106 protein-coding genes, 1 tRNA gene, 1 rRNA gene, 1 pseudogene and 1 riboswitch (1 of these 110 only partly in view) are annotated in these 115,343 nt (G+C 43.3%); of the genes and pseudogenes, 30 read left to right on the forward strand and 79 right to left on the reverse strand.

The genetic code is table 11. The features are described 5' to 3' along the window. Window positions 1-19 precede the first annotated feature (19 nt). The 14 genes from A5882_RS03160 to pth all read right to left on the reverse strand — a co-directional run bounded on the left by A5882_RS03160 (window position 20) and on the right by pth (window position 17,304). Window positions 20-92 (reverse strand) — tRNA-Ala (locus A5882_RS03160). 76 nt (window positions 93-168) lie between these two features. Next, a 16S ribosomal RNA gene (locus A5882_RS03165) occupies window positions 169-1,728 on the reverse strand. Between the two features lie 661 nt (window positions 1,729-2,389). Further along, the gene (gene lysS / locus A5882_RS03170; RefSeq protein ID WP_005230758.1) at window positions 2,390-3,883 is read right to left on the reverse strand and encodes a lysine--tRNA ligase; all 1,494 of its coding nucleotides are present in this window, start codon (window positions 3,881-3,883) and stop codon (window positions 2,390-2,392) included. Between the two features lie 96 nt (window positions 3,884-3,979). After that, the gene (dusB, locus tag A5882_RS03175) at window positions 3,980-4,993 is read right to left on the reverse strand and encodes a tRNA dihydrouridine synthase DusB (protein ID WP_005233357.1); all 1,014 of its coding nucleotides are present in this window, start codon (window positions 4,991-4,993) and stop codon (window positions 3,980-3,982) included. Beyond that, a complete protein-coding gene (gene hslO, locus A5882_RS03180; RefSeq protein ID WP_005233356.1) occupies window positions 4,994-5,875 on the reverse strand; it encodes an Hsp33 family molecular chaperone HslO in 882 nt (293 codons plus the stop codon). Between the two features lie 142 nt (window positions 5,876-6,017). Beyond that, the gene (gene ftsH, locus A5882_RS03185; protein ID WP_005233354.1) at window positions 6,018-8,126 is read right to left on the reverse strand and encodes an ATP-dependent zinc metalloprotease FtsH; all 2,109 of its coding nucleotides are present in this window, start codon (window positions 8,124-8,126) and stop codon (window positions 6,018-6,020) included. 73 nt (window positions 8,127-8,199) lie between these two features. After that, complete coding sequence (gene hpt / locus A5882_RS03190; protein ID WP_005230750.1) at window positions 8,200-8,745, reverse strand: hypoxanthine phosphoribosyltransferase; 546 nt, start codon at window positions 8,743-8,745, stop codon at window positions 8,200-8,202. A 19-nt stretch (window positions 8,746-8,764) separates the two neighbouring features. Then, on the reverse strand, window positions 8,765-10,165 hold the full coding sequence (gene tilS, locus A5882_RS03195) for a tRNA lysidine(34) synthetase TilS (protein ID WP_086372404.1): 1,401 nt from the start codon (window positions 10,163-10,165) through the stop codon (window positions 8,765-8,767). Between the two features lie 100 nt (window positions 10,166-10,265). Continuing rightward, a complete protein-coding gene (locus A5882_RS03200; protein WP_005233352.1) occupies window positions 10,266-10,709 on the reverse strand; it encodes a S1 domain-containing RNA-binding protein in 444 nt (147 codons plus the stop codon). Window positions 10,710-10,783: 74 nt separating this feature from the next. Further along, entirely contained in the window at window positions 10,784-11,230 is a 447-nt protein-coding gene (locus A5882_RS03205; protein WP_005233351.1) for a septum formation initiator family protein, read from the reverse strand. Between the two features lie 83 nt (window positions 11,231-11,313). Continuing rightward, on the reverse strand, window positions 11,314-11,580 hold the full coding sequence (locus A5882_RS03210) for an RNA-binding S4 domain-containing protein (protein WP_005230745.1): 267 nt from the start codon (window positions 11,578-11,580) through the stop codon (window positions 11,314-11,316). Then, entirely contained in the window at window positions 11,567-13,198 is a 1,632-nt protein-coding gene (locus A5882_RS03215) for a polysaccharide biosynthesis protein (protein WP_086372405.1), read from the reverse strand. The genes A5882_RS03210 and A5882_RS03215 overlap by 14 nt, the downstream gene beginning before the upstream one ends. Window positions 13,199-13,213: 15 nt before the next feature. Next, window positions 13,214-16,732, reverse strand: a complete 3,519-nt coding sequence (mfd, locus tag A5882_RS03220; RefSeq protein WP_016611990.1) for a transcription-repair coupling factor — start codon at window positions 16,730-16,732, stop codon at window positions 13,214-13,216. 11 nt (window positions 16,733-16,743) lie between these two features. Continuing rightward, window positions 16,744-17,304: an aminoacyl-tRNA hydrolase gene (pth, locus tag A5882_RS03225; protein WP_008380153.1), complete on the reverse strand. Its 561-nt coding sequence runs from the start codon at window positions 17,302-17,304 to the stop codon at window positions 16,744-16,746. Between the two features lie 355 nt (window positions 17,305-17,659). Here pth and A5882_RS03230 point away from each other — a divergent pair, with 355 nt between their 5' ends. From A5882_RS03230 to A5882_RS03240, 3 genes are all read left to right on the forward strand, one after another. Further along, window positions 17,660-18,643, forward strand: coding sequence for an L-lactate dehydrogenase (locus A5882_RS03230; RefSeq protein ID WP_005230720.1), 984 nt, complete (start codon window positions 17,660-17,662; stop codon window positions 18,641-18,643). A gap of 269 nt (window positions 18,644-18,912) precedes the next feature. Further along, window positions 18,913-20,310, forward strand: a complete 1,398-nt coding sequence (locus tag A5882_RS03235) for a L,D-transpeptidase family protein (RefSeq protein ID WP_005233342.1) — start codon at window positions 18,913-18,915, stop codon at window positions 20,308-20,310. Between the two features lie 152 nt (window positions 20,311-20,462). Next, window positions 20,463-20,762 (forward strand): hypothetical protein, encoded by a 300-nt coding sequence (locus A5882_RS03240; protein WP_005233340.1) that lies wholly within the window; start codon window positions 20,463-20,465, stop codon window positions 20,760-20,762. A gap of 64 nt (window positions 20,763-20,826) precedes the next feature. Here A5882_RS03240 and A5882_RS03245 read toward each other — a convergent pair whose 3' ends face one another. After that, window positions 20,827-21,195, reverse strand: coding sequence for a helix-turn-helix domain-containing protein (locus A5882_RS03245; RefSeq protein ID WP_005233339.1), 369 nt, complete (start codon window positions 21,193-21,195; stop codon window positions 20,827-20,829). A 97-nt stretch (window positions 21,196-21,292) separates the two neighbouring features. Here A5882_RS03245 and A5882_RS03250 point away from each other — a divergent pair, with 97 nt between their 5' ends. The 3 genes from A5882_RS03250 to A5882_RS03260 all read left to right on the forward strand — a co-directional run bounded on the left by A5882_RS03250 (window position 21,293) and on the right by A5882_RS03260 (window position 23,184). Beyond that, entirely contained in the window at window positions 21,293-22,171 is an 879-nt protein-coding gene (locus A5882_RS03250; protein WP_086372406.1) for an aldo/keto reductase, read from the forward strand. Between the two features lie 39 nt (window positions 22,172-22,210). Further along, entirely contained in the window at window positions 22,211-22,693 is a 483-nt protein-coding gene (locus tag A5882_RS03255) for a VOC family protein (protein ID WP_005233337.1), read from the forward strand. A 161-nt stretch (window positions 22,694-22,854) separates the two neighbouring features. Further along, on the forward strand, window positions 22,855-23,184 hold the full coding sequence (locus A5882_RS03260) for an SdpI family protein (protein ID WP_086372407.1): 330 nt from the start codon (window positions 22,855-22,857) through the stop codon (window positions 23,182-23,184). 33 nt (window positions 23,185-23,217) lie between these two features. Here A5882_RS03260 and A5882_RS03265 read toward each other — a convergent pair whose 3' ends face one another. The 8 genes from A5882_RS03265 to arcA form a co-directional block, all read right to left on the reverse strand. Further along, window positions 23,218-23,913 carry a YoaK family protein gene (locus tag A5882_RS03265; protein WP_086372408.1) on the reverse strand — a complete coding sequence of 232 codons (696 nt, stop codon included), beginning with the start codon at window positions 23,911-23,913 and terminating at the stop codon, window positions 23,218-23,220. A gap of 63 nt (window positions 23,914-23,976) precedes the next feature. Next, complete coding sequence (locus A5882_RS03270) at window positions 23,977-24,492, reverse strand: VanZ family protein (protein ID WP_008380164.1); 516 nt, start codon at window positions 24,490-24,492, stop codon at window positions 23,977-23,979. A gap of 214 nt (window positions 24,493-24,706) precedes the next feature. Then, a complete protein-coding gene (locus tag A5882_RS03275; RefSeq protein WP_086372409.1) occupies window positions 24,707-25,213 on the reverse strand; it encodes an arginine repressor in 507 nt (168 codons plus the stop codon). A gap of 77 nt (window positions 25,214-25,290) precedes the next feature. Beyond that, the gene (locus A5882_RS03280) at window positions 25,291-26,742 is read right to left on the reverse strand and encodes a YfcC family protein (RefSeq protein ID WP_008380167.1); all 1,452 of its coding nucleotides are present in this window, start codon (window positions 26,740-26,742) and stop codon (window positions 25,291-25,293) included. A 44-nt stretch (window positions 26,743-26,786) separates the two neighbouring features. Next, window positions 26,787-27,476: a Crp/Fnr family transcriptional regulator gene (locus A5882_RS03285; RefSeq protein WP_005233329.1), complete on the reverse strand. Its 690-nt coding sequence runs from the start codon at window positions 27,474-27,476 to the stop codon at window positions 26,787-26,789. 42 nt (window positions 27,477-27,518) lie between these two features. Beyond that, on the reverse strand, window positions 27,519-28,454 hold the full coding sequence (gene arcC, locus A5882_RS03290) for a carbamate kinase (RefSeq protein WP_005233327.1): 936 nt from the start codon (window positions 28,452-28,454) through the stop codon (window positions 27,519-27,521). A 17-nt stretch (window positions 28,455-28,471) separates the two neighbouring features. After that, window positions 28,472-29,491 carry an ornithine carbamoyltransferase gene (gene argF, locus A5882_RS03295; RefSeq protein ID WP_008380172.1) on the reverse strand — a complete coding sequence of 340 codons (1,020 nt, stop codon included), beginning with the start codon at window positions 29,489-29,491 and terminating at the stop codon, window positions 28,472-28,474. 19 nt (window positions 29,492-29,510) lie between these two features. Further along, on the reverse strand, window positions 29,511-30,734 hold the full coding sequence (arcA, locus tag A5882_RS03300) for an arginine deiminase (RefSeq protein ID WP_061053384.1): 1,224 nt from the start codon (window positions 30,732-30,734) through the stop codon (window positions 29,511-29,513). A 391-nt stretch (window positions 30,735-31,125) separates the two neighbouring features. Between arcA and A5882_RS03305 the strand changes: the two genes are divergently transcribed. Beyond that, window positions 31,126-32,931 carry a M3 family oligoendopeptidase gene (locus tag A5882_RS03305; RefSeq protein WP_086372943.1) on the forward strand — a complete coding sequence of 602 codons (1,806 nt, stop codon included), beginning with the start codon at window positions 31,126-31,128 and terminating at the stop codon, window positions 32,929-32,931. A 47-nt stretch (window positions 32,932-32,978) separates the two neighbouring features. Here the strand turns inward: A5882_RS03305 and A5882_RS03310 are convergent, their stop codons facing one another. Next, entirely contained in the window at window positions 32,979-33,446 is a 468-nt protein-coding gene (locus A5882_RS03310; RefSeq protein ID WP_086372410.1) for a TspO/MBR family protein, read from the reverse strand. Between the two features lie 205 nt (window positions 33,447-33,651). On the opposite strand from A5882_RS03310, the pseudogene tnpA reads away from it, so the two are divergent. After that, window positions 33,652-34,086 (forward strand): annotated as a pseudogene (gene tnpA, locus A5882_RS03315) (IS200/IS605 family transposase); the annotation flags it as partial. A 133-nt stretch (window positions 34,087-34,219) separates the two neighbouring features. On the opposite strand, the gene celB reads toward tnpA, so the two are convergent. The 8 genes from celB to A5882_RS03355 form a co-directional block, all read right to left on the reverse strand. Next, the gene (celB, locus tag A5882_RS03320) at window positions 34,220-35,575 is read right to left on the reverse strand and encodes a PTS cellobiose transporter subunit IIC (protein ID WP_008380179.1); all 1,356 of its coding nucleotides are present in this window, start codon (window positions 35,573-35,575) and stop codon (window positions 34,220-34,222) included. A gap of 7 nt (window positions 35,576-35,582) precedes the next feature. Continuing rightward, on the reverse strand, window positions 35,583-36,086 hold the full coding sequence (locus A5882_RS03325) for a hypothetical protein (protein ID WP_086332733.1): 504 nt from the start codon (window positions 36,084-36,086) through the stop codon (window positions 35,583-35,585). Window positions 36,087-36,101: 15 nt separating this feature from the next. Then, window positions 36,102-36,416: a PTS cellobiose transporter subunit IIA gene (locus tag A5882_RS03330; RefSeq protein WP_016620318.1), complete on the reverse strand. Its 315-nt coding sequence runs from the start codon at window positions 36,414-36,416 to the stop codon at window positions 36,102-36,104. 22 nt (window positions 36,417-36,438) lie between these two features. Continuing rightward, window positions 36,439-38,463, reverse strand: a complete 2,025-nt coding sequence (locus A5882_RS03335) for a BglG family transcription antiterminator (protein WP_086372411.1) — start codon at window positions 38,461-38,463, stop codon at window positions 36,439-36,441. 64 nt (window positions 38,464-38,527) lie between these two features. Next, entirely contained in the window at window positions 38,528-38,845 is a 318-nt protein-coding gene (locus A5882_RS03340) for a PTS cellobiose transporter subunit IIB (protein WP_008380187.1), read from the reverse strand. 297 nt (window positions 38,846-39,142) lie between these two features. Continuing rightward, entirely contained in the window at window positions 39,143-39,982 is an 840-nt protein-coding gene (locus A5882_RS03345) for a glycosyltransferase family 8 protein (RefSeq protein ID WP_008380189.1), read from the reverse strand. A 222-nt stretch (window positions 39,983-40,204) separates the two neighbouring features. Continuing rightward, window positions 40,205-40,726, reverse strand: a complete 522-nt coding sequence (locus A5882_RS03350) for an NADPH-dependent FMN reductase (RefSeq protein ID WP_005233313.1) — start codon at window positions 40,724-40,726, stop codon at window positions 40,205-40,207. Window positions 40,727-40,762: 36 nt separating this feature from the next. After that, the gene (locus A5882_RS03355; RefSeq protein WP_082741533.1) at window positions 40,763-41,368 is read right to left on the reverse strand and encodes an NADPH-dependent FMN reductase; all 606 of its coding nucleotides are present in this window, start codon (window positions 41,366-41,368) and stop codon (window positions 40,763-40,765) included. A 201-nt stretch (window positions 41,369-41,569) separates the two neighbouring features. Here A5882_RS03355 and A5882_RS03360 point away from each other — a divergent pair, with 201 nt between their 5' ends. Together A5882_RS03360 and A5882_RS03365 are read left to right on the forward strand one after the other, a co-directional pair. Next, window positions 41,570-42,415, forward strand: a complete 846-nt coding sequence (locus A5882_RS03360; RefSeq protein WP_008380196.1) for a MarR family transcriptional regulator — start codon at window positions 41,570-41,572, stop codon at window positions 42,413-42,415. Window positions 42,416-42,474: 59 nt separating this feature from the next. Beyond that, complete coding sequence (locus tag A5882_RS03365) at window positions 42,475-44,226, forward strand: ABC transporter ATP-binding protein (RefSeq protein WP_008380198.1); 1,752 nt, start codon at window positions 42,475-42,477, stop codon at window positions 44,224-44,226. 54 nt (window positions 44,227-44,280) lie between these two features. Here the strand turns inward: A5882_RS03365 and A5882_RS03370 are convergent, their stop codons facing one another. After that, a complete protein-coding gene (locus tag A5882_RS03370) occupies window positions 44,281-44,646 on the reverse strand; it encodes a hypothetical protein (RefSeq protein WP_008380201.1) in 366 nt (121 codons plus the stop codon). A gap of 163 nt (window positions 44,647-44,809) precedes the next feature. Here A5882_RS03370 and A5882_RS03375 point away from each other — a divergent pair, with 163 nt between their 5' ends. Next, entirely contained in the window at window positions 44,810-45,142 is a 333-nt protein-coding gene (locus tag A5882_RS03375; protein WP_005230670.1) for a helix-turn-helix domain-containing protein, read from the forward strand. Between the two features lie 5 nt (window positions 45,143-45,147). Further along, window positions 45,148-45,624: an ImmA/IrrE family metallo-endopeptidase gene (locus tag A5882_RS03380; protein ID WP_034858679.1), complete on the forward strand. Its 477-nt coding sequence runs from the start codon at window positions 45,148-45,150 to the stop codon at window positions 45,622-45,624. A gap of 69 nt (window positions 45,625-45,693) precedes the next feature. On the opposite strand, the gene A5882_RS03385 is transcribed toward A5882_RS03380, so the two are convergent. The 5 genes from A5882_RS03385 to A5882_RS03405 form a co-directional block, all read right to left on the reverse strand. Next, on the reverse strand, window positions 45,694-46,506 hold the full coding sequence (locus A5882_RS03385; protein WP_016620314.1) for a metallophosphoesterase: 813 nt from the start codon (window positions 46,504-46,506) through the stop codon (window positions 45,694-45,696). 4 nt (window positions 46,507-46,510) lie between these two features. Further along, complete coding sequence (gene phnE, locus A5882_RS03390; protein ID WP_005230666.1) at window positions 46,511-47,293, reverse strand: phosphonate ABC transporter, permease protein PhnE; 783 nt, start codon at window positions 47,291-47,293, stop codon at window positions 46,511-46,513. Beyond that, window positions 47,290-48,069 (reverse strand): phosphonate ABC transporter, permease protein PhnE, encoded by a 780-nt coding sequence (phnE, locus tag A5882_RS03395; protein ID WP_008380208.1) that lies wholly within the window; start codon window positions 48,067-48,069, stop codon window positions 47,290-47,292. Before phnE (A5882_RS03395) ends, phnE (A5882_RS03390) begins: the two co-directional genes overlap by 4 nt. Beyond that, complete coding sequence (gene phnC, locus A5882_RS03400) at window positions 48,041-48,832, reverse strand: phosphonate ABC transporter ATP-binding protein (RefSeq protein WP_005230661.1); 792 nt, start codon at window positions 48,830-48,832, stop codon at window positions 48,041-48,043. Before phnC ends, phnE (A5882_RS03395) begins: the two co-directional genes overlap by 29 nt. Window positions 48,833-48,992: 160 nt before the next feature. Continuing rightward, window positions 48,993-49,922, reverse strand: a complete 930-nt coding sequence (locus A5882_RS03405; protein ID WP_086372412.1) for a phosphate/phosphite/phosphonate ABC transporter substrate-binding protein — start codon at window positions 49,920-49,922, stop codon at window positions 48,993-48,995. Between the two features lie 196 nt (window positions 49,923-50,118). On the opposite strand from A5882_RS03405, the gene A5882_RS03410 reads away from it, so the two are divergent. After that, window positions 50,119-50,790 carry a cyclic nucleotide-binding domain-containing protein gene (locus tag A5882_RS03410; protein WP_005233292.1) on the forward strand — a complete coding sequence of 224 codons (672 nt, stop codon included), beginning with the start codon at window positions 50,119-50,121 and terminating at the stop codon, window positions 50,788-50,790. Window positions 50,791-50,977: 187 nt separating this feature from the next. Here A5882_RS03410 and A5882_RS03415 read toward each other — a convergent pair whose 3' ends face one another. The 8 genes from A5882_RS03415 to A5882_RS03450 form a co-directional block, all read right to left on the reverse strand. After that, window positions 50,978-52,849: a beta-glucoside-specific PTS transporter subunit IIABC gene (locus A5882_RS03415; protein WP_086372413.1), complete on the reverse strand. Its 1,872-nt coding sequence runs from the start codon at window positions 52,847-52,849 to the stop codon at window positions 50,978-50,980. Window positions 52,850-52,986: 137 nt separating this feature from the next. Next, the gene (gene licT / locus A5882_RS03420; RefSeq protein WP_005233287.1) at window positions 52,987-53,829 is read right to left on the reverse strand and encodes a BglG family transcription antiterminator LicT; all 843 of its coding nucleotides are present in this window, start codon (window positions 53,827-53,829) and stop codon (window positions 52,987-52,989) included. A gap of 278 nt (window positions 53,830-54,107) precedes the next feature. After that, entirely contained in the window at window positions 54,108-55,013 is a 906-nt protein-coding gene (rarD, locus tag A5882_RS03425; RefSeq protein WP_008380213.1) for an EamA family transporter RarD, read from the reverse strand. Window positions 55,014-55,169: 156 nt separating this feature from the next. Continuing rightward, entirely contained in the window at window positions 55,170-56,606 is a 1,437-nt protein-coding gene (locus A5882_RS03430; RefSeq protein ID WP_228100784.1) for an MDR family MFS transporter, read from the reverse strand. Continuing rightward, window positions 56,603-57,043: a MarR family winged helix-turn-helix transcriptional regulator gene (locus A5882_RS03435; RefSeq protein ID WP_005230651.1), complete on the reverse strand. Its 441-nt coding sequence runs from the start codon at window positions 57,041-57,043 to the stop codon at window positions 56,603-56,605. Before A5882_RS03435 ends, A5882_RS03430 begins: the two co-directional genes overlap by 4 nt. A gap of 150 nt (window positions 57,044-57,193) precedes the next feature. Continuing rightward, window positions 57,194-58,180, reverse strand: coding sequence for a tRNA-dihydrouridine synthase (locus A5882_RS03440; RefSeq protein ID WP_005230648.1), 987 nt, complete (start codon window positions 58,178-58,180; stop codon window positions 57,194-57,196). Window positions 58,181-58,315: 135 nt separating this feature from the next. Further along, window positions 58,316-58,840: an SWIM zinc finger domain-containing protein gene (locus A5882_RS03445; protein ID WP_176461997.1), complete on the reverse strand. Its 525-nt coding sequence runs from the start codon at window positions 58,838-58,840 to the stop codon at window positions 58,316-58,318. Window positions 58,841-58,901: 61 nt separating this feature from the next. Beyond that, window positions 58,902-59,462: a TIGR00730 family Rossman fold protein gene (locus tag A5882_RS03450; protein WP_008380221.1), complete on the reverse strand. Its 561-nt coding sequence runs from the start codon at window positions 59,460-59,462 to the stop codon at window positions 58,902-58,904. 87 nt (window positions 59,463-59,549) lie between these two features. Between A5882_RS03450 and A5882_RS03455 the strand changes: the two genes are divergently transcribed. After that, the gene (locus A5882_RS03455; RefSeq protein ID WP_086372415.1) at window positions 59,550-59,891 is read left to right on the forward strand and encodes a MazG nucleotide pyrophosphohydrolase domain-containing protein; all 342 of its coding nucleotides are present in this window, start codon (window positions 59,550-59,552) and stop codon (window positions 59,889-59,891) included. Window positions 59,892-60,041: 150 nt separating this feature from the next. On the opposite strand, the gene A5882_RS03460 is transcribed toward A5882_RS03455, so the two are convergent. From A5882_RS03460 to A5882_RS03500, 9 genes are all read right to left on the reverse strand, one after another. Next, window positions 60,042-61,055: an ABC transporter substrate-binding protein gene (locus tag A5882_RS03460; RefSeq protein WP_086372416.1), complete on the reverse strand. Its 1,014-nt coding sequence runs from the start codon at window positions 61,053-61,055 to the stop codon at window positions 60,042-60,044. Next, complete coding sequence (locus A5882_RS03465) at window positions 61,048-61,830, reverse strand: ABC transporter ATP-binding protein (protein ID WP_010748955.1); 783 nt, start codon at window positions 61,828-61,830, stop codon at window positions 61,048-61,050. Before A5882_RS03465 ends, A5882_RS03460 begins: the two co-directional genes overlap by 8 nt. 4 nt (window positions 61,831-61,834) lie before the next feature. Beyond that, window positions 61,835-62,908: an iron ABC transporter permease gene (locus A5882_RS03470; RefSeq protein WP_005233272.1), complete on the reverse strand. Its 1,074-nt coding sequence runs from the start codon at window positions 62,906-62,908 to the stop codon at window positions 61,835-61,837. A gap of 471 nt (window positions 62,909-63,379) precedes the next feature. Continuing rightward, window positions 63,380-63,853 carry a 6,7-dimethyl-8-ribityllumazine synthase gene (gene ribE / locus A5882_RS03475; protein WP_086332739.1) on the reverse strand — a complete coding sequence of 158 codons (474 nt, stop codon included), beginning with the start codon at window positions 63,851-63,853 and terminating at the stop codon, window positions 63,380-63,382. Between the two features lie 21 nt (window positions 63,854-63,874). Then, complete coding sequence (gene ribB / locus A5882_RS03480) at window positions 63,875-65,050, reverse strand: 3,4-dihydroxy-2-butanone-4-phosphate synthase (RefSeq protein WP_176461998.1); 1,176 nt, start codon at window positions 65,048-65,050, stop codon at window positions 63,875-63,877. 13 nt (window positions 65,051-65,063) lie between these two features. Continuing rightward, window positions 65,064-65,651, reverse strand: coding sequence for a riboflavin synthase (locus A5882_RS03485; protein WP_086372418.1), 588 nt, complete (start codon window positions 65,649-65,651; stop codon window positions 65,064-65,066). Continuing rightward, complete coding sequence (gene ribD, locus A5882_RS03490; protein ID WP_086372419.1) at window positions 65,636-66,712, reverse strand: bifunctional diaminohydroxyphosphoribosylaminopyrimidine deaminase/5-amino-6-(5-phosphoribosylamino)uracil reductase RibD; 1,077 nt, start codon at window positions 66,710-66,712, stop codon at window positions 65,636-65,638. The genes A5882_RS03485 and ribD overlap by 16 nt, the downstream gene beginning before the upstream one ends. Window positions 66,713-66,824: 112 nt before the next feature. Then, window positions 66,825-66,963: riboswitch (FMN riboswitch) on the reverse strand. Window positions 66,964-67,157: 194 nt separating this feature from the next. Next, window positions 67,158-69,806 carry an HAD-IC family P-type ATPase gene (locus A5882_RS03495; protein ID WP_086372420.1) on the reverse strand — a complete coding sequence of 883 codons (2,649 nt, stop codon included), beginning with the start codon at window positions 69,804-69,806 and terminating at the stop codon, window positions 67,158-67,160. 340 nt (window positions 69,807-70,146) lie between these two features. After that, complete coding sequence (locus A5882_RS03500) at window positions 70,147-70,782, reverse strand: NAD(P)H-binding protein (protein WP_086372421.1); 636 nt, start codon at window positions 70,780-70,782, stop codon at window positions 70,147-70,149. 598 nt (window positions 70,783-71,380) lie between these two features. Here A5882_RS03500 and A5882_RS03505 point away from each other — a divergent pair. The 3 genes from A5882_RS03505 to A5882_RS03515 all read left to right on the forward strand — a co-directional run bounded on the left by A5882_RS03505 (window position 71,381) and on the right by A5882_RS03515 (window position 74,456). Beyond that, window positions 71,381-72,382, forward strand: coding sequence for a bile acid:sodium symporter family protein (locus A5882_RS03505; RefSeq protein ID WP_008380241.1), 1,002 nt, complete (start codon window positions 71,381-71,383; stop codon window positions 72,380-72,382). Further along, window positions 72,318-73,418, forward strand: coding sequence for an iron-containing alcohol dehydrogenase family protein (locus A5882_RS03510; protein WP_086372422.1), 1,101 nt, complete (start codon window positions 72,318-72,320; stop codon window positions 73,416-73,418). Before A5882_RS03505 ends, A5882_RS03510 begins: the two co-directional genes overlap by 65 nt. Window positions 73,419-73,706: 288 nt before the next feature. Further along, on the forward strand, window positions 73,707-74,456 hold the full coding sequence (locus A5882_RS03515) for a SagB/ThcOx family dehydrogenase (protein WP_008380247.1): 750 nt from the start codon (window positions 73,707-73,709) through the stop codon (window positions 74,454-74,456). A gap of 141 nt (window positions 74,457-74,597) precedes the next feature. Here the strand turns inward: A5882_RS03515 and A5882_RS03520 are convergent, their stop codons facing one another. Continuing rightward, complete coding sequence (locus A5882_RS03520; RefSeq protein ID WP_077454108.1) at window positions 74,598-75,035, reverse strand: MerR family transcriptional regulator; 438 nt, start codon at window positions 75,033-75,035, stop codon at window positions 74,598-74,600. A 164-nt stretch (window positions 75,036-75,199) separates the two neighbouring features. Here A5882_RS03520 and A5882_RS03525 point away from each other — a divergent pair, with 164 nt between their 5' ends. Both A5882_RS03525 and A5882_RS03530 read left to right on the forward strand, forming a co-directional pair. Continuing rightward, window positions 75,200-75,940, forward strand: a complete 741-nt coding sequence (locus A5882_RS03525; RefSeq protein ID WP_086372423.1) for an SDR family oxidoreductase — start codon at window positions 75,200-75,202, stop codon at window positions 75,938-75,940. A gap of 363 nt (window positions 75,941-76,303) precedes the next feature. Continuing rightward, on the forward strand, window positions 76,304-76,510 hold the full coding sequence (locus tag A5882_RS03530; protein ID WP_061053400.1) for a hypothetical protein: 207 nt from the start codon (window positions 76,304-76,306) through the stop codon (window positions 76,508-76,510). 92 nt (window positions 76,511-76,602) lie between these two features. Here A5882_RS03530 and A5882_RS03535 read toward each other — a convergent pair whose 3' ends face one another. The 7 genes from A5882_RS03535 to A5882_RS03565 form a co-directional block, all read right to left on the reverse strand. After that, entirely contained in the window at window positions 76,603-78,069 is a 1,467-nt protein-coding gene (locus A5882_RS03535) for a glycoside hydrolase family 1 protein (protein WP_086372424.1), read from the reverse strand. Window positions 78,070-78,087: 18 nt separating this feature from the next. Further along, window positions 78,088-79,956: a beta-glucoside-specific PTS transporter subunit IIABC gene (locus A5882_RS03540; protein WP_042890886.1), complete on the reverse strand. Its 1,869-nt coding sequence runs from the start codon at window positions 79,954-79,956 to the stop codon at window positions 78,088-78,090. A gap of 5 nt (window positions 79,957-79,961) precedes the next feature. Next, on the reverse strand, window positions 79,962-80,804 hold the full coding sequence (locus A5882_RS03545) for a PRD domain-containing protein (protein ID WP_042890884.1): 843 nt from the start codon (window positions 80,802-80,804) through the stop codon (window positions 79,962-79,964). Window positions 80,805-81,110: 306 nt separating this feature from the next. Then, window positions 81,111-81,371, reverse strand: coding sequence for a metal-sensitive transcriptional regulator (locus A5882_RS03550; protein ID WP_005230585.1), 261 nt, complete (start codon window positions 81,369-81,371; stop codon window positions 81,111-81,113). Beyond that, the gene (locus tag A5882_RS03555) at window positions 81,368-81,667 is read right to left on the reverse strand and encodes a rhodanese-like domain-containing protein (protein WP_086316652.1); all 300 of its coding nucleotides are present in this window, start codon (window positions 81,665-81,667) and stop codon (window positions 81,368-81,370) included. Before A5882_RS03555 ends, A5882_RS03550 begins: the two co-directional genes overlap by 4 nt. Further along, a complete protein-coding gene (locus tag A5882_RS03560; RefSeq protein WP_086372425.1) occupies window positions 81,660-83,318 on the reverse strand; it encodes an FAD-dependent oxidoreductase in 1,659 nt (552 codons plus the stop codon). Before A5882_RS03560 ends, A5882_RS03555 begins: the two co-directional genes overlap by 8 nt. A gap of 2 nt (window positions 83,319-83,320) precedes the next feature. Continuing rightward, complete coding sequence (locus A5882_RS03565) at window positions 83,321-83,635, reverse strand: rhodanese-like domain-containing protein (protein ID WP_086316654.1); 315 nt, start codon at window positions 83,633-83,635, stop codon at window positions 83,321-83,323. Between the two features lie 424 nt (window positions 83,636-84,059). Between A5882_RS03565 and A5882_RS03570 the strand changes: the two genes are divergently transcribed. Beyond that, on the forward strand, window positions 84,060-84,533 hold the full coding sequence (locus A5882_RS03570; RefSeq protein ID WP_052533231.1) for a DUF3955 domain-containing protein: 474 nt from the start codon (window positions 84,060-84,062) through the stop codon (window positions 84,531-84,533). Between the two features lie 198 nt (window positions 84,534-84,731). On the opposite strand, the gene A5882_RS03575 is transcribed toward A5882_RS03570, so the two are convergent. The 6 genes from A5882_RS03575 to cls all read right to left on the reverse strand — a co-directional run bounded on the left by A5882_RS03575 (window position 84,732) and on the right by cls (window position 92,778). Further along, window positions 84,732-85,583: a MurR/RpiR family transcriptional regulator gene (locus A5882_RS03575; RefSeq protein ID WP_086372426.1), complete on the reverse strand. Its 852-nt coding sequence runs from the start codon at window positions 85,581-85,583 to the stop codon at window positions 84,732-84,734. 72 nt (window positions 85,584-85,655) lie between these two features. Beyond that, entirely contained in the window at window positions 85,656-86,570 is a 915-nt protein-coding gene (locus A5882_RS03580) for an ROK family protein (protein WP_086316656.1), read from the reverse strand. Between the two features lie 68 nt (window positions 86,571-86,638). Then, entirely contained in the window at window positions 86,639-87,901 is a 1,263-nt protein-coding gene (locus A5882_RS03585; protein WP_176461999.1) for a prolyl oligopeptidase family serine peptidase, read from the reverse strand. A 19-nt stretch (window positions 87,902-87,920) separates the two neighbouring features. After that, window positions 87,921-89,408 (reverse strand): glycoside hydrolase family 1 protein, encoded by a 1,488-nt coding sequence (locus A5882_RS03590; protein ID WP_086372428.1) that lies wholly within the window; start codon window positions 89,406-89,408, stop codon window positions 87,921-87,923. 27 nt (window positions 89,409-89,435) lie between these two features. Then, a complete protein-coding gene (locus tag A5882_RS03595) occupies window positions 89,436-90,746 on the reverse strand; it encodes a PTS sugar transporter subunit IIC (RefSeq protein ID WP_016620275.1) in 1,311 nt (436 codons plus the stop codon). 502 nt (window positions 90,747-91,248) lie between these two features. Continuing rightward, window positions 91,249-92,778 (reverse strand): cardiolipin synthase, encoded by a 1,530-nt coding sequence (cls, locus tag A5882_RS03600; RefSeq protein WP_086372429.1) that lies wholly within the window; start codon window positions 92,776-92,778, stop codon window positions 91,249-91,251. A 354-nt stretch (window positions 92,779-93,132) separates the two neighbouring features. Between cls and A5882_RS03605 the strand changes: the two genes are divergently transcribed. Beyond that, window positions 93,133-94,554, forward strand: coding sequence for a deoxyribodipyrimidine photo-lyase (locus tag A5882_RS03605; protein WP_086372430.1), 1,422 nt, complete (start codon window positions 93,133-93,135; stop codon window positions 94,552-94,554). A gap of 420 nt (window positions 94,555-94,974) precedes the next feature. Then, window positions 94,975-95,364 (forward strand): YxeA family protein, encoded by a 390-nt coding sequence (locus A5882_RS03610; protein WP_034871925.1) that lies wholly within the window; start codon window positions 94,975-94,977, stop codon window positions 95,362-95,364. A gap of 295 nt (window positions 95,365-95,659) precedes the next feature. Here A5882_RS03610 and A5882_RS03615 read toward each other — a convergent pair whose 3' ends face one another. The 6 genes from A5882_RS03615 to A5882_RS03645 form a co-directional block, all read right to left on the reverse strand. Then, complete coding sequence (locus A5882_RS03615) at window positions 95,660-97,108, reverse strand: helix-turn-helix domain-containing protein (protein WP_086372431.1); 1,449 nt, start codon at window positions 97,106-97,108, stop codon at window positions 95,660-95,662. Window positions 97,109-97,644: 536 nt separating this feature from the next. Next, a complete protein-coding gene (locus A5882_RS03620; RefSeq protein ID WP_086372432.1) occupies window positions 97,645-99,039 on the reverse strand; it encodes a glutamate decarboxylase in 1,395 nt (464 codons plus the stop codon). A gap of 29 nt (window positions 99,040-99,068) precedes the next feature. Further along, complete coding sequence (locus tag A5882_RS03625; protein ID WP_005230559.1) at window positions 99,069-100,478, reverse strand: amino acid permease; 1,410 nt, start codon at window positions 100,476-100,478, stop codon at window positions 99,069-99,071. A gap of 25 nt (window positions 100,479-100,503) precedes the next feature. Further along, window positions 100,504-101,145 (reverse strand): hypothetical protein, encoded by a 642-nt coding sequence (locus A5882_RS03630; protein WP_005230557.1) that lies wholly within the window; start codon window positions 101,143-101,145, stop codon window positions 100,504-100,506. A gap of 1,132 nt (window positions 101,146-102,277) precedes the next feature. Next, window positions 102,278-103,540, reverse strand: coding sequence for a radical SAM protein (locus A5882_RS03640; protein ID WP_005233213.1), 1,263 nt, complete (start codon window positions 103,538-103,540; stop codon window positions 102,278-102,280). A gap of 10 nt (window positions 103,541-103,550) precedes the next feature. Beyond that, window positions 103,551-104,819, reverse strand: coding sequence for a radical SAM protein (locus A5882_RS03645; RefSeq protein WP_005230552.1), 1,269 nt, complete (start codon window positions 104,817-104,819; stop codon window positions 103,551-103,553). 95 nt (window positions 104,820-104,914) lie between these two features. Here A5882_RS03645 and A5882_RS03650 point away from each other — a divergent pair, with 95 nt between their 5' ends. Together A5882_RS03650 and A5882_RS03655 are read left to right on the forward strand one after the other, a co-directional pair. Then, complete coding sequence (locus A5882_RS03650) at window positions 104,915-106,522, forward strand: ABC transporter ATP-binding protein (RefSeq protein ID WP_005233211.1); 1,608 nt, start codon at window positions 104,915-104,917, stop codon at window positions 106,520-106,522. A gap of 62 nt (window positions 106,523-106,584) precedes the next feature. Next, window positions 106,585-106,743, forward strand: coding sequence for a hypothetical protein (locus A5882_RS03655; RefSeq protein ID WP_008380281.1), 159 nt, complete (start codon window positions 106,585-106,587; stop codon window positions 106,741-106,743). A 130-nt stretch (window positions 106,744-106,873) separates the two neighbouring features. Here A5882_RS03655 and A5882_RS03660 read toward each other — a convergent pair whose 3' ends face one another. Further along, a complete protein-coding gene (locus A5882_RS03660) occupies window positions 106,874-107,326 on the reverse strand; it encodes a GNAT family N-acetyltransferase (RefSeq protein ID WP_005230546.1) in 453 nt (150 codons plus the stop codon). Between the two features lie 389 nt (window positions 107,327-107,715). Here A5882_RS03660 and A5882_RS03665 point away from each other — a divergent pair, with 389 nt between their 5' ends. After that, window positions 107,716-108,135 carry a MerR family transcriptional regulator gene (locus A5882_RS03665; RefSeq protein WP_005233209.1) on the forward strand — a complete coding sequence of 140 codons (420 nt, stop codon included), beginning with the start codon at window positions 107,716-107,718 and terminating at the stop codon, window positions 108,133-108,135. A gap of 75 nt (window positions 108,136-108,210) precedes the next feature. Next, complete coding sequence (locus A5882_RS03670) at window positions 108,211-109,077, forward strand: aldo/keto reductase (protein ID WP_008380285.1); 867 nt, start codon at window positions 108,211-108,213, stop codon at window positions 109,075-109,077. 376 nt (window positions 109,078-109,453) lie between these two features. On the opposite strand, the gene A5882_RS03675 is transcribed toward A5882_RS03670, so the two are convergent. The 3 genes from A5882_RS03675 to alsS form a co-directional block, all read right to left on the reverse strand. Continuing rightward, window positions 109,454-110,068 carry a CPBP family intramembrane glutamic endopeptidase gene (locus tag A5882_RS03675; RefSeq protein WP_008380288.1) on the reverse strand — a complete coding sequence of 205 codons (615 nt, stop codon included), beginning with the start codon at window positions 110,066-110,068 and terminating at the stop codon, window positions 109,454-109,456. Window positions 110,069-110,122: 54 nt separating this feature from the next. Beyond that, window positions 110,123-110,371, reverse strand: coding sequence for a hypothetical protein (locus tag A5882_RS03680; RefSeq protein WP_008380289.1), 249 nt, complete (start codon window positions 110,369-110,371; stop codon window positions 110,123-110,125). Window positions 110,372-110,939: 568 nt separating this feature from the next. After that, entirely contained in the window at window positions 110,940-112,616 is a 1,677-nt protein-coding gene (alsS, locus tag A5882_RS03685; protein WP_008380291.1) for an acetolactate synthase AlsS, read from the reverse strand. 240 nt (window positions 112,617-112,856) lie between these two features. Between alsS and A5882_RS03690 the strand changes: the two genes are divergently transcribed. The 4 genes from A5882_RS03690 to A5882_RS03705 form a co-directional block, all read left to right on the forward strand. Further along, window positions 112,857-113,225, forward strand: coding sequence for a helix-turn-helix domain-containing protein (locus tag A5882_RS03690; protein ID WP_008380292.1), 369 nt, complete (start codon window positions 112,857-112,859; stop codon window positions 113,223-113,225). Then, the gene (locus tag A5882_RS03695) at window positions 113,207-113,908 is read left to right on the forward strand and encodes an endonuclease III domain-containing protein (protein ID WP_005233189.1); all 702 of its coding nucleotides are present in this window, start codon (window positions 113,207-113,209) and stop codon (window positions 113,906-113,908) included. Before A5882_RS03690 ends, A5882_RS03695 begins: the two co-directional genes overlap by 19 nt. A 91-nt stretch (window positions 113,909-113,999) precedes the next feature. Further along, entirely contained in the window at window positions 114,000-114,530 is a 531-nt protein-coding gene (locus tag A5882_RS03700) for a YbhB/YbcL family Raf kinase inhibitor-like protein (RefSeq protein WP_005233187.1), read from the forward strand. Window positions 114,531-114,556: 26 nt separating this feature from the next. Beyond that, window positions 114,557-115,343, forward strand: partial view of an L-dopachrome tautomerase-related protein gene (locus tag A5882_RS03705; protein ID WP_005233176.1) — the 5' portion only. It continues 302 nt past the right edge of the window; 787 of the gene's 1,089 nt are visible here — the first part of the coding sequence; the start codon lies at window positions 114,557-114,559; its stop codon lies off the right edge, out of view.

A 115,343-nucleotide genomic window follows, 5' to 3' on the forward strand; every position in this document is an offset into this window, starting at 1 on the left:
TAACGACCATTGTCGTTAATGGAGCCTAGCGGGATCGAACCGCTGACCTCCTGCGTGCAAAGCAGGCGCTCTCCCAGCTGAGCTAAGGCCCCGGGTATTTACTTGAGAGTAGACCTCTCAAAACTGAACAAAGGCAAACGATGTGTAGTCTTCCGAAATATTCCTTAGAAAGGAGGTGATCCAGCCGCACCTTCCGATACGGCTACCTTGTTACGACTTCACCCCAATCATCTATCCCACCTTAGGCGGCTGGCTCCAAAAAGGTTACCTCACCGACTTCGGGTGTTACAAACTCTCGTGGTGTGACGGGCGGTGTGTACAAGGCCCGGGAACGTATTCACCGCGGCGTGCTGATCCGCGATTACTAGCGATTCCGGCTTCATGTAGGCGAGTTGCAGCCTACAATCCGAACTGAGAGAAGCTTTAAGAGATTAGCTTAGCCTCGCGACTTCGCAACTCGTTGTACTTCCCATTGTAGCACGTGTGTAGCCCAGGTCATAAGGGGCATGATGATTTGACGTCATCCCCACCTTCCTCCGGTTTGTCACCGGCAGTCTCGCTAGAGTGCCCAACTAAATGATGGCAACTAACAATAAGGGTTGCGCTCGTTGCGGGACTTAACCCAACATCTCACGACACGAGCTGACGACAACCATGCACCACCTGTCACTTTGCCCCCGAAGGGGAAGCTCTATCTCTAGAGTGGTCAAAGGATGTCAAGACCTGGTAAGGTTCTTCGCGTTGCTTCGAATTAAACCACATGCTCCACCGCTTGTGCGGGCCCCCGTCAATTCCTTTGAGTTTCAACCTTGCGGTCGTACTCCCCAGGCGGAGTGCTTAATGCGTTTGCTGCAGCACTGAAGGGCGGAAACCCTCCAACACTTAGCACTCATCGTTTACGGCGTGGACTACCAGGGTATCTAATCCTGTTCGCTCCCCACGCTTTCGAGCCTCAGCGTCAGTTACAGACCAGAGAGCCGCCTTCGCCACTGGTGTTCCTCCATATATCTACGCATTTCACCGCTACACATGGAATTCCACTCTCCTCTTCTGCACTCAAGTCTCCCAGTTTCCAATGACCCTCCCCGGTTGAGCCGGGGGCTTTCACATCAGACTTAAGAAACCGCCTGCGCTCGCTTTACGCCCAATAAATCCGGACAACGCTTGCCACCTACGTATTACCGCGGCTGCTGGCACGTAGTTAGCCGTGGCTTTCTGGTTAGATACCGTCAAGGGATGAACGTTTTACTCTCATCCTTGTTCTTCTCTAACAACAGAGTTTTACGATCCGAAAACCTTCTTCACTCACGCGGCGTTGCTCGGTCAGACTTTCGTCCATTGCCGAAGATTCCCTACTGCTGCCTCCCGTAGGAGTCTGGGCCGTGTCTCAGTCCCAGTGTGGCCGATCACCCTCTCAGGTCGGCTATGCATCGTTGCCTTGGTGAGCCGTTACCTCACCAACTAGCTAATGCACCGCGGGTCCATCCATCAGTGACGCAAAAGCGCCTTTCAACTTTCTTCCATGCGGAAAATAGTGTTATACGGTATTAGCACCTGTTTCCAAGTGTTATCCCCTTCTGATGGGCAGGTTACCCACGTGTTACTCACCCGTTCGCCACTCTTTTTCTTTCGGTGGAGCAAGCTCCGGTGAAAGAAAAAGCGTTCGACTTGCATGTATTAGGCACGCCGCCAGCGTTCGTCCTGAGCCAGGATCAAACTCTCATAATGATTTGTTTGAATGACCATACGGTCATTAAGCTCATAAAAATTAACTTTGCTAGCTATTGCTTGCATGTATTTGTTTCAATAAATTGAAACGTCCTACACATTGGTTCGTTTGCTTGCTTTGTTCAGTTTTCAAAGGTCTACAGTGCTGTGTTAGCAACTTTCATATCATATCAGAGCGACAATTGATTGTCAACTCTTTTTTAAAAGTTTTTTTCGCTCGTTGTTTTTCAACTTCGCAGCGGCTGTCTCAGCGACTTCATTAGAATAACAAATGATTTGTTATTTGTCAACAACTTTTTTTAATTAATTTTGTTGATGTATCAACGTCGATTAACTATTTTAAAATTGCGACTTCGTTATAATATCATCTGTCGAGCTGTGCGTCAACCACTTTTTTCAATTCTTTTTACGAATTCATTTCAGTCATTTGGCACATGTAATAATATACCAACTAAATCCCTTGCGGTCAATCATTTTCTATGGCTTTTTTTAATTTTTACAAACCCGTCTAATCACATTGAATCCAGCTTTTATCGTTCGCATTTAATCCGTTTTCTAGCATCTGTCCTAACGTATTTCCCTCTATTTCCTCGCAGTTTTTCTCTCTGACTCAGTAGACAATAAAAAAGCCGCCCATCTCTTGCGAGTGGACGGAGCTTTTTTATCTCATTGTCGGGAATAATAAAACGTCACGAATCGATTGTGCATCGGTCAACAGCATCACTAAGCGGTCGATCCCGATCCCTAATCCACCAGTTGGCGGCATACCGTATTCAAGTGCTTCTAAGAAATCTTCATCCACCCCATGGGCTTCATCATTTCCTGCTTCGCGCTCTTTTTCTTGTCCTTCAAAACGTTCTCTTTGATCGATTGGGTCATTCAATTCCGTGAAGGCATTCGCAAATTCACGACCAACGATAAATAATTCAAAGCGATCCGTAAAGCGTTCATCTTCTGGATTCTTTTTCGCTAATGGCGAAACTTCCACTGGATGACCAAAGACAAAGGTTGGCTGCTGTAACGTTTCTTCAACAAATGTCTCAAAGAATTCATTGATGATATGGCCAACAGTCATGGCATCAGTGATTTCAACATGATGTTCTTTCGCTAAACTACGCGCTTCTTCAACGGACATTGGTTGCCAGAAATCAACACCTGTTTGATTTTTGATTGCATCGACCATATGGATTCGTGCAAAGTCGCTAGCTAAATCGACTTCTTGTCCATCGTATTGGATCGTTGCTGTATGCAAGACTTTTTCAGCAGCATTACGGATAATGCCTTCTGTCAAATCCATCACATCTTTGAAATCTGTATATGCTGTATACGCTTCTAGCATCGTAAACTCGGGATTATGGGTCGTATCGATTCCTTCATTTCGGAAAACGCGGCCGATCTCATAGACTTTTTCCATGCCACCCACGATCAATCGTTTCAAGTGAAGCTCAAGTGCGATTCGTAAATACAGATCCATGTCTAAGGCATTGTGGTGTGTAATGAAGGGACGAGCCGCTGCACCACCTGCTTGATTATGCAATACTGGCGTTTCGACTTCGATATATCCATGTCCGTCAAGGTAACGACGAATTTCGCTAATGATTTGGCTTCGTTTCATGAAACGATCAAAGCTCTCTTTATTACTGATCAAATCCAAGTAACGTTGACGGTAGCGTTGTTCTACGTTCGTCAAGCCATGGTATTTGTCTGGCAATGGACGCAATGCTTTGGATAAGATCACGATTTCTTTGGCTTTGATGGTCACTTCGCCAGTGTCGGTCTTCATGATTTCACCAGATACACCAAAGAAATCACCTAGATCTGCATGCTTGAATACTTCGTAAGGTTCGTCCCCGACTTGGTCTTTACGTACATATATTTGAATACGGCCTTCGCGGTCTTGTAAATGCGCAAAACCAGCCTTCCCTTTTCCACGTTTTGTAACGATTCTTCCTGCAATGCTTGCTGAAAGATTCATTTCGGCTAATTCTTCTTTGGTTCTTTGATCAAATAACTCATGTAACTCGGCAGAATTATGGGTGCGTTCGAATCGCTTGCCAAAAGGATCAATGCCTTCTTCCCGTAGTTTTTCCATCTTTTCACGGCGAACCAACATTTGATCATTCAATTCTTCTTGTGTTTGTCGTTCCTCTGTCACGAGTTTTCCTCCATTCTTAACTTGGGTTTCCTTCTTATAATGCCAATGATGACGCAAAAAATCAAGCCGAACTTTCGAATCGACTTGATTTGTTTCTTATTCCTTAAAAGTTGCTACCGGCTGTTTTTCGGTCTTCTCTACAAATGCATCCAATAAATCAAAAATCGTTTGCTTATCTTCTGCTTGATTGATAGCTGCCTTCACTTTGGCTGCCCGTGAAATACCTTTTAAGTAGTACGCAGCATGTTGGCGGAATTCTCGCGAAGCGATTTTTTCCCCTTTTAGATCAGCCAACCGTTCTAAATGAAGTTTCGCTGTCGAAATTTTTTCTCGTGGTGTTGGTTCCGGCAATAACTCGCCTGTCTCCAAGTATTGCTTGGTGCGGTGGATCATCCACGGATTGCCTAAGGCTGCCCGTCCGATCATCACTGCATCAGCGCCGACTTCTTCCAACATTCGTTTCGCATCTTCAGGGGTTCTGACATCGCCGTTGCCCATAAAAGGAATGGTGATGCTTTGCTTCACTTGTTTCAAAACGTCCCAATCAGCCGATCCTTCATACATCTGTACACGGGTTCTGCCATGCATACCGATTGCTGCGGCACCCGCTGCTTCCGCGGCTTGGGCATTCTCAACCGCAAAGACGTGCTGCTCATCCCAACCGATCCGCATTTTGACGGTAACGGGCTTGTCGATCGCACTGGAAACAGCATGGACCATTTCATAAACCTTGTCGGGATCTAAAAGCCACTTCGCACCAGCTTCTGCTTTGATGATTTTGTTTACAGGACACCCCATATTGATATCAATGATATCGGCAGTTGTGTTCTCTGCGACAAATTGCGCTGCTTCTACTAAGGATGCTTTATTCCCACCAAAAATCTGAATACTAAGAGGATGCTCGGTCTCGTCAATAAACAGCATCTCAAGGGTCTTCTTGTTACGCAGTTGAATCCCTCGATCACTGATCATCTCACAGACGACTAAACCCGCGCCAAATTCTTTGACTGTCACACGAAACGCAGAATTGGTGATCCCCGCCATTGGCGCAACGACGACGCGGTTAGGAATCTCAACCGAGCCGATCTGCCATGTCTGTCTATCTTTCACTTACGCTTCCGCCTCTTTCTTCAACGCCGCCAATTCCGTTTCATCAAAATGATACTTGTTGCCACAAAACGAGCAGACTGCCTCTGCCCCATGATCTTCATCGATCATTGCTTGGATCTCCTCAGCCCCTAAGGTGATGATCGCTGTCGCAAATTTTTCTTTCGTACAATCACAGTGGAACTGGACGGGCATTTTTTCTAGTACTTCGATCGTCGTGTCTGGTAACAATGTCGCTAAGACCTCTTCTGGCGATTGGCCTTCATCGATCAAGGTTGACACTCGAGGCAATTCTCCCAAACGTTTTTCGATGGCATCAATGATCTCTTCACTGGCACCAGGCATGATCTGTAGCATAAATCCACCGGCTGCCCGAATCGAATCATCGGTTTCTACTAATACACTCAGACCAACAGCAGAAGGAATCTGTTCTGACACTGCTAAATAATAAGTAAAGTCTTCCCCAAGTTCCCCAGAGACGATCGGTGTTTGTCCAGAGAAAGGTTCTTTTAGCCCTAAGTCTTTGATTACGGTAAAAATTCCTTGGTCTCCCACTGCGCCCCGAACATCCAATTTTCCTTGAGGATTCAATGGCAGACTGATCTGTGGATTTTTTATGTATCCTTTTACGTCCCCACGGCCATTGCTGTCTACGACGATTGCCCCAGCAGGACCATTTCCTTGAATTTTGACGGTCAATTTGTCTTCCCCTTTTAAGGTACTGCCTAATAACAAACTTCCCACCATCGCTCGCCCTAAAGCAGCAGATGCCGTATTCCATGTTTCATGGCGTCGTTGTGCTTCGGCGATCGTTTCTGTTGCCGATACTGCGTATGCTCGGACGAAGCCGTCATATGCGAGTGCTTTTACTAAATAATCCTTCATCTTGATTCTCCTTTTTATTCATTAATGAATCATACTAGGAAGCGCCGCTTTTTTCAACTGAATGTGTTTGAATTTAAGAAAAGTCTTCTTAAATAGAAACAAAAAGGCGCCGAGTTTCCTCGGCGCCTTGATACATCTTGTTTTAGGCGTTATCATCTTTGTTTTCTTGATCAGTCGGTTGGCTTTCGCTATTGCGGCGAACGTCTTCCAATTGTTGATCAAAATCGTTTGATGATGCATCTTCGCTGTGTTTTTCTGCAGCTTGCTTCTCTGCATCTTTTTCTTCCAGCGCACGTTTCGCTTCTTCAAACGTTTGGGCTTTTTCACTAGGATACTCAGAGCTTTCAGTCCCTGCAGGCATTTTGCCTTCTTCAAACAAGGATTTGATTGCTTTAGCATCCAATGTTTCATGTTCAAGTAGTTTTTCAGCGATCAATTTGTGTTGGGCACGATGTTCTTCAATGATTTCATGGGCTTTTTGATGGGCATCCATTAAAATCTTGCGAACTTCTTGATCAATTTCAAAGGCAACTTGTTCAGAGTATGCTTTTGTTTGACCGTAATCGCGACCGACAAAGACTTGATGGTTTCCTTCATATTGAACTGGACCTAATTTATCGCTCATTCCATATTCTGTCACCATGCTTCTTGCAAGCGCAGTTGCTTGTTCAAAGTCATTGGAAGCCCCCGTTGATTGCACACCGAAGATGATTTCTTCAGCCGTACGTCCACCTAGCAAGCCAACGATTTGTTCAAACATATCTTCTTTAGTCATCAAGAATTGATCTTCTTTCGGCAAGGCGATCATGTACCCACCAGCTCGCCCCCGAGGAATGATGGTTACTTTGTGTACCACACGGGCACGACTCAAGACTAAACCAACAATGGTATGTCCTGCTTCATGGTAAGCAACCATTTCACGTTCGCGTTTGTTGATGACACGGTCTTTCTTCGCAGGACCAGCGATCACGCGGTCTTCTGCTTCATCGATATCTGAAGCATCGATTTTTTTCTTGTTACGACGAGCAGCAACTAAGGCGGCTTCGTTCAAGACGTTTTCCAGATCCGCACCGGCAAAGCCCGGTGTTTGTTGGGCAACGACTTTCAAATCAACATCATCTGATAAAGGTTTGTTCCGAGCATGAACACGGAGGATTGCTTCACGGCCTTTCACGTCTGGACGACCAACTAAAATCTGACGGTCAAAACGACCTGGACGCAGCAACGCTGGATCTAGAACATCCGAACGGTTCGTTGCGGCAATGACGATCACGCCTTCATTCCCATCAAAACCATCCATCTCAACCAATAATTGGTTCAATGTTTGTTCCCGCTCATCATGTCCGCCACCCATACCGGCACCACGTTGGCGACCGACGGCATCGATTTCATCGATAAAGATGATGGCTGGTGCATTTTTCTTCGCTGTTTCAAATAAGTCACGTACCCGGCTTGCACCGACACCGACAAACATTTCAACGAAATCTGAACCAGAGATCGAGTAAAACGGTACGCCAGCTTCACCGGCAACGGCTTTGGCTAGCAACGTTTTCCCGGTTCCCGGAGGTCCCTCAAGTAAGACACCTGCTGGGATACGGGCACCTAATTCAACGAAACGTCGAGGATCTTTCAAGAATTCCACGACTTCGACAAGTTCTTGTTTTTCTTCTTCTGCACCGGCTACGTCTGAAAAACGTACGCGGTTGGCTTTTTTGTCCGCTTCTTTGGCTTTTGATTTGCCAAAGTTCATCACACGGCCGCCACCGCCACCGCCGCCGCCTTGTTGGCTCATCATCATATAGAAGAAGAAAATGATGATCACAAGTGGTAAGAAGCTAACCAAAAGCGATAACCAAATACCACTGTTGGATTCTTCTTCGATGGTAGTTTTGACCCCTTGTGCTGAGGCCAGACTGGTGACTTCGCTCAGCGTAGAATCATTTGGTAAAATGATCGTTGAAAAGCGGGTCGAACTCGCCTGTGTATTGCCTAAAACAGACAAGCTGTTGTCATTGCTGACAGTTTGTTCTTCATTGTATTCACCCACGATTCGATAAACACCGTTAGCGGGTTGGACAGTAAATTGTTTGACCTTCCCGTCTTTCAGTTGTTCTGTAAACGTGGAGTACTCGATCGTTGGGGTCTGCTGATTGCCATTTCCAAAAATGAAATAAACGACCATGACCATCGCCAACAAGACAAGTACATAATATAAGGTATTTTTTACCATACCGTTATTTTTCTTATTCATGCGTACCTCCCTGGCTATTTTGTTTTATCAATCCTGACCATTTAATTGTATCACAATTGATTTAGAACAGTCACTAATTTGACTGATAAACACTAGGTTTTAAGACGCCAACGTAAGGTAAGTTTCGATATTGCTCTGCATAGTCCAGTCCATATCCAACAACAAACTCATTTGGCACATCGAAGCCGACGTAATCAGCATCGATCTCAACAACACGGCCTTCCGGCTTATCTAATAACGTCACGATTTTCACTGATTTCGCTTTACGGTATTTGAATAGATCTACCAGATAAGCCAACGTGCGACCACTGTCAATGATGTCTTCAACGATTAAAAGATCGCGGCCCTCAACATTTGTATCTAAATCTTTGATGATTTTGACTTCTCCAGATGAAATCATGGCATTGCCATAACTCGAGACATCCATGAAGTCTAACTCCAAGTAACAATCCATCTCACGAACGATGTCTGCCATGAAAGGAACGGCACCTTTCAGTACACCTACGACTAGAGGATTTTTATCCGCATAAGCCGCCGTTAATTCTTGACCAAGTTCCACACAACGATTTTTGATTTCGTCACGGGAAATCAAAATTTTCTCAATATCTTTATCTAGCATAAAGTTCTCCTTCCAACTCTTACTTCTGATATTTATAAAGAAGTATGTAGTGTATTTTATCAGTTTCTGGCGCAATACTCAAATAGGAAAATGCATGAGGTAGTAAGGCAATCACCTGTTTATCAAGGTTTGTGACGACCCAACTTTTTTCTCGCTCTTCATTAGGAATTTTTGAATCGATAAAAAAACGACTGATCTTTTTGGTCAGGCCACGCGCCAAGCGGATTCGGTCTCCTGGCTGACGCTTACGTACGATCAGCTCAGAGGAATAGTTTAGCGGTAAATCTTGGGAAAACTCTGACCAATTTGTGATTTTTTTGGGAATATGCTGTTCATTTATCGGAAAATACCCAATCCATTCCTTTTCAGAAAGATAGATCCCCTCCCCTAAAACCAGACGCTGACTGACTTCTGTCAACGGCGTTGCAGGCTTTTGGGAAACAGCTACAGGTTCCAATAGTAATTGGTCATAACTGCGCCGCAGCTGCCACTGTTTGTGCAACGCCAATTGCCATTGCCCTTTCTTTTCGTCTAGCAAACGCAATAGCTGTGGCAGCTGTTTTTGATTGAGTGGATGCTTTGTAAAGGCTTCTGCTTGTTGCAAAAACCCCGCATAGAAAAAATAGCGCTGCGCCGGCGAAAACGTCGGCAGCTGTTGCAGATCGATCACTAAGCGAGTAGCTTGCTGTTGAACGAACGCAGACAACCATTGCTGCTGCTCTTGCTGGATCAACTGATTGGCGAACTGCATTTCTACAGAAAGCTGTTGAAAATGCGGCAACAGTTGCGGATTTTCCGCTTTTAATGCCGGCACTACTTGCTGGCGTAGTCGGTTTCGCAAATACAGCGGTTCGTGATTGCTTTCGTCTTCAAAGTAGGGAATCTGCTGTACTTGCGCATAGTCGTAAATCGCTGTCTTACTGACACTAAGCAACGGCCGCAACAGGATTCCAGCGTGAAAAGGCTGCTGCTGCTGCATCCCGCCAGCCGATTGCAAGCGGCCTTCTCGCATCATCTTCATCAGCATCGTTTCTACTTGGTCATCACTGTGGTGAGCAGTCAGCAAAACATCATAGCCTTCTCGGGACATGACATCGGCAAAAAACGTATAGCGAAAGTCCCGAGCGCTAGCTTCTATGCCAGTTTCTGGCGGATTTTCCCAGCACCGCTCATAAAAAGGAATGCCGCGTTCTTGGCAGTACTGCCGTAAAAAAGCAGCTTCCTCAGCAGATGCTGGACGCAATTGATGGTTTACATGTGCCACACCAAAGACCTGCTCTTTTTGCATTTCGGGAAACAACTGACAAAAGACCTGCAGCAAGACCATGGAGTCGACTCCCGTCGATACCGCCAGCAAAAAGCGGCGTTTTTTTTCAGGATCGATGGCAGTGAGTTGCCCTCGAACGGTTTGAATGACCATCATTTGCCCTCCTTCTCATTTGGTAGACCCACAAGAAAGAAAGCTGAAACAAAACGAACCAACAGTTTTGTTTCAGCTTTTTCCAACTTGCTATTCATGTTTAGTTACGGCGTCCGCCGCGGCCACCGCGTTTTCCTTCTGTATTTCGACGTAATGATGAAAGACGATCATCACTATCTTTTAGAAAAGAACTCATCAATGAATCGAAGTCTTGTTTATTTACATTCGTAGTTTGATTGCGTGAAAAAGATTTTTTCGGATTTGGTCGATTGAATTCTTTTTTCGGGTATTCACGTTTTTCTTCCGGCTTATCTTCTGCTTTGCGGATCGATAGTCCAATTTTTCCATCGTTGCCGATTGCCGTAACAAGTACTGTCACTTCATCCCCAACAGACAACACGTCGTGAATGTCTTTGACGAATCCGTTTGATACTTCACTGATATGCACCAAACCAGTTTTCCCTTCACCAAGATCAATGAACGCACCAAAATTTGTAATACCAGACACTTTGCCCTTTAGTTTCGCTCCAACTTCGATTGACATATAAAAAATGTTCCTCCTAATTTTTACCCATTTAAAATAATTCAAACTACTGCGCTGAGTAGGTATGACATTGCTTAATCTTGTGACTCTGTGGATGATGATTCTTGTTCGCTTTGCGCAGAACGCTCATTAGTGTTTTGAGAATCCGTTCCATCTGGCAAGACAGGATAAATTTTTTCGCCATCTTTTGAGTAGAAGAATCGGCTGCGGGCCAATTTTGCCACATACTCATCGTCTTGCAATAAGGCAACATCTCGCTCCAATGAAGCCACTTTTTGTTCAGCTTCTTTTTGTTCGGCGACTGTTTCCGCCTTGTATTCCTTTAGTTTTTGCAGGCGCATTTGGTCGTTAAACATCTGAATCCCCACGACTGCAAATATCGCTAATGCCGCCACGAAAAACGCCACCAGCCGACGTCGGCGAAACACGACTTGCCGCCGCTCTTTTTCAAACTTGGCAAATTGCTCTTTCGCATAATCGGTCTGCAATAGTTCTATTTTTTTATTTGATTCTTTTGCCACCTGAACTCGCTCCCGTCGCTGTCTTTGTTTTTTACATTATACCAACATCCGCAAAGCTTGTCTAACTGAAAATGCCGTAAAAATCAAGCATTTTCTGAGATTCTTTCCTCTGAAACAATCTCATACATTTTTGCAGCGTCTTCTTTTTTCGTCGATTCATGCAATTCATTGACTTTTACTTCCAAGACCTTATTCCCGAACTGAATACGCATAGTATCGCCTACTTTGACGTCACTGCTTGACTTGGCTAATTTGCCGTTGATCTGAATGCGTCCCTTGTCTGCCACTTCTTTGGCCACAGAGCGACGCTTGATGATGCGGGAGATTTTAAGAAATTTATCTAATCTCATGTTTTTCACCTCTTCTTAATAGTTTCTTTCCAAATGGAACTAACAGCCATTCGCGAATCGTTAACAATTTGATTTTGATCGCTGCCCCGATAAAGGCTGCGCCTCCCAAACCGACACCGCCTAGGCAAAAAATCAGCGCCTGTAGTCGATGGGTCAAAGGACCGTTCAATAAGATCGCAACGAAGCTATAATATAAGAATAGCACGCTTGCCATGATCCCTAAACAAATAAATAATTTTTTCCCATAATTTCCTTCATACCAAAAGCGATTGATGCTACTTTGTGCTCGACGCTGTTCGGAAACCACAAAACAGCATAAGGTCGCGCCTAACCCCAACAGCGTACTGATACTTGCTCCTGCAGTCCCATAAGAAGCGGTCAGCGGCCACATCGATAGACATTTGACTAAAAGACCAATTCCCGCAGCGAGCAAGCCGAAGGTATAGGTATTGCGACTTTGTTGAATGCTTTGATAGGCTTGGATCGTCGCCATCAGAGCGATGGAAAAGACAAACAATACCAGCGCCGCATTGCCAGATCCGTCTTTAAATAAAGCAAAGTTGATATAAGGCAGCAAAATCGCTAACCCTACCGCAGAAGCCGAAGCAATCCCGATCGTTAGGCGCAAATACATTTTTGCCGACTTTTCAAACAGCTGCTGATTTTTTACCGTCAAATACTTGGTCAACGTTGGCAAAAACGTCGAGCTTAACGCCATCGCCACCACAAGACCTAGTTGGACGAGGGGTTGTCCGCGATCATAGATCCCTTTCGAAATCCGGGCTGCTTGTGCCGTCAATCCCCCCGCTTCTAGCGCATTGGTCAATAAAAACGAATCCGCTAACTGGAACAAGATCAAATAGCCGCTATAAATCGTCAACAGACCGCCTTCTAAGAAGAACCGTTTTTTCAACGAGGCGGATAAACCAGCGGTATTTTCTCCTGTACGGGTGACTGGTTTATGCCATAGCGATAGGCGTTTGCCGTTGATTTGTCGGCTATAATAACTTAAAATCCACCACGCCGCAAGGCCCCCGACTAAGGCACCCATCATGGCGACAGTCCCCGTTTGATAAATCGTCCAGCCCAATTGCTGGAAAGCTGCCGCAGCACCTAAAATCACACCAACTCTAAGCAGCTGCTCTACAACTTGAGACACTGCGGTTGGCACCATTTGTAGATTTCCTTGAAACATTCCTCGATAAAAGGTCAAGGGTGGGACAAACAAAAAGGTAAAGGAAACGACTCGAATCAAGCCTGCCAGTTGATGGTCCCCCATCACTTGCGCGATTGGACCGGCAAATAAAAAGGTCACAGCCCATAAGCCGATCGCCGACCAAAGCACATAAGGCGTCAACGCTTGCAGCCGCTCCTTGCTTTTCAAAGGATCAGGTTCTTCAGCAACAATGCGGGAGATAAACTGCGGCAAACCTGACAACGCCAAAGTCATTGCCAATCCATAAATCGGATAGACCTGTTGATACACATAAAACCCTTCGTCGCCTACCAGGTTCTGAAAAGGGACCCGATAAACGGCACTTAAGATTTTTGCGATAAAGGAAGCGATCGTTAAAATAAACGCCCCTTCCATCGTACGCTTCAATTGTGATTTCGGCATCCCTCTGGTTCCTTTCTAGCCTTGGCTGGCGTATTTTTGTTCCCGTAACGCTTTGACAAAATCTTGGATTTCTAATAGCCAGGTGCTTTCTTTCATCACTGGCGGAATCTGTAATTTAATGGTCATTTGCTCATGATCGACACCCATCGTGGCTTTTAATTTAGTGGCTTTCAATGCTTCAAACAGCTGCTCCACCGAATAATTTTTCGTGCCGACTTTACTCAAAGTAAACGACACCGTCTGTTGCTGCTTGCGGATAGTTTCTAACAAGGCACGATCGCCGTTCATTTTGATCTCGCCCACCGTTAAGAGGTGCGCCACTTCTACAGGGTATTCTCCGAAACGGTCTAATAAATCATCTTGAAGTTCATCAACTGCTTCTTGTGATTCCAGCTCACGAATTCGTTTATAGATCTCGATTTTTTGCCGTTCGTCTTCAATATACGAAGTCGGTAAGTAGGCATCGATCCCCAGATCGATCTCAACGGTCGTTTTTTCTGTTTGGGTATTTTTCCCTTGTTTACGAGTGACTGCTTCCGACAGCATTTGTGAGTACATGTCAAACCCGACTGCATCGATAAAGCCGTGCTGTTGCGCCCCCAATAGATTTCCTGCCCCACGAATCGAAAGATCTCGCATCGCGATTTTGAATCCTGAACCTAACTCCGTAAAGTCCTTAATGGCTTGCAGCCGTTTTTCACTGACTTCGTTCAACACTTTTTGCTGTTCATACATGAAATACGCATAAGCGACTCGATTGCTCCGACCGACACGGCCACGCAACTGATACAACGTCGAAAGCCCCATGTAATCGGCATTTTCCACAAACAACGTATTGGCATTGGGAATATCCACACCGGTTTCAATGATCGTCGTCGTCACCAACACATCGTATTGCCCTTCAATAAAGTCAAACAGGGTATTTTCCAATTGAATCTCGGTCATTTGCCCGTGGGCATAAGCGATTCGTGCATCTGGCACTAACGCCTGCAGTTCTTCGACTTTTCGCTCGATCGTATCGACACGATTATAGAGATAAAACACTTGGCCCCCGCGTGCCATCTCCCGTTGGATCGCTTCTCGCACCGCTCCTGGATTCATCTCCATCACATAGGTTTGGATCGGGTAACGATTTTCCGGTGGTGTTTCGATCACAGATAGGTCCCGCACGCCCAGCATCGACATATGCAATGTTCTTGGGATCGGCGTTGCCGTCAACGTCAACACATCGACTTGCGAACGCAGTTGTTTCAAGCGCTCTTTGTGTTTGACCCCAAAACGTTGTTCTTCATCGATCACCAACAAGCCCAAATCAGCAAACTCGACATCTTTTGACAATAATCGGTGGGTCCCCACCAAAATATCGACTTGCCCTTTGCGCACTTGCTCGATTGTTTCATTCTGCTGTTTTTTCGTCCGAAAACGACTCAGCACCCCAACATTGACGGGGAATCCTTCAAAACGATCGACCATCGTTTCATAGTGCTGCTGCGCCAAGATCGTTGTCGGCACTAAGAAAGCCACTTGTTTGCTTTCTTTGATCGCTTTAAAAGCAGCCCGCAGCGCCACTTCTGTTTTCCCAAAACCGACATCTCCAACTAACAAACGGTCCATTGGCTTTTCTTTTTCCATATCCCGCTTGATCTCTGCCGTACTGCGCAGCTGATCATCGGTTTCCGAATAAGGAAAGGCATCTTCAAATTCTTTTTGATAGGCATCGTCTGGTTGAAAGGCATAGCCTTTTTCTGATTCGCGTTTGGCATACAATAAAATCAAATCATCTGCGATGTCTTCAATTTTAGCCGTCACTTTGCGCTTGGTCTTCGCCCACTCACTGCCGCCTAATTTATTGATTTTCGGTGTTTTCGATTCGGAAGCCACATATTTTTGAATCAAATTCAATTGGGTGACTGGAATAAAGAGCTTGTCTTCGTTTTGGTACAAGATCGTCATATAATCTTGATGGACGCCATCGACTTCTAAGGTTTCCATGCCGATGTACTTCCCGATCCCATGATTCGCATGGACGACATAATCGCCGGCTTTTAACTCATTGTAGCTTTTGAGACGTTCCGCATTGGTGACATTTTGCCGGCGGGCTCTTTTTTTGTTCATCTTTTGGAAAATTTCTTTTTCTGTAACCACCACTAGCTTGTCTTGCGGCATTTCAAAGCCGCTTTGCAAACGTTCCACCACGATTTGGGTGCGTCCCGTAAACAGGCGGTCTTGTTGCGTCTGCACGGCATAGATATCATGATCTCGCAGATCTTGCTCTAACTTCTTGGCCCGTTCTTGGTCACTGACCAGAAAAATCACCGTTTGCTGTTGCTTCTCCCAGCGATCAATCTCAACTTTCAAGAGACCCATTTGGCTGAAAAACTGCTGCATCGGCCGGTATTGGAATTGATGGATCGCTTGGAAGCGAATGTTCCCCATTCCTTTTTGGAATAAAGAAAAGAAGCTGGTCACAAAGGTTTCTTTTTGCAGCAGTTGATGGACATCTATCCCGAATTGCTGTTCAGAAAAGACCCGCAGCTCCGCTAATTTTTGGGTATGCCACTCCGCTTCTTCCCGTTCGATCTCACGATTGGTCTCCATGATCCGAGCATAATCATCGATCATCAAAAAGGCGTCTTCAGAAAAATAATCTAAGACACTCGTTTGCTGACGATAAAGCAAATCCGTGTAATAACGGGCACTTTCACCGGGAATCCCCGCTTGCCATTGGGAGGCCAATTGGCCGAAATAGTCTTCTAAAAAGGCGCGATCGGTTGCTTCTTTGGTGACTGCCAACCGTTTGTTCAATAATTCTTGCAGCTGCTTTTGCCCCGCCGCTAAATCTTCCGCTGAGAAAACCAATTCGGTAGTCGGTAAAATAGCCACTTGCTGCAGCGTTTCCACTGAGCGTTGCGTTTCCACGTTGAAAGAACGCATCGAGTCGATTTCTACATCGAATAACTCGATCCGTACGGGGTATTCGGCATTTAATGGATAAATATCGAGGATGCTCCCACGAATACTGAATTCGCCGGGTTTGCCAATCATTGACTGCCGTTCGTAACCCATCAAGATCAATTGTTGCGGCAAACGCTCTAAATCGATCTCATCGCCGATTTGCCATTGGAATTGGTTGGCTAACCAGGTTTTCTTTTCAGGCAAATACTTTCGCAAAGCCGCCACCGGCAACACATAGATCCCAGTTTTTCCTTGAGAAACAGCATTCAGCGCTGCCACTCGTTCTTCTCGTGCTTCTGGTGAAGAAAAAGCCATTTCGGCTGACAACACTTCGTCCACTGGGAAAACATAGACATCATCCGTCACGTTGCGCAGATCTTCGGCTAGTTGATTCGTATAATACAGATTTGGTGTCACCACGATCACTTGTTTTTGAAATGCCTGATACACACCGGTGATCGCCAATGTTTTTGCCGATCCAGCTAGACCGGTCAATAATTGCCGGGGGGCCTGTTCACGTAAACCTGCATGCCAAGCCGCCACTGTCGGCACTTTATTTATTAATTCAATTAAATCCATCTCGGCCCTCCTTAGTTAAATCGATTCATTGTGGCAAGAAAGTCGCCGTTGGTCAAGTAATCACTACTTGCCTCGACTGCCTTATCAATACTTTGTAAAACGATGGGCAGATCGTCTTTTGCAAAAGGACTCAGTACATGATTGACCACGGTTTGTCCTGGACGTGGCCGATCGATCCCGATTTTGATGCGGTCAAAGACTGTCGAGTCCAAATGCGCGATCAAACTCTTGATTCCATTGTGCCCCCCCGCACTGCCTTTTTGGCGCAAGCGGATTTTCCCTAATGCTAAATCAAGGTCATCATAGACCACTACTAATTCTTCTTGATAGATGCCAAAATAGGTCATCAACGGACCTACCGAGCGACCGGATTCATTCATGAAGGTTTGCGGTTTGACCAAAAGGATTTTTTCACCCTTCAAGAAAAACTCTGCCACTTCTGCTTCAAAAGCCGACTTTTTAAAGGTTGCTTGGTACTTTTGTGCCAAGGCATCCACTACCATAAAGCCAACATTGTGTTTGGTTTTCTCATATTTTTTGCCGGGATTTCCCAAGCCTACAATCATTTTCATTTTTCGATTACGCTCCATTATTTCTAGTTTCAAGCTGATTCTTCATCTATTTTATCGGTTTTCTTATCCAAACACAAAATACTGGGCACACAAATGCGCCCAGTTCTTTTGCTGAAATAATTATAACACGAAATGGACTGTTATGGTGGCGTCCTCTTGCTCAGTTTTTATCTTTCTTAACGAATCTTAATAAAACGTTGATATATCCTCTTTTTGACGTAATAACAAAGAAAGCATTTACAACTGAAACAGCGATATTTTGTGTAATATTGTTGTGCAAATCACATGACAAATATACTTGAAAATGGTAGGATGATAGCGAGTAAAACAATTATGCGGAAGGAATGATACACAGATGACTGCAAAAACGAACAAAAAAGATCACCAAAAGGTAATTCTTGTTGGAGACGGTGCGGTTGGTTCTAGTTACGCGTTTGCGCTGGTGACCCAAAACATTGCGCAAGAAGTCGGAATCATTGATATAAATACAGCAAAAACAGAAGGCGACGCAATTGATTTGTCCCATGCCTTGGCCTTTACTTCCCCTAAAAAAATCTATGCCGCTTCTTATGAAGATGCACATGATGCTGATTTAGTCGTTATTACAGCTGGTGCGCCTCAAAAACCAGGTGAAACCCGCTTAGATTTGGTTCATAAAAACTTGAAAATCAACCGGGAAGTAGTTACCCAAATCGTTGATTCAGGGTTCAACGGAATCTTCTTAGTAGCAGCGAACCCAGTCGATATTTTGACTTACTCGACTTGGAAATTCTCAGGCTTCCCGAAAGAACGCGTCATCGGTTCAGGTACTTCTTTAGACTCTGCACGTTTCCGTCAAGCTTTGGCTGAATTAGTCGATGTTGATGCCCGTAACGTCCATGCCTATATCTTAGGCGAACACGGGGATTCAGAATTCCCTGTTTGGTCTCATGCCAACGTAGCCGGCTTGCAAATCTATGAATGGGTCAAAAATAACCCAGACATCGATGAAGAAGCAATGGTCAACATTTTCTTCAGTGTTCGTGATGCAGCCTACACCATCATCGAGAAAAAAGGTGCGACCTTCTACGGGATCGCGGTAGCCTTAGCACGGATCACTCGTGCGATCTTAGACGATGAAAATGCTGTTTTACCATTGTCTGTGTACATGAACGGCGAATACGGCTTAAACGACTTGTACATCGGTGCGCCTGCAGTTATCAACGCCCAAGGGATCCAAAAAGTGATTGAGATCCCATTGACGGATGGTGAAAAAGACCGGATGGCCGCTTCTGCAAAACAATTAAAAGATATTCTTGATGAAGCTTTTGCGAAACTAGATGCAGAAGACAATCAATAATTTCTTTCACTTCGTTTAGCTAGTCAACTATGCCACTGAACGAACCTTACAGCTCACTCTTTTTCAGAACAATTTGATCAAGATGATTTGCTGCGGTTCGTTCAGTTTTTTTATGCAAAGAAATGCTTTTCTACAGCTTAGCTAAAGATAGTTTAAGAATTTTCTATTTTTCATGGAAGTTTCATTTGCCATATTCGCTTTCTTGGGGGAATATGGTATGATTTAAGCGTTATTATCTATTATGCCATTAGAAAAAAAGGAGTAGTTGAATGACTCGTTCAAACAAACATACTGACGCCAAGAACAATACCAAGAAAATTGTTCTAATCGTTGTGGCTGCTATATTAGTAGTGATCGCTGGCGGCTATACCTACCGAAGTACATATTATGCAAACCGTTTTTTACCAAAGACTGAAATCGATGGGATCGACATCAGCAACAAAACTGTTGCCGAGGCCAATGCCCTGCTGCATGACCGCTACTCGCAAGAAGATTTCACCATCAAAGAAGGCGATAGCGAATGGAAGACAATCAACCTTGCTCAATTTGGGTTACAAACGGATTTCACCAATGAGCTGCAATCATTAAAAGATGAACAGAACCAGTGGAGTTGGGGAATGGCTTATGTTTCCGCTGCAGAAGAAAAAACACTGGACAATCTCTCGGTGGATCAAGATACGCTAAACAGCGAAACGGACACGATCCAAAAGGAACTAGAAACTTTAAATGAGGATCGTACCAAGTCAGCCGATGCAACATTGGAAAAAGGCGAAGACGGCTTTTCTATCAAACCAGAAGTTGACGGCGATGCCATTGATGTGGACAAAGCAGTAGCAGACTTACAAGAAGCCATCGTCAGTGGCGAAAAGGAATTAAATCTCGTCGATTACGTCACAAAACCAAGTGTGACCGCTGATGATCCTGATCTAACCAAAGAAATGGATTCGTTGAATAAAATCGCCAAAGTAACCGGCAATTATACGATCAACGGAAACACGTTTCAAATTCCAAGAGAATCGATCATGGATTGGCTCTCTTACAAAGATGGCAACACCACGATCGACGAAGACAAAGTAAGAAGCTATGTCGCTTCGATCGGAGAGCAATACAACACCAGCACCAATTCTTCGACCTTCAAGAGTACCAAACAAGGCGAAGTAACGGTTCCAGCCGGCACCCTCAGCTGGACGATCCAAACCGATGCGGAAACAGAAGCATTGATTGAGGCGTTAAAAGCCGGCGAAGACTTCACGCGCACACCGATCGCTCAAGGAAGCACCGATGCTGGCAGCCCGTTATTTGGCAACACGTATATCGAAGTTGATCTGAAAAACCAACACATGTGGTATTACAAAGATGGCGAGCTGGTGCTAGATACGAAAATTATCTCTGGAAAACCAGCCACACCAACGCCAACTGGTGTCTTCTATGTCTGGAACAAAGAAGAAGATGCAACCTTGACCGGTGAAGATTATGCGTCCCCTGTTGATTACTGGATGCCGATCGATTGGACCGGTGTCGGAATCCATGATTCTGATTGGCAAACGGAATACGGTGGTGATCTTTGGAAAACCCGCGGCTCTCACGGCTGTATCAATACTCCGCCAGGCGTGATGAAAGAATTGTACAGTAAAGCCGAAGTCGGGACACCCGTGATCGTGATTTAATGGAAAAAAGAGTCAAACCTTTTTATAGATGAACCAAAAGCCGCAAAAAAATTCTTTTGCGGCTTTTTTGTTGTTTCCAAATGTTCCTGTTTACAAAGCGCCATTTAATTAATATACTTAATTAAGCATATTAATTAAAAAGGAGAATCACTTTGGAAAAAGTTGTCTTTATTGATCGTTCTACTTTAGCTGGAAGTCTGATTAAAATTTTCGCCCGCAACATCCAAATGCTGTCCGAGGATCAAATCAGCGTGACTGTTGTGACACCAGAACGTCTGATGAATTATCGTTTTTCGCAAGAAAAAATCGTTTTGGTCGATCCTTTGCTTTCTTTAACAGATCCGATGATCAAGCAGGCCATCCCGCCGCGAATCAAGCGCCTGTCATTTCCCATCAATCATTACAGCGGCATGAATGCTGAAGCCATTCTAGAATTGATCCAACAAGCATAGCCTAAAAAAGGCCGACGGAAACCAATGGTTTCTGCCGGCCTTTTCTCATGCCACTTGCCCTCTGCTAGACAATCGCCTCTTCTTGTTCTAACAAAGTAACTTGTTCTCCTTTGTCTTGTAGCGCAGCGACGTGCATCGTGCCCCACTGGCAAAGGGTATCCAATAAGCCGCCTAACGTTTCTCCATATTCACTCAAGGAATACTCAACTTTGGGTGGTACTTGATTATAGGATTTGCGGGTAACGATATCAGACTCTTCTAGTTCCCGCAATTGCTGCGTCAACATTTTTTGACTGATGCCAGGAATTTTTCGCCGTAAATCACTAGGACGCAATGCCCCATGGCGTAAATTACAAAGAATGATTGGTTTCCATTTCCCGCCGATGACATCCATCGTTGCTTCTACACCGATATTATAAATTTTTTCTTCCATTTTTTTCACCTCATCAAGTCTGTAAACACACAAATGTTACCAAAAGGTGTGTATCAAACAAAAAAGTACGTACTATACAACCTTACCTCCTCATTATATGATGATTACAGAAAAAAATAAAGGAGATGTTTTTATGATCGAAAAATTATCGGATACCGTTACACTGAACAACGGCAGCAAAATCCCCGGTTTGGGGTTAGGTGTCTTTCAAATCCCTGAAGCTGAAACAGCAGAGGTCGTGAAACAGGCCATTATCAATGGGTATCGCCTGATTGATACGGCGGCTATTTACGGCAACGAAACAGGAACAGGGGAAGGAATCAAACAAGGCTTACAAGAAACGGGGTTGGCTCGTGAAGAACTCTTTGTCACTTCCAAACTTTGGAACGATCATTTAACTTATGATGAAACGATCCATGCTTTCAATGAAAGTTTGGCCCGCTTAAACCTCGAGTATCTCGACTTGTACTTGATCCATTGGCCGGGAAACCAGGCATTTCAAGAGTCATGGCGCGCCTTGGAAGACTTGTATGCCGCTGGAAAAATCAAAGCAATCGGGGTCAGCAACTTCCAGATTCATCACTTGGAGCAACTATTGGCCGCTGCTAAGATCGTTCCTGTCGTCAATCAGATCGAACTGCATCCCAAACTTACGCAGCAAGACCTGCGGGACTTTTGTGCTGAAAAGGGGATTGCGATCCAAGCTTGGTCACCTTTGATGCAAGGCAAACTGCTGAAAGAGGAAACCGTCTTGGCGATCGCCGATGCACAGCAAAAATCAGCGGCACAAGTGCTTTTACGCTGGGCTATCCAACAAGGAATCTTAGTCAATGTCAAATCGACACACCCTGAGCGAATGCGCGCCAATGCAGCGATTTTTGATTTCCATTTATCAGAAGATGAAATGGCTCGCTTGAACGCATTAAATGAGGACCTGCGAGTGGGTCCAGATCCAGACACATTCGATTTTCATTAACCAAACGATATACTAAACAAAACCTTAGGAGGAAGTATAATGACAAACACAAACACAGGCTTTTCAATGGTGAACCACGTGGGAATCACCGTCAGCAATCTCGAACGTTCCATTCAATTTTATGAAGCATTAACTGGAAAGAAAATCGCTAATCAAGATACGATCGGTGGCAAACGAATGGCGCAAACGCAAGGTTTAGAGGATACATTGATCAAATACGCCAATCTTCATTTAGACAATCTCAACATCGACCTTTTAGAATACGTCGAACCAAAATCCAACAAAGCTAGCTATTCCAATGAGCAAATCAGTGCCATGCATCTTTGTTTTGAAGTCGAAAATATTGATGAAGCCGTTGCTCGTCTAAAAGCCATCGGGGTAGAACCTGACGGTACCCCAATCGTTTTTGAAGAACAAGATGGTTTAAAAAGCGGCTTCGGGACAGGTGTTGCCTACTTTACAGATCCAGATGGCACCAATCTTGAACTGATTGCACCAAAAGGACCATTTCAACGCGGATAATTGAAAAAGGGATGGCGACTTATAGCGCCCTCCCTTTTTATTTACGCAAAACTATCTATTTTTTCAATAGTTCCCCTTCATAGAATCCTTTACAGCGAGTACAATAAATAGATAATCCTTTTTATTCGCTGATTTTCCCAACAAACCTCGCTTGAAAGGAAGTGATCTCGATCGATATTGGTCTTTTGTTGTTGATTTTTACGGGTATTTTTTTCATCGTCTTCCGGTTCTTTTACCGAGAAGAACCCAATTATATATTCGGCTTTCGCACCAAGCGCAGTACAGCCAGTGTCAGCAATTGGCGTTTTTCCCAGCAGTGGTTCTCCCTGTTGGCGATGCTCTTTTTAGGTGCGGTCATTTTGCTGCAGCGCAACGAGCTGATTGAAGAGAAATTTTACCAGATAGCCGTCCTTGGCAGCTATCTTCTGGCAGCACTGCTGGTAGAAATAGCGCTGTATCTCAAAGATTCACGCGCGAGCACCAAAAAGTAAGACAAAAAAGACATTCCGGCGAATGTCTTTTTTCTATTCTTTATTTTGACTGTGGATCGTGATTCCCAACACCAGGGCTAAAATTCCTGAAACCACCCAGATGGTCCGGTGGAATAAGAAAATTCCTAGCAAGCTGCTTAAAACCGCCCCAAAAAAGAAACCGCCGATGATCAAGGAAATAGAAATGATCTTGGGTGTCACTGATCGGTCCTGCTTAAACCCGCGCAAATACAAGTAATCAGCCAGCGAACGTAAATTGCCAGTGGTCATCGTGGTGGCATAGGGCATCCCTGCCAAGCGCCGATAAGCGGCATATTGAATCGCTGCAAAAAAAGATAATCCGGAATCAACCAGGACATTGGGTAAAGAACGCGCAAAAAAGCCCAGAACCAAAATACCGATTGCTTCAAAGATCAACGCAGCATTTTGCCAAACGAACCAACCACCAGTCGGAAAATGATGCTGCAGATAATTCGTCACCACGATCCCCACTAAAAACATACAGATTGGTGGCAGATACCGAAAGGCTTGTTCAAACTGCCCCGTTGAAAGATTGATCCCTAACAAAATAACATTCCCCGACTGCATGCTCGCAAACACTTCACCGTGAAAGAGATAGGTATAGGCATCTAAAAAGCCGCCAGCCATCGCGAGAAGAACCCCCACCGGCAAACTTTCATGCACGACAAACTCGGTTTTGCCTTTGACACTACTCAAACTTTTTTCCATTGGTTTCGCCTCTTGTTTTTTATACTTTCTAACAGCTTAACGCTTAAAAACGCCGACAACTCGTTATGTTTTGCGGCGTTTAGGTGACTTTTTCGATAACTGACAAATCAACCACCCCAAAAGAACGGCGGTCAGTGCTCCAGCTGAATCCAGCATGACATCTTGAAAAAGCGGCGTCCGTCCTCCCGTCAGCATTTGATGGTATTCATCGATCCCAGCATAGCCGGTAGCTGCTAACCAAGCAAAAAAAGCGGCTAGCCAATACGGCGTACGGCGATATACGAGAACGAAGAACAGACTGCCCCCTAAGACAAAATAGGTAAAGAAATGTGCGCCTTTACGAATGAAAAATTCCACAAATGAGAAATAGCCTTTTTCCGCAATACTGATCTCCGAACCAGCATAGGAAAAAGAAATCTTCTCTAGCCACTCTTTCAATGGTTCATTTTTTAAGATTCGTGAAAGCAACCCGATTTGTGATTGCTGCTCATAGGTTTGTGAAGAACTGATAAAGAGGATGACCATAACCGCAAGTGCGATACAAAAGTAAAAATTCGGTTCTTTCAGTAATTTTTTCATAGTTTTCACTCCTCATTTTCCTATCTTACCATTTTCATTTGGTGATGCAACTGTTTTTCCAGCAAACCGTGGTGACATTGCACACACAAAAAGAGTGCTTCCGTGAAGATTAGAAGCACTCTTTCTTTTTAAAAATAGCCATCGGTATGAAAAGCCGTCACCCGTTTGGTTGTGAGATTTTGGGGCTTGTGACGTTCAGCTCCTTCAACGATTCTCAGGGCTGTTTTGCGTTTTTTTCTCCAGTAAACAATGACGAACCCATCACGTAGCCTTCTACATAATGGTTCAACCGATCGACGACCTCTGCTGCCGCTTCTTGTGACGGCGTGATGATCAATAAAATATCAAACCCTGCAATCGTGCCGACAATTTCTGGTAGCTCCATTTCATCAAGATAATTGGCGATCACATCGGCGCCGTTTTCAGCCGTATGAACGACAACTAAAAAGTCAATCTGCGTAATCTTTTTTAGGTACTCATACATCGAAAACGCAATTCTGTCTTCTAGATCCTGCTCTTTGGATTCAAAGATCGAATAATACGGCCGACCGTTTTTAGCATACGTTTTAGCGATGTTCATTTCCCGCATGTCTCTAGAAATCGTGGCTTGGGTAGCTGAAACATTTTCTTTTTTTAATAAATTCATCAATTCTTCTTGAGACTCAATCCGATGTAGGACAAAGAGTTTTTTGATAATTGCTTGTCGCTCTTTTTTTTTCATTTACTTGATCCGCTCCTCTCAAGTCGCCTCGCTTACTGAAATAGTTGATCCGTCTCGTTCACATCTTGAAACGTAGCTTACAAGAACAACATTGAGAAGATTAAAATGGCAAGATTGGAAATTCCAATAACCAGTAACGGTTTGCGCATAAAGCGGGTCCAAGTGGAATAGTTGACCCGAGCCAGCTCCAATCCCCCCATCACGACGCCAGAAGTTGGTGTGATCAAATTCACTAATCCGCAACCAGCAGTAAAGATCATCACCATGACGTTCGGATTGAGTCCGATGCTTTGCGCCAAGGCCCCCATGATCGGGATCGATACATACGCTAGTCCGGAAGTCGATGGAATCAAGAACGATAAGAGCAGATACAAAATGTAGGCGCCAATCACAAACAGGACAGGTGATAGACCTTCTAAAAGATGGGAAGCCCGATCCAAAATAAACAGATCCAAGTACGTCGTTTGCATAATGTAGGAAGCACCCCGTGCCACAACGATGATCAAGACAACGGATAAAATGTCTTTGACCCCATCGATAAAGTTGGTCACGATTTCTTTTTCTGAGAATCCTTGAATCAACGCAATGATGATACTGATGTAGAAGAACCACATGGCCAAATCACCAAAATACCATTCACCGAAGCTATTGCCGGTCAAAAAGGCGGTCCAACCGTCAAACACATGGATATCAAAGTCGCCCCAAGGAATCAAGGAAACCACCATGATCACAAAGGATAAACCAAAAATCGTCAAAATCAGGCGATGTTTTTGCGTAAACACCAAGGCTTCGTTCGTGTCTTTGACAAAATGTTCTTCCATTTCTTTTTGCTCTTGCAGCGATAAGATCGTGGAGCCTTTGTCGGCTTTGACTTTTTTGGCATAAGACATCACCACAAAGATACAGTATGCGGTCGTGACTAACCAAAGCAATGCCCCGACTACTAAGATCGTGCCATTGTTTGGGGCAATATCGATGCTTCGCAAGGCATCCATCGCAACGCCGGTCGCAAAGGGATTGACGGTGGAGCCAATCACGCCGGCACCAGCACCCAGCATAACGGTTCCTGCTGCGACGATCGTATCAAAACCTGATGCCACCATCGTTATTGCTAATAAGGAATAAAAAGGAATCGTTTCTTCCGCCATTCCATAAGTGGAGCCGCCGATCGAAAACAAGATCATTAAAATCGGAATCAAAATCAACTCATTGCCTTTGAGTTTTTTGACCAAATGCTGAATCCCGGCTTCCAAAGCGCCTGTTCGCGTGACGATATTCAAAAAACCACCCAAACAGAGAATAAACACACAGATCTCGATCGCATCACGAAATCCGTTAAAAGGCGCCATAAAGAAATCAGAAAACTTGGCACCCACCACTTGGCTGACCATCTCTTCTTGGCCTGCTGGTAAAGAAGGCGCAAAAGGCTGCCCTGCTAAGAGCCAGGAAGCGACCGTCAAGGCGATAATGATCAGAAATAAGATACTGAATGATGTCAGCGACTTTTTTTCTTTTTGCTTTTTTTTCATCTGTGTTCCCCCTTTTTTGAATCGATCCTATTTGCTGCCAGCCATTACTTGGCAACATGAGAAAAATAATCTTGGTCATAAATAATGAGTTCTTTGTAGCGATAATAAATCTTTCTTTTATGCACGAGCGCCTTGAGCGTTTGACTGACTGTCTCTCGCGTCGTTCCACTGTACTTGGCTATATCATTGATAAAAACTGGAAAAGGGATGCGAATCTGCTCACCTTGTGTCTGCCCATGCTCGATCATCAAAAGACCAATCGTATTAACGACTCTTGTTTGCGCGCTGGAGGTGACACAATACTCGACACGGCGTCTTTGCTTTTCCAACTGCCGGCTCATTTGCTGATTGAGCCACAGCAACTGACTTGTAGACGAAACGACTAGCGGTTCAAACAGTGACATCGCTGCAAACTGCACGACAATGTCTGTTGCAGCGAATGCCGATACATCATAGTTGTCTCTTTCAAACAAGCCAATCAAAGGAAATAACTGATCTGGCCCAACAAAATCTACATAACAATAGGAATCAGTTCCGTCGGTCTTTTCGATCCGCACAAGTCCTTCTATCACAAGGAATATCCGATCTCTTACGTCGCCTTCATAAAAAAGCACTTGACCTTTTTTGTACGTACGGCAGTAAATATGCTCTTTCAAACGCTGCTGATTTTCTTCTTCCAGCCATTGAAAGCTGTTCGCTCTTGTTGATGGATCTTTTATTTGGTGGTCGATCATTTTTCTCACTCCAATGTTTTGGGTCTTGCTTTGCTGCTTCGCTTACTTCCAGGTGATCTGCGTGCCAGCATCATCGATAGCTGCCAGCTTGTCTAAAGAAGTAATCACTGCCCGTTTTTCCGCCCCCATTTTGACAAAGTTCAAAGCGGCTTGTACTTTCGGCAACATACTACCTGGTGAAAAATGGCCTTCATCGACATAGGTTTCCAATTCCGCGGCGGTCACATGATCCAACCACTGCTCACTTTCCTTGCCAAAGTTCAAAGCGATTTTTTCTACGCCCGTTAAAATGATCAGCTGATCCGCATCGACTAATCGAGCCAATTTTTCAGAAGCAAAATCTTTATCGATCACGGCTTCAACACCCAGGCCATTGTCTAGCACGGGAATGCCGCCGCCTCCTGCACAAATGACGATCGTGTTTTGTTCAATCAGCGCTTTGATGCTGGCAACTTCTTGGATCGCTTGTGGTGCAGGACTAGCCACGACTTTCCGCCAGCCACGGCCAGCATCTTCCCGGTAGATGGCATCTGAAGCCGCCATGGCTTCTTTGGCAGCCGTTTCCGTTAAGAACGGCCCGATTGGTTTTGTCGGATGGGCAAATGCTGGATCTTGGGCATCGACTGTAATTTCCGTGACCACAGTCACCACCGGCTTCGCTATTTGTGCTGCTTTCAACTGGATTCTCAGCTCATTTTGCAACCAATAGCCAATACTGCCTTGGGTCATGGCGACACAGGTATCTAAAGGCATTGCTGGGTTTTTGCTAGAATCGCTCGCTTGCTGCTGCAAAACCAGGTTTCCCACTTGGGGACCATTCCCATGAGTAATGATCAAATTGACGTCTTTTCGGATCAAGGGAATCAGATAGTCCACGGTCTGTTTGAGTCGCTCTTTTTGCCCTTTGGCACTGGCATCTTCTGCTAAGATGGCGTTGCCGCCAAGGGCGACAACGATCGTTGGTTTCTTTTCACTCATCTGCTCACTGCTCCTTCTCACACTCTAGGAATAAATAGATCGCCTAATGTTACTGCCATGATCGCTTTGATCGAGTGCATCCGGTTTTCAGCCTCTTCAAATTGACGACCCCAGTGACTACGGAAAATATCGTCTGTGATCTCCATTTCAGAAATGCCAAATTTTTCTTCGATCATTTTTCCATACGTTGTATTCGTATCATGGAACGCTGGCAAGCAGTGCAGCACGATCAAGCCATCGTCTTGTTTTCCGGTGGCCATCACCATTTCGCGGTTGATCTGGTAATCTTTCAACAGCTTCACCCGCTCTTCGAACTGGTCTTCTTCCCCCATTGACACCCAAACATCGGTATACAAGACGTCTGCATCTTTGACGCCTTTTTGGATATCATCTGTTACCATCAACTGACTGCCAGATTCTTTAGCAAATTTGTTGGCATAGTCTGTCACTTCTTGCGCTGGGAAAAGTTCTTTTGGTGCACAGATACGAACGTTGACCCCTAAAATTGCCCCCGTCACTAACAAACTATTCGCCATATTGTTCCGACCATCACCCACATAAACTAGCGTAATGTTTTCCAAGGTACCGAAGTTTTCTTTGATGGTCATAAAGTCAGCGATCATTTGGGTTGGGTGCCATTCATCGGTTAAGCCATTCCAAACAGGAACACCGGAGAATTTGGCTAAATCTTCAACGACTTGTTGACTGAATCCACGAAACTCAATACCGTCAAACATGCTGCCTAAAACTTTTGCTGTATCTTCCACAGATTCTTTTTTGCCTAGCTGGATATCATTCGCGCCTAAAAATTCTGGATGGGCACCAAGATCGATGGCAGCTGTCGTAAAGGCCGCCCGTGTCCGAGTCGATGTTTTTTCAAACAAAAGGGCAATGTTCTTACCTTCTAAATAACGATGAGAAATATTTTGTTTTTTCAATTGTTTTAAATAGATTGAAAAATCAATGAGGTATTCTAACTCGGCTTTCGTAAAATCTTTTTCTGCTAAAAAACTTCTTCCTTTAAATACTTGTTCCATCGATGATTCCTCCTCTGATTTAAATATCTTCTCTAACAAATGGCATGCTCATGCAACGAGGACCGCCACGACCACGAACCAATTCACTGCCGGAGATTTTGTGCAATTTGATACCGGCTTCTGCCAACTTCTGATTGGTGATGGTATTGCGGTCATATACGACGACTTCGCCAGGTGCGATCGTCAAGGTATTGGAACCGTCATTCCATTGTTCCCGAGCTGCTGCAATCAAATCACTGCCGCCGCAACGAATCAATTCAACCGTATTTAGTTCTAGATAGCGACATAAAATATTTTCCAACGTGTCCTTTTCTTCTTTGATCGTCACCCCATCACCTGCTCGTGAGATTGAATAAACCGTCAGCTCTCCTTCGATTTCTGGATGGATCGTAAACTTGTCATGATCGACCATTGTAAATACCGTATCTAAATGCATGAATTTGCGCTCTTGACCAATGTCAAACGCTAGAACATACTCAAAGCTTGGCTCATTTTCGAACACTTTGCGGGCCAGCTGCTCAATCGAAGCGGCATCCGTTCGTTGCGAGATACCAATCGCCAACACATGTTTTGACAGAACTAATTCGTCGCCACCTTCGATGCGGGTTGGTTGGGCGCGATCATAAAGCATATGAGGCGGATTTTGCTGGAACATTGGATGATGAGCAAAAATATATTTGCCGTATAACGTTTCGCGCCGTCTTGTTTCTGAATACATGCGATTCAAGGATACTCCGTTACCAATCGTCGCAAAGGGATCTCGTGTAAAATACAAATTTGGCATTGGATCGATCAGAAATGGGTATTGATCATCCACGGTCCCAGCGAGGCTCTGGGTATTTGGCAGCTCCAGTTCATTTTTGGCTAAACCAGCCATAGTTTTGTCGATCAGTTCCCGATCATTGTCACAAGACATAAAATAATCCGTGACTTCTTTGATGATCTCAGGACTTTGGATTGTAGTTTCCGCTAAATAATCCTTGAGAAATTGCTGTTTGATTTCTGGTGACGTGAGCGATTCAGCAGCTAAATCTTCTAGATACAACACCTCCACATCATTTTGACGTAGGACTTCCGCAAACCGATCATGTTCTGCTCTGGCTTGTTCCAAAAAAGGAATATCATCAAATAGCAGGCGGTTCAAATGATCAGGAACAAGGTTCTCCAATTCCCGACCAGGGCGGTGAAGCATGACTTGCTTCAATCGTCCAATCTCTGAAAAAACATGAATAGCATTTGGCATTTTTCTTCCTCCTTCTTCTGTTTACACCTCTATGCTACCTAATTGTATACGCTTTCGCAGTGGTATATTTCGTGTTCTTTTCGCAAAGGATTTGGCATTATGCATGAAAAAGCGAATATCGCTCATCAGGCGTTTTTTTACTCGCTGTTTTTTTTCATATGTAATATTTATCCATCGATTTTTTTCTAAGAATTTGATGAGGATGTGATAGTTTTTTTATTTTTGACGTTTTTCCGTCCTATCAATAGATCAAGGAGATATACATTCCATTTTTTGTTTTTGGTACAGTTTCATCAAGAACCCTTATTTCATAAGGATTCTGATGGTTGCGACCAAATTTCGTTATGCTATACTTAATAAGATCGAAGGAAAAGAAAGGGGTTTGATAGGAATGACCTATTCAATCAATTGGAATCTGGAAACAATCTTTCCGGGAGGCAGCGATTCTGTTCAATTAAAAGAACGCATGAGCCAACTGGAAGAACAAATTGCAAATTACCGAACAACAGTCGATGCATGGTCGCCCAACAGCGAAGACGATGCAGCAAAATTAGAAGAGTTACTTGATTTATCCGCAACTATTAGTCAAGGATTTTCACAATGCGGCAGCTTTATCAATGCCTTGCTTTCAGCGAATGTCAATGACAGCAAAGCCAAAATCCTGACGGGTGACCTCTACGCAAAATTGCCAGCACTGCAAGCAGCACAAACCGTTTTCTCGAAAAAATTGACAGAAATTTCTGAGGATGATTGGACAGCACTAGTTAAAGCGGAAAACTTAGCACCTGTCGCTTTTCGTTTAAGCGAGATTCGCCGCGACGGCAAAGAATTGTTATCCGAAGCAGAAGAGACCATCATCAACACTTTAAATTTAGATGGCTTGAATGCTTGGAGCCAACATTACGATACGATCGTTGCCTCGATCGAAATTCCTTTCCTTCAAGAAGACGGCACGACGATCAAGTTTTCAGCTGGTCAAGCCTTCAATAAAATGATGGGTGATCCTGATCCGGAAGTTCGTGCGCGTTTATTCGACACTTGGGAAAAGACGTGGGCAGAAAAAGAAGACCTCTTTGCGGATACCTTGAACCACTTAGACGGTTTCCGCCTTTCTACCTTCAAACTTCACGGTGTCACTGATTACTTGAAGGAACCATTAGAATACAATCGTCTGCAAAAAGCGACATTGGATGCTATGTGGGGCACGATCCAAAAGAACAAACAGCCGATCGTTGATTTCTTGACCCGCAAAGCGCAGCTTTTCGGCAAAGAAAAAATGGAATGGCAAGACCAAGATGCGCCAATCATCCTTGGCGACATGGAAGAAAGAACCTACACCTTTGATGAAGCAGCTGACTTCATTTTGACCAACTTCCGTAAGTTCAGCCCAAAAATGGCTGACTTTGCCCAAGTCGCTTTTGAAAAAAGCTGGATCGAAGCAGAAGATCGTCCCGGCAAACGTCCTGGCGGCTATTGCACCAGCTTGCCAGAAACCAAAGAATCACGTATTTTCATGACCTACAGCAATTCTGTCAACGAAGTAGCGACGCTTGCCCATGAGCTCGGTCACGCGTTTCACAGCAGCGTTCTTTGGGAGCTGCCAGAATTAAACCGCAACTATGCCATGAACGTTGCCGAAACAGCAAGTACCTTTGCTGAATTGATCGTTGCTGATGCAACCCTCAAAGAAGCAACGACAAAAGAAGAAAAAATCAATCTATTGGATGCTAAAATGCAAAATGCGATCGCGATGTTCATGAACATCCACGCACGTTTTATTTTTGAGAACAGCTTCTATCAAGCTCGTCAAAAGGGCTTGGTTTCAGCGGAACAAATCACGGAAATGATGACTGCGGCGCAAAAAGAAAGCTATGCGGATGGGTTAGCGACTTATCACCCACATTTCTGGGCAGCCAAATTGCACTTCTTTATTGACGATGTGCCGTTCTACAACTTCCCTTATACCTTTGGTTACCTCTTTAGTATGGGGATCTACGCGTATGCCAATGAAAAAGGGTCTAGCTTTGAAGAAGAATACATTGCTTTATTGCAAGATACTGCTTCAATGACGACGGAAGAACTGGCGCAAAAACACCTTGGTGTCGATTTAACGAAATCAGACTTCTGGCAAGCAGGGATCGACATGGTCCTAAAAGATGTTGCCAGCTTTATGGAATTGACTGAAGACTATATCTAAAAGAAAAAACCCTCTTCCAACAAGACGCTTGGAAGAGGGTTTTTCTATCAGGCATTCAATAAAGTTAAGCCAATCGTTAAGTAGCCGGCGTATAAACACCAAATCAAATAAGGAATAAACAAGTACATCGCTTTTTTGTCGATGCGAGCAAAGAGGATCATACAAATAATCACTGATAACACTAACAAGGCAATAATGACCGTTCCTGCCCAGTAAGCATTCCAGCCAAAGAAAACGATACTCCAAAAGAAGTTTAATACTTGCTGGATCGCAAAGAAGATGTAGGCATTCTTTTTAAGCGCTGGATTGACTTTGGCGACGATCAACAGATACAACGCCGTTCCCATAAAGGCATACAAAATCGTCCAAACGATCCCAATGATCCCGCCAGGAGGGGCTAAAAATGGTTTTTCCATTTGCGCATACGTTCCGGCAATGTCCCCCGCAAACAAACTCGAGATGATTCCTGTTGCTTCAATGCCGATCACACAGACCAGCCAAATTAAAAATTTCATGTTCTCCACTCCTTCTTTTTTTCATGACTCGCTAGTTTCATCGTACCATCGAATCGAAAAAAAGCAGAATAGAACGCTTAAAAAAAGAAACGGCCGTGTGGACGTTTCTTTCTTATTAATGACTTTAGTTAGTTTCGTTCGCGTAGCGTACGAAACAAAAAAACCGCGCGTTTCTACGCGTGGACGAAATAGCTTTAGCGATAAAAGTTTAGCACATACCAGATGGAATTGTAAGTATCACATAGTCTTCACCCCGAAGTATCGACGAAAAGTGATTTATGGAAAGTTAAGAGTAAGTATTGGTCAGATATTAAGAAAATTGTGTGAGATGAAGGATGTTGAAATCATTGAAGCTCATGCCATGCCTGACCATATTCATATGTTAGTAAGAATACCACCAAAGATTAGTATTTCTAGTTTTATGGGCTACTTAAAAGGACGAAGTGCAACCTTAATCCATGAAAAACATGCGAATTTGAAATATAAGTATGGGAATAAAAGCTTTTGGTCCAAAGGATACTACGTGAGTACGGTTGGGTTAAATCAAAAAACAATCGAAAAATATATTCGAGAACAAGAAGCAGATGATCGAATAAGAGATAGTATAAGTAAACAAGAGTATGTAGATCCATTTAAATAGTTAAAGAGAGATAGGGCTGTGAGCGGTTGGTGGTCATTTAAAAAGCCCCTTTTAAGGGGCTAGCGAGTGGTGAGCCCTTCTAGGGCTGTTAAAAAGCCACCCGTTTCACGGGTGGATATTTATTCCTTTCGATTTATGCTGCTTGTTCCCCTTCTTGGGCTTCTTGCTTGACTAGGCCTGCGTCATAAGAACGAGCGAATGGGAAGTAGATCAAAAAGGCAACGCCTGCACATAAGAAAGCACAAACTGCGGCTTTCCAATCGCCTCCACTTCCAATAAATGCGCCGATGCCGATTGGAGAAGGCCATGGCATTTGGGCGATCATCGGTCGAATGATTTCCAATTCGATCGCAAAATAGGCAATCGATGCGGATGCCATCGGTGCTAAGAAAAAGGGAATCGCTAAGAAAGGATTATAAATCAAAGGAATCCCGAAAATCAACGGCTCGTTAATATTGAATAATGCTGGAATGATCGAAGCTTTTCCTAACACTCTTAATTGTTTTGATTTCGCCAGATAAACCAAGAATAAAGCGAGACCTAGCGTTGCCCCTGAACCACCGACGGTCACATACGCATTGTTAAACTCACCAGCTAATGCAAAATTGGCGCCCTCAGCATTGGCTGTCAAATTGCCTAAGGTGATTGGCGTCAATACAGAGAAAATGATATTTGCGCCATGAATCCCTACTAACCATAATGCACTGACTAAAAAGTAAATCACCATCAAACCTAACCAACTGTTGGTCAAATTGGTAACAAACCCAAAAGGTACCGCAATGATTTGGAAAATATCCGTTCCTGCTGCAACTAATGCGCCATTGATGATAAGAACCGTGAAGGCCACAACAAAGGCGGGAATCAATGCTGTAAAGGCACGGGCAACCCCTAATGGGACTTCTTCAGGCATTTTAATGACCCATTTTTTCGTCACACATAAACGGTACAACTGAACGGCCAACACCGCCATAATGATACCGGTAAATATCCCGGTCGTTCCTAAACGCTCCACCCCGTCGCCACCGATCGCCCAGCCATTGATGATAGCATTTTCTTGATCGGTGATCCGTGACATGTTGCCATCCACAATCATCAATTGTGGGATCGACATGAAAAAGGCAAACATCGATAGTAACGCCCCACTCATAGGCGCAAGATCCAACTCTTCTTCTTCCGCATAGATCTTGGTGTATTCATAGCCGAGAACGATACAAAAATATAAGGCCAAAAGTCCCATTGTCGTGCTGTTTGCCAGCATATACAATTCACTGACTCTGAAAAAAGTATTATTGAAGAAATCTTCTAAAAAGGTAAAGGTCTGCGGCAATACATTGATAACTAAAAACATCGAGCCAACGATCGTAAAAGGAATCGAAGCCATCCCAGCAGCCATGATGGCACGTACGATTTTGAACTGTGCCACTTTTCCTAACGGTCCCATGACGGCCGTTTCTAAGAGACTGAACAACTTGCTATTTGATTGTTCCATAATGTAACTACTTCCCTTCAATGAGTTTTTGGTATTCTTTAATATATCCATAATACGTATCTTTTTTGTGACGGATCTTATTCACACGCTGCAAACATAGCGCAGCTAACGTTAGCCCCACACTAAGCCAGAGTGTAAGAATGCCTCGATTGTGCAGTGTATTATCAAGAAAAGGAAAAACGAATGAAAACAGAGGAGAGAAGAAACAAACGGCGCATAAAAGGAGATTCATCGTCAGTTGACAAAGATAAAACAAGCGCGTCCACCGCAGTTTTTCTGCTATTTGCTCTGAGTGGCTGCCATAAAGGCGCACGTATTCTCCAATTGCCGAAATAGCCAAAACCAACAGCGCCAGCGGAAGAATCAGGAGTAGGGCATTGCTGGCCATCGCAGCCAATAACCAATAAAGATTTGCAAAGAAAAACACTGCTAATACATACCTTAGAAATAAAAAGCGATTAAACCGAAAATTTTTTTCTGCCATTTTTTTCTGTTGTTCTTGATTGGTCATTTGTTCCCTTCCTTTCTACCGCTCTCGCTGGTATAACGCCAGCATTTCAATCGCCACTTCTCGCAAAGTCATCGTTGTCATTAGATGATCTTGTGCATGGACCATGATAATCTCCATGTCGATTTTTTCGCCGCTGGCGTATTCTTGTAATAAGCCCGTCTGTGCTTTATGGGCCTCTACTAGTGCTTCATTTGCTTGATCCAGTTTTGCTTGTGCTGCTTCAAAAGTTCCTTGGCGCATCTCTTGGAATGCTTCATGAACGATTGTCCGAGCATCCCCGCTGCTAAGAATGATTTGAAAAGCGGTCTCTTGTAATTTTTCTGATTCCATTGTTCTTTCTCCCTTACATGTGCTATATATGTGCTTCTAGGTGATACCCAATAAAACATTTCATAAAATGTTCAAAATCACCACTTGCTATGAGTGCATCTTTAAATGATTCAACTTCAATGATCGGTACTAACAGTTGGCTGATTTTGTTCAATTCTACTTGCCCCAATCGATCAGGGGAAAGCAAGAAAATCAGCTGGATCTGGTCATGCTCGTCATCCCATTTTATGCCTTGTTTTAGTATAGCAACGGCCGCATAATCATCATTGGTGATCGGTTCAATGGGGTGCGCCACCGCCAAATGATCCGAAAAGGCTACTGAGCTATAGGCTTCTCGTAAAGCAAGCTGCTTGCCTAGCGCTTCTTTCACTGAACGTTTTTCCAAGCCTTCAATTTTCGTCAGCAACTGATCCATAACAGTTGCTTTGTCAGTCTCTTCCTCTATCAGCAGAAAAAGTTCTGAGCGAAAGCTGGTCTCAATCAATTCCCGCTCCTTGTCAGATAAAGATTTCGGCTGTTGTTTCAGTATGCTACCATACTGTTTTTTGATTTTATACTGCTTCAACTGGCGATTGATTTTTTGGATATCTTTTTTATCTAAAAAAACACTGACGGTGACGATGGGGATATTTAGAACCACATCTGGTACTTTGATGGATGAAATGATCAAATCGATCCCTGCTAGTTTTTGTTCACTGATTTCGTAATAGCTGATCATATCTTCAATCACGATTTTTGAACCAAGTTCGTGTTCCAAACGATTTTTTAACATTTGCGAACTACCAATTCCTGTTGCACAGATCACTATGACCTTGGCTTTTTGTTGATTCGCTAAGCGTTCCATCGCAGCAGTTAAATGGATCGTCAAATAGGCAAGCTCTCCTTCGGTCACTCTATAGGGGGCAAAGAAGGGAACATCAGAAAAATGCCGAATCGTTAACTGAAAAAAGTCACTGTAATCTTTTTTGATGGTCTCTAGCAAAGGATTCTCCATACTCGTACCGTTATTCAATCGTTGCAATAAGGGGGTGATATGCATCATCAGCCCTTCTATCAACAGTGGATCTTCGACTAAGCAAAAGCCGGTTTCTTGATCGATTTTATGCAAAACAGCTAACAGCTGTTGTTTGACCTCGTTATCATCTAAATCGATCTGTTCACGGATAGTTTCGGAAACTAGTTTGTTTTTTAAGTGAATGGCGATATAAAAAGCCTCTTCTGGCGGCAAAGCAATGCCCATCTGTTGGCGAATCTTCTCAACGATCTCTATAGCCGACTGGTATTCTGCTTCTTGTTCCAATTCAGGATCCTGCGGATGCAGCTGGATCTCAAAGCCCGACTGCAGCCGTTTTATCGCTAAGCCTATATGCAGAACGATCGTATAGATCATAAAATCAGAGAGTTTCAAAAAGTATTTACGACAGGTGTCCAAGACGATGATCACGATCTCCTCGATCGCTATCCCCTCTAATAGATGTTTGTACATTGAGAATGCATAAAGATTGTCTTGCAGGCGATTCATGAAAAAGTAATTCATGATGAAATGCCGTAGACTGTTTTCAGATCCTTCGACATAAATGCCTTGGCTGGTTCGATGTTTCAACTCGATCGTGTAAGGCTTTAATAATTGCTTGATTTCAACGATATCATTCGAAATCGTCGAGCGTGAAACACATAGATCCGCTGCCAAATCATCAACAAAAACGGGCTTATGCCCAAATAACAATTGATTTAACAAAAAATATTGCCGGTCATTGGCTTCATTGATCGTGGTTAGATCGTCAGCTGTTGGCCTGAGATTGGTCTTCTCTGAATAAAACAGATCAAAGGAACGCTGGTCCGTGATGTTCAAGCGATACCCCTGTCCTTGCTTGGCACAAATTTGACCAATCTTATGGTTCTTCAGGATAAGTCCCAGACCTTGAACGTACTTGCGAGTAGTCCGATCCGAGACCCCCAGTTGATTTGCGATCTGTTTGCTACTAGTGTATGTGTTGCGGTTTTGGTAGAGCATCTTTAGCATGATGATTTCTTTTTTACTCAACATTATTCATCAACCTTTTTCATCAACCTATTTTCATCTAGCTACTTATTTGAACTGCTTTGAACTGCTATTTGATATTTTGTTCTACCACAGCAGCTAATTTTTCAATGCCCATCGGTATCGGAACATAGGCTTGGGGCGGAATATTTACGATGGGTCGTTGGTACTTGATGGCAGCTTTTTCAAGATTCGCAAAGTACATCTTAGTTTGAGGGCTGACTAAGTATAGGTCGTATTCATCTTTGGCGATCGTGGCTGCTCCTTGAGAGGCAGACGTTGCATCTAGTTCAATTTCTTTTCCTCGCTCTTTAAAATATTCCGTCGTTTTTTTTGCAATGACCGATGAAGACATACCGCCTGCACAGATGATTAATGCTTTTTTCATATAGTTTTCCTCCTTAACGAATACACTCATTTTCACTATCTATGTTCAGTAGCTGCTAAATAGTGGTGTAGTACTGATTTTCCTTACGTTGAATAAATCAGTTGCTCACCTGATTTAGCATGGCAATGGGTTGATAATGTCATCATAATAGATAGCGCTTTCTTTTTGAACACAAGGTGTTTCCTTATCGATGCGGAAGCAAATTAGATGCGTCTACTTGATTTTACAAGAATTCCCTTCAAAAAATGATCGAAAAAAAAGCTTTACCTGTCTTTTGTCCAAGTAAAGCTTTTTTAATCATACGCTCTTTGATTGTTCCTCTTCAAACTTCCGCCGTTCATTTTCTACATATTTGTATAACGAACCGTAGCGGCTGCGATAGCCTTTCTTCCATGGTTTCTCTTTGCCGCAAAAATGCAGCAGAACGGTATGTTCGATGACCCAATCCAAACTCCATTCCCCTAGGCTGATCGTCTCATACGTACGGTTTTTCCGTACATCATAGTTATAGAGCTGATCAGGAATCGCTAGCACCCGATCACCATATAACCCATTCAAAATATCTTGATCCGGCAAAAAGAGGTTCAAATGATTTTTCTCAATGAAGGCTGCGATTTCTGTTTCTTTGACCTCTTGCCGTAGCTGGTGCACATTCATCAGCAAGACACCTGAATTATAGTAGCCTTCTGACTCATAATTGCGCAAACGGACTTTATTGATGACCGTCGTCACTTCTGTCAGCTTGGAATGACTGGCAGCGGCATACAGAAAATCCCCTAACGTCAGCTCATACAAGGGGCGCAAATCATTGATGCACAAAATATCCGCATCCAGATACAGGATTTTTTCCACCTGCTGCGGCAAGTAATTTTGTGCCAACAATCGATAGTAGATTGATTCTGGGTAGCGGTCACTAACTGGTGCCGTTTTAAAGATCGAACCAGAACCGATGATGACGGGATGATAGGTCATCGCCAATTTTTGACAAAAGACCTCTAGCTCTGCACCTTGTCTCAATTCTTTTTCTTGTAAGACATAGACATCGAAAGATGCTGCTGTCGTATGGCGTTTGATTGAATATAACGTTGTTTTTAATTGTTCACTGAATCGATCATCAATCGCAAAAAGTAGATTCATGCTCTTGTTCACTCCTCTGTTACTGGATGCACTCGTTGGGCAAAAAATCGAACGCAGTTGCCCGCATCTTCTGTTCTTCTAGTATACCCGATTTTTAGTCATTCTTTCAGTGAAATAGCCTTTCCAGTGAAAACCATTCCTTGGAAACGCAAAAAAATGCTGCTCCATTCAATGAATGAAACAGCAAATGATCGATGATAAATGGTGACCTCCTAAAACAGATCAGCGAATCGTGGCAAAAGCTTTTGACCACAACAACAATTCATCCAGCATGTCATTGACACCTGCAGCCATGTGCGCACCGGGTTTGAAGGTACTGAAATTTTCAAAATCTGTGAAGAGATTGAAGGCTGGGTTAGTCCGCACGGTGGCAACTTTTTGTTCAGCTAAAACGTTACGCAATTGTTCAGCGGCACGAATCCCACCGCCAGAACCATAACTGACGATCCCAGCTGCTTTATCAAACCATTCTTCCCGTGCAGAGTCTACGGCATTTTTCAAGGAAGCCGCAAAACCGTGGTTGTATTCTTGTACGATGAAGATATAGCCATCTAACTCAGCGATTTTTTTGTTCCATGCCATGTTTGGCTCAGCCGTTCCCATAAACGGTAAATCAAATGCCTTTACATCAACGATCTCAAACTGATGCTCTGACCGTTGAGTAGCAATTTCTTGAATATATGCTCCGACTTGCGGACTTACGCGTCCTTCTCTTGTACTGCCTAAAATAATACCAAATTTCATGATTGGTTCCCCCTAAGTTTGTTTTCGTTTGTTTTTTTAACGATTGGCAAATGTGTCGGCCCAGTCCAGTAATTCCGTCAACATGTCGTTCATTCCCACAGTCATATGCTCGCCAGGAGTAAAGGTGGCAAAGTTTTCAAAATCAGTGAACAAGTTGAAGGCCGGATTGGTGCGCACCGTGGCTACTTTTTGTTCCGCCAAAATCAAGCGAACTTGCTCAGCGGCCCGAATACCCCCTGCTGAACCATAGCTGACGATTGCTGCTGCTTTGTTGAACCATTCCTCGCGGGCGCTGTCTAACGCATTTTTCAAGGAGGCCGATAGCCCATGATTGTATTCTTGTACGATGAAGATATAACCGTCTAATTCAGCGATTTTTTCATTCCACGCTTGGTTCGCTTCGCCTGTACCCATAAAGGGCAAGTCGTAGTCTTTGATATCAATGATTTCAAATGAGCGGTCGCTATGTGCTCGTGCTGTTTGTAAAACGTAATTGGCTACTTGCGGACTCACGCGGCCTTCTCTCGTGCTGCCAACGATGATTCCGATTTTTTGCGCTTTTTTCTTTTCCGGAGTGCGATACACCTCTTTAATTACTTCTTTTTCAATTATTTGTTCTTTTTTCCCAAATCCAAAGACCATTCTTTTGTACTCCTTTTATTGTGTTTTCTTTAACGATGGACTCAGCATACCAAACTTACTTTTAGTAAGTCAATCATTTTGCTTACTTTTTGTTAGAAAAAAATCTCAGCTACTTCCTCTTGACATTCGTTCGGCACCGAACTATAATCAACTCATCGATATCATTAGGTACCGAACAATAATTCAAAAGGAGTGTTCTCAATGAGTACAATGACCGATCACTTAATGAAACAGCTTCGTTTTATCAGCGAAGCCAGCAATGCTTTTATGAGTCAAAATAACCAACGCCTTTCTGGACAGCAACGCGTCCTAGCCGTTTTAAATTTAGAAGATGGCTTGGTGCAAAATTACCTCGCAGAAGTTTTAGATTTACGGCCAAGTTCCTTGGCAGAACTATTGAAGAAAATGGAAAGCAGTGGGGATATCCAACGCAAAGAAGATGCAGCCGACAAAAGGATCAAACGAATCTTTCTGACAGAGACTGGACGAAAAAAAGCAGAAAAATTACTGGCACAAAAAGAAGCCGCCAGCAGTCAAACGTTTTTTGCTGGGTTAACAGAGGAAGAACAAACCGAATTTGCCCGTCTGCTTGAAAACATCGCCGCTGGGTGGGAAGCTGACTTTCAGCAACAGACGCAACGCTTTATTGACCCGATGGATCGTCTACAAGCTATGCAGGAGATCCGGGAACAGATGATGAAGCAATGGGGTGGAAATTGGCAGGAAATGACGAATGACGATCGCCGAAAAATGAAGCAACAAATGAAAGATACTTGGCAAGATATGGGCGCTGACGAGCGGCGTCAAATGAAAAAGCAGATCAAAGAAGCCATGCGGCAAATGCCATTTCCTGGACACCGCGGCATGTTTGGCAATCGGCCATTTGGGCCATTTGAACCATTTGATAGTAGCGAGGCGAATGATCCACGGGACACATGGGGAAAAGGCAACTTTTTTGATGCCTACGGGTTTGGACAAGACCGCAAAGCAAGACCTGATTCCGCTTCTAAAGACGAAGCAGCCGAAGATGATTGGCAGGATTTCTAATAGCACCTAATGAAAAAGAAAAAGCTGCAGGACATCTTGCTTGTAGCGGAGGAAAACGAATGGAAACAACGACACCAACAGTGAACAAAAACAAATTTAAAATGAAAGACTTTATCCACCTGATCGTCAGTGTCAATCCCAAGAAAGGCTTGTTTCTTTTAGGGATGCTCTTTAGCCTGATCACGAGTGCCGCCAGTTTGGTCGTGCCGCAGCTGACGAAAACGCTAGTCGATGCCAGCGGCACCCCCACGTTCAGCACCTCCATGCTGGTCGTTTTGATCCTAGCCTTTGTGCTGCAATTAGGCGTAGGCACTTTAGGCGGCTTTCTCTTGCGCTATGTGGGAGAAAGTGCCGTGAAAACGTTGCGGGAACGTCTTTGGAAACATCTGCTGCATTTGCCAGTCAGCTATTTTGATGACCATAAGTCGGGGGAAAGCAGTTCGCGACTCGTTAATGATACTTCCGTGATCAAAGAACTAGTCACCTCGCAATTTCCCAGCTTTGTCACTGGCTTGATCCAATTGGTTGGTTCGATGATCATCTTGTTTTTGATGGATTGGAAGATGGCGGCGATCATGTTCAGTGCGGTGCCTTTGATCACCTTGATCATGTGGCCGATCGGCAAGATCATGTCGAAACTAGGACGCCAACTACAAGCAGCGACTGCCGATTTCAATGCGGATGCCAGCGAAAAACTCTCAGAGATCCGTTTGATCAAAGCCAGCAACGGAGAAGCTAGTGAACAAGAAAACGGTCGGCGCAACATTGGGGCAATCTTTACCCTCGGGGTCAAGGATGCGAAAGTTAGTGCGATTTTGCAGCCAATCATGACGACGGCAATGCTGGGATTACTCGTAGGAATCCTCGGTTATGGCGCGATCCGTGTCCAAGCCGGCACCTTGACGAGTGGCGCATTGATCGCTTTTCTACTGTATCTCTTTAATATTATTGCGCCTGTGACTACGTTTGCGATGTTCTTTTCACAAGTCCAAAAAGCGATGGGTGCTACGGAACGGATCCAAGAAATTTTGGATACGCCGCTGGAACCAATTCAGGCAGCACCCAAAGCCGCTATCGACGGCGCAGTCCTACGGGCAGAACAGATCGATTTCAGTTACGATCCCAAACGGCCGATTTTGCAAAACATTTCTTTTGAAGCCAAACCCAACACCGTGATTGCTTTTGCGGGACCAAGCGGCGGCGGAAAATCCACGATCTTCGCTTTACTGGAACGCTTTTATGAACCCACCAGCGGGCGCTTGCTGATTGGTGAACAGCCGATAGCTGACATTGATCTGCAGGACTGGCGGGCACAGATCGGCTATGTTTCCCAAGACAGTGCGGTCTTTGCCGGTACGATTCGGGAAAACTTGCAATACGGATTAAGCCGAACACTGTCAGAGGAGGAATTGTGGCAAGGACTGGCATTGGCTTATGCCGATCAGTTCGTCCAAGAGTTCCCCGAAAAACTAGAAACACAAATCGGCGAACGCGGCGTCAAACTATCTGGCGGGCAAAAACAACGGATCGCCATCGCACGAGCATTCTTGCGAGACCCCAAGCTGCTGATGCTCGATGAAGCGACCGCCAGCCTAGATTCTCAGTCGGAAGAAAAGGTCCAGCGGGCGTTGGATCATCTAATGGAAGGGCGCACGACATTAGTGATCGCCCATCGCTTGTCGACCATCGTGGATGCCGATCAAATCTACTTTATAGAAAAAGGTACCATTACCGGTCAAGGTACCCATGCAGAATTGATCAACAATCACCCGCTTTATGCTGCCTACGTGAATGAACAAATGATCAATTAAAGAATAAAAACTAGAAAAAAAACTGCTTATTGATGGATAAGCAGTTTTTTTCTATTAGCCAACGGCTGAATGTTGCTTCTCTTCACGCGCCACAGGCACTTGATTCCCTCGCTGTAATTCTTTCAGCACCTGGTTTTCTGCCCGCAAAAAATCCCGTTCGCTTTGGGCAGTAGCAAGCTTTCCTTGATAGACCAAGACTTCTTCTTGGTAGGTTTTGGCGGTCTTTTGGACTTCTTCTTCTAACTGATCGATTTTATGGGTCAATTCTTGATTGATCTGTTCATATTTTAGGTAAAGCTTTTGGGCATTTTCGATATTCGTTTGTTCCAAATTCGCTTTGCTGGATACTCGGGTAGCCAAATAAGTAAGTACACCAGTAATGAGTGACGGCAAGACAACTGTTACGATCGATGTATCCATGATCCTCCCCCATTCTTTTTGATACGATTCATATCATCTGTTTCCAGTATAAAAGATACGATTCGTATCGTCAACTGATGTGATATTTTTTATATCAAATAATACAAAAATAGATACAAATTATATCCAACGTGCTATACTACAAAAAAGGAGGCGATCACTCATGCTTGGCGAACGGCTAAGAACACTCAGACTACGAACCAACCAAACCCAACAGCAGATCGCAGATCAGCTAGGGATCACCCGCGCAGCGTATTCGCATTTCGAAAATGATCGTAACGAACCCGATGGCGAGACCATCGTCAAACTCGCGGAGATTTTTCAAGTATCCACCGATTTTTTATTAGGCAGACAAGTCCCGGCAGGCTTTACGCCGCCCTCTGCAAAAGTTCAAACCGTTGCGGCCCATATTGATGATGACGTCACCGATGAGCAGATGGAAGATATCCTCAGCTACATTGAATTTATAAAACAGCGGCACGCCCAAAAGGAATGATGGAAATGGATAAAGTAGAAGAACTGATGGCCGCCTACCCAGACTTGCACTTTATTTTCGATAAAAATATGCCTGATGGTCAGCAAGGATTGTACATCGATCACCATATTTACTTGAACCCTGACCAATCACAAGAAGACCTCTTGAGCACCATCGGTGAAGAAATCGGTCATTATTTGACCAGTGCTGGCGACATTACCGCCCAAGACACCAACGAAAAACGCAAACAAGAACGCAAAGCCCGTGACATTGGTTCTGCGATCGTGGTCACGCCCTATGATATCATCGCTTGTTTTGAAGAAGGCTGCAAAACGTTGGCGGCATGCGCTGATTTTTTAGGTGTCCCCCCACAAACCTTCAAAGACGCAGTCACCTATTATGCTCGCCGCTTTGACGGTATCAAAACCGAAGAAAACTATACCTTGTTTTTCCATATCGACGGCACGATTGAAGTTGTCAAAACCTTTGGCAATCAAGGTTAAGCCTTTTTTGCACAAAAACAGACGTTCCTTTCCTGCTGCTAAATTCAGCGTTGACGGAACGTCTGTTTTTTATCCTTGCATGTTGACCCGCATCAATACGCGGTTCGGTCGATAGTTTTCTGAGGATTGATGAACCAGCGCGCCTTCCTCAAAACGATACAAATTGTATCCATAGCGTTCTTCAAAACGGACCATCCCCTCGCCTTCATCTTCCCCGACAAACGACATACTTGCCACAGTATAGTAAGGAATCCCTGCGATCGTTCCCGTAAATGCATGATGGGTATGTCCACTGAGAATACAAGAGATCTGATACTGCTGCAATAATGCCACCAAACGATTGGCACCGGCCCATGCCGGCGTGCTTGCTTGATAAGGCAACAAATGATGGTGCGTCACAAAGATGATCTTTTTCTCTTTGAGCTGCGCCAGCGTGGCTTGCAGCCATTCAAACTGTCGCTCATCTACGATACCGTCGGCATAGCCGTAACAGGAATTATCGAAAGTCACGACCGCCAATGTCTCCGTTTCATAGACTTGATTAAAAGGTGTATCACTGGCCGTTTCTACTGACTTGCCTTGCCAGCCTTGGCGAAAATGCCGTTTAATATCATGATTGCCTAGCGTTACTACGATCGGCACTGAGCCAAAGGCTTTTTCTAGATAATGCTTCAAAGAGGCATAATCGGCAGGCGCGCCATCTTCGGTCAAATCACCGCTGATCACCACCAAATCAATCGCCCCTCGCGCCTTGGCATCTTGGATACACTCTTCAAGAGGAATCAAGGGATTTTGCATAGCTGCCAGCATTCCTTGATACCCTTCTTCACAAGGCAGGTAACTTTCTCGAAAATGGATATCTGATATATGCAATACATTCATAGGTTTATCTCAATTTCTTTCTGATGATTCCAGTCAACTGGTCTAATAAGAAGACGGTCACAACGACGCCCAACAAAATAATACTTACCTTGCTCCAGGTTCTGGTTTGAATAGCAAAAATCAATGGTGCACCGATCCCGCCGGCACCGACTAACCCTAACGTTGCCGCACTGCGGACCGCAATTTCAAAATGATTCAACGCAAAGGAACTATAGATGGGTGCTAAATAAGGAACCCGCACGAAAAACATCGTTTGCCAAAAGTTGGCACCGACTGCTTGCATCTCTTCCGTCAAGCGCTCATCCATGGCTTCCATTTCTTCCGTGAACAGCTTGCCCAGCATACCGATCTGGTGGACACCGATCGCCATAACCCCAGCGAAAGGTCCCGGACCTACCACACGGACAAAAATAATCGCATAAACTAGCTCTGGAAATGCCCGCAAGATATTGCAGATCATTTTGCCGATCTTCGCGACCCACGGCGCAGAAGACCATAGGTTGGCGGCACTCAGCAAGGTCACCGGTATCGCGCAGACTGTTGCGATCATCGTTCCTAGACAAGCGATCCCGATCGTCAGTAACAATAAGCTCCACAGATCCTCCCCGCTACCGTCGTAAAAGAAAGACCAGTCTGGCTGACTCAGCCCTTGCAGGACATCTCTTCCCATCGCTAAGGAAAAAGTACTCAATCCGGAATAATCCAGCGTCGCTGCGGATAATGCCAGTAAGATAGCAAAGAGTCCCCATAACAGCCAAGTCGTTTTCTTCACTTCTCTGATCATCATAGGAATGACCTCCTTACCCGCTCACTTAGAAAATCAACGATCGCTACCGTTAACAAAATCGTCAAGATAATGATCGAGACCCGTTCATAATTCAACAATGCCAATGAGGCGTTCAAGATGACCCCGATCCCGCCGGCACCAACATATCCTAACACCGTCGAAGCTCGAACATTGACTTCAAAGGCATAAAAAGTATAGCTGGCAAACTGGCTGATGACTTGAGGTATGATCGCCCAAACAGTCACTTGAAATTTATTTGCCCCTACCGCCGCCGCTGCTTCGATTGGCGCAAAATCAATGGTTTCGATCGCTTGGAACATCAGCTGTGAAACCATCCCAAAGGTAAAGACCGCGATGGTCAAAACACCAGTGGCTTCACCGATCCCAAAAATCGCTACGAACAATGCCGCCAACAATAAATTGGGGATCGTCCGCACCAGACCTAAGAGAAAACGCATCGGCACAGAGACCCACCGGCTTTCTGTCACGACTGTCGTCGCCAACAGACTCACCGGTATCGCTGCGACTACTCCTAAAACGGTGCCTAAAAAGGACATCTGCAATGTCTTGATCAAGGGCATCATCAGTTGTGGTAAATAACTAAAATCCGGATGCAAAAAGCGAGCCATGAAAGCCGTCATCTGGCTTCGATTCGACCACACTTGGGCAAAATCAGCCCCCGTGATCCAGGCACTGCTTTGAAAAAAGAGCAGCAATAAAAGAATCAGCAGCAGGTGTTTGTACCAATTAAAATGAACTGTTTCTTTCAGTTTCATCGATTTCTCCTGCCTTTTCTTCAAAAATTGCTTTCCCATAGATTTGTTCTAAACGCTGATCCGTCAAAGCGGCTGCGTTGCCGTCAAAAACGATTGCACCTGCTTTTAAGGCAATGATCCTTGTCGCATACTGACGAGCCAAGGGAATCGAATGCAGATTGATGACAATCGTTTTGCCCATTTCTTGATTGATCTTCTTCAGATCCTCCATCACTTTCTCTGTCGTGATGGGATCTAGCGATGCCACGGGTTCATCTGCTAAAATCACTGGTGCTTGTTGGACCAAGGCACGGGCGATGGATACCCGCTGCTGTTGCCCACCACTCAACTGGTCGCTTCTCGTTTGCAGTTTGTCTGACAAGCCGACAGTCGCTAGTGCTTCTTTCGTTCTTTCGTAGTCTTCTTTCGTAAACAACCCTAAAATACTTTTCCATGTCCCGTAATACCCCAAACGACCAGATAGCACATTCTTTTGGACAGTACTACGTTTGACCAAATTGAAGCTTTGGGAGATCAATCCGATTTGTCGGCGAATCAAGCGCAATTCTTTTTTATTGGCTTTCGTGACTGATTTGCCATCTACCCGGATATCTCCTTCAGTGATTGGCACTAAGCGATTGATCGAGCGCAAAAAGGTACTCTTACCAGCACCGCTCAAACCAATGATTGCCACAAATTCTCCTTGTTCAATCGTTACATCTATGTTCTGTAATCCTTTGACCCCATTCGGGTAGACTTTGGATACATTCTCAAAAGTTATCATCTGTCTTCTCCATTATGTAGGGACCGCGGCAAAGTTTCCCCAATCGGTCACGGTCTATCTCACTAAAAAATGCACTGATACTGCGTATTCCACCTATTCCCCTAGTAAATCGCTGCACATCTCCGTGTCCCGTTATCCTTCTACCGCAATCCCTGATTTTTTACTCTGCTGCTCGTTTAGTATAGTCGCGAATGGTATCGTAAGCAGAATCAGCTGCTTCTTCATACCCTTGGTGTCCCCACAAGCTCATTGCTTCGGCGCCTTCTTCATCGTCTGCCATATTCAAGAACACTTCTTTGATCTGCTCTTTTAGTTCAGCATCCATCGTCGGTTGAACGGCAATGGCGTCATTCGGGATGTCCCCTTCGGTTAAGTAAAGAACTTTTAGATCTTCGAATAAATCGTTATCTGGGAAGCTTGACGCAAAGACATTCCGTGCCCCTTGAAACACAAAGGCGGCATCCATCTGACCATTCAAGACTGCAGTGATCTCACTTGGAATATCGTTCACCGTCGTTAATGTAGCATCCGTCGTTGGATCAACTCCTGCATCTTTCAACTCGGCAACTGGGTAAATATAGCCGCTGGCAGAGTTCGGACTCAATGTAGCGATTTTTTTCCCTTTTAAGTCCGTCAATTCTGTCATATCGCTATCCGCACGTACCAAGATCTCCCCTTTGAAGGTATTGGTTTTTTCGCCTTCTAATGGCAAGCCGGTCTCTGGATCATAGGCACCTAATTGAGAAGTCAAAATCGCTTCTGCTGCATCCATATCTTTGGCTTGAACATAAGCGGCTGGCGGCATGATCCCTAAATCAACTTGTCCAGAAGCCATCGCTTCTACGATCGTCGAATAATCCGTTGCTAACGTTACTTCTACTTCACGGTCTAATTTTTTTGATAAATACTCAGCAAACGGTTTTGCTTTGGCTTGCATCGAGCCGTCATTATTGGTCGGTACGAATTGTACCACCAGCTTTTCTTTTTCGGCTGCGGCACTGCTGTCGCTGCTGCTCCCATTCCCACAGCCGGTCAATGCTGCAACTAACGCAATTCCTAACATCCCTTTAACAATTCGTTTCAATGGCATTTTTTCTCCTCCTAATGGTTTGAAGCTTTCTTACATTCAAATCATACCAAGTATCCCTTCAAAATGAAGTGACACATGTCCTATTTTACCTTATTTTTACATACAATTTACATTAGTTTTTATTTATCGTTCGTGTTGAGTCAAAAGGGGAACTAAGCTATACTTAAAGAAAACCATTCAGGAGTGGCTGATTCCCATGAAAAAAATCGATGATACCGCACGCCTCAGTAATTACATTGACACATACGATCTGCAATCTTATATGGACAATGATTTGTTAGCGATGGCCACTTTGCATTCCTTTGAAAAAGAAGAGCACCTGATTCGAACGGGCACGCCTTCTGAATACTTGTATTTTCTCGTGGAAGGAACCGTGATGGTCTATTCCTTCTCTTCGGATACCCAAACGATTTGTATTGATTACGCCAAGCCGGCTGCACCTTTAGGGGAAGCTTCCTCTTTATGGGAACTCTTGCCGAAAAGCAGTGTCAAAGCCGCTTCTGCTTGCGTCTGCGTCTGCATCCCTTTGAATCGCTACCGCAGCACCTTGCAACAAGACGTCCGCTTTTTGCAAACCATCTGTCAGTTGCTCAGTTCCCGCTTGAATTCGGGGATCAACTTAGCGAATTCATTGACGGAACCTGTAGAGACACGGTTGGCCAAATTTATTCTTGCGCATCAAGAAAACCAACACTTTTCCTTTCAGTTAACCACCTGTGCCGCAATCTTGAATGTCAGCTATCGCCACCTGCTGCGAACCTTTACCAGCTTTCGTGAAGACAAGCTGATCGAAAAACAAAAACAGGGCTATGCAATTCTCGATTTCCCCGCTTTAGAGTCGCTTGCCGAAAATTTAAGCCATGTATAAGGAGCAGCCCATAAGAATGTTCGGATTTTCCCTGAGTACGCGTTCCTGCTGTTGGTCTTGCCCTTAACTAGCGCTGTGACAAGCATTCTCCACCGAAGAAGGCAAGCGAGACCGGCAACTGCGCCTTATTTTCTTACAAAAAACCCGATCCTTGCTGATATTCAGTCGAGGATCGGGTTTCTTTTGCTTATTTTACGATGGCTAAGAAGTCTTCTCCTTGCAAGACATCGGTTTGATTCATATCCATCACATCTAAATATTGCGGCGTATTCGTCACAACGATTGGTGTAATCGTGGATAAGCCGGCAGCTTTGATCGTATCTAGATCAAACTTCACCAACAAATCACCGCGTTTGACTTGATCGTCTTGTTTAACAAAGACCTCAAAGCCTTTGCCATCTAGTTCCACGGTATCCATACCAATATGCATCAAGACTTCTGCTCCATCCGTAGTGGTCAAACCAACAGCATGGCCGGTAGGAAAGAGCGTCGTGATGGTGCCATCTGCCGGCGCATACAAAGCCCCGACGGTCGGTTCGATGGCGATGCCTTTTCCTAATGCACCAGAAGAAAAGACTTGGTCTTTGACTTCTGCTAAGGGAACCACTTTGCCTTCTAACGGACTACTGAGGATCACTCGTTCTTTAGACGAACTATCTGTGGGTGCTGCTGGCTCTTTTGCTGGTGCTGCACTGGCTTCGGTTGCTGGCTGATCTTCAAAACGTAAGAAGAAGGTCAAGACAAACGCGGCGCCAAAAGCGATAGCCGTTCCGATTGAAGCTGCGATCAGACCACTTAGATCTTTCGTATCTTGTGGGATAAAGGAAGGAAGACTTAGTAAGCTGACTAACCCAAAGGTATAGTTTTCGACTTGGCTGAAGCCGATGAAGGCTCCCCCGATGGCACCACTGATACACGCGGCGATAAATGGTTTTTTCAATGGCAAGGTTACCCCATACACCGTCGGTTCTGTGATCCCAAAAATTGAGGTGATCGTTGAAGAAAGGGCCAAGCCTTTCAATTTCACATTTTTTGTCATAAAGAACACTGCTAGCGCTGCACCACCTTGAGAAAGGACAGCTGGCAACAGCATTGGTACCATGGTATCGACACCGGTTTGACTGAGATTCAACATGATGATCGGCACAAAGCCCCAGTGCATGCCAAACATCACAAAGACTTGCCATAAACCACCCATAACAGCACCAGCGATCAGTGGGCTGAAGTGGTAAATGCTGTCGTAAGCACTACCTAACAAGTTTCCTAAAATCGTTCCTAGTGGACCGACGACAATAAAGGTCAATGGCGCCATGATCAAGAAGACCGCTAAAGGTACACAGATGATCTGTAAGAAGCTAGGAATGACTTTTTTAAAGAAACGCTCCACATAGCTTTGTAAAAAGACCGCTAAAATAATCGGAATGACTGAAGACGTATAAGCACTAGCACCAATAATGACCGGTAGGCCTAAGAAACTCAAGGTTTGTCCAGCCAAAGCGGTAATGTCTGGATGAACCAACGCCATCGCTAAGGAAACCGCTAGAAATTCATTGGTGCGAAACTTTTTCGCTGCAGTAAAAGCCAACATCACTGGTAAATAGGTAAACAACCCATCGGCAATCGCATACAATACGGTGTAGACCCCAGAATCAGCTGCTAACCAATTCAAGGTGACTGCCAGCGTCAAGAATCCTTTTAAGACCCCGGCACCTGCCATTGCGCCTAAAAACGGCGTGAAGATCGACGAAATAATATCCACCAGTTGATTCAACAGGTTGCCTTTGTCGCCTTTGCTGTCTGCTTCACCATCGAAGTTCGCTACTCCATTCAATTCACGGTAAACGTCGCTGACATGACTGCCGATCACCACTTGGTATTGTCCGCCGCTTTGAACGACTTGGATCACGTCGTCGTCTTGATTCAAGCGTGCCGTATCCGCTTTGTTCTCATCTTTTAATTTGAAACGCAAGCGGGTCGCACAATGCACCACGCTATTGACATTTTCTTTGCCGCCCACCGCATCGAGGACGCGAACGGCAATTTCTTTATTTGAACTCATTTTTTCAACACTCCTTTTTTAATAAAAAAACCCAGATTGAAAAAACGACCGTCCAACGAGTCTTTTCCTCGCTGACTGTTGTCTTTTCAATCTGGGTATTGCCTGCCTGACAGTAACAATCCGTTAATGATTGAATGTTAATTGGTTTGATCATTGACGACACGTTCGATATGGATCGTTAAGTAGATCATTTCTGATTCACCGATCGATTTGTCGTAGGTTTTGATCAAATATTCGTTGATCCGTTGAACCGTTTGAAACGCTTTAGGGTACTTCGATTGCACAAGGGCAAATAAAAATTCATCTTTTTCCCCCGAAAGTTCATCGCTTAAATAGCGCTGCGCAAAATACTGTAAATGCGTGGTGATCCGTTGATAGTTCAAGGAATCTGGGTTAAAGACTCGTCCATAAAAACGACTGATGATCGCCAATACGTCACGAACGATCTCTACCGCTTGCATCGTGGTTTCCATCGTACCATTTGCTTGTTCGCTATTGACGATATGAAAGGCGATAAAGCCAATTTCCGATTCCGGCAATGAAATCCCGAAGACTTTTTCAAAATAAGCAACGGCATCTGCTGCAACCGCATACTCTTTCGGATAAAATTTGCGGGTCTCAAACAACAATGGATTCGGCAGCTCAATGCCTTCACGTGCCCGAACTAGCGCATAATGGATATGATCGGTCAGTGTCAAATAAATATTTGGCGACAGCTCGATCCCCAATGACGCTTCTGCATCATCCACCACTTGCTTGACGGCTTCGACTTCTTCCACAGGAATGTCTGAAAACAATTGCTGAAACTGATTTGCGGTAAACGTATCCTTTAACACAAATTCTTTTTCGACAAAGGCTTCATCCACTGGATCGCCGACCTTCTTCTTAAACGCAATGCCACGACCCATATAGATCACTTCCTGACCGGCATCATTGGTCGAGATGACGACATTATTATTTAATATTTTCCCAATAACCATCGTTTTCCCTCACTCCAAAATAAAAAAACCTAGAATCTCCCCATTAGCGCGCTACGGTCAATTCTGGTTTTGCCTGCCGAACAGTAACAATCCTTGTAACTGAAAGAATAATAACACACCCCTGTGGCAGATGCAACCCTTTTCAATCAGAATTTCTGCAACGTGCTTTTCCTTTGTTATACCATTGAACAATTCTCCTTGCAACATCCTTCACTATCTAAATTGAGTTGTTTTTTAATAAAAAAAGGAACGGCTCAGCTGCAGCCATTCCTGATGTATCAGAGTTGCTTTCTTTGCTGTCCCATGCGCCGCTCTTTCATAGCCGTGCCTAACGTACCATAGGTGAAGACCGCGATCCCTAGCCAAATAAACGCAAAGGCGGAAAATTGGGCCAGTGAATAGGTTTCGTGAAACAAAAAGATGGCCAACAAAAGCATGATCGTCGGGTTGACGTATTGAATAAACCCAAGCGTAATGTAAGAAACATTTTTCGCGGCTTCCGCAAACAGCAACAGCGGAATAGCCGTCACGATCCCGGCACCCATCAATAAGAGATTGGTTTGCAAGGGATAATTCATAAAGCCGACGGTTGAAAATCCTAAAATATACACGAGCGCAAAGGGGAAAATCACCATCGTTTCGATCGTTAACCCAGTAACCGAACTAATGGGGATCCTTTTTTTGATCAAGCCATACGTACTAAAGGAAAAGGCCATGATCAGTGAGGCATAAGGAATCGTTCCTGTTTGGATCGATAATAAGATCACCCCGATACTTGCCAGCAGACACGCCAGCATGCCAGTACGACTAAGACGTTCTTTCAAAAAAACGGTTGCTAACAAGACATTGACTAGCGGATTGATATAATAGCCTAAGCTGGCTTGCATCACATGGCCCGCACTCACCGCAAAGATAAAGGTGAACCAGTTGATGGAGATCAGCACAGAAGCTAAAACGATCAGTCCAGCAAACACTTTGTTCTTCCACAGCAGACGCGCTTCTTGTAAAAATTGCTTTTTCTTCCCGGAAAGCAAAATAAACAGCACCATAAAAACAAAGGACCACACGATTCGGTAGCACATCGTTGCTAATGGCGAAACCCCAACGATTATTTTCCAATATAGTGTGACCAAGCCCCACAAGACATAGGCAGACAACCCAAAATAAACGCCTTTATTCTTCATTTTCTCCCTGATTTTTTTCCATGAAAACAAGTCTTTCCTGAAAAAAAATACTCCTCCTAAACCATAAGTTATCTTATTATATCGAATTTTTTGGTTTTTCATAGAGTTTCATGAAATAAATCAAGAAAAGCACCCTTCAAAGAAAGGTGCCCCTCTTTATTCCAGCGGTTCCTCCGCACCTTCCAGCCACACGGCTTCTGGTTTCTGATCACGAATCAAAAATAGCCCCGTTGCAAACAGCAGACCAGAAGCGATCGTCATCAATAAGAAAGAAACATTCATCCCGTGAAGCAGTGCACTCGTCCCCGTTAAGGTCGTGCTGTTTTGCGCCACACTATTCATGATCCCGACAAATAATGCTGTCCCGATAGCGCCTGCCACCGTCCGCAAAGAAGTCAATAATGCTGTTCCATGCGCCGTCAACTGCGGCGGAATATTTTTATTTCCCCACGTCACGAAGGGCATCAACAAACAGCCTGTGGCGGCACAGCGCAGCATGTTCAAGACCACTGCTACCCAAATACCCGTGTGTATATGGATGAAATACATGCCGATGTTGCTCAAGACCAGTGAGCCGCCGCCGAAAATCGTCAACAGACGGATGCCGACTTTGTCATAGATTCGTCCAGCCACCGGACTTAAAAAAGCCGAGACTAGGGAACCTGGCAAAACGACTAATCCTGAGATCGTCGCTGATTTGCCTAAAATCGACTGCACATAAAGCGGCATCAGCATCGCCGAACCCATCAAGACCAAGTAAAGCATGATACTGCCAAAGACACTGATGGCATACTCTTTTGTTTTTAAGACCCGCAGATCCAAAAATGGGGTTTCTGCTCTTAATTGACGGAAGACAAAGAAGATCCCTGCTATTAAACCGATCGCTAAGGTTCCTAAAACCGGCAAGCTGAAAAAGCCATAGCTGCCGATGTTTCCAAAGCCTAAAGTGATCCCACCAAAGGCGAAGGCACTCAAAACAAAAGAGGTCTGATCAAATTTGCTGTTGCTTACTGGCAACACATCATCAAAAACCTTTATGGCCCAAATCAATGAGATCAAAACAATCACGGCAACGATATAAAAAATCGCATGCCAGTTCAAGCGGTCCACGATCAGCCCAGCGATCGTCGGTGCGATCACAGGTGCCGCGGTGATTGAGAGTCCATACCAGCCCATCACGACACCGATGCGATTGATCGGATAAATCGATAAGAGGATCACTTGTGCCATCGCGGTCAAGATTCCATTGCCTACGGCCTGCAAAATACGAGCAAGCATCATGACTAGAAAATTGGGCGCTGTGGCACAAAGCAGCAAACCCACCAGAGCGATTCCTAATGCAGCGAGATAGAGCTTTTTGGTTGGCACACGATTCATAAGATATGCCGTCAAGGGCATAACGATCGCCATTGCCAAAGAATACCCGCTAGTCAGCCATTGGCCCGTAGTGACGGAAATCTGCAAGTCATTGACGATGGCGGGTAAAGCCGTCGTCAATGCGGTCGCCAACATGGATACGGCAATACATGTAATCATTAAATTAATAAAAATCAGCGTCCGCTGACGTTCCGTTCGTTGGACTGTTTCACTCAATCAACGTCCGCCTCCTTCTCAAGATAAAACTGTTCGATTTTTGCTAAGGCTTGACCAAAGGCTTGTTTTTCTTCTGCCGTCAAATAGGTCAGCATTTCTTGGTGCGCCTTGCTGCGTTTTTCTTTCATTCGCTGTGCCTCTTCCTTGCCTGCTTCTGTCAGCGAAATCAAATGACTGCGTTTATCTTTCGGATCGACTTCTTTTTGGATCAGCCCTTTTTCAGCCAGTTTCTTTAGTAGTTCGCCAGTGGATGTCGAACGAATCGCTAAATACGCGGCGAGATCTTTTTGGGTCAACGTGCCTTTTTCGTCCAATACCAGTAAGCAATTGAACTGCCCCCGTCCCGGCATAAAGCGTCCATACTTTTGTTCCGCATACCGCCGATTTAATTTATACACTTCAAACAATCGTTCCACGATTTCTTGTTCGGAAACCATCGATCTTCAGCTCCTTTCGCCTCTTCACTATTTAGATAGGTACCTAGTTAAAAGTCCGTTCTCCATTTTACATAGGTACCTATCTATTGTCAAGAAAGGATTGACATTGAGAGCGGGTACAGCAACCAAAAACGAAAAAAGCATTGAAACTTACGCTTCAATACTTTCCTCGTGGTTCTTTTTCTCCGCAAACTCTGCCAGCAGTTGCCGAACTTCATCCGTTGATTTGGTATTCATCAATTTTGCCCGCAAATCACTGGCTCCTGGGAAGCCTTTGACATAGATTTTAAAGAAACGATGCAATCCTGCGATCGAGCGTGGCACCATTTTGGCGTAATGATCCTGCAAGTCTAATTGCAGCTGTAGCAAGCCTAATAGCTCTTCTGAGGTATGCTCTTTCGGTTCTTTTTCAAAGGCATAGGGATTCTTGAAAATACCCCGACCGATCATGATTCCGTCTACGCCATATTTTTCTGCTAGCTCTAAACCTTTGGTACGATCAGGGATATCGCCGTTGATCGTCAGCTTCGTTTGTGGGGCGATTCGGTCCCGCAAGGCCACCACTTCAGGAATCAATTCCCAATGGGCATCGACCTTGCTCATTTCTTTGCGGGTTCGTAAATGGATCGAAAGGTTAGCGATATCTTGTTGCAGGACATGGGTCAACCAGGCTTCCATTTCCCCTAGTTCGGTATAGCCCAAACGCGTCTTGACGCTGACCGGCAAGCCGCCAGCTTTGGCTGCTTGGATCAGCTCAGCAGCAACTTCTGGTCGCAAGATTAAGCCGCTGCCTTTGCCTCGTCCGGCAACGTTTGGCACTGGACAGCCCATATTTAAGTCAATCCCTTTAAAGCCCATCTCGGCTAATCCGATACTCATTTCACGGAAATACTCTGGCTTGTCTCCCCAAATGTGGGCTACCATCGGTTGCTCATCTTCGGTGAAGACTAAACGTCCACGCACACTGTCGCGTCCTTCTGGATGACAGTAACTATCGGAGTTGGTAAATTCCGTAAAGAAAACATCTGGTGCGCCGGCAGCTTGAACGACATGCCGAAAAACGACATCGGTGACATCTTCCATTGGTGCTAGAATAAAAAAAGGCTTCGGCAATTCAGCCCAAAAATTTGTTGTCATGATTTACGCTCCATTTCTTTGTCCAAGGATCTTATTTTATGACCCCACTTGCAAAACAAACCCCATTATACTAAGAATGAGTCAAAGAAGCAAAAGAGCAAGATACGCGTATCAGACCTAGTACGAAATTTCCTTTTAAGCTTCCCAGTCATCCTCCCATTCTTCTTCCCAATCTTCCTCTTCTTCATCCCAGTCATCCCATGCTTCTACTTCTTCCTCCTCAGCGAAATCATCCTCGCTATCCGATACAACGTTTTTCACAAAAAGGGCTACAGAAGTATCCTCAACCATCAAACTGAGTAAAATCTGCCGCATATCCGTTTCGTCTAGCTGATCCACCAGCTTCTGATAGACCTCACGGCGTCCTTTACGTTTCGGTGGAGTCAAAGGCTTATTCTTTTCTTTCGCTCTCGTATAGGCGAATAAAACAGCCGCAAGATGTTTGCAATTAAAACCAGCCGCAAAGTGAGGACAATTACAAAATTCCTCCATGACCTTGCCCTGTTTTAGCGCAATTTCTACTTCATAAAGCTCTGTGCCGAATACTTCGGCTAGAATAAGCTGATCATCCGCTCTCAGTCGCGCCACACAACCGCTTAAATAATACTCTTTTCCTCTTTCCAAAATATGGGATTCAAAATAATCTTGCCATTCTAGCATTACTTCTCTCCTCCTCATTCATTAAACTAGAGAACTATGATAGGATTTAACCGATTGCTTCTTAATACTGCCGAATAACTGGTGGTTCGTAAGCTTGAATAAAGACTTCCAGCTCCTGGGTTGTTTGCGCAAAGCCGATTTTTTCGCGATCGGCCTGCGTCAAGAACTCATTTTCCACCATGTTGTCATACAAGGCTCTCGTTGCGCGGTAAAAGTTGTTCACATCATAAAAAGCACAAGGATTCGGGTTTTGACCGATTCTTGACCACGAGATCATCTCCGTGATTTCTTCCAGCGTCCCGGGACCACCTGGCAGTGCGACAAACGCCTGCGACAATTCGAACATTTTTCGTTTTCTTTCTGACATCGTCTCGACGACATGGAGTTCGGTCAATCCAGGATGTGCTAGTTCCCGATCTTTTAAAAAGGTTGGGATCACCCCGATCACCTGACCGCCATTTTCTAAGACAGCATCTGCCAGCACGCCCATCAAGCCCGCTTTTCCGCCGCCATAGACCAGCGTATTTTGCCGTGAAGCGATCCACTGCCCCAATTCTTGGGCGGCTGTTGCAAAACTAGGTTCATTACCGACACTGGCACCACAATAGACTGCAATTTTCATAAAACTCTCCATCATCCTTCTCAATCATTTTGAAATAGTATATCATGATTCTGATAAAGGTTCTGGGAAAGGATGGAAAAAAAAATTATGAACATTGAGGAATATCAACGATTTATCAGTGACTTCTACAAAGCCCGCAACTGGTATCAATATGATCCGTTTATTCGGGCGAATTTTTTAGCAGAAGAAGTCGGGGAAGTGAGCCGTGCCATTCGGACATTGGAGATTGGCCGTGACCGTCCCGATGAACAAGAAGGCTTGCCGGAAGAAAAACTGGCAAATCTGACGGAAGAATTGGGCGATGTACTGGATAACTTATTTATTCTCGCCGATAAATACGATATTTCTCTGGAAACAATCATGCAAAAACACAAAGAAAAGCTTTTGTCTCGCTATCAAATGAACCAAGAGTCAGAAAAAAACAGCTAACGGGCTACTTGTTGCGTAACGGGCAGCGGCAAAGGTTGCTTTTCCCAAATACAAAAAACCAACGTTTCTGTGGTCAATCGGCCAGTGAAACGTTGATTTTCTTCTATTATATAAAAAGTTGGTTCTCCTTTTTATGGGAATAGGAGGTGTTTATTGTGCCATTTGCTCTACCAGTTCTTCCAAACCAGTCAAGGCTTGGTAGCCGTAGCCAAAGAGATAATTGTAGTCCATGCTGTAGACTTGTTTGTTTTTGATGGCTTTCATGCTAGAGAGTTTGTCGTTTTTGTATAAGCCTTCAATGATTTCTTGACCGGAAACACTGCCTTCGATCGTTGACCAGTCGCCGACGATCAAGACATCGGGATCCGTTTCGATCAAAGTTTCGACACTGACTTCCCCTGAATAGTCTTGAAACACATTGTTCAGTTTGATCATATCAAAGTTGCTATTGAAAAAAGACTCGTCCTGAGCGGCATAGACACTGACAACACTAGGATCAGACATAAAGAGATGGGCAAAGGTTTGCTCTTCTTTGTCTGCTACTTTTTCTTCCAAGGCACTCTGACGATCCTTTAAGTCTTTTTCAAAAGCAGCGGCTGCCTCGGGGACATTGAAGAGCTTACCAAGGTTTTCAATGTCTTGATAAACGGAATCAAATGTTGCACCAGTGACAGAGGTTTCTTGGACGTAAGTCGGAATGCCCATCTCGTTCAAGGAATCAACGGTGCCGACGCCCCAATCTTGGTTATCAAAAAGTCCCCCGCGGCCAAAAATCAAATCTGGATCCACACTGAGCGCCGTTTCTTTACTGATATAGTCGCTGCCCAGGTCGTTTAGTTCTGCATAATCAGCAGCAACTTCCTCATCAGCGGCACCAAAGGTTGCACCGACACCCGCAATCTGATCCTTGAGGCCGAGATGCAGCAGCAATTCCGCTGCTGGTCGTGTGTTGGCTACGACTTTTTTCGGTGCCTCATTAAAGGTTTGGTCCTTGGCAGTCCACTGCGTACCGCCTTCTGCTTTGGTGTAGTTGCTGATGGTTAAGGGATACGTACTTTCTGCCTGTGAGGAAGAAGCCGAAGTTCCTTCATCCTTCGTATTGCCGCAAGCGCTTAATGTAAAGACTGCCAATCCTACCCCAATCATTTTTCCCCATTTATTCATCTGTTTGCTCCTTTTCAAAATAATAATGAAACCCTAATCCGCCTGTGATCGGATGATGGTAAATACTGCATTTCACGCCATAGATTTCTTCGATCAGTTCTTCTGTCAGCAGCGTTTCTGGCTCGCCATACCCTACGACCCGACCATCTTTTAAGGCATAGATGATGTCGCAATAGTTAGCTGCTTGTTCCAAATTGTGCAGCGCCGCCAACAAGCCAATCTTCAGATGCTTGACGGTTTCTAAGATTTCCAGCTGGTAACGGATATCCAAATGATTGGTCGGCTCATCGAGAATCATAAATTTCGGTTCTTGGGTGATGGCACGAGCAAGGACGACCCGCTGTTTTTCGCCACCTGATAATGAGAGGTAACTGCGTTTTCTGTAGGCACTTAGCCCTGTTTTGGCTAAGGCTTCGGTGACCAGCTCATGATCGGCTTTGGTGTCTTGTTCCAATAAACCCTTGTGGGGCGTGCGGCCTAAAAGCACCATCTGTTCTACTGTTAAATCAAAGCTCAACTCATTGAACTGACTGACGACGCTGACTTGCTGGGCGACTTTTTTTTCGGAACTTTTCAAAATATTCATCTCACCCAAATAAATGTCGCCGCTGTCAGGTTTCAACGTTTTGTAGATAGCTTTTAACAATGTAGATTTGCCGCTGCCGTTGGACCCAATCAAGCCGACAAATTGCCCCTGTGCGGTTTGGACGGAGATGTCTTTTAGTATCTGCTGATCCCCGATCGTTAGATTGAGCTTTTCAACTGCTAATTTCATTCCGTCACCCCCCAAAGTTGTATTGCCGTTTGACAATGATATAGATAAAGATCGGTGCGCCAATCAGCGCTGTAATGATCCCGATTGGCAGTTCGACTCCTTGCAGTGTCGAACGGGCGATCACATCCGCCCAAATCAAAAACAACGCGCCTGTCAAAGCGGTCAAAGGCATCAACAGGCGATGATCCGAGCCGCTGACTCCACGTACGATATGAGGAATGATCAAGCCGACAAAGCCGATCATCCCAGAATTCGCAACGATGATACTGGTTAATAGCGCTGCTAGTAGCATGTAAAAACGCCGATAGAAGGTCAGCTTGACCCCTAAGGTGGAAGCAACTTCATCCCCCAGCAAAAGCGTATTCAAAACACGGTATTGCGTCAGGAAGAAGAGCGTGATCAAAGAAACCAGAACTACGATAAAGCCTAATTTGTTCCAAGAAGCCGAGGCTAGGCTGCCCATCGACCAAAACGCTACGGTCTTCATCCCTTCTGCATTGCTAGCCAGATAGATGATCAAGTTTGAAACAGAGCTACATAAGGCACTGACGATCGTCCCCGACAGCACAAGTTTTGTGGAAGTCATTTTCCCACCGATACTGGCAAGCAGCAGCACCAAAATGGTGGCAATCCCCGCTCCTGCAAAGGCACCAAACGATAAGCCCAGCTGCAAGACTAGCGCCGAGCCGCCAAACCCGACTAAGATGGCGAAGGTCGCCCCTAGGGATGCGCCTGAAGAGATCCCTAAGATATAGGGATCTGCCAGCGGATTTTGGACCACCGCCTGCATCACTGCCCCGCTGATCGCTAACCCCATGCCCACAAAAATAGAGAGCAAGACCCGCGGTGCCCGAACAAACCAGACGATATTGATGTTTGCGTCTGAAATGCCTGAAAGATCACCAACCAATCCATGGCTGATTTTATAGAAAAGAATTTGATAAACTTCGCCAAGGGTGATATTGGCTTGTCCGTTTGCCAAAGCAACTCCTGCAGATAAGAGAATGGCGACAACTAAAACACAGCAAATGATTGTCGAAACCATCCAACGATTTGATTTAATCAACCCTACCGACATGTGATTCTCCTTTATTCAGCACGATCCTCTCCTGATTTCACAGCAAAAACAACCTGACTGTTGCCTCGCCGCTATCATAAAAGAAGCATCTGTGCGTTTTTTCGCTTATAAAAGTGCTTCTCATGAAAAGCGCCAAAGCCATGTGCTACTTTGACATCTATTTGCAAATGAGAATCACTCTCAATGAATAGAGTCATTATAAGGAACCTTTTGTGAAATGTAAATAATTTTCTGAAAATTTCCTTAAATAAGAGTTATTCTAATGTTCGTGATTGATGGGCGTTTTCCTCTCCATTGACCTATCGAAAACACGGTACCCGTGAAGAAGCGAATCCTTGGGCATAATAATCCAGTGTTTTTTTAATGATGAAAAAAAGACAGACTTCATTTTGTACGAAGTCTGTCTCCAGTCTAATGCCTATGCTTAGGCAGGCTTTTTCTTGCTAACTTCCCTTTGTTCGAACGTGAAACCTATGCGTTGCCAAGGATTTGCTGATTCAACGAAATCATCTCCAAAAGACCTTGAGCGGCTTCGCTGCCTTTGTTGCCAGCTTTGGTTCCCGCCCGTTCAATGGCTTGTTCGGTCGTTTCAGTCGTCAACACACCAAACATGATTGGAATGTCGGCATTCAGACCAATTTGGGCTACGCCTTTCGCCACTTCATTTGAGATCAATTCATAGTGGGTCGTTGCTCCGCGAATCAAGGCACCTAATGTCACGATCCCATCGTATTGTTTGTGGTCAACGATTTTTTTGGTAATATACGGAATCTCATAAGCACCTGGTACCCAATACACATCGATGTTTTCTGCTTTGACTCCATGACGCACCAAATTGTCTTTGGCGCCTTCCACTAACTTGGAAGTGATAAACTCGTTGAATCGTGAAACCACGATCCCTACTTTGACTGCCTCTCCCTGAAACGTTCCTTCAAATACTGTCATCGCTCATTCTCCTTTGGTTGATTAAATAGATAGGTAATGGTGAAACTTTTCTTTCTTCGTTTTCAAATAGCTGCTGTTTTCTTTATGCGCGGGCATCTCCAGCGGAACCCGTTCTGCTACCTTGATCCCTAAGCTTTCTAATTCCTTCACTTTGTCAGGGTTATTGGTCATCAGTTGAATCTCCTGCACTTCTAAGGAACGTAAAACATCGGCAGCAAACGTGTAATGACGAGCATCTGCTGCAAAACCCAATGCAATATTTGCTTCATACGTATCCAATCCTTGTTCCTGCAACTGGTAGGCACGGAGCTTGTTCCGCAAGCCAATACCGCGGCCTTCTTGGCGTAGATACAAAATCGCACCACGGCCTTTTGCTTCGATCTGCCGCATCGCTTCTTGCAGCTGTTCGCCACAATCACAGCGATGAGAGCCGAAGACATCGCCTGTTAAACACTCTGAATGGATCCGTAGTAACAGCGGCTCGGTAGTATGTTGAATCTCGCCTTTGGCTAGTAAAAGGTGTTCATTGCCGAATTCATCTTCAAATAAGGTCAATTGGAACGCCCCATAAGCCGTTGGCAAATCCACCGTGATAGGTGCAGTTCCTCGTAGATATTCCGCCAACTCGTCAATGGTCAAAAACGGCAGCTGCCATTTTTCTGCTAATTTTTTCAATTCTGGGACCCGAGCCATCGTGCCATCTTCATTTAAAATCTCACAAATGTAGGCTGCTTCCACGCTGCCAGCAAGCTTCGCTAAATCCACAGCCGCTTCTGTATGTCCTCTGCGTTCTAACACGCCGCCAGATTGAGCGGTCAATGGGAAGATATGTCCAGGACGATAAAAATCCGCTGCTTGTGACGCAGGATCAGCCAATTTTTCAATCGTCACTGCCCGGTCTTTCGCAGAAATTCCCGTACTCGTTGTCTCGTGATCGACACTGATGGTAAACGCGGTGCCAAAGGCATCCGTATTATTGGCGGTCATCTCAGGCAATGCCAGCTTTTCAGCGATCGCTTGTGAGATGGGTGCACAGATCAAGCCGCGGCCATAAGTCGCCATAAAATTGACGGCTTCTGGCGTTGCGTATTCAGCGATCCCAATCAAATCTCCTTCTGATTCTCGATTTTCATCATCGGCGACAATCACTAAGCCGCCTTTTTTTAACCATTCCACTGCTTGTTCTACTTTATGCATCGTCTGCCTTCTTTCATTTTCGTTGGTATTTGACATATTTCCCAATCATATCCGTCTCGATATTGACCCACTCCCCTTGTTTCAACTGCCCCAGCGTCGTCTGGTCTTTGGAATGGGGGATCAAGCTAACGGAAAAGGCCTGTGCCGTCGTCTGGGTGACCGTCAAACTGACGCCATTGATCGCAATCGACCCTTGCGGAATGATTTCCCCTTGCACACTGGTGGGGTAAGCAAATGTCAAGATCAAGGCATTTTCCAACTGCTTTTTCTGGATCAAACGGGTCGTTACATCAATGTGGCCAGCGACAAAGTGGCCTTCAAAACGCTGCGTTGCTGCCATCGCTCGCTCCAAATTGACTTCGGCACCCACCGAGAGTTGTTTAAAGGTCGTTCGTTGAAAGGTTTCCGGCATGATATCCACCGTAAACGTCGTCGCTTGTTTGGCGATCGCCGTCAAACACGTACCGTTGATCGCCATGCTGTCTCCGATCTGGTAATCCGTCAGCAAGCCTTCCGACGCACTGCAGGTTAGCTGGATCGTGCGGCTTTGCTTGCGGATCTCTTTGATGCGACCTTTTTCCTGAATCAATCCTGTGAACATTCCTCTGGTCTCCTTCCTCGGATGCAAACATCTTCTCCAACTGCCGTCACCGTCACCTCTGTTAGCCGTTGCAGCTGATTCGGGGTACGCTCACTGGCAAAACTAGCGAGACTATTGCCCCCAAGAAACTTTGGCGCCACATAGGTAATGCTTTCTTGCCACAGTCCGCTGGCTAAAAAGGCATCATGGATCGCAGCGCCTCCCTCCACGTAAAGCGATTGGACCTGTCGTGTGGCAAGCTCCTTCAACAATGCAGCGATCGTCAATTCTTCCAGTTGGATCACTGAGACATGCGCTGGCAAATCATTGACAGCTGCCTGCTGCGTAAAAATCCACACAGGTGCCGAATCGTCGGCAAACAGTGCCAGTTGGGGTTGCGACAGCGTTCGTCCCCGACGGTCTACCACGATGCGAATCGGCGGAAAGCTGGTTTCAATCGTGGTCAATAAGGTGGGATCATCCGTCAACACCGTCTGACTGCCCACTAAGATCCCTTGGTAGTCCCCACGTTCTTGATGAACGTTTTGCCAAACCCCTGAACCAGTGATCGCACTGCGGGTTAACGCATCATGAGCGATCCGACCATCTAAAGTGATCGCTTGCTTCAATGCCACGTAAGGTAGCTGATGCTGATGGTAAAAATTATAGTGTGGATTCAAACGGCGCACTTCTGTTTCTTCGATACCCACCAACACGTCGATGCCCTGATTTTCTAAAAAGCGCTTGCCTTGTCCAGCCACGATCGGGTTAGGATCTAACTGGCCGACGACTACTTTTTTGATGCCGCTGTCGATGATCAGCTGGGTGCAAGGCGGCTGTTTTCCTTGATGGTTGCAAGGTTCTAACGTCACGTATAAAGTCGAATTGATTAGGTCTTCGGAGGAATGGCATTGTTCGATGGCGTTTCGTTCCGCATGGGACTGCCCATAGACTAAGTGAGCCCCTTTGGCAATGACCCGTTGCTCTTTGACGATCACAGCGCCCACTAGCGGATTGGTAAAGGTTTGGTAACGCCCTTTTTTGGCTTCTGCGATCGCCAAACGCATGTATTCGTTATGCATCTTCCTTCCTCCTTTCAATAAAAAAATGCCTCGTGAGAATCTCACGAGGCATAGACAAACAAGACCGGCAAAAAATCAATTTTAGACGCACTGCGCCCCTTGAAATTTTGTGGTTTTTCTTCTCCCATCCAGACTTTCACTGTCGGTGCCAGATTCACACTGGCTCCACCGCATAGCTATGCGGGTCACGGACTTCAAGCATTGCGCTTGTCACCGTCGGTCGGGAATTACACCCTGCCCCGAAGAATACTATTCAATTCATGTGCATTTTAGCCCGACCATTTTTGTTTGTCAATAGGCCTGATTACAAGCCAATAGGAATTAATCTTGGCTTTTTCTTTTGGCAACCCCAAAGCAGCGACAGCAGAAATCCCTTGTCGTTCCGCCATTTTCCTAAGCTGCAGCAAGGCGATTTTGCCTGAAAAAAAATACGAGAAAACCTAGGTTAAATATTTTTTCTCGAACGAAGCCATTTATCGAACTCCGTCACGAGTAAGACGACCATCCCGGAAGCTGCTGAGATGACCCAGCCAATCAAGGACATGTCCTCAGTATGAAAGGCGCTTTGCATAAATGGAACATAGGTCAATAACAGTTGCAGAACCAGCATCACACCAATGATCAAGAACGCTTTTGGATTGGTGAAGGAAGCTTTAGAAAACGCTGGTGCACTGGTACGGATGTTGAACAAATAGAAAATCTTACTCAAGACCACGATATTGACCATCATGGTACTGGCAACGGCTTCGCTGACGCCTTGCAGCAAGAGCCAGTCATGAGCGATCAAACTGATGACTGCCATCAAGATCGACACATACGCCATCTGCCAAATATCGTGACGATTCAACAATTTATTGCCTGTCTTTCGCGGCTTGCGGCTCATGATCCCAGACTCTGCTGGTTCAAAGATAAACGCAAACTGGATCGTAATAGCAGAAACCATGTTGATCCACAGCAGTTGTGTCGCCTGCAGCGGCAATTCTTTTTGCATCATGATCGTAAAGGCAATGATCAGCCCTTCGGCAAAAGATGTCGGCAACAGAAACAGAATGCTCTTTTTGATGTTGTCATAGATCCTGCGTCCTTCGCGAATCGCTAAGGACATGGTACCGAAATTGTCATCGGTCAAGATCATATCAGCAGAATCTTTGGCTACATCCGTGCCGCTGATCCCCATCGCTACACCGATATCCGCCCGCTTCAACGCCGGGGCATCGTTAACGCCGTCCCCTGTCATCGCCGTGACTTTGCCTTTGGCTTGTAGCGCTTTGATAATGTCCAATTTATTTTTCGGCGTGGTTCGTGCAAAGACTTGATTCGTCAAGGCAGCATCTTGAAATTCAGCTTCACTCATCTGATCCAACTCGGCACCTGTCACGACGTGAATCTCATCCGCTAAGCCAAGCTTTTCCCCAATCGCTTTGGCGGTCAGAGGGTGATCCCCAGTAATCATTTTCACTTGAACACCGGCTTGGTTCATTTCCTTCAGGGAGGCAATCACTTCTTCTCGCGGCGGATCGATGATCCCGGCGATCCCTAGTAATTGTAGCCCTTGCTCAAAAATCGTTTCATCAATGTGATCAATCGAAACTTTCTGATAGCCCACCGCTACCACTCGTTTGCCTTCTGCCGACAAGCGGCGAACATGACCTGTCCAATAGGCTTCATTAAAAGGTGCCGCTTGTTTTTGCACCATTTCAAACAATTTATCTGGGGAGCCTTTAACAAATAGCAAGCGTTCCCCCGCAGGGTTTGCCACTAGTTTCGCCATGTAGCGGTTGTCCGAATCAAAGGGCAGCATATCCAGTTCTTGGTAAGCGGGTGCTTGCGGATAGGCAAATTGCTTATGATACAGCGTCAAAAAGGAGCCGTCTGTTGGTTCCCCATTGATCGTCCAGTGATTTCCTTCTGGAACTAATACCGTATCGTTGGCTTCGTAGCCAGCTTCCAAAAACAACTGCAAGATGTCTTGCGTGTAGACGTCCTCCTGCTTTGGACGAATCACGCCCACCGGCGCATAGCCGTCACCCGTCACTTCGTATTCCTGCTCAGCCAATACGATGTCTTTAACTGTCATTTCATTTTTAGTCAGGGTACCGGTCTTATCCGTAGCGATCACATCCACTGAGCCTAGCGTTTCAACCGCCGGCAGTGTTTTGATGATGGTGTGCTTGTTTTTTGCCATGTCGCTGACACCCATCGCCAAAACCACCGAGGTCGTTGCTGGCAATCCTTCTGGGATCGAGCCGACGATCATGGTGACGACGGCTAAGGACAAGACAGAGATCGCGTAGGTTTGCTGGAACAAACTGACGATAAACAGCAAGACCGCCACGCCCATGATCACATAGGTGATGCCTTTCCCCAGTCCATCGATCTCTTTCATCAACGGCGTTTTTCGTTCTTCTGTTTGATTGACTTCTGTGGAGATTTTCCCGATCTCAGTCGTGGCGCCGGTAGCGATCACGATTCCTTTCCCGCTTCCTGACGTCACGGAAGTCGAAGCAAACGCCAAATTCCGTTGTTCTGCTAATGGGGTTGCTTCATCCACTAAGGCATCTGTTATTTTTTCCACCGAATCGGCTTCACCAGTCAAGGCGGATTCTTGGATACGCAAGTTGTCCGCTTCGATGATCCGCAGATCCGCAGGCACATTGTCGCCGGCTTCTAAGAATACGACATCCCCCGGAACGACTTCGGCAGCTGGAATATCTTGCCGAATCCCATTCCGATAGACCGTGGCTTCTGCTGATAGCATCTCTTTGACCCGTTCTAACGCATCGGAAGCATTGGCTTCTTGGTAATAACCGATCAACGCATTGACCAGTACGACGATGCCAATGATCACGGCATCAGAGAAATGCCCCATCAGCAGCGTTAAGATGGCGGAGAAAATCAAAATGTAGATGATCGTGTTATGGAATTGCCGCAGCAGCAAACGCCACTTGGCGGTTTTTTTGACCGCTAATTGATTCAATCCGTAGGTTTCTAACCGCTCGGTTACTTGCGCCTCATCTAATCCTTGTTCGATTGAGGGCACCTGATACTGTTCGATTGTTTCTGACACTGATAATTGAAACTCTTTTTTATTCATTTATTCTTCTTCCTTTTCTTTTTCATTGATGGATAACACAAATAAGCCCCTTATTTAGAAACTGCTCCTAAATAACGCGCTGTTGTTGGTCTCCTATTCAATTAAAAAGTAAGGTAAGTCAAAATAGTGTTTCTGCTCACCGTCACTCGAGTCGCTTGACATTCGTTTACCACCCCCTCTAAAGTTAGCAATAAGCGTAACAAACTATTTTTTCAAAGTCAAGAGTCATCGCTTTCAAAAATGAAAAGTGACTGGCTTCTTCACAAAAAAAGCCGCACGACAACGATTTATTGCCGTGCAGCTTCCTTCAGTACATTCTCTTCAAGCCCAAAGGCACGCCTTAAAGCTGATCCAGTGCCTCGCTGATCGGTGTTTCTCCTGCTTGGACTTTGATGACTTTTTGATAAGTTGCTGGACGTTCCAGCATTTCACCTAACAATACGGCGACATCCTCGATGGGGATCGCACCAGAGGTCGTTTCACTGATCTCAATCAAACTAGATCCTGGTGTTTCTTTCAACGCACCCGGCTGCAAAATCGTATAGTCTAGTGAGGTATTGTCGATCAGCCAGCGATCAGAGAAAAATTTGGCGATCGTGTAATCCATCAATGACGCCATGCCTTCCCTTTGCCACTGTTCAGGTTCTAAGGCATAGGCTGAGCTAAGGTGGATGTAGCGCTTGATTCCTTTTGATTCAGCGGCTTGCATCACTTTGACCGCACCATACAGATCAGATTGCAGCAAGTCTTTGCCTCGGGAACCCGCCACGAAGTATACCGCTTCCGCATCTGCGAATTTGGCCGCCATCTCTTCCGGTTCCGTGTGTAAATCAAAGAACACGGGCTTGATATTCTCCGTTTCTGTGATTTTCTCACTGCTGCGCGCACCAGCATAAACGATGTGTCCTTGTTTTTCTAGAAAGGCGATCAATTTTTGGCCCACCCGTCCGGTAGCACCAACGACAAAAGTTTTCATTTTCTTTACTCCTCTCGATTCTTTTTCCAACTCTTTCTAGTATCATCGTAGGACAAAAACCTAGATCCAACAACTATTCTGTTTCTAAACGAAGGAGAAAAAGGCACAGCACAAACCAATTCTTGCTATTTTTCCCCATAGAAACCCATGTTTTTAAAAAAACACCCAAAAAAATGAAAAAAATTTTCTCAAACGATTGACAAAGCCTTGACTCTTTTGTAGACTAGGTAGAAATAATTTAAATATTTAGAAAATTCCAAATAAAGAAAAGGACGGTGGCGTATATGACCCGCACCAATGTTAGCAAACGAATTATTTTATTATTATAGTCGGGACTGTTTGATTTATACATTCAAAGAGTCCCTATTCACATTGCATCCAAAAAGAAGATCAACTTCTTGAGATGGAGTGTTTTTTTATACCCATTTTCAAGGAAGCGGTCTTTTGCAAACTGACACATTGATGTCAGATAGATCCGAAACGCTCGTTGAACAACTGCTGCCGATTCCCCACGGTTATGCACTGCATTTATTCTAAAGACCCCTTCTGTTTGAACACTTGATTGGTCATGCAGAAAAAGGAAGGATGATTTTTTCTTATGAAAACCGTCAACACGATCGCTGCTTTTGTAAACAAGTATTTGATCTATATCATGATTTTATTGATGATCGTCTCTTATTTTTTCCCGCAACCCTTCTTATGGATTCCGCCTCGTACAACGATTCTTTTGAGCATCATCATGTTTTGTATGGGGATGACTTTAAACGTTGCTGCGTTTAAAATGGTCGTCTTACAGCCTAAAGCATTCATCTTAGGAGTGCTTTTCCAGTTCACCATCAGTCCTTTGGTGGCTTACGGCTTAGCGCAGCTGTTTGGTCTTTCTTCCGGTTTGATCATCGGGTTTGTCCTATTAGGTTGCGTTTCTGGTGGAACCGCCAGCAATGTTATGACCTTTATCGGCAAAGGCGATGTCGCCCTCACCGTTTCTATGACCACGGTATCGACCTTGTTAGCGACCGTCGTTACACCCTTTTTGGTTTACGTCTTGGCTGGTCAGTATACTGAGATCTCCTTCTGGGAAATGCTCTTGTCTGTCTTGCAGATGGTGCTTTTGCCGATCATTTTAGGGGTGATCGTCCACAAACTCATTGCCAAGCACATCGAGCGATTCCTACAATCATTTGTGTTGATTTCTTCCGTTAGTATCTTATTGATCGTTGCCGGAACTGTCGCTCGCAACGGTGCCGTCATCGTCCAATCTGGCTTGATCGTGATTTTCTTAGTCTTGCTCCATAACTTGATCGGCTACGGTGCAGGCTATGGTCTGAGCCGTGTGATGGGCGTCAGTGCCACCCAAGCCAAATCCATCATGTTTCAATTAGGAATGAAAAATACCGGCCTAGCGATCTCGTTAGCCAATGCCCACTTTGCCGCCATTGCTGCAGCCGTTACCCCTGCCGCAGTCGGCATGGTGATCCATCAAATTACCGGACCAATTTTAGCCAATCTCGTGGCCAAGAAAGAAGGAAAACAGTATGAGTCAAAGTATCTTTTTGCCAAACTACACAATCGGGGCGGACGCCTACGAAAAAGTAAATGACATCGTAAAACCATACGGCACCAATGCCGTGATCATCGGCGGAAAAACCGCCCTTGAAAAAGCCGAAGACAAGATCAAAGCCGGTTTAACGTCAGCAGTCAAAGTGACGGATACCTTGTGGTACGGCGGCAACTCGACCTATGAAAACGTCGATCAGCTGTTAGCCAATCCAAGCGTCCAAACTGCCGATGTTCTATTCGCCGTTGGCGGCGGCCGCGTTTGCGATACCGTCAAAGTGGTTGGAGAAAAAGCAGGCAAACCAGTCTTCACCTTTCCAACGATCGGCTCCAACTGCTCACCAGTCACCGCGGTCTGTGTCATATATAAAGAAAACGGCGAGATGCAAGGGCTGTTTTTCCCTTCGCAACCACCAACCCATGCCTTTATCGACAGTGAGATCATCGCCCAGGCCCCCGATAAGTACTTATGGGCAGGAATCGGCGATGCCCTCTCCAAAGAGATCGAATCGACGTTTTCAGCGCGGGGCGATGAGTTAGACTACACCGATGGGTTAGGCATCCAAATCGGCAAAATGTGTACGGAACGCTTATTGCAATACGGCACACAAGCCTTGAAAGACAGTGCCGCCAATCAGCCGTCTTATGCCATTGAGCAAGTCGTCTTGGATATCATCGTGACCACCGGCTTAGTTTCCGTCTTAGTCATCAATGATTACAACTCCGCCCTTGCCCATTCCTTTTACTACGGAACGACCGTTTTGGAAAAAATGGAAGACTATTTGCATGGCGCTTCCGTTAGTTACGGCGTTTTGGCCTTGTTGCAGCTAGATCAGCAAGAAGCCCTCTTCCAGCGCATCTACGCCTTTATGAAGGAAAACAAATTACCGGTTTGCTTAGCTGATATGGGCCTTAACGACACCAGCGACCTTGAGGCAATCTTAGACAAAGCAATGACCACCAATGACATCGTCCACGTGCCTTATGAGATCACGCGAGAAATGTTCAAACAAGCAATCTTAGACGTAGAAGCCTACCATGCCAAACAAAACCAAGCGTCATTGGCAGCTGCCAATTAAATGAACCCCTCCAGCAACGAATTGCTGGAGGGGTTTTGTATGGCCTTTTTTTCTCTTACGTTTGATTGCAGTCGGTTTGGATTTCATAAAAAATATTCATAGCAAGTTCATACGATACTACTCATTATCTAGGTCTTTAGAAAATATTAAAAAGCACAATCAGCCTATGATACGACTGAGAGACTGCTTACCTCCCTAATTATCTACTTGTGAATAAAAGCGCATGAAAAAGCAATCCTTGTTATACTTATAAATAACACGAAGTCCTTAGGAAAAGGAGGAACCCTCATGACCCGTTACCAACGATTTCGCTTTGCTCATTTAGGCGCTCTTTGGATGCTGGGCTTACTCCTCACTGGCTGCAGTGCGGATACAGCACCGATTGAAGAACAACCGACTACCAACACCGCCACTTCTTCTGAACCTGCGGTTTCCTATGAAACCTTTCCACTGCCGCAACCGATCTTAGACGGGGAAACCAGTGTGGCGGAAGCTCTCTTCGAGCGGCGCTCGCAACGAGATTTTCAAGACACGGAGCTAACACAAGAACAGCTGGCACAGCTTTTATGGGCCGCTGCCGGTGTCACTACAGAAGATGGTCGCCGGACAGCGCCTTCGGCTGGTGCCTTGTATCCCTTAGACCTCTATGTCGTGGTCACACAGGTAACGGGGCTTGAGCCAGGGCTTTATCTGTATCAACCTGAGCAACATGCCTTAGAAAAAATCCTTGCTGGTGATTTTCGGACCGCATTGGCGGAAGGTTCGTTGGATCAGCAAGCGATCCAACAGGCACCTGCCACATTGCTTTATACAGTGGTTTATGAACGACTGATTGAGCGCTATGGGGACCGAGGAATCGAACGCTATGCCTATATCGAAGTCGGTCATTCCGCCCAAAACGTCCTTTTACAAGCCCAAGCGTTAGGCTTAGGCGCTGTGCCGATCGGCGCCTTCACGGATCATGAACTCAAAGAATTATTACAACTGCCGACGGAAAATGAACCCCGCTATTTGATTCCAGTGGGGGTTATTGAGTAGCGCTACTGAATAACAGAGCCCATTTTCGTAGGATTGTCAGTCTTTCATTAGAAAACGGCAACTGGCAAGGTTGATTTTCCCAGCAAAACCAGTAGAATCGAAAAACCACCTGCAAAAACAGCAGGTGGTTTTTCGATGGACTTACAGTTTGTATGCTCGGACTTCTTCTGGTATTTCTTCTAGCGGCAACTCTTTTACTACCGCCTCGGTACCTGCTGCCATCGCTGTATCGTAGTACCAGCATTTGTATTTGATCGTATTCATCGTTTCTTGCAAGGCTGCCATTTGCTTGGTGACTTCTTCCAAACGTTCATGAAACAGCTGCTGTCGTTTCTGCAAAGACGCATCGCCTTCTTCGCCCCAATCCAAGAAATTCTTGATGTCTTTGATGGGCATGCCGGTATTCTTCAAACAATCGATCACTTTGATCGTCGCCACTTCTTTTTCTGAAAACACCCGAATGCCGCCATTGCTACGGGCCATATTCGGAAACATTCCTTCTCGATCGTAGTAACGTAGTGTCGAGATGGGGATGTTAGTCGTTTTTGATACTTCACCAATCGAGTAACTCACTTGCATCGCTCCTAAAAAAGTTTTGTTTATCGCTTGACCTAAACCTAACTTCAGGTTCTACAATAAAAATACACCGCAAGCACTGTACTGTCAATCACCCGTCATCTCGTAGGTTTGGGTTTGGCAGCAGCAGGATTCGATGAAAAAATCATTCACTGGAGGAAAGACAAATGACAGAAATCAAAGAAAAAGTTATCGTAATTATGGGAGCCTCTTCAGGAATTGGGGAAGCAACCGCCGTTAAGCTAACCGAACAAGGGGCAAAAGTAGTAATCGCCGCCCGCCGTGAAGAGCGCATCAAAGCACTGGCTGAAAAACTAGGAGAAAATGTCTTGTATCAAACAGCCGATGTCACGAATCGCGAACAAGTCCAACAAGTCATTGATTTAGCCATGACCTCCTTTGGTCGGATTGATGTCCTTTTCAATAATGCTGGCATCATGCCTCAAGGAAACTTGGCAGAGTTGAACTATGACAGCTGGCAAAAAATGCTGGATATCAATATCATGGGGGTATTGAACGGGATCGGCGCTGTGCTGCCCATCATGCAAAAACAACAAGACGGCTTGATCATCGCCACTGACTCAGTTGCTGGACATGTCATTTACCCGGGATCTGCCGTGTACAACGGGACAAAGTTTGCGGTTCGTGCAATCATGGAAGGTTTGCGCCAAGAAGAACGTGAACATGGCATTCGTTCCACCATCGTCTCTCCGGGAATGGTCTCCACGGAATTGTTTGAAACCGTAGGTAATGCTCAACTAGAAGCAGCCTTGAAAGAAACCTCTCGCGTAGAAGGCAACAGCCTAACGCCAGAAGATGTAGCAAATGCAGTGGTTTATGCCATTCAACAGCCCAAACATGTGGCGATCAGCGAAGTCTTGCTGCGCCCAGCAAAACAAACCGTTTAAGCTATTTCTACTAGCCCGTGAAACCTGCTATCCGCCTGAGGCGTTCGCAGGTTTTTTTGTCGTCAAATCCCGCCGTTCCCCTAGGAAAAATTACTTGTTTTTCTTGTAACACCCGCTTGTCCGAGTAATGTAAACCAATCGTTGCTTTATGTAAACGACTAGGTTCTGTTACTACGGGGGAAATTTTTTTATACTTAGTACAAAGCTTCCGTATAAAACGACCAATCAGAAACGAACCTACCGTTTTTCACTTTTTTATGAATAGCCGAGCATGATCGTTTTCCCGCCTTCACCGTTGACTTGCAAGTATTATCAGCTATCCTCTTTTAGTATTTGCTTTTTATAAAAGAATGGAGTGAGTGTATGAATGTGAAACAGCTGCTCGTCATTGCCGAGCAACGAAGAAACATCACGAATCAGAAATTGACCTATGCAGAAAACTTCTTGGCGGCCGGCTACTCTGGTGCCGAATTGCTGGCAGACGAAACCTTTCTCGAATTAGAGCGAAGGGAAACCCAACTAATTGCAGAACGCAACGCTATTTTTTACGAAGAAGTCACCCAAAATTAATCCCCCATTCCCCGATCCAATTCCGGGTGACAAAAAGCGAAGGCCCAGTTGGGCCTTCGCTTTTTCTGTAAAAAAATGAATTTTCGATTATCTTAATTAACTCCTTCACCATTTGATTGAATCACTTTTTTGTACCAATAAAAGGACTTTTTCTTATAGCGAGCCAACGAGCCAGTCCCATTGTCGTGCTTGTCTACATAAATAAACCCATAGCGTTTTGCCATTTGTCCAGTTCCTGCTGAAACAAGGTCGATGGGCCCCCAAGAAGTATATCCGATAAGATCGACGCCATCTGCAATAGCATCAGCCATTGCCTTAATATGTCTTCGTAAATAGTCGATACGATAATCATCCTCGACTGTATATTCACCATTTTTTTCAATGAGGGTATCTATTGCACCTAACCCATTTTCGACCACCATCAAGGGAATTTCATAGCGTTCATAAATTTGATTTAACGCGATGCGCAATCCTAATGGATCGATTTCCCAGCCCCATTCACTCGCTGTAAGATGCGGATTTTTAACTCCATTGAAAAAATTCCCCGTTTGCTTTTCGGCTTGATCATTTACTTTAGTCACAGTAGAAGATTGGTAGTAAGAAAACGTATAGAAATCAACAGTGCCCTCTTTCAGTACTTCTAAATCTCCTGCTTCGATAGTAAGATCGATCCCTCTATCTTGCCAAAACTTTTTAGCAAAATATGGATAGCGACCTTTCACTTGAACATCACCACAGTAAAAATTACTGATATTAGTCATCTCTTGTGCGAAACGAATATCCTCTGGATGAGAAGACAACGGATAAATCATTCGATAGGCAATCATACAGCCCATGTGCAAATTTTTGTGTAGACTTTTTGCGTACTTGATCACTCGGGCACTTGCAACGAATTGGTGGTGGAGCGCCTGAAACCGCTGTTGGCTGTTATCGATATTTTTAGTATTCAAAAAATCATCAATATCCTTTGGATACATTCCTCCTCCTAAATACGTACCCACCCCTACATCTCTGGATAAAATATTGATTTCATTGAACGTCAGCCAATATCTCACATCATCTTGATAGCGATCAATGACCGTCTTGGCGAATCTTTCATACGCTTCAATCATTTCTCTGCTTTCCCAGCCATTAAACTGCTTTGTCATTTCTATCGGTGATTCATAATGAGACAATGAGACCATCGGCTCTATCTCGTATTTCTTTAATTCTGCGATCAAATCGTCGTAAAACTTTAACCCTTCTTCATTTGGTACTTTCTCTAAACCGGTCGGAAAAATACGAGTCCATGCGATAGAAAAGCGATACAGCTTAAATCCCATCTCTGCAAATAAAGCAATATCCTCTTTGTATCGATGAAAATGATCAATCGCCTCATGACTTGGATAAAAAGCACCTTCTTCAATTTCTGTGGTGATTCGCCGAGGCGTTTTCACATCGCCTCCCAGAAGCAGATCACTAATTGACATTCCTTTGCCGTTCGCTTGATACGCTCCTTCTAATTGATTAGCAGCTGTCGCCCCACCCCAATAAAATCCATCTGGAAATTTTGCTTTCATTTTTTCCCCTTCTTTCTTCTAAATAATTGTTACTAATTTATTCGAGTAATCAATCAATTCATCGTGCTCAAAAAATACCGGTTCATTCTGATTGTTCATAAAAATCAAAACAGAAGTTGGATCGTAGCCTTTAGACTTGATAAAATCAATATCAACACGGGCTAGCAAATCACCCGCCTTTACTCGCTGACCTTCCTCAATAAAAAGTTCAAATCCCTCTCCATCCAGTTTCACTGTATCTAATCCAATATGCAGTAACATTTCTAATCCATTATCATGCCGCAACCCGATGGCATGTTTTGTTGGAAAGACAGTTGTTATCGTGCCTTCAATCGGTGAATGGAATTCTCCCGACACAGGATCGATCGCTAGCCCTGGACCCATTTGTTCGGTGGCAAAAACCTCATCAGCTACTTCACTCAACGGCAAAACGCTGCCGCGGACAAAGCCTTGAATCAATGCTTCTTCAGCCGCTGTCCGTTTTTCTAAAACAATCGGTGAAGGCTTCTCCAACTTTTTCATATCTTCTTCAATACTCTCTTCAAAACCAAAAATGACTGTCAAAACAAATGATATCGAAAAAGCTAACGCCAATGTTATGGCTGCTTTTACAATATTAGAGGCATCCTCTCCGAAAAATACCGGCAAGGTCAAAAGCCCTGGCGATCCGAATGAATAGCGGACTAGTCCGCTGATACCCGCATAAAAACCAGCAATTCCACCTGAGATCATCACATAAATCAGTGGTTTTTTCAGTTTCAAGTTAACCCCGTACAGCGCAGGTTCCGTGATACCAGACAGCGCCGTGATGCCGCTGGAAAAAGCAATTTGTTTCATCTGTTTGTCTTTGGTTTTAACAAATACCCCAAAGGCGGCACCCGCTTGCGAAATGTTGCTTGCTAACATACCTGGTCCTTGGACGATTTCAAAGCCTACGGTTGAAAAGGAGACTTGCGCAATCGGAGTCAAAGCCGTGTGCATACCAACCATTACTAATAAAGGCGTGAAGATGCCCATCAGTGTCGGCACGAGCCATGGAACAGTCACTCGCAGATAATCCACAACAAAGAACAATCCATCTCCAAAAATCGCGCCGATGGGTCCTAAGATCATCAGTGCGAGCGGAGCCATGATGATCACGATAAAAAGCGGCTTCAACATGGTTTTTAAAACACTTGGAATGATCTTTTCAGATAAACGATCAACATAACTCATAACCCAGACGATCAAGATGATTGGGATAACCGTTCCTGAATAAGCGGCTTCACGTATCGGAAGCCCAAACAGCTGCATAGAAACATCCGAGGCAACCAGACTCTGAAATGTTGGATGTAATAAGACACCTGTGATCCCCAATGCTAAATAAAGATTGGTTTTAAATTGCCGTGCCGCACTGGCCGCAATTAAAAAAGGCAAAAAGTAAAAGGCGGCGTCTCCAATCATATTGATGATTTGATAATTTAAACTTTCTCTACTCAATCCCAAAAGGACCAGTAAAGCTAAAACCGCCCGAATTAAACCAAATCCGATCAATGCTGTAATGATTGGCGCCATTACACCAACAATGTTTTCGACGATTCGTTTCACAAGTCCGTTTTTAGGTGTATCTGCAGCTTCATCACTGTTTTTTTCCGTGATTTTATACTGATTGATTACAGTCGAATAGTAATTTCCTACTTCTCCGCCAATCACAAATTGTACTTCATCTCCAGTCAATTTGGTCCCTAGTACTCCTGGAATTTCCTTCGCCTGTGCTTGATTGAATTGCGTGGTATCTTTTAACTGGAAGCGAAGGCGAGTTGCACAATGATAGACCGCGTTAATATTTTTCTCTCCACCGATCGATTGAATGATTTTGTCTACTGATTCTTTCTTTTTATCAACCATTTGGTTCACTCCTCATTTTGTGATAGTAATAGTCTATTAATATGAATAGCTAAATATGCAATTTCTTCTTCAGTGATTGGTTTCTCATAGATTTCTTCTAAAGTCCGTTTTATTCGCTGACTATAGGCCATCGGTTCTTGATACAGCGTAGAGACTGTCTTTATTAAAACTGCATCATTGTTTAACATCGTGTTCGTTAAATAGCGTTCTGCAAAAAATTTGGCATGTGTAACCAGACGCTCATAGTGCAGACTGTGGCTATCCAATTTTTTCTTCACCAACATTTGTACAGACTTTAAAATATTTGTCACGATTTTTGTGATTTGGATAGCATTGGCATGAATTGCTGAGCGACTATTTCCGTTAATGATATGGAAAGTAATGTTCGCTGCTTCTTGTTCATTCAAAGAAACACCAAGTGCTTTTTCAATAATGGCAACACCTTTTTGAGCAGCCTGAAATTCTTCAGGATAAAATCGTTTGAACTCCCAATACATTGAAGAAGTCATAATGACATTGTCTCTGATCCTCTCGACAGTAAAATAAATATGATCGGTTAGTGAAAAGAGTGTATTAGCAGATAACTCCGTATCTAGATATTTCTCCGCTTCTTGGATGACTTCATATGCTAGCTCGATATACTTTACAGGTACATTGTTCATAAAAGTGATCAAGGACTCCATTCGATTATCTTCAATCGGAAGATAAAATTTAGAGATTTTCTCTTCCGAAATCAATTGACCTTTCTTTTGCTGATAACCGATACCCTTGCCAAAAGCAATAACATCTTTGTTGTCTTTCTCAACAATAATAACGTTTACATTCAAAACCTTCTTAATCAAATACATGTATTCTTCTCCTTCCTCCTTTCTGAGCGTAAAAAAAGGCATAATAAAATCAAATCTGCGAACCTTCGCAAAATTGATTTTATTATGCCTTGCCTGCCGTACAGTCACATACACATAAAAAAAATCACTATTTATTTCTTAAATTAATCATAGCATCCAAAAAAAGAAAACGCAATCATTTTTTTGTGTACAAAAAACCGCAAAATAGGTATTTCCCTTCTTTTGCGGTCAGCTTCGAATCTTACATCTAGATGACAAACAGACTCTTTCAAACAAAACTAAGTCGTAACACTGTCAAAAATCCCGCTATTTCTTCACGATCAGCTGAACGGCTTGATCGATTTTCTGCTTTTGGGTTTCCGTGTCGCTGTCTGGATTTTCCAAACAATTTTTCAAATTCTCAGCGACAATGATTCCCATAATACGGTTGACGCTGGAACTGACGGCGGACAATTGCGTGATGACATCGACGCATTCTTTCTCGTCTTCGATCATTTTTTGAATCCCCCGCAACTGGCCTTCGGTTCGTTTTAACCGATTCAAAATATCTTTGTTGCATGCGGTCATCGTTTGATTTCTCCTCTCCATGCTGACATGCCGCCGAGGACATTGGTCACTTGAAACCCTTGCTGGTTCAAAAACTCAGACGCCATTTGCGAACGAGCCCCTGAATGACAGATGACATAGTAATTTTTATTCTTCTCTAAGTCGCTGGTTTGTTCCGTCAGCTCGCTCAACGGTAGGTTTTGTGCTGTTTTGATGTGTCCTTGTGCAAACTCATCAACTTCTCTGACATCAAGGATCTCAAGCGCCTCACGTTTTTCTTTTTGGGTAAATTCCTCCATAGATATGGCTTTAATCATGAATAATCATCTCCGGCTTAATAGTATTATACAACGAAAAGGCACCATCGAGGTTTTGACAATTGATGCCCGCTTGTTTTAAGATGCGTTCGGCAATGTAGCTTCTCAATCCGCTATGACACGTAACAACATACGAAACACTTGGATCCAATTCAGACAACCGATCTCTCAATTCATCTAACGGAATGTGGAGCGCCTCTTGAAAACGCCCATTATTGGCTAATTCCATCTCTGAACGAACATCCAACAACTGCTTACCGTTTTCTAAGGCCTCCGTCAATTCGTGCCATTGGATATTCTCACTGATTCCTTCTGCCAGATTGATCGCTGCATAGCCAATCATATTCACTGGATCTTTCGCTGAGCCAAAAGGCGGCGCGTAGGTGAATTCCAGTTCAGGCAAGTCAAAGATCGTTAAGCCACCTTTGATCGCTGTTGCTAAAATATCGATCCGTTTATCGACCCCTTTGGCACCGATGCCTTGCGCACCGTAGATGTTTCCAGTATCAGCATCAAAAATCAATTTCAAATAAATATCCGTCGCATCAGGATAATACCCAGCATGGTCTTTGCCTGAAAGATGAACCACCTGAGGATTTAGCCCCGCCAGTTTGGCGCTGCGCTCACTCAACCCAGTGGACGCTGCGGCAAGATCGAATACGCGCACGATCGCCGTCCCAATACTGCCTTTGTTTTTGCGAGTCAGTCCTCCCAATACATCAGCCACTTGCCGACCTTGGCGATTGGCTGGTGACGCCAAGGAGATCAGCGTGTCTTCGTTAGTGATTTGTTGTTTCACAACGATGGCATCTCCCACCGCGTAAATGTCTTTCTTGCTGGTTTGGTATTGCTCATCTACCAGGATACCCCCCCGGTGTCCTAATTGGATACCAGCACGTTTCGCCAAATCCGTTTCTGGTTGGACACCCACCGAAAGAATCGTGATGTCTGAAGCCAGAACCGTTCCATCCTCCAGAACGATTTCTTGCCCTGCTTTTTCAAAAGCGGTCGCTGACTGCGAGGTCAAAACATTGACCCCTTGCTTGATCAATTCATTTTTGACATACGCCGCCATTTCTTCATCCAAAGGTGGCAATACGTGGGGTGCTTTTTCCACGATCGTTACTTGTAGGCCTTTTTTATGTAAATTTTCAGCGACTTCTAACCCAATAAACCCAGCGCCAATGATCGTCACTTTTTGAGGCTTTTTGTCTTCAAGATGTGTCATGATTTGGTCTAAGTCAGGAACATTGCGCAAAGAAAAGGCGTTGGTTGCTTCTTCTAGCCCTTTGATCGCTGGTACTAGCGGTTTTGCCCCCGGCGATAAAATCAACGCATCATAAGATTCCGTGAAGACCTGTTCGCCATGTTTGACCGTGACCGTTTTCTCCTGCGGATCGATCGCCAGTACCTCATGAAAAGGCCGTACATCTAGGTTAAACCGTTTTTTTAATGCCTCAGGTGTTTGGACCAATAAGGCGTCTCGCTCTTCGATCTCACCAGAAATGGCATACGGCAGTCCACAATTCGCAAAAGAGACAAAAGGACCTTTTTCAAAAATAATGATCTCCGCTACTTCTTTAAGCCGACGTAAGCGCGTTGCTGCAGACATTCCTCCTGCTACCCCACCGACAATAACTATTTTTTCCATCGTTACTTTCCTCCTTTGGTTGTTCCCCGCCATTGATTCATGCCACCGCGAACATTGACCACATCAAACCCCTTTTTATTTAGGATTTTGGCTGCTTGTTTGCTTCGCATCCCTGATTGGCAAATGACTGCCAGTTTCTTGTCACCTTTTTTAGTGAAGCCCGCAATCTTGTTTAACGGTACATTTTTGGCGTAGGCAATGTGCCCGCTACGGTACTCCGCCGGCGTGCGAACATCCAGAACCGTCCATTCTTTGGCTCCTTCTTTTTGTAAATCTGCTGTTGACATACTTGGTATGCGTTTAAATAATGAAAACATTTCTTGCTCCTTTCTTATACCCGTCGGGGTATATTAAACAAGATGTTTCCCTATTTGTCAACTAAGTGATTTTCTTTAAGAAAAGAAACTTGCTGTTGCGTTGCTCCCCACTCGATAAACTGTCATGTATCGAACATGTACCAATCAAGCAAGAGAAAAAACGAGCCACATATTTCCTTCCCCTTAGCCTCAGTGCTATAATAAACAAAATGATATGCAGTAAAAATAACATGCTTCAAGGTCACTTTGTCACAGACGTTTTTCACGACCTCAGAATGAAAACGATGCTCCTCTCAAAAAAACAGCAGATAAAAAACGACGCAAGCACCACTTTCCCTTGATTTATCAAGAAGCAAGCCCTGCTTTCTTGGAAACAACGCAGGTTTCGACTATGCTTAAGTCACATCAGCGAAAGGAAAAAAAGATGGAATTTGGCGAAAAAATCAAAGAAGTACGCACAAGAAATAACTTGACCCAAGAACAATTTGCCACTCAACTACACGTGACGAGACAAGCCGTTTCGAACTGGGAAAACAATCGCAATCTACCAGATTTAGAAATGTTGATTGCCATCGCCACGATTTTTCAACTCTCGCTTGATGAATTGATTTTAGGAGGAACTCAAGTGAACAAGATCACTGAAAAACTAATCAAAGACGGCAGCGAGACCCGACGCGCCAAACTCAATTTGATCACGACCTTGATCGGAACATTTTTACTACTATTCGGCTTTGCCTGCTTCTTCATCAAAGCAAGCTCCGTGGAATACATCGATCAATCCGGCATTTTACATGAAAATTTCTATCTAATCCCCGTAGGATTTTTGTTCCTATTGGCTAGTTTCGTAGTATTTGCAGGAACCGGGATCAATTATTTTCGAGCTGCTAGAAGAAAATGACGCGAAAAAACTCGATTCCAAATGATGGAATCGAGTTTTTAACTTTTGTTTAATAAAGAATAGTCCCTTCAATGAACACTGTCCTTCAACCAAGCAGCATTTCCAGACTCTAACGGATGAGCCACCCCTAAACGAAAATAGTCCCACAGTTAGCTATTCACCGCTTAAAAACACAATTTTCAGGCACAAGCTCCCCTTTCAGATATTCCGATACTTCAAGTAAGAGGCACGTAAGTTCTCAATGTTTTCTTCGTAGCGCTCTTTAAAGAATACTGAGTAGATGGAATCAAACAAAAATTGAAAAATGATCGTAATCGCAAAATCAGCGATCTTGTCTTTTTCATGATCGATCGGGCCTACTACGAGGTTGCGATCGCCATGATGATTGAGTAAGTGGTCATCAGATGAGCTGATGACCACCATTTTCACTTGATTGCCTTTTAAAATCTTTGCTAGCTCCAAGTGACGCTTTTGAACAGGATGATAGGAAGCATATATCGCAATGTCTTGGGTACCTGCCGATTGTGCAAGTGAAATTTTTTGATAGAGATTTGCAGGAACTGTGACCCTGGCACCACAGCTTTCCATTCGATCTTTAAAAATTTTTGCTACATGCAGCTGTTCATCATCGACAAACACAATAATATTGACAGCATGGATCAAGTCCACGGCAATCTGTTGCAGATCTTTGACACTGATAAAAGTCGTTGCCAAAAATAACGAGCGCTCGTACAAATCTCTTAAATTTGAGATGACGGTAAACGCAGAATCTGTTTTTCCAAATGGAATATTCAAATCTACTTTTTTATCTGCATGCTGTAATTGATCGGCATAAGAGGCAGTGACCATTAATTTCAATTCATTCAACCCGGAATACCCCAACTTTTTGCAAAAACGATAGATGGTAGCTTTAGAAACAAATGCCAATGAACTGATCTCACGAATGGTCATCTGTGTAAAAGCAACTGGGTCCTTATTAATCAAATCAATAATGTTGTGTTCTGTATCAGACAAATATTTGACACAATTCAGTTTTGCAAATAAATTCATGACTATATCTCCCAAACGATTTTGCACCGAACGATTTCTGGTCTTTTTCTAAACGCAGAGTGTCTCCCATGCTCATATAAGGTTGTGTTTTACTTTTTTCACTTTATTTAAATGATGATTCATCAAGGCGCCAATCAAATTCGCGTCATTTCGAAACTTGCACGGAACGATCTGCGGCACTGCAAGATGATATGTGTGTTTCTCTTTCAACCGATCAATGCTTTTTTCGATTTCTTGGATAAATCGTTTTTGCTCACTGATTCCGCCCCCGATAGCAAATGTCTCGGGATCAAAAATATACTGCAGGTTGAACAAATGAAGGGCGATCGTATCACAATACTTTTCTAGAACGCCTTGCAGTTCTTTGTCGCCTTCCTCAATCAGTTGAAACAGCAACTCACCACTGAGCGTGCCTTTTTCCATCCCTTTGACTCGTTCTCCTTCACTAACCAGCGACAGAACACTGCCAGAAGCACCGAAATAAGCGGCTGGTTGATGGTACGCATCGGTTTGCTGGACAAAACTAAACTCTCCAGCGATCCCGCTGCTGCCGCGATGTAGGCGATTATTGATGATCAGTCCACCGCCGACACCAGTGCCAAAGACCAAGACGATGCCATGATCTGTATGCGCCAGCGCTCCGACCCACGATTCTGCCAATGCCGCGCATTTGCCGTCATTTTCTACCGAGATCGGCAAATCAGTGAATGTATGAAAGAGATCAACGATATTTGTCTGTTCTAAAAAGGTCAGCACACCAGCGGTATGGGCATAACCGTTGAAGACATCAATTTTCCCCGGCATACTGATGGCGATACCATCGACTTGCCCTTCGAATTGCCGAAAAATTTCTTCGACAGCGACTAAAAAGCAGGCTTTCTCTTCAAGAGGTGTTTTTACTTTCCCTTTGTAGAAAATCTCGCGATCCCCCGTCATTAAACAGTATTTGATGTAACTGCCTCCTATATCGTAAACAAGATAATTCATTGTTTACCCAACTTTCTCAAAAAATATTTCACCTCGGAATATATGGTATCTTCCGAGGTGATAACCCATTATCGTTTTTGCTTTGCTAGCCAGTGAAACAACGACTGGGTTTCATTCGCAATCTCACCATTATAAACTGGAATCCATGCCCAATGATCATTGTAGCGATACGGTGCCCCCGTACCGTCCTGATAGCAGCCTGTTTCGTCCGTTATCGCTTCAAGTGCAGTCACGTGAAGATTCGGATGGTTCATCGCTTGTAGCGTTTCATATAATGACTGACTATGCTCGTTAAAGGAAACGACTTGATCGTGAATGCCATGAGTCAACCAAAGTGGGACCTCCTTGAGGCCTTCAAGTTGTCTTTGATCGAGCCATTGTGTCTTATAGGCCTGACAAATAGGAAAAGCTGCCGCGAAAAAATTGGGCTTTCTTAAAAGCAGATTGATGGTCATAAAGCCGCCATTGGAGCCGCCGCCTAAATAGATCCGCGTTGGATCGATCGTTTCAAAGGTCTGAACTGCTTCATCAATCAAACGGCTGACAGCTCGGGTATACTTGCTGGTGCCATCTTGAGTGTAACCGCCGCTTCCATCGTTCATCCACATATCTGGCACTTGAGGAACCAGAACATAGGCGCCACCAAACATCGCTTGTACTTCGGGATCAGCCCAAGCAACCACTTTATTGCCCAAAAGCGCAATTTCAGGATCGGTTCCGCCTTCGCCCGCGCCGTGCAAAAGAATGATTAGGGGATGCTTCCCTTTTTCCTTCGGTTCAAAAAGTGCATGGTGTAAAGTGATCTCACCAAACTCAGCATCTTCATAAAAAAATTCTTTTTGCAGAAATTGCTCGGTCCCTTCATAAACGGTTTCTTCAAACTGTTGGTTCGTCAAAACGAGCTCGTTCAAAGAAGAACCATTAATACACAGAGGCTTCTTTAGCGTGATCGTATACATCGTCTGTCGCTTTTGATTCAAAAACAACTGTGGATTAAAGACAAAGGGTGATGTCAACGGGGCATCGGGATGAACCTGCAACGCCAATGTAACGCACGTCGTCGGCAGATCGACGGGTTGCTTTTGTCCTGTCGAATCAGATAAATAAGCCTCTTTGAGTTCGATCTTGCCTTTTATCTGCTTTGGCATTTTCGTCGACCAATCAAAGCCTTCTTTTTCTCCTAGTACTTCAAAAAACGAGGCATCTACTTGCTCATCGATCATTTGTCCAAAATCAATCACAATTTTATGGTTTGCCGGTCCCCAATCGTATCCTTGGCAATGGACGGAATACGTGATCTGGGTAGGTGTATCAGTCTCTGTCTTTGTCATAAAAAACCTCCAGGTTGAATCAAGACTTTGCTTGGATTGAGGTGCCATTAGATTCAATCACTTTTTTGTACCAATAAAAGGATTTTTTCTTTTTGCGGGCAAAAGTCCCTTTTCCAGCATCATCCAAGTCTACATAAATGAACCCATAACGTTTTTTCATTTCCCCAGTTCCTGCCGATATGATATCAATACAGCCCCACGGTGTATAGCCCATTAGTTTCACGCCATCATGTACAACCGCTTTGATCATCTGCTCAATATGGGCACTGAGGTAAGCGATACGCGCATCGTCAATGATCTCTTTTTGTTCGTTAAAAGTGTCAAGTGCGCCTAAGCCGTTTTCTACAATAAACAACGGCAGCTGGTAGCGATCATACAATTGGTTCAATACGATCCGCAAACCTGTCGGATCAATCGGCCAACCCCACTCCGATTCCTCTAAGTAGGGATTCTTTACCGCTTCCATCATATTGCCACGGCTCGTTTTTTCTTGTTCTTTTGTGGAGATGACCGCTGAATTGTAGTAGCTGAAAGAAAGAAAATCGACCGTTCCTTTGCGTAAAAGAGCAAGATCATCTGATTCCATGACCAGCTGCCAGCCGTTTCGTTCATACTCCTTCAAGGCATATTCAGGGTAATAGCCACGGCACTGAACATCGCTATACAGATACTTGAACATTCTAGAAACTTCGATTTCCCGCATACTGTCGTTGGGATTACAGGTTTCTGGGTACATACCAGCACTGGCAAGCATCATTCCAATTTGAAAATCGGGATTGATTTTTTTCCCTTCCATCACGCAGCGGGCACTAGCAAGAAAGACATGATGCAATGCTTGCGCCCTTTTTCCTAAGTCTTTTCCTTTGATCCCTAAAAAAACATAGCCATTCAAAAAATTGATTTCATTGAAGGTGATCCAGTACTTCACTTGCTCTTTAAAACGCTCGAACAACAAGACTGCATAATCGAGAAAATCTTCAATCGTGCACCGATCCAGCCATCCTTCACGACTTTCGGCTAAAGCCAGCGGCATATCAAAATGATTTAAGGTAACGATTGGTTCAATGCCGTATTTGAGCAGTTCATTGAAGAGCAGTTCATTGAAGATCATTTCATAGAAGAGAATTCCTTCTTCATTAAGCGATTCTTTCGTTCCATCAGGAAAAATCCGTGTCCAGCTGATCGACATCCGATAAGCCTTGTAGCCTTGTTCAGCAAATAAAGCAATGTCTTCTTGCCAATGATGGTAAAAATCTGTGGCGCGATGGCTAGGATAATACTGATTTTCGTCTAAGTATCCTTGGCAATACGCTGGCATTCCTTCATACATAGAAATGTTGCGGATTTTTCCTTGCGCATCTTTCACAGTAAGTTGACGGGGCTGTTCCTGACTGCCGCTGGTAACAATATCCAATGTAGATAGTCCTCTGCCGCCTTGATCAAAGCCCCCCTCATATTGATTGGCGGCGGTAGCGCCGCCCCATAAAAATCCTTCTGGTAAACTCATGTTATTGACTGATCCTCCTGTCTTTCTTTAGACCGCCTCTGTGACTTTCTCTGCCATAACCTCAGCTTCAAGCGCTTGCTCTTCCGCCAATGCCAGCTTGTCGGCTTTTAAGAAAAACGGCAAGTAGATCAACCCATTGATACAAATCGCAATGACTACCGCAATCACACCTTTGATCCCGATGGTCAAGATCGGTCCAATGAAGGCTGGCATGATCCAAGGCAGTGAGATCGAAGGATTCAGTGTGTCATACACCCCAAGATTGTAGCCGATGATCCCTATAATCCCATTCACCAAAGAAGTACTGACCATCGGAATAAAGAAGATCGGATTCAACATCAGTGGCAAACCAAACACTAATGGCTCATTGATGTTAAAGATCGCTGGTGCCAAGCTGAGTTTCCCAAGAGTTTTATAGCGCTGTGATTTCGAAATAAAGGGAATCAGCAACGAGATTCCTAAGGTATTGCCCGCACCTCCAAGTGCATAAAAAGCCATCACCGCTGAAAATGCCAAATGCGGCATCGGTTCTCCCTCCATAAACGCCGTTAAATTGGCAACCCCTGTAGCCATTAAAACCGGCAAGTAAATACTGAGGATCGTATTGGGATGGATCCCAAAAAACCAGAAGATCGAAATAGTGATCATAAAAATAATCGCCGAGATCGGTGTTGCCCCCAAGTTCATAATCGGTGCCCCGACCACGCCATTGATAAAATCAAAATAATCGCCCCACGCAGTTAGACTAAAGCCAATGCGGGTTAAGCAAACAAGTACAAATATAATAATGGCAATAAAGGTCGGTGAAAGCGACTGGGCAACCATTGGTGGCACCGAGTTTGGCAGTTTAACGACCAAGCCTTTTTTGTCCAATACAGAATACAAGCTCGATACTAATAACGCAACGATCATCCCACCGAAAATACCATTACTACCGATATAGTCAAAGTTTAGTCCGGCTACTTCGCCCCCATCATAGGGAATCACTTGTGGCATCAAAACGAAAAACGAGGCCAAGGATAATATCCCACCGGTCACAGGACTTGATTTTCTTTCATTGGCATTATGATAGCCAATCATAAACGTCATATATAATGCAGTGATTTCCATCGTCACTTTGATGGTGGCACGCATGTGTTCATCGATTCCAGTTTGCGCTAACCAAGCCAACCAAGGCTCAACGGGCAGATTGACTAAAATAGCGATCAGACTAACCCCCAATGTCAATGGCATGGTAGACATCGCCCCATATTGAATCGCTCGAATCGCTTTTATCTGACTAATTTTCCCCATTACAGGCATTATTCGATCATTGATGATAGATTTTGATTCACTCATATTTTTCCTCCCTGAAAGAAATTGGCTTTCAATCACATCAAGTTTCTCCGGATAAAACTCTTGTAACCGATTTCAATATCTCGTAATTTATTGCTTATTTCAATAGGAAGGACTGAAACTGAGACGTTTGTTTCACGATTCGTCATGAGATAGCGCGGAACATGAAAAAGAGGTCTCATTGTTCCCCGCTTCTTCAAAAACTATCTTCTGAAGACACGAGCAGCTCCTAGCATTCCCCCTCACATAAAAACGGGGCATTTCACACAAAAATCGAATGATCGTGGACAGATTCAGGTGAACGCATCGTCTCACTCACCCCCGATCGCTTAATCACTACAAATCCCCAATTGCTCGCTAGACTCTCCATCCATGCAATCAATGGATTGGTGCACGCAAAAAATGATCCCTAGCTGAGAAGATGCTATCAGCTAGGAATCATAGGGCAATCATATATGAGACTGATGGATCAGAAATAATTCATTCTTTTGTTCACTATCTTCCTTCAAAGAATCGGAACAAACAAGCCACTGATTTTTTCTTTTGTTTTCGTCAAAAGGCTTCTGGCTTGCCATTCTTCTTTTTCTACTAATTTTGCATGAGCTAAGTCTTCCATAAATTGCTGATTTAACTCTGTGATTATTTTCGACGGCCCATAGATGAACATAGATAACTCATGGTTAAGGTAAAAACTACGAATATCAAAATTTGTTGACCCGATCGTTGCAGCAAACTCATCGACGATCATATATTTACAGTGAATAAAAGCAGTCTCATCATAGGTGTAGACTTCGACGCCGGCAGATAATAATTCATCAATAAACGAATTCGTGCCATGAAAAGAAATTCCTCGATCCCCTTTTCCCGGCACAATCAATTGTACGTTGATCCCACACCGTGCTGCTCTTCTAAGCGCACCTAAACTTTCTTCATCAGGAATAAAGTAAGGCATTGCGATCTTAATCGAATCCGTTGCCTTTCCAATGAGGTCATTAAAGGAATCCTTAATGATTCGCTCGCTATCATAGGGTCCGCCGTAGATTACCTGAACGATTTCCGAACCGCTTTGAACGTCGGTCTTCAACGGAAAATACGTAGCTGTCTGTGTCAAAAAATGAGTGACCGTTTCTTCCGTTTCATCAAGAAAGAGCCAATCATAAATAAAGCACTCTTGTACTTCTAGAACAGCAGGTCCTTCTATCCGGATGTTTGTGTCTCGCCAATAAGAAAACTTACTGCCTCGCCCACTATATTCATTTCCAATATTCATGCCTCCTGTATGTGCAATCTCCCCATCAATAACGACCATTTTACGGTGATTGCGCCAGTTCGCTTTATTACTTAGCCAAGGCGAGTTCAACAAATCATACGTGCGCACCTCTACCCCATTCTTTCTCATCAATAATAATAATTGATTAGGAAAGGCGATCGACCCCACGCTATCATACATAAACCGAACTTCCACCCCTTGTTTGGCCTTTTCGACCAGAACATTTGTCAGCTCCTCCCCTGTTTCATCCCCTTTAACGATATAAAAAAACACATGCACATGATGCTTGGCTTTCTTGATATCTTCTAGCAAAGAAGCGAACGCCTCAGCGCCTTCATTTAATACAGTCAGATGATTATTGGTTGTGGGATATTTGCCTGAAAGATGAAAAATCTCAGTGGAGAGATCATGTTTCCCATGAATGACCTCTGAATGTTCTTGCAAAATAGCCGAAACCGTTCGCTGCACTTCCCGTTCATTTTGTATCTGCTGTTTGGGCAACTTCCTTAATCGAGGTTCACGACCAATTAAATAATACAACATGACTCCTACAATCGGTAAAAACAATAAAGCTAAGATCCAAGCAATCTTCGAAGTTCCATCCCTTTGATCAAAAACCACTAAGTAGCCACAAAGAAGAATCGCCAAAATTTCAATGGCCTGCCAAGCATAAATCATCTGATTTAAAAAGAGAATTAATCCAACCGTCACAAGTATCAGTAAAAGCGTTAAAATTTTGTATTGCTGTAATTTGTTTTTGATCATCCTTCACTCCATCCAAATATGCGCTTATTAATAAACGCTAAAGTAAAAAGCCTCACTATATACTATGATTATATACGTTCTCGTTACGCAAATGTAACTCATTTCATCCCCTACTACTCATTTTTTACCTATTATTTATTAAGAAGAGACGATTTGCAGAAACGAAACGGTAAATGACAAGCGCCTATTCAAATCGGTGCACCAATTAAAACAAACCCTGTAAGCATCCCTCGACTTGTTGCAACAGCAATTTTCCTTACGCAATCGCCAAATTTGAATAAATCCCATCTTTCCTTTACTATGAACGAAATCCGATCGTTTTTTTAGCACGGTTATACTATCAAGGAGGTTGTTATGGCAATTCATGTGATGTGGTTTAGAAAGGATCTGCGCTTAGAGGACAATATGGCGCTTACTGAGTCGCTTTTGTCTCTTCAAGCAAACGACCAATTGTTGTGTGTGTTTCATCTCAATGAAAAGCAGTTTCTCCCCGATGCACCAAGCCATGATTACTTTTTTAGCGCGGTTGCTCACTTTATCGAGGCTGCCAAAAAGCAAAATCTGACGATCCACCTCTTGACGGGAACGTTGACAGAAGCCTTTGATCAGTTGTTCGCTTGCTATCCAGAATGGAGCCAGCTTTACTTCAACTTTGATAACCGTGGATATGGTCGTAAACGCGACCTCTACATAAAAGAATTGGTCGAGAAAAAAGGCGTCACTGTCCATTCCTTTGAAGAACATCATCTACACCAACCAACGGAAGTCACCAAAGAGGATGGGACATACTACAAAAAATTTACGCCCTATTATAAGAAATGGATCCAGCTGCCCAAACCGGTGTATCAAAAGCAGGCCCTTGATTTTGAAAAAGCCGCTCATTTTAATGATGCCCCTCACTTCAAAGCAGGGACATCGCTGCTTGCTGAGCTGCTAAAAAATAGAAAGACCGATTTTTCAACGATCGTTGGGGAAGACTATGCGCATAAACAATTGCAGGCCTTTGTGCAAAAGCGTTTGGCCGCCTATGAAAAAGACCGTGATCTCCCTTCGATCAAAGGAACCAGCCGCCTGTCCCCTTTCTTGTCTTTTGGACAAATCTCTATTCGGAAGGTTTGGGCCGCTTGCCAAGGAATGCCACCCAGCACTGGCAAAGCGACCTTTTTAAAAGAACTGGCTTGGCGAGATTTTTATCATATGATCTACTTCACTCATCCGGAGCAAAAAAACTATGAACTCATTGAGAAATATCGAAACATGGATTGGCAAAAGGATGAAGAGGCGTTTAACAAATGGCAAGCAGGACAAACCGGCTATCCGATCATTGATGCCGCGATGCGGCAGCTGAATCAAACCGGTTGGATGCATAACCGTCTACGGATGATCGTCGCTTCCTTTCTAACCAAAGATCTATTGATCGATTGGCGGCAAGGAGAAGCCTATTTTGCTCGACAATTGATCGACTACGACGCTGCCAGCAATATCGGCGGCTGGCAGTGGGCAGCTTCGACCGGCACCGATGCCGTTCCTTACTTTCGAATTTTCAACCCCATCACTCAGGGGAAAAAATTCGACAAAGAGGGGACGTTTATCAAACAATTTGTTCCCGAACTCGCCCAGTTGCCGCTAAAATTCATCCACGAACCTTACCTGATGACTGACGAAGAACAAGCCGACCTAAAGGTAGTTTTAGGCACCAACTATCCGTTGCCTATAGTTGATCACAACGAAGCCAGAAAAAGAGCCCTCGATTTGTATAGTAAAATCGAGCCGTAAGCAGCTGTGATGGCCTGCTCTCAAACATTTTCGGTAGAAAAAAAACAGCAAAGACGGGCTCTTACGGAGCGTCTTTGCTGGTTTTTTATTAAACTGGTGCGCCGTTTTTCACCTTTCTATAGTGAAAAAACAAACGGCTCACCTCATCAAGTAGTCAGTTGTTGTGCGTACAAAAAAGGTCATACTACTTGCTATGTTTTTTTATTAAGGTCTTGTCGCCTGATTCCGCACTTATTTCTAGTCACTCTAAGCAACAATACCCTGACGATTTATAGATAGAACCCTTTATTAGCGGCGTTCCCCACTTTTCCACGACTGGCTAGTAACATTTCTCCTTGCAAAACTGTTCGTCTGATGAAAGGTCATCTATAGAACCATTCTGTTATAATAGCTCCATATTTGAGGATAAGGATGGTTTATATGAAAAAAATAATCGGATTCGTCTTAGTCGTACTTTTAGGGTTTGCCGGATACAAAGGCTATGAATATTATCAATCCACCTACTCAGGACAAACAGCTTACGCGTATGTCCCATCTGAGATTCCCCCTAAGGTAGAACATGAAAGTAAAAGCGGCATCGGTGACCAGTCACCTTGGTATTCTTACGATTACACATTAAACTTTGTAAAAGAAGATGGCAGCACACAAACACTCGAGGTTTCATTATCAGAAGATAACGCAAAACCCTTAACCCCAAATTCTTATGTAAAAGCGGTGATCAGTGAAAAGCGCACAATAAAAGGCCCGAATAGCGTTGAAAAAGATGCAATTCCCAAAAAGGTTCTAGAAAAATTAGAAAATCAGAACTAACGATTGCAGACTCACATCATTATGTGGGTCTTTTTTTTACATCCTTCCAAAACCAGCATTTTGAATCCCTTCTGTTATTTTCACGCTTGATGTCTTCTGCTCTGTTGCGATACGTTATACAAGGATACTGGACACATTATCTAGCAGAAAGCTGCTTGACTGACTCTGTTTTCATCTCGGCATCAATGACAAGAGCAATTCAAGCGCCTTTTCCTTTCCCTACTTCGCAGATAATTGAAAAAGCAGCGAATCACCTATCCGTTGACTCGCTGCTTTTTAACTAACAAGTGATGGCTCACACCACAAAAGAATGATACTTAGAATAAGCAATTTGATCGACGATCGCAGAAACCTGATTGACGTCTAAATCGGCACCAATGGCGGTCACTTGATAAAATTGGTCATAATTTTTCCCTAATTGGGGGAGATTGGCATTGGAAATCAACAAGTCAAATGTCTCGTCCGGAGTATAGGGTAAAACAACAACATTTTGCTTGCCTTTTAGTTCATTTTTTAACAAGTAAATCGAAGCATCCGCCAAAAGACTAGAGCACATATTTAAGACCCCGATCCGTACCCGATATTCTTCTTTAGGCGATAACATATAAATTAAAAAGACTAGGCGTTTCTTGAGATAGTTGAGTTTCGTGGGCGTAAACAAGTTGGTCGGTGCAATAATGTGTTCCAGAATGTCTGAGATCACTTGATCCCGCAAGGAATTGTGAAACATTTTGTGGTAATAATTTAGCGTGACTCGATCGATGGAATAATTCACTCCATGAAAGTAATAAACTTGTGCGATTAAGGAAAAGACATTGGCTTTGATATCGATCGTCGTATGCGAGGCATCAAGACGGTAAATGGACTGGATTGCTGCCATGACTTCATCGGTGATCTCAAAGACGGGATTTTTATTAGTGTACAGTCCTAAGCGAAGTTCCTCGTAAGGAATCCCGCCCACCGTAATGAGGAAGAGACAGATAAAGAATGGCACGATCTTCGCTTCATCTACTGAGCAGATACATTTTTTAGAAGCATAGATCTGTCGAATAAAGTGACAGAGGGGCATCTCTTGGCAACGCTCGATTTTGGTTTGTTCTTCCGGACTTAAACTTCCCAAGGTCGTGTGAGACGTGACTTTTTTCATAATCACATACAACCAGATCTTCAGCTGCTTTTGTTGGGCAATCGATAAGGTTATTTTTTTCGCTAACTCCGCAACCAGGTCATCGATCAAAACAGAATCGATCGTTGTTGCACCCATTTTGAAAAAATTATAGTAAAAATAAATGCGTTGTGTCATCGTTCCAACTAGTTTTTTGTTTCTGATCTTTAATTCAAAATGCTGCAACAACTGATTGCACTCAGCAATCAATCGATTGAGGGTCCCCACACTTATGTTTAATTCATCAGCCAATACGAAGGCATCATAGCCTGCATGTTGAAACAAATAATGGATGATTTGATATTTAGCAGATTTTTTCAATAGCGTGTCGGTCAAATCATCCAGTGAGACACTATCGGTTACTTGCAGTTCCAACGTATAACGATTGATGATAAATGAGACCTTCTCATTTTTTAGTTGCCGTTGAAGGCTCTCTGATAATTTCGTCAAGGTCGGCATCGTAATATCTAATTCCCGACACGCATCACTTTTTTTGATATGACCGGTCGATAAATACAAAAATTTGAGCAAGATATACTCTAATTTCAAGTCCTTATCCAGTAAGTCTTCTTTATACATGACTGTTTTTCCTCCAGTGTAAATCTATATTCATTCAGAATAGTTACAACCAATTTACAGAAAAAGATAGCAGTACGTTACTTATGAAACAAACAAGCGCAGTAAAAACAGGCCCTTTCTACAGATACTTTTCCTTCACTTACTCCCCAACAAACCATGACTGACAAACAAAAACCCTCGATGCAAGACGAATTTCCCTAAGAATTCCCTCACGACAACGTTCTAAGATTTCCTTTTCGTTTATGTAAAACGTTCTTCTCTAAAAAAATATATTTAGACCATAATAATTAATACTATCACAAGTCAGAAATGTCAATAAATGAAATTATCAAGCACTGTTTTTTTACTTTCTCTTAAAAAACGACACTATCAAGTGCTTACCCGTTCTTACAAACAAAAAAATCAAAGGCAGTCGATGCAACCGCCTTTGATTTTTCTATAAACCAAGGTTCATTCAGTCTTGCAAAAAACGTTTCATAAAGGGACTTTTTATTCATTGAAAAAAGCAATGAAAGGGTTTCTAGCGATACCGTTTCTTAATGTGAAAAGCCATAGGTTTGATCGGATGAAACATGACGGCTTGGTCGCTTGTTCAAGCGCTCGATTCCTTCTTTCATGTCTTGCACCAGATCCATTGCCATTTGCATACTTAAATCTGCCCGGCAGACAAAGCGTTGGATATTGATATGTGATAGATTATCAGGTAATGGATAGGTAGGGACTTGCCAGCCTTTCATCGCAAATTCATCCGTCAAATCATACAGATTCCAAGAAATATCGGCATCTTCTTTTAATTTGTAGCAGACGATCGGCAACCGTGAACCATCATTATAAATATCGAAGTAACCCATGTTTTCAATCTCTTTTGCTAAATATTGGGCAACATCGCTGGTCTTTTTGTGGATCAAGCGGTAGCCTTCAAACCCATTGCGGATAAAGGTGTAATATTGTCCGATGATTTGGCTGGCGCTTCTTGAAAAGTTGATGGCCATCGTTGGCATTTCACCGCCAAGATAACTTACTTTAAAGACCAACTCTTCTGGTAAGAAATCTTTTTCTTTCCAAAGCACCCAACCGATACCAGGGTAGACTAACCCATATTTATGTCCAGACGTACTGATGGAACGAACGTTTTTCAAACGGAAATCCCATTCAAGTTCTGGTTCCATAAATGACGTGTACAATCCCCCACTAGCCGCATCCACGTGGATGTAGACTTTGTAGTCGGTGTGTTTGTTGTATTCCTCTAATTTCTTGTCTAGTGCTTTGATATCATCGTATCGTCCAGTGTAAGTGATTCCTAAAATACCAACGACCCCGATCGTATATTCATCTAAATAGTCCGTGACCTTTTCAACATTAATGCTGCCATGTTCTTCATCGATAGGGATCGTTCGCATTTCAATGTCCCAGTAGACACAGAATTTTTCCCAAACGACTTGATAGGCAGAAGAAATCACTAAGTTTGGTTTTTGTTTATTGATATCTAAGCCAAGTTTTTTTGCCCGATTGCGCCAAGCAAATTTTAAGGCCAATCCACCTAACATACACGCTTCACTTGAGCCTACCGTTGATGTACCGATAAAATCGGACGCTTCTGGGGCATGCCATAAATCAGCGATCATATTGACACAGCGGTTTTCAATTTCTGCTGTCCGTGGGTACTCGGTTTTATCGATGGCGTTTTTATCAAGGGTTTCACTCATAATTTTGACTGCTTCTGGTTCCATGTAGGTTTGACAGAACGTCGCCAAATTTTGTCTTGAGACCCCTTCATCGATCAATTGATCTTTGACTAATTCATAGGCATCCCGCGGTACCAAGGACTCTTTTGGTAATTTGTACATAGGGATCGCTTGATCCATTGCCTCATTCCCATAGATAGGCTCCAAATATTGGGCTTCTTTTCGATTTTTTTTACTAAATAACATGCAGCTCTCCTCCTCATAGGTTGTGCTTTTTATTTTTTATCGCTTGCTTTTTCACCTACATATTTATAGATGACAAACGGTATCACGACAATAATCAGCCAACTGATGATCAAGATGGCTAAATAGGTTCCGCCCTTTCCGGTGCCGATATCGCTCGGTGGAAAGAAGGAAATAAAGAAAGAAAAAATAGAAACAAGCAAACCAACCATCGCAACACCAATTTTCACATTTTTCCCACCAGGAATATGATACGTTCTTGTTAAGTCGTCTTTTTCTTTGACTAATTTAATATAGGAAAGAAACAAGAGGACATAAGCCACCAGATAGATGCAGACCGTCAACGCCATCGCAACGAAGAAGGATAGATTGGCGCCTCCACCGCCTAATGTCAAGACAACCGCCCAAATGGAAACAATGATGCCTTGTACCAAAACGATATTGATTGGGACATTGTGTTGATTGACTTTGGCCATTTGTTTTGGCAGCAAGCCATTTTCAGCTGCTTCAAGCATCGCAGTCGATGGGCCGACCACCCAAGCAGCAATTTCTGCAATGACACCTAAACAGATGACCACGGCAATCAAACGAACCAGCCATTCTCCGCCGCCAAAATGATGGATCAAATAAGAATAGGCTTGAATCACGCCAGTATCAAGAGACAATTGATTTTGGGGAATCGTGGCAGCCACCGTTGCCCCACCTAACGTATCCAAAAGAATCGTTGCTACAACTAAAATCAAAATAGCTTTCGGGTAATTCTTTCCAGGATTGTCCATATCTTTTACGTGACTGGCAGAAGATTCAACCCCTGCATAGGCTAAAATAAAGGAAACAAAAACGACCAGCGTATTGATTTTCGTGAAATCAGGAATCCAAGCGCCTGATCCAAAAGAAACTTTGACGGGATTCCCTTGAGCAATGTAGACAATTCCTAAGATAAAAAGAATGATCCCTGTTGCGACGATCCCCACAAAGAACCCTACTTTGGCAATCTTCGCAGTATTTTTTGTTCCGCCAAATTGCGAGATCGTGATCAGCCAAAAGATCACTAAAGTGGCAATCAGCTTCAGCCAAACATTCGTATTAAGAGCCGGCCAATTTAGGGCATAGGAAAGCGCCCCGACAATAAAGTAAATCATCGTAATAAAGCCTACCGTGATTTGGAACCATTGGAAGAAAATGGCAGCAAAGCCCCATTTTCTCCCTAATGTTTTTGAGACCCAGGTATAGAGTCCCCCTTTTTCCCATCCCTTTACAGTAGCCATCTCCGCAGAGCAAAGGGCTACAGGGATAAACCAGAGGAAACCGCCGACGAGTAAATAAAAAACTAAATTCATCTTCGATGTCGCAAAGGTTGGATACTCATATACCGTCATCACCATTGAAGCAGTTATTGCAAAAAAACTCAACAATGATAGTTTTTTCTTGCTAGTATCCATTTTTTTTACCTCCTATCGTTAGATACTATTTTTCAGCAGCGGAAGATAGATCAATATGGTACGTATGTGTCAAATCTCCATCTGCTTTAAATTCGATTTCGACCGCTTTGATCGCTGGCAAACTTTGTTCTTGCGCCACTTTAAAATGAATAAAGCCATCTTTATGTTTGTCATGGGTCAAAATCTCATCATCTAAGTAGTCCACAAACACTTCCGCTTCTACTTTTTTGCCATCATTCAACACCAAATAGGCTTTGTCAGGTTTGATTTTTTTGTCTTTCGAATCTTCATTAAACAATTGATATTTCAGTGAGAGCAATGTTTTGTATTCTTTGTCTTTGTCTTTGAATTCTTCTACATTCACGATTTTTACATGATTCACTAAAAAGCGAATGTGATCCCAACCAGCATTTTCATAATTCGTTTCATACCAAACGACGTCTTTGATTTTCGGATCGATTCCCTTAGTTACGATTTCTTCAAAATACCCGTCATCACTCAATTTTTCACTTCCCACAACTACTTCATCTGACGAATCGCTGATCAACGTTTCCGTTCCAGACCCAGAGACCACTTCCCCTGATTCTTCCACTGTTGAGCATGCACCTAGAGTAAACAAAACGCCTACACCTAAAACGAAACCTGCAACTAACGATGTTTTCTTCATTGTAAATCCTGTCCTTTCTTTTATTATTTTTATTCCATCTCAGGTATACCATTTAACCCAAAAAAGCGAATACCTAATTTTTTATTTTAAAAACAAAAAAACGCGAAAAATAATTCGCGTTTCGGTGCTATCATGAAGTGCAGATAAGAACAATGACCATTGAAAAGAAAGGACTGAGTTTTTTTGAGAGCGCTTGTGGTCGTCCTAACTGCCGTTTTGTTAAGTATCAGCCCTCTTTCAGCTGACTTTTATCTGGAAAAGACGGACAGACATACTTCTAACGCAATGTTTTCTCGGATAGAAGTTGCCCAAAATGAGTGGGCGACTACTGGATCAAAAAGATTTGTTGGAACGCTGATGCTTCCTGATGCAAAAGGCAGCCTGTTGACAGCTGACGGGCATTTTATGAGAAGACCTTCCAAGCTTGCGACGAATAGACGCGTAGCAATAGCAGCTTGTAGGGTTCAAAAAACACCCAAAATCGCACGGGGCAGTCATCTGTCTCAGCGCTGTAGCTCTTTAGCCCCTACGACTTTGCGGTTAGAAAAAGCGTGTCAGGCACGGCAATCAAACGTCCTTAGCTCTCATCCGAGTATCTGGTGTCGTACATGACGCCTTCATCCACAGGGTTTCCGCAGTGATGGCACATAGGTAAGTCAAAAACAAATGATCCTCAAAACGTTTATCCTCCGGCGTATCCTAGACAAATCTACTTCCCCATCCTGAACAAAAAAATAGCCACTACCTACTTTCCACTTACTTGTGCCATCCTCTGCTTGATAAAATGATCAAAATTTTTTGATTGAAAAGAAAAAATTGCCTATTCTGTTTTGATCATTTTTTTAGTGATCGATCATTACTTAGCTAGCTAAGCCCCCCAAACCTCAAGCAGCCCCCGAAAACAGTTTCGGAGGCTGCTTGGGGTGAGCTTTGCTCACTATTTAGTTTTCTTATAAAAATTTTAATATGAGAAATCATTTATTACAATATGAATGAGAAAATTGAGTTACGCTTTCTATTTTTATAAGTAAGTATAGATTCTATTCACAATGTAACATAGTAACCTTATTTAACTAAGCTATTTTTTTAAGAAGACCTTATCAATCTTCTGAAGCAAAAATATTCCACCAGATTATATTAGTCTTGCCGAAGCCATTTTTATATGCTCTTCAATATTGTACTTATAGCTAACGCACTTCGACTCACCTGTATTCATTCGAATTAACGGACAGCCTCCTAAACACAAAGGTTGAACTTTACAACTTGAACATTTCGCTTTCGAAAAAAATTTGTACTCTGTAAATGTTTTATGCACACTGTTCAATTGTATTCCTGTATAGATATCTCCAACTCGTCCAATCGTTTTACCAATATGAACCCAGCATTTATATAAAAATCCATTAGGGTCGATTACATAGTCATCTCGATTGATAGCTTCGCAGAACCCAATCGTTGTCCGTGGTATGGCAACAATATTTATCCCTCTTTCCAAAAGACTTTTATAAACCATTATTTCTTCTTTCGAAAACTCTTGGGATGTATAACATGTGGGTGTTTTGTAGGTATCAAAATCCTCTACCGGCGCAAGATAAAAGCCAACTTTCTTAAGTAAATTAAAATTATCCAGCGAGTTCATCAAACGAATAACATCTTCATGATTATTCTCCCTATCTATATTTACTCTTACAGTTACTGGAATATATTTTAGAGTTTTAACTATATTCTGTAATATTCTTGCAAATGTCCCTTTCCCATTTGTTAAACATCTTCTAGAATCATGATTTATCTGATCCCCATCCAGAGTAATTTGAGCATAATTAACGTGATAACTTTTTAAAAGTTGTGCAACTTTTTCTGTTAGCAAATAACCATTGGATACAATTTCTGCGTTGAAATTTTTATATTTTTTTTCGTTTTTCATTATTATTTCACTTATAACTTTAATAGAGTTCAATCCCATCAAAGGCTCTCCTCCATACCAAATTACTTTCAATGACTGATGGGGTAATACATTTTTAAGAATAAACTCAGCTGTTTTCTTAGCAGTTTCAGTAGTCATAGTATGTTGTCTAAACCCTTGCTCGTAACAATAAAAACAGGAAAAATTACAGTTCATCGTAGGGGCAATTGTGAAAGTTACTTGACTAGGATTATATCGTTTTTCATTTGCCACAGACACTAATCTTGCTTCTTCATCAATCTCATCGGAAACAATGATATTTTGATTTTCTAAATAAGAGAATAATTCTGTTTTCTCAAAGTTATCGTTATTAATAAAAGTCTGTAGATCATGGAACTCGCTTTGAGTTAGTAAAACGATAGCAGAGTATACCGAATTGTACAAAAGTATTTCATTATCCACTTCTTCAACAATCGTATATTGCGATAATTTCATAAAATCACTCCTAATTAAATTGGGTAAAAAATTTTCTGTTACCTAGATTTGTATGCTTTACAAAAGAACGTATGAATGTTTCTCTATCAATTGAATAGTTGGGGTTACATGAAGTATCACACTGTACCTTTCCTCGACACACTGCAATTAATTCACATGAATTACACTGATTGTTGCTTTTCGGAAGAACACTCTTTTGGTCATAAAGGCTATATTGAACATCTTCTGCAAAAGAAGATGATTCTGTAAAACTTTTTATTATTCTACGTTCATAAAAATTTGTTGCATTACATAACCCTATAGATCCATCAGAGAAAAACTTTACAGACCAAGGATTATACGCATCGCACTCAAAGCGATACGAAGAAAATGGAGAGACATTCACCAGGAAACCGTTTTCAATTAGGTGATCAATTGCAGTTGAAGATACCCACTTTAGATATTTTTCATAGGATAATGCATTGAAATAATTTTCATTAAACTCATAGTTATTAATGTAATAGCAATTGATATGGGCTTTGATATCACTTTGGCGGATCGTAACGAGAAAAGACTGAAACTCTTCTGTATTTTTATCAGATGTATTATAACCAATATGGATTTTAACACGTCCGCTCTTAGATGCTACCGCTAGATTTTCAAAAATCTTATCATACGTTCCGCTTCCACTCTTAAGAGATCTATTTCTATCATGATCTTTTCTAGATGTTAGTGTAGTATCGACAATTAAAGAATCAAAATGATTTATAAAATCTGGAGTGAGTAGATAGGCGTTTGTTCCTAAACCATAAGAAATTGAGAGTGATTTCTCTGACGCAATTTGATCAATCTTACTTTTAATTGCGAGAATTCTTTTTTTATAAAGAAGTGGCTCGCCCCCGAAAAAATAGATATATAGTCTCCGAACGCCTAGCTGAGCAATGTCTAAAATGTATTGCATTATATTATTTATCGTCTGATCAGTAATAACATTTTTAGAAAGGAAATCATTCTGGTAACAATAAGTACACGAAAAGTTGCAATCTTCTGTGATATTTATAGTGATAGTAACTAAGTCTCTCTTTAAATTGATTGTTTTCTGTTTATAACTTTCCAAATCACCGTGTATAAATCCATTTTCAAATAAATATTTTCGTTCACCTTCACTTATTTCGCTCGAAATCTCCGTTTTACTTTTCATTTTTTTTGAATCAATAGTAACTATTTCTTGCGTTAATGTATTGCAAAGAATAGTCTCGTTACCGTTCTCAATGATATCGACATACCGTGAAAAACGCATCACCTAACCCCCTTTTTCAATAATTATACATTTCACAAAATAATATTTCAATTTTTTTTTAATTTGTGATATAGTTTTTACATAGGAGGGAGAGAATGAAAAAAATATTAAAAAGAAACCAACCACTTTTCTTTTTGCATGTGATTTTATGCGCAATGGCAGCGCTCATTCAAGTTGGGGTTGCTTTGGTGTATAGACAAATCACCGAGGTTGCTATGTCAGGAGATGTAAAAAGACTTTTATTTATTGGTATATTCGCCTTCTTTTACATCTTATTGAACACGATGAGCGATTTTATTCCAAGAAGAAGTAAATCCGTCTTAGTTCAATCAATAATGAATCAACTGAGAGAGAGTCTCTCGCAGAAAATCGTTCGAATGAATCCGGTACTATTTCTTAAAAATGAGAAAAACGAGTATCTCTCAAAGTTGGCAAATGAAATGAAAGTCGTTGAATTAGAATTTTTAAAGCCCGGATTTGGACTGATTTTAAGCATTTTTACCTTTCTATTCTCTCTTTTATTCACACTAAAATTAAACACTTCTTTTTCATTGATTATGCTGCTCTTAGCTTTTAGTCCTTTGCTAGCCCCTTATTTCGCTAAGCGAATCCTTAGTGATCGTCGCAAGTCCGTTGTTCTGGAGCAAGATCGTACACTTAGTTTATTTGACCAACTTCTCTCAGGATACCTGACCTTACGTGTCGGCAAAGGTTTTCCAACATATACGAAAATTTTTACTAACAGTAGTGAACGATTAAAAAAGGAAAGTATCACTTTTGAAACCTTACAAGGACTGACTTATGCAATTTCTTTTGGACTTGGGGATCTTGCCTATTCAGGGACATGGATCGTTGGTGGTTTCTTTGTTGCTGCCAAAATAATCACCATTCCCGATCTTATTGCGATGACTACACTAATGAGTACGATTGCCGGTCCGTTAGAGTATTTCAGTACTTCAGTTACAGATATTTTAGCGAGCAAGAAGGTCGCGGACGATCTTATAGCTTTCATTGATGGTACCGATGATGATGAGCCCAATCGCTCACTTGAACTTGCAGAACCAATAAATACTTTATCGATTGAAAATCTGCATTTCCATCATGGAAATCGTTTGATTTTTAATGGTTTTACTCAAACATTTGAGCGTGGAAAAAAATATGCTATCACTGGCGCAAGCGGTAGCGGGAAGTCGACACTATTGAATATTTTAGCGGGAATTTACCCTATCGACGATCATCAAGTATTGGTTGACCAGCAAGAGATGAATCAGCTATCTAGAGACTCCCTTTATGAGAAAGTTGCACTTGTCCAACAAAAAACTGCTATCTTCCAGACGAGTATTGCTTACAACGTTTCTATTTTTAGTGAATACGAACTTGAAAAAATCGTTGATGTTTTAAAACGAAGTGGATTAGATGATCGCTTTGATAACAATGATTTAACCGATACGCAAGATAATACATGGATAAACTTTCTTTCTGGCGGCGAGCTTAGACGGCTTGAGATTGCTCGGGCAATCTTTAAAGATTCCGATGTTATTCTTTTTGACGAACCAACATCTGGTCTAGACAGTATAAACGAGATGATTATCAGTGACTTAATCTGCTCACTTACAGATAAAATAATCATTGTCGTTACTCACTCAACAAATCAGGAATTTCTAGGTTCATTTGATGAGCTAATTCAGTTAAATAAATCATGAATTTAGATGATATAGGCCTACCTTATGTCATCTGGAAATATAAAAGAAAGGAGAGGTATACAATGAAAGTAATCTCTGAAGCTTCAAAAGAACAAATCATCACCATGTGTGGAAGTAATCAGCATTCCCATCATCCACCAATCATCTTACCTGAAGAGACTGATACACCATTTTCAAATCAGAAAAAAGAAGAGATAAAAAAAGAAGAGAAAGCTAGTTAAGAGAAAATCATTTGATCCTTACTTTACTTATTAATAAGGATAATAGCAAGCAAAGAAGGGGTCGTGACTAGCTATATATGTCTCGACTCCTTCTTACATATTTCCCGCAAACGCAAATAATTTTTAACAGCTACTTGTTATCAACTTTCTTCATATAAAGAATTGGATAAGGGTTTCCTTGTTCGTCTAACTCGCTTCTTTTGTATACCTCAAATCCCATATGCTCATAAAATCCTTTCGCCTGAGGATTCTGTTCATTTACTCCCAGTTCATTTACAGAATAGTTTTCCATCCCGTATGCCAAGAGTTTTCTTCCTAGTCCCTTGCCTCTTTGTTCATTTGCTATAAAAAGCATTTCAAGATTTCGATCCGAGATCCCCATGAAGCCAGCTGGCTCTCCATTTTCACTTTCTACGATAATCAAATGTGGCACATGATGCAATGCCTCTGGAATGTATTGCTTAATGGCTTGGATTTCGGTCTCTGACAAAAAGGTGTGCGTCGCCTTAACAGAACTCTCCCATACTTCAATTAATTGTTGCTCTAACTTTTGATTCATACTACTTACTTCTTTTATATTCATGGATAGTCACACTCTCATCAGCTTATTTTCGTTTTTCATAACAAGAATCGCTGTTTCATTGATCCAAGTTAAGAATTTTCAACATCATCATAACATGAGATGGATTTATTTAAAATCTATGGATAAAAACTGCCTCGCTCAAATAGATAACGAAACAATCAATTCTAAGAGAGTATGACTTGCTTTGAAACACACTAAGAAAGGAGCTTTCAATACTGATGATTTCTCAAATCATTCTGTTGAAATAAAAATGCTTGTAGCTTTTTCTTCCCGAATAGTCGCCATAACGAACAAAATATATTCTTTTCAATAAACGATTTTAAACCACTTGCCCTAGAGTCCACTTCAGGGTTTATGATTACTTATAGAAAAGATAAGGAGAACCAACGATGAATATAAAAAAAGCAGCGGAAATGTTTGATTTGAGCGTAGACACATTGCGCTATTATGAACGAGTCGGTGTGATTCCACCTGTCCAACGCAATGAGAGTGGCTATCGGGTGTACACAACAAATGATCTAAACTGGATCTATTTAGCAAAACATTTACGAAATGCAGGATTGTCGATCGAATCGCTAATTGAATTTGCTCAATTGGCACAAGTACGTGAAAGTCAAAACGTCGAAACAGCTCAGAAACAGATTTTAGCCGATCAACTCGAAGAATTAGAGAAAAAGTTAGCAGCAATGCAGGAAGTAAGAGACCTACTTATTTATAAGATAGAAACGTATGATGAGCATATCGCAAAATTTAAAGCAGGAAATATGACCCCTGATAAAGTGGAAAAATTATGGGAACGAAAAAAGTAACATCTTTCACTTGCTATGGACTTAACTCCAAGGTTTAGGATAGAACATGCAATGAAAATTAGAGGAGGAAACATTATGCAAACAATCACACTCAATAATGGTGTCACCATGCCGCAACTAGGATTTGGCGTTTATCAAATACCTTTGGAAGAAACAGCAGAAGCTGTTTACCAAGCAATCAAAGCTGGGTATCGACTGATCGACACTGCTTCTATTTATGGAAATGAAACAGAAACAGGCGAGGGAATCAAGCGCGCCATCACTGAAGGTCTAGTCACTCGAGAAGAACTTTTTGTTACCTCTAAATTATTTATTCTCCAAGCTTCCGAAGATAAAGCGAAAGAAACGATTGAACATTCGCTTGAAACAATGGGATTAACTTATCTTGATCTCTACCTTATTCACCAACCATATGGAGATATTTATGGTGCTTGGCGCTCAATGGTTGCTGCTCAAAAAACAGGAAAATTACGTGCAATTGGCGTTTCAAATTTCAAATCAGCTAAGATGATCGAGTTTGTCGGCTTGAATGAGGCGAAACCTCAAATCAATCAAATCGAAGTGAACCCTTGGAATCAACGAGCGGAAGATCAGGAATGGCATGAAAAATATGACGTCCAAGTTGAAGCTTGGGCTCCCTTTGCAGAAGGACGCCATGACCTATTTACCAATCCGACATTAGCAGAAATTGGCAAGCAATATGGCAAAACGGTTGGTCAAGTTGTTCTTCGCTGGTTGATGCAAAGAGGGATTGTCGCTTTAGCAAAAACAGTTCGTCCAGAACGGATGGCTGAAAACATTGCTATTTTTGACTTTGAGCTTTCCCAAGAAGACATTGAAAAAATAGCCGCTTTAGATAAAAAAGAGTCCGCATTCTTTGACCACGATGCCCCCCAACAAGTGGAATGGTTTATGGAGCGGATGTTAGATACTGAAAGTTAATAGGTTTTTATTGAAGAAAACCAATACAAGTCCGCTCACATTGCAAAAGGAAGCGGACTTGTATTAGTTCTTACTGAATTGTATGTCGTCACTTTTCTTTGTCAGTATGACAATGTTCTTGGAAATAGGGCCAGTGAGTCATCTTTGAACAAGGAGTTGCTTTTCATATTTAGCAGTGGAACCTAAATGATGATCTAAAAAATGACGAAGGACAGACATTCGTAGATAAGAACTGTACAAAACAACATGCCTAAGACGCTTCTCTGACCTCTCAAATGTACTTTCACCAAATATGTTTTAGAGATTCTATACGTACATAATAGATAAATTGCCCCCAATTCTTCTACTATTAAGAGGAAACATTAAGAAGAAATCTTTAGATCAAGATAGCTGCTGCCATCACAACGAAATTATAGAAGCTATGTGCAAAAATGGATTCCCAAATATTTCCCCTACGTAAATAGGTGATCGTCAAATAAAACCCTATGACAAAGTAGGGAAAAAGAGCAAAAAGATTCCCGTTCACATTTACGATATGACTTTCAGTAAAAAGCAAGAGGCTTCCGACAGCAGTGATGATTCTCAACCATCGTTTTTCTCCAACATAAATCAGTGTATAGCGATAAAGCATTTCCTCGAAAACAGGTGCTAGCAAAAGTACATCGAATACAAATGGAAGGGTTCTTTGATCGGAGAGATAAACAAAAATCAACGCATTGAGATCACGAAATAAAAGAATATTAATTAAACCGATAGTGAGGATAATACTAGTAGGTACGATGAGACCGATTTTTATTAGCGCAATTTTATTTATCTTTTTATAACTCTCTACTAAATAGTTACGGAAAAGAAGGATACCAAGTAAAACGAACAATAGTTTTACTCCGAAATGATTATAACTCATCAAATATCTTGCATAAAAAGAAGGAATGCCACGTATTGCTAGCCCCTTCCATAGGACATAAAACAATAAAAATAACCCTCTTTTCAACTTATCCCTCCTAATGAACGAAAGCTTTATACTCCAGATAGTTTTACTCTTCTTTCAGTTCTTCCTATCTCTAAAATAACAATAAACCAAATAACCACTCGAGCATACTAACAAAGGAAGTCCGACATAGAGCATACCAGTTCCTAATGGATAATTAATAGCAAGATCAAGTTGGATATTCTTAAGCTCTTCTTGGCTTATTGTGTCAAAATCTTGAATAGGAATCAAAATCGTTTGTAAAAAAAAGCCAACGACCGTGATAAAAAGACTGAAACAAAAAACGCCGAGTGCAAATTTTTTCATAAGAGACCTCTTTTCAGCATACACTTTATTGCTTTACCATCTTATTATACATATCAATCATTAAAAAAAGAAACTTAAAATATTTTTACACATTATACTTACAACAATTAACAAGGAAACCATCCTATAGAAGTCATTCCTTAGCTGGAAAAAGGAGTCTCCTCACTAATAATTCTTCCATCAAACAACATAGGAAGTGCTTAATTTCCTTCATTCGACTTACTTGAAATCTGCCTCTATGAAGACTAGAAACACGTATCCAAATCACCGCTATCCACCGTATTTAGAGTATCGATGTGCTTTTTTAAGACAGTGCCGAATTGGCAGACCTTTTCTCCGAAAAAATCAGAGGAGATGCTAACAAAAATACCGCTAGCAGCAAACGAATCATCGTCCTTACCAACGGCATTTTATTAAAGACTTCTGTCCTGGATTCTCTAAAAATTCCACTTCATATTTTTAGTCAGGCACTGTTTTTATTGTAAAAAGAACTTTCTTTTCTTTAACGTAGTAAAGGTGCATTGCCATTCTTTTCTAACACATGTTTTGTGGCCCATAGTAGAAAGACTCAGTACTTTTTAAACGGTTCTTTATCTCGTAAATGAATATTCTCATGATTGTCTTCGATCATTTCAATCACTCTTGGTTCACTCGTAGCGTACGCTTCCTTCAGCGCAGCATCTAAAGCTTCTTTGGAACGTACACGAACTGCTTTAATACCGTAGCTTTCAGCCATTTCTTTATACCCAATATAATCGATATCGACCCCTTCTTTTTGTCCGTTATAGTCTAGTTCTTGTTGGAATTCAACCATGTTGTATTCTTTATCCACCCAGATTACTTGCACAATATTCAAATTGTAATGGGCTACTGTAGCTAATTCTTGTGAGGAAAACATAAAGCTGCCATCCCCACCTGAAGACAAAATCTTTTCCTCTGGACGTAACAGTGCTGCTGAAATCGCCCAAGGAAGACCGACGCCTAAGGTTTGTTCCCCATCAGACATTAAGAAATGTTTTGGCCGATACACATTTAGGTACGAACCCAGCCACACTTCATGACTTCCTCCATCCATAACAACGGTCGTATTTGGATGAGCCTCGATTATTTTTTGCAAAGAGTCAACAATTTCCAATGGATGTAGTGCATCCTCAGGTGTTTGGCTGGGTACTTTTTTCTTCGCTGTCAATTTTTCTTGCAAGTCATGAACCACCATTTTCCACTCATCCGTAATGGCTTGTTCCGTTATGCTATTGGTAATATTTTTTAGATTTTTTGCGATATTGCCTAAGAGGATGGTGTCAGGGAGATAAGTTTCATCTAAATGATCCACTACAGTATCAATATCAATAATGCGCTTGTTATCGGTATTCCAAACAGAAGCCCAGTATTCAACCAAATTTAATCCCAATGTAATCACTAAATCACTGTTAAAAACCAGTTCATCCCCAGGCAGGTTATTAAACAGCCCCACTCGACCCACATAGTTTTGGGAAAACTCATGCGTCAATAGACCTGTAGCTTCGAACGTCTCCACGACCGGAATTCCCGTTTTTTTAACGAACCCTTGAATGGCAGCCGCCGCATTATCATCGGCTGCCCGAGCACCAACGATAATAACTGGGCGTTTTGCCGCTTTGATTTTCTCAACTGCACTAAGAATGGCAGCTTCGTCACTAATCGTATTGTCCAATTGATTCACTAAGGTCGAAAAAGCCAAACCAGATTTAGTGGTCTCAGCTAACAGAATATTACCTGGAATATCCATAAAAACGGCCCCGGGATTGCCATTGATACTTGAGACATACGCATTCGCTACTTCATCCGCAAGGGCATCGGTATGCTGAATTTCCTTGGCATATTTAGTAATCGTTGAATCATTCATTACGCCAGAAATATTAGGATTTTGAGGATACGGTGTTACTAACTTCGCTTGTGGAACTTGTCCGGCAATAGCCAATACCGGGTCACCATCAGAAGTCGCCGTAGCTAAGGGCGTGACCAAATTCAAAGCCCCCGGTCCTGACGTAGTCATCACTACACCAGGTTTACCAGTCATGCGCCCAATTCCTTGTGCCATGAAACCAGCATTTTGTTCATGTCTTACCGTAACAACTTTAATCTCTTCACGTTTTTTCAAAGCCATTAATAACGGACCCAACTTGCCGCCTGGCAATTGAAAGACATATTCCACACCATTTTTAATCAATGTATCTACAATCAAGTCTGCACCGTTCTTATTCATAATAAATCTCTCCTAAATGTTTTTTGCAAGTTGTTTATTAGGATTACTTGAGATAACTGTAAAGGTAATAAATTTGCTTACTCGTGTACTATAGATTCAAAAGAAAGAGTTGTACATTAGGGAATTTTTTTATACGTCTATTTCTTATTGCCTTCTTACGATTAGGAGATGAATTGTTTTACAAATAGTAAGTAAATCCTTATGATACTCTCAGACATACGGAAAAGGAGACAACTGAAGATGACAAGAAAAATATACAATTGCGAACATGGCTGCGCGGTCGAATCGACTTTACAAATGATTTCAGGTCGTTGGAAAAGCGTTATCTTATATCATTTGATGTTTGATGGGTCACTTCGCTATAACGAACTACAAAAGCTGATTCCTGGCATCACTAGAAGAATGGTCTCTTTGCAGTTGAAAGATTTAGAAAAGGATGGATTGATCTATCGTAAGGTCGTTCAGGAAAAACCATTACAGGTTGTGTATGGAATGACCGATTATGGCTACTCTTTAAAAGAGATCATTGAATTATTGTATCGCTGGGGCGAAGATTTTAATCACAAAAACGCGGGATTACTTGAAGAAGAATGTTTAACTTGCAATTGATCGCGACTGCTAGTAAAAATGAGGTTTTTAACGTGAAAAAGATTGAAAATATTGAAGAATTATATGAAGCATTAAGCACATCAATGGAACATTCAACGTGGTGGGATACAGAAAATCCATGGGAAATCGTTGTCGGATCAATTTTGGTTCAAAATACCAATTGGAAAAATGTGGCCTATTCCTTAGCAAACATCAGAAGAGAGATTGGATTTTCTCCGAAAAGATTGGCAGAAATTGATCAGTTCCTTCTTCAGGATCTGATTCGGCCCAGTGGTTTCTACAAAAATAAATCCCGCGCGATAAAAGAAATCTTTTCTTGGTTTCAGCGCTACAACTATGATATCGGTATTCTACAGAAAAAAGAACAGGCTGAGTTACGAAAAGAGTTGCTAGCTATCTATGGTGTTGGCTATGAAACGGCAGATGTACTAATGGTTTTTGTGTTTAATAAGGTCGTGTTTATCGCTGATAAATACGCACAACGAATTTTTAGTCGCTTAGGCCTAAATGAGCCGCTTACTTACCTCACCCTTCAAAATATGATCGAATTACCAGATACATTTACCAATGAACAAGCTCAAAACTTTCATGGTTGGCTAGTTGATTACGGTCAAGTCCATTTGAAATCGGATAAAGACTGGCAAGCAGGCTTCTTAAGTCAGTTTACACTCGTTCACCTCTAATTGTGGTATAAAAAAATTCCCTAATTTACATTTCATTGACCGAGGATTACGCTATCCTTGTTACAAAAACACGTTTCAAGGAGGAGATAGTATGAACGATCCATTTTTAGGATTACAAGACGTGCCAGCGTTTCACGTGACCAGTAAGGACATTGTTGACGGGAAACTTATGGATAAAAAATTTATGTCTGGTGATTTTGGGATTGAGGATGGACAAGATATTTCACCAGAGCTTCACTGGACCGGTGCACCAAGCAATACGAAAAGCTATGCGGTTACCTTATACGACCCTGATGCACCAACTGGATCAGGATTTTGGCATTGGGCAGTCATGAATATCCCCGCTTCTGTAGAGGAATTATCACAAGGAGCCGGCAGTAGCGATAACGCAAAGCTGCCACCGGGAGCCGTTCAATTACCAAATGATGCCCGCATGAAAAAATATATTGGTGCTGCGCCGCCCAAAGGTCATGGTGTTCATCACTACTTCTTAACGGTTTGGGCATTGGCTATTGAGAAAGTTGAAATTCCTGAGGATTCTACCCCAGCTTTTTTCATTTTTAATACCTTTGGACATGTCCTAGCTCGTGGTGTTGTGAACTTTGAAGTCGAAGTGAAATAGGGAAAGCTCAGAGAGGAAGATACGTAATGAATGCTGCAAAAGAAAACTATTTTGGCAAACTAGAACAAGTCCATGAATTTTATGATGCGATGCCTACCGGCGTTAGCTTATCGGAAACCGGGAGAATCTTTATTAATTTTCCTGAATGGGGAGACCAAGTAACCGCGACAGTCGTTGAACGAGTAGACGGCAAATTAATTCCTTATCCTAGCCAAGAAGCGAATACATTTGATCCTCAAAAACCGGAAAACGGATTTCTAAGTGTACAAAGTATCGTTGCTGATGGTGCTGGTACTTTGTGGGTATTGGATACCGCTGCACCCAAATTCACCGTTCCTGTTAAGGGTGGGGCAAAACTGGTTGCTGTGGATTTAAGTACTAATCAAATTCGCAAAGTCTATACTTTTTCACCGGATGTCGTCCTAGACTCTACGTATTTGAATGATGTTCGAATTGATTTACGCCGCGGTTCTGAAGGGGTAGCCTATATAACCGATTCTTCTATTACCGGTCCTGGTGCGTTGATCGTACTCGATTTAGGTACTGGCGATGCATTCCGTATTTTAGATGGCACGCCCTCCACCGCGGTTGATCCAGCCTTTATTCCTAAAGTTGAAGGCGAGATTTTGTTAAATCGCTCGGCTGATGGAACAACTTCGCATTGGCAAGTGGCAGCTGACGGCCTAGCGATTTCTCCCGACGGAAAAACCTTGTTTTTTAGTCCTTTATCCAGTCGACATTTATACTCAATTGAAACCGATAAAATTTTCAACAAAGAAATTGATGATCACGCATTAGAAGCACATGTTAAAG

This window comes from Enterococcus sp. 4E1_DIV0656, assembly GCF_002140695.1.
GTDB classification, from domain to species: Bacteria; Bacillota; Bacilli; order Lactobacillales; family Enterococcaceae; genus Enterococcus_D; species Enterococcus_D entomosocium.

Coding starts and splice junctions, on each gene's coding strand:
- A5882_RS03575 (WP_086372426.1), bottom strand. CDS start 85,583: ATGAATTTATTTGCAAAACTGAATTGTGTCAAATATTTGTCTGATACA.
- A5882_RS03415 (WP_086372413.1), bottom strand. CDS start 52,849: ATGAGTTCAAATAAAGAAATTGCCGTTCGCGTCCTCGATGCGGTGGGC.
- A5882_RS03485 (WP_086372418.1), bottom strand. CDS start 65,651: ATGTTCACAGGATTGATTCAGGAAAAAGGTCGCATCAAAGAGATCCGC.
- A5882_RS03435 (WP_005230651.1), bottom strand. CDS start 57,043: ATGGTTTCCGAACAAGAAATCGTGGAACGATTGTTTGAAGTGTATAAA.
- A5882_RS03495 (WP_086372420.1), bottom strand. CDS start 69,806: ATGAATAAAAAAGAGTTTCAATTATCAGTGTCAGAAACAATCGAACAG.
- A5882_RS03580 (WP_086316656.1), bottom strand. CDS start 86,570: ATGAATTATCTTGTTTACGATATAGGAGGCAGTTACATCAAATACTGT.
- A5882_RS03680 (WP_008380289.1), bottom strand. CDS start 110,371: ATGAAAAAATTTGCACTCGGCGTTTTTTGTTTCAGTCTTTTTATCACG.
- A5882_RS03310 (WP_086372410.1), bottom strand. CDS start 33,446: ATGAAATTTTTAATTTGGCTGGTCTGTGTGATCGGCATTGAAGCAACA.
- A5882_RS03555 (WP_086316652.1), bottom strand. CDS start 81,667: ATGATTAAAGCCATATCTATGGAGGAATTTACCCAAAAAGAAAAACGT.
- A5882_RS03450 (WP_008380221.1), bottom strand. CDS start 59,462: ATGAAAATTGCAGTCTATTGTGGTGCCAGTGTCGGTAATGAACCTAGT.
- A5882_RS03620 (WP_086372432.1), bottom strand. CDS start 99,039: ATGTTATTTAGTAAAAAAAATCGAAAAGAAGCCCAATATTTGGAGCCT.
- A5882_RS03615 (WP_086372431.1), bottom strand. CDS start 97,108: ATGTATAAAGAAGACTTACTGGATAAGGACTTGAAATTAGAGTATATC.
- pth (WP_008380153.1), bottom strand. CDS start 17,304: ATGAAAATGATTGTAGGCTTGGGAAATCCCGGCAAAAAATATGAGAAA.
- A5882_RS03665 (WP_005233209.1), top strand. CDS start 107,716: ATGAATATAAAAAAAGCAGCGGAAATGTTTGATTTGAGCGTAGACACA.
- A5882_RS03200 (WP_005233352.1), bottom strand. CDS start 10,709: ATGTCAATCGAAGTTGGAGCGAAACTAAAGGGCAAAGTGTCTGGTATT.
- A5882_RS03540 (WP_042890886.1), bottom strand. CDS start 79,956: ATGGTTGATAAAAAGAAAGAATCAGTAGACAAAATCATTCAATCGATC.
- mfd (WP_016611990.1), bottom strand. CDS start 16,732: ATGGATTTAATTGAATTAATAAATAAAGTGCCGACAGTGGCGGCTTGG.
- arcA (WP_061053384.1), bottom strand. CDS start 30,734: ATGCCAAATGCTATTCATGTTTTTTCAGAGATTGGACGATTGAAGCAA.
- A5882_RS03585 (WP_176461999.1), bottom strand. CDS start 87,901: ATGACAAAGACAGAGACTGATACACCTACCCAGATCACGTATTCCGTC.
- rarD (WP_008380213.1), bottom strand. CDS start 55,013: ATGAAGAATAAAGGCGTTTATTTTGGGTTGTCTGCCTATGTCTTGTGG.
- A5882_RS03595 (WP_016620275.1), bottom strand. CDS start 90,746: ATGAGTGAATCAAAATCTATCATCAATGATCGAATAATGCCTGTAATG.
- A5882_RS03210 (WP_005230745.1), bottom strand. CDS start 11,580: ATGAGATTAGATAAATTTCTTAAAATCTCCCGCATCATCAAGCGTCGC.
- A5882_RS03360 (WP_008380196.1), top strand. CDS start 41,570: ATGAGTACAATGACCGATCACTTAATGAAACAGCTTCGTTTTATCAGC.
- phnE (WP_008380208.1), bottom strand. CDS start 48,069: ATGAAACTGAAAGAAACAGTTCATTTTAATTGGTACAAACACCTGCTG.
- arcC (WP_005233327.1), bottom strand. CDS start 28,454: ATGAGTGAAAAGAAACCAACGATCGTTGTCGCCCTTGGCGGCAACGCC.
- cls (WP_086372429.1), bottom strand. CDS start 92,778: ATGATCAAAAACAAATTACAGCAATACAAAATTTTAACGCTTTTACTG.
- A5882_RS03500 (WP_086372421.1), bottom strand. CDS start 70,782: ATGAAAACTTTTGTCGTTGGTGCTACCGGACGGGTGGGCCAAAAATTG.
- A5882_RS03610 (WP_034871925.1), top strand. CDS start 94,975: ATGAAAAAAATAATCGGATTCGTCTTAGTCGTACTTTTAGGGTTTGCC.
- A5882_RS03560 (WP_086372425.1), bottom strand. CDS start 83,318: ATGGAAAAAATAGTTATTGTCGGTGGGGTAGCAGGAGGAATGTCTGCA.
- A5882_RS03565 (WP_086316654.1), bottom strand. CDS start 83,635: ATGTTTTCATTATTTAAACGCATACCAAGTATGTCAACAGCAGATTTA.
- A5882_RS03265 (WP_086372408.1), bottom strand. CDS start 23,913: ATGGAAAAAAGTTTGAGTAGTGTCAAAGGCAAAACCGAGTTTGTCGTG.
- A5882_RS03325 (WP_086332733.1), bottom strand. CDS start 36,086: ATGACCAATCAAGAACAACAGAAAAAAATGGCAGAAAAAAATTTTCGG.
- A5882_RS03335 (WP_086372411.1), bottom strand. CDS start 38,463: ATGTTGAGTAAAAAAGAAATCATCATGCTAAAGATGCTCTACCAAAAC.
- A5882_RS03520 (WP_077454108.1), bottom strand. CDS start 75,035: ATGCAAGTGAGTTACTCGATTGGTGAAGTATCAAAAACGACTAACATC.
- alsS (WP_008380291.1), bottom strand. CDS start 112,616: ATGAATAAGAACGGTGCAGACTTGATTGTAGATACATTGATTAAAAAT.
- A5882_RS03455 (WP_086372415.1), top strand. CDS start 59,550: ATGAACATTGAGGAATATCAACGATTTATCAGTGACTTCTACAAAGCC.
- A5882_RS03460 (WP_086372416.1), bottom strand. CDS start 61,055: ATGAATAAATGGGGAAAAATGATTGGGGTAGGATTGGCAGTCTTTACA.
- A5882_RS03340 (WP_008380187.1), bottom strand. CDS start 38,845: ATGAAAAAAGCATTAATCATCTGTGCAGGCGGTATGTCTTCATCGGTC.
- A5882_RS03270 (WP_008380164.1), bottom strand. CDS start 24,492: ATGAAAAAATTACTGAAAGAACCGAATTTTTACTTTTGTATCGCACTT.
- A5882_RS03605 (WP_086372430.1), top strand. CDS start 93,133: ATGGCAATTCATGTGATGTGGTTTAGAAAGGATCTGCGCTTAGAGGAC.
- A5882_RS03640 (WP_005233213.1), bottom strand. CDS start 103,540: ATGAAATTATCGCAATATACGATTGTTGAAGAAGTGGATAATGAAATA.
- A5882_RS03245 (WP_005233339.1), bottom strand. CDS start 21,195: ATGGAAGAAAAAATTTATAATATCGGTGTAGAAGCAACGATGGATGTC.
- A5882_RS03645 (WP_005230552.1), bottom strand. CDS start 104,819: ATGCGTTTTTCACGGTATGTCGATATCATTGAGAACGGTAACGAGACT.
- licT (WP_005233287.1), bottom strand. CDS start 53,829: ATGGTTATTGGGAAAATATTAAATAATAATGTCGTCATCTCGACCAAT.
- A5882_RS03505 (WP_008380241.1), top strand. CDS start 71,381: ATGAAAACCGTCAACACGATCGCTGCTTTTGTAAACAAGTATTTGATC.
- ribE (WP_086332739.1), bottom strand. CDS start 63,853: ATGACAGTATTTGAAGGAACGTTTCAGGGAGAGGCAGTCAAAGTAGGG.
- A5882_RS03330 (WP_016620318.1), bottom strand. CDS start 36,416: ATGGAATCAGAAAAATTACAAGAGACCGCTTTTCAAATCATTCTTAGC.
- A5882_RS03375 (WP_005230670.1), top strand. CDS start 44,810: ATGCTTGGCGAACGGCTAAGAACACTCAGACTACGAACCAACCAAACC.
- A5882_RS03670 (WP_008380285.1), top strand. CDS start 108,211: ATGCAAACAATCACACTCAATAATGGTGTCACCATGCCGCAACTAGGA.
- A5882_RS03305 (WP_086372943.1), top strand. CDS start 31,126: ATGACCTATTCAATCAATTGGAATCTGGAAACAATCTTTCCGGGAGGC.
- A5882_RS03700 (WP_005233187.1), top strand. CDS start 114,000: ATGAACGATCCATTTTTAGGATTACAAGACGTGCCAGCGTTTCACGTG.
- A5882_RS03465 (WP_010748955.1), bottom strand. CDS start 61,830: ATGAAATTAGCAGTTGAAAAGCTCAATCTAACGATCGGGGATCAGCAG.
- A5882_RS03370 (WP_008380201.1), bottom strand. CDS start 44,646: ATGGATACATCGATCGTAACAGTTGTCTTGCCGTCACTCATTACTGGT.
- A5882_RS03550 (WP_005230585.1), bottom strand. CDS start 81,371: ATGACCGCATGCAACAAAGATATTTTGAATCGGTTAAAACGAACCGAA.
- A5882_RS03660 (WP_005230546.1), bottom strand. CDS start 107,326: ATGAATATAAAAGAAGTAAGTAGTATGAATCAAAAGTTAGAGCAACAA.
- A5882_RS03285 (WP_005233329.1), bottom strand. CDS start 27,476: ATGATCGACCACCAAATAAAAGATCCATCAACAAGAGCGAACAGCTTT.
- A5882_RS03655 (WP_008380281.1), top strand. CDS start 106,585: ATGAAAGTAATCTCTGAAGCTTCAAAAGAACAAATCATCACCATGTGT.
- A5882_RS03405 (WP_086372412.1), bottom strand. CDS start 49,922: ATGCCATTGAAACGAATTGTTAAAGGGATGTTAGGAATTGCGTTAGTT.
- A5882_RS03355 (WP_082741533.1), bottom strand. CDS start 41,368: ATGGTCTTTGGATTTGGGAAAAAAGAACAAATAATTGAAAAAGAAGTA.
- A5882_RS03250 (WP_086372406.1), top strand. CDS start 21,293: ATGATGATTACAGAAAAAAATAAAGGAGATGTTTTTATGATCGAAAAA.
- A5882_RS03255 (WP_005233337.1), top strand. CDS start 22,211: ATGACAAACACAAACACAGGCTTTTCAATGGTGAACCACGTGGGAATC.
- hpt (WP_005230750.1), bottom strand. CDS start 8,745: ATGCTAGATAAAGATATTGAGAAAATTTTGATTTCCCGTGACGAAATC.
- hslO (WP_005233356.1), bottom strand. CDS start 5,875: ATGAAGGATTATTTAGTAAAAGCACTCGCATATGACGGCTTCGTCCGA.
- A5882_RS03690 (WP_008380292.1), top strand. CDS start 112,857: ATGACAAGAAAAATATACAATTGCGAACATGGCTGCGCGGTCGAATCG.
- A5882_RS03530 (WP_061053400.1), top strand. CDS start 76,304: ATGAATGTGAAACAGCTGCTCGTCATTGCCGAGCAACGAAGAAACATC.
- A5882_RS03625 (WP_005230559.1), bottom strand. CDS start 100,478: ATGGATACTAGCAAGAAAAAACTATCATTGTTGAGTTTTTTTGCAATA.
- A5882_RS03590 (WP_086372428.1), bottom strand. CDS start 89,408: ATGAGTTTACCAGAAGGATTTTTATGGGGCGGCGCTACCGCCGCCAAT.
- A5882_RS03510 (WP_086372422.1), top strand. CDS start 72,318: ATGAGTCAAAGTATCTTTTTGCCAAACTACACAATCGGGGCGGACGCC.
- A5882_RS03545 (WP_042890884.1), bottom strand. CDS start 80,804: ATGTATTTGATTAAGAAGGTTTTGAATGTAAACGTTATTATTGTTGAG.
- A5882_RS03440 (WP_005230648.1), bottom strand. CDS start 58,180: ATGACAACAAATTTTTGGGCTGAATTGCCGAAGCCTTTTTTTATTCTA.
- A5882_RS03350 (WP_005233313.1), bottom strand. CDS start 40,726: ATGAAATTTGGTATTATTTTAGGCAGTACAAGAGAAGGACGCGTAAGT.
- phnC (WP_005230661.1), bottom strand. CDS start 48,832: ATGATAACTTTTGAGAATGTATCCAAAGTCTACCCGAATGGGGTCAAA.
- tilS (WP_086372404.1), bottom strand. CDS start 10,165: ATGGTCATTCAAACCGTTCGAGGGCAACTCACTGCCATCGATCCTGAA.
- A5882_RS03385 (WP_016620314.1), bottom strand. CDS start 46,506: ATGAATGTATTGCATATATCAGATATCCATTTTCGAGAAAGTTACCTG.
- argF (WP_008380172.1), bottom strand. CDS start 29,491: ATGGAACAAGTATTTAAAGGAAGAAGTTTTTTAGCAGAAAAAGATTTT.
- celB (WP_008380179.1), bottom strand. CDS start 35,575: ATGGAACAATCAAATAGCAAGTTGTTCAGTCTCTTAGAAACGGCCGTC.
- A5882_RS03230 (WP_005230720.1), top strand. CDS start 17,660: ATGACTGCAAAAACGAACAAAAAAGATCACCAAAAGGTAATTCTTGTT.
- A5882_RS03630 (WP_005230557.1), bottom strand. CDS start 101,145: ATGAAGAAAACATCGTTAGTTGCAGGTTTCGTTTTAGGTGTAGGCGTT.
- A5882_RS03345 (WP_008380189.1), bottom strand. CDS start 39,982: ATGAATCTACTTTTTGCGATTGATGATCGATTCAGTGAACAATTAAAA.
- ribB (WP_176461998.1), bottom strand. CDS start 65,050: ATGCATAAAGTAGAACAAGCAGTGGAATGGTTAAAAAAAGGCGGCTTA.
- A5882_RS03380 (WP_034858679.1), top strand. CDS start 45,148: ATGGATAAAGTAGAAGAACTGATGGCCGCCTACCCAGACTTGCACTTT.
- A5882_RS03570 (WP_052533231.1), top strand. CDS start 84,060: ATGGAATTTGGCGAAAAAATCAAAGAAGTACGCACAAGAAATAACTTG.
- A5882_RS03445 (WP_176461997.1), bottom strand. CDS start 58,840: ATGCTAGAATGGCAAGATTATTTTGAATCCCATATTTTGGAAAGAGGA.
- A5882_RS03470 (WP_005233272.1), bottom strand. CDS start 62,908: ATGTCGGTAGGGTTGATTAAATCAAATCGTTGGATGGTTTCGACAATC.
- A5882_RS03215 (WP_086372405.1), bottom strand. CDS start 13,198: ATGCCGAAATCACAATTGAAGCGTACGATGGAAGGGGCGTTTATTTTA.
- A5882_RS03650 (WP_005233211.1), top strand. CDS start 104,915: ATGAAAAAAATATTAAAAAGAAACCAACCACTTTTCTTTTTGCATGTG.
- A5882_RS03280 (WP_008380167.1), bottom strand. CDS start 26,742: ATGAAAAAAAAGCAAAAAGAAAAAAAGTCGCTGACATCATTCAGTATC.
- A5882_RS03275 (WP_086372409.1), bottom strand. CDS start 25,213: ATGAAAAAAAAAGAGCGACAAGCAATTATCAAAAAACTCTTTGTCCTA.
- ribD (WP_086372419.1), bottom strand. CDS start 66,712: ATGCATAACGAATACATGCGTTTGGCGATCGCAGAAGCCAAAAAAGGG.
- A5882_RS03235 (WP_005233342.1), top strand. CDS start 18,913: ATGACTCGTTCAAACAAACATACTGACGCCAAGAACAATACCAAGAAA.
- A5882_RS03365 (WP_008380198.1), top strand. CDS start 42,475: ATGGAAACAACGACACCAACAGTGAACAAAAACAAATTTAAAATGAAA.
- ftsH (WP_005233354.1), bottom strand. CDS start 8,126: ATGAATAAGAAAAATAACGGTATGGTAAAAAATACCTTATATTATGTA.
- A5882_RS03525 (WP_086372423.1), top strand. CDS start 75,200: ATGACAGAAATCAAAGAAAAAGTTATCGTAATTATGGGAGCCTCTTCA.
- phnE (WP_005230666.1), bottom strand. CDS start 47,293: ATGATGATCAGAGAAGTGAAGAAAACGACTTGGCTGTTATGGGGACTC.
- A5882_RS03515 (WP_008380247.1), top strand. CDS start 73,707: ATGACCCGTTACCAACGATTTCGCTTTGCTCATTTAGGCGCTCTTTGG.
- A5882_RS03535 (WP_086372424.1), bottom strand. CDS start 78,069: ATGAAAGCAAAATTTCCAGATGGATTTTATTGGGGTGGGGCGACAGCT.
- A5882_RS03695 (WP_005233189.1), top strand. CDS start 113,207: ATGTTTAACTTGCAATTGATCGCGACTGCTAGTAAAAATGAGGTTTTT.
- A5882_RS03410 (WP_005233292.1), top strand. CDS start 50,119: ATGAAAAAAATCGATGATACCGCACGCCTCAGTAATTACATTGACACA.